Raw genomic sequence first — 115,343 nt, 5'->3', positions numbered from 1 at the left:
TGATCCGTTCGATTCCAGTATCTCTGCAAAGCTGTAGCGCGGGATTGTGGCCGGATTGATTGACTGATCAATGGAAAAACTCTCTCCAATATTTCCCGATGTTTCAGCCAGCATGCTGGCAAGTGATGGGCGCGCGACACCGTCAGTGGTTGTTCCGAAACTATAGCTATTGAGCTGCCCGTTCTGATCCGGGTGCACGTTGACAGAAGCCAGAAATGCGTTCTCGCGAAATGGTGTCGCCGGCAGGCTCTCGGTGTAGTTTTGGTTTGCAGAAGAGCTTTTCTGTTTGAACGTTGGTAATATGATCGCCGCGCGCGAGGCATTCAGAGATTCTGCAAACAGGCGGTCCTGTTCGGCAGTCGAGTGCGACGAAAAATCGATATCAAAAGCAATCTGGGCAACGCCCGCATCGGACAGTCTGTCAACAAGCGCGCCATAATGTTCTCGCGGCCAGGGCCAGCTATCCAGTGCCTGAATAGATCCGGCATCAATTTCGACAATGGCGATATCACCGGTTGCCGGCTTTTCGAGCAGGTCAGCCCGCAAATTGGCCATTTGTTGCTCGATGCCAGCTCCAAATCCAGCAAAATGCAAACCGAGCGCGACGGCCACGGCAATGCTCCATGCCAGCAATGCCCGCGACCATGTTTTGAAACTGAAAGAGGATATAATTGTCCTCACCGAAACCTCCGCGCAAATGCTGCGTTCGGTTGTAGATCAGAGGTATCTACATTGCGTTAACCCTATTTGGCGGGGTCGGTCGAGCGATTTTCCGGCAGTTTTACTAGTCTTTCCCGCCTCCGGCATTGTTGCCATTTTTGTATTCCTGGTAGCCATTGTACAGGGCCGTCAAAATTTCCTTCAACCTGCTTCCGCCACCATTGGAATTTCCATTGTCGCCGCCGGCATTGGCGTTGGTGCCATTGGCTCCGCCATTGCCGTTTCCGACGCCGTTATTGCCATTGCCGTTCCCGCCACCAGTGGCCGGATTGGATGCTGTTGTTCCGCCACCGCTCCCGGTATTGGGGTTGGGGCCGCTATGGCAATTTGGAACACCGCTGCAGGTGCCGCCCGGCTGATCGCCGCCATAATTTGGACCGGATCCTCCATTGGCATTGCCGTTCCCGGTTCCTGCACCGGCGTTTTCGTTGCCGCCGCCATTTCCGGCATTAAGTCCTGCGGTTGCGCCGCCGCCCGTGTTCGAACCGGCACCACTATTTCCGCTGGATCCGGTGTTACCAGCCGTTTGACCAGCTCCGGGCTCGCTGGTGACAGGAGGAATGATTAACGATCCTTTCCCGTCATCGCCCTCGTCAGAACCTGTCCCCCCAACGATATTCGAGCTGCTTTCGCTGGAGCTTGATCCATTGCCAATGCCAAATGTCCCTGGATTGGTGTTGGAGCCGCTGTTAGTGGCTTCGGATCCGAACGGCAGACTAACGTCGTTCATCGCGAGTTGCACTGGTGCGCCAGCTGTTGTTCCGCCTGTCACAAGCCCACCTGTCAAATCACTCAAGGATACCGGGGTATCCGCAATTGGTGCGGTGATAACGCCGTCAGAGCTTTCTGTGGCAATTTCCGTTGGAGTAGCACTGTCTTCGCCGGTTAATGGGGCTTTTCCGTTTGCTGGTGCATTGGACGAGATTATTGTTCTGCTTTCGGCACCGGTAATTACCAGCTTGAATCGCTGATCGTTGGAAACCATGCCGATCATCCCGGGAGACAAAAGCTGCGTAGCCCCGCCATCCGGAGTAGACACCTGAACTGCGCCTTCCGTTACTTGAACAGCGGAACCTGTATCGGTCACCGTAACGCTGAATGTCGTGCCTTTGACCACAGCTGCGAGATATGGTGTTTCCACGCCGAAATGGGGCGTGGCCTTCTTGTCGATCCGGAACACGGCATTACCGATTTCCTGGAAAAACTGCATGATGCCGCCGCTTTGTTTCGGAGCACTGATCCGCACGCGGCTATTCGGTGATACGACAACATATTCCTGACCGCGGACGAGTACCGCACGGCTTTTTCCGGCCGTGGAGACTATGTCACCTGCTTGCAGGCTGCCTCCGCTGATGGCAATTTTCGACACACCCGAACGCAGAACATTAACGGTTCCGTTGCTCTCGGAAATTTTCCATTTCGGCGTTTCAGCCAAAACAGGACTGGCAGTCAAAATGACTGCTGCAGCGACAATTTGCGTAATTTTCTTCATGTTCCAAACCTTGCTCATTCCTGGCCACCACGCCCTTATTTTTCCTCAAATAATGGCCGTTCCCGAAAATTCGCTTAAAAATGACACTGAATTTTCCGTTAAAATGCTGTGACGATAAGCTTTTCCTAAGGTTTTGTACCTAAATAGGGTTTGAGTTTTGTTTGAGTCGGAGTTTGCGTTGTACAGCTGGTTACGCCTTTCAGTTTTCACTGTGTCCTGCTGTGCGACCTCGTCTTTGGCTGCACAGGATATCCCGAACAGTTTTGAAAGCGTCAGGGAACAACCGGTTCGGGGGCAAGCTGACCGTCAGTTAGATCCTGCCATTGCGCCCGTTGTTCAATCAGATATCGGCGATACAGCGGGAGACGCGAGCGGTGTCACCATCGGGGCAGTAAGCGTCAATTCGCGTTCGCAAATTCCACCGGAGCTGCTGGCCGCAGGATATGAGCAATTTATCGGACAGAATGCAGACCAGAAAACATTGCAAGAGCTGGCCAGTGCAGTGTCCGAAGCTGCGCGCAGTGGCGGTTACGTATTTGCGAGTGCGCAAATATTGCCGCAAGCCATAAAATTGGGGGTCGTATCCGTGTCGCTTGATCCCGGTGCGATTGATGAAGTGCGGATTATCGGCTCGCAGAACAAGCGGCTGCGAAAAGTCCTGGACAAGCTCAGATGCGAAGCCGCCAGATCGGATATTGTAGAACGGCAATTGCTGCTGGCCGGTGATCTCCCCGGGATTACGTTGAATGGCTCCAGCTATTTGCAGGAAAACGGGAAGGGGATATTGGTAGTTACCGTCAGCGAGGATCGCTCGAGTGGCTATGCATCGCTGGACAATCACGGTCCGAACACCCTCGGTCCGATCCGGGCGAGGTTGCGACTTGATATCGCTGGATTGCTGAGTGACAGCGATGCTGTGACGACAAGTGTCATAAGCTCGATTGCCGAACCCAAAGAGCTGACCTATGTGAGCTTGCGCTATACAAACGTGCTGGGCGACGGCGATACGTCGGTTGGCTTCTCGGCTTCGGCAGGGCGCACGCGTTCGGGCTCCAGTCTCCGGGCACTGGGTCTCGAAGGCAGAAACAGATATGCTTCGGTATTTGCAAGTCATGCGCTCAAACGCAGCAATGATTTGAACCTCTGGCTGAACGCAGAACTGGCCTATCTTCAATCCGAACAAACATTGAGCAATTCACTGTTTCAGCAAGATGAAATTGTAACGGCATCCTTGAATTTTGCCGGCAATTACAATGTTGGAACAGGCCGGATATATGGCGGAATTGGTGTGACACAGGGTCTCGGAATATTGGGGGCAAATTCAGCGGCTGACCCGCTCAGTTCGCGTCCCAATAGCAGCGGCCAATTCACCAAAGCTCATTTCTGGATCAACTCCATATTGAATTTGGGGCAAGGCTTTAGCACGCGTCTGGCGGCTACCGGCCAGATTGCCTCAAAACCATTGCTGGCTCCGCACGAGATAGCAGTAGGTGGTCCCAATTTCGGTAGAGGGTTCGACTATAGCGAACGATTTGGAGATGAAGGCATTTTAGGCCTCGCCGAAATCCGCAAGGATTTTAACAAGGTCGCGAACTGGCTCAACTGGTTGCAAGTCTATGGCTTCGTCGATGGCGGATATGTTTCGAACATCGGCACCGGGTTCGGTGATGGTTCTCTTTTGTCAACAGGCGGAGGATTCCGTGCCCAGATCGGAAAATTTGATCTCGGTGTGGAGGCAGCCGCTCCCGTCAATGAAGACCGATTCGAGAGCGACGATCGCTCTTCGCAGATTAACGTTCAAATGGGAATTCAGTTCTAAACGGACTCCGGAACCGATCATTCGGCAAAATTAGCGACAAAGCATCGCGCGTTGATCAGGCAGCTTTGGGGCGGTGGCCTTTTACACTCCATGTTGCAATAAGATCCGCAAGATCTTCCTGGGAAAAAGGTTTGGCCAGATGAGCCTGCATCCCGGCGTTCAAACATGTTTTAATGTCCTGCTCATAGGCGTTGGCCGTCAATGCCACAATTGGCAAACTGCTCGCGGAAATACCGCCATTACGGATCATTTTCGTTGCCTTTATGCCATCTACGACGGGCATCTGAATATCCATGAGCACCAAATCATAGGGACGGCCAGCCAGATTGGCTTGCTCAACTTTTTGAACTGCTTCGGCCCCGTTTTGGGCCAGATCAAATTGCAATCTCATCTTGCCGAACATCTCTTCAAGCAGCATCTGATTTATATCATGATCCTCTGCCACAAGAACACGAGGTCGGTTATCGGTGATTTCTGTTTCCCTCGCCGGCGTTTCGGCGTCCACAATATTGGCTTCAGGGTCCTGATCGGCCGGACTTGCCAGTCGTTTTGCAGGCAGGGTGATCGTAAACACAGAGCCTTCGCCAACCCGACTTGTCATTGATATTCGCCCGCCCATGAGTTCGATCAACTGATTGCTGATGGTGAGGCCAAGTCCGCTGCCGCCATATTTCCGAACGGTGGAATCATCTTCTTGCGCGAAAGGTTCAAATATCGCCTTTCTCCGATCGGGCGCGATGCCCATTCCGGTGTCGGTGACAATGAGCGTCATGATTGAGCCACCCAATGCTCCCGGGGACTGGGAACGTTCCTCCTGATATCTGGCCTCAACCGTGACGGACCCGCTTTCCGTGAACTTGACGCCATTGGCCAGCAAATTCAGCATCACTTGCCGTAGTCGCAATCCATCAATTTTGACGAGCGCAGGGAGTTGCTCATCAATCCGGAGAACAACGCCCAGCTTTTTCGTTTCTGCCGTCGGTGAAACCAGCTTGATACAGCTGTTCAACACATTTCGAACGTCCACGGGAGCTTCGTTAATCGCCATCAATCCTGCATCGACTTTGGAAATATCCAGAATATCATTGAGCAGCCTCATCATTGCTGTGCCGGATTCAGATATCATCTGAACATGTCGGCTTTGCTCCTCGTTGAGCGTTCCGTCATCGAGCAACTGGGTGAACCCGATTACACCGTTCATCGGAGTGCGGATTTCATGACTCATGTTGGCGAGGAATTTTGACTTTGCCTGGGTTGCCGCTTCAGCGCGGTTAAGGGCTTTGCTGACCTCGCGTTCCTTGGCCACGAGCTCCTGTGTTTTGACTTTTACTTCCGCCTGCACATAGGCTTCGCGGCGGGCGTAGAAAAACATCATGATGGCAAAGGCGCCGGTGACAATCACCCCGCCTACCAAAATCAGGATCGGTTCCTGCGTGCTGACACTGGCTTCAAATTCGGGGGTACTGTTCCAGACCACCGTCCAGTCCTGCTCCATCATGCGGAACGTCTGGCTGGTGGAATAGAGCGAGCCGTGTTTTGACTGATTTTCCTGTTGGCTGTTAAAAATCAGATCGGTTGCCACACTGGAATCGCCATCAAACACTTGAAAGTCGAAGTTTCGACCCTGACTGGTGGTCAGGCCGGCCATGAAACGTGAAGCAATAAAAGGCGCATAGATCCAGCCGCGAAAAGCCTTCTTTCGTTGTGCCATTGTTTGCAATGACTGATCCTGTTTGTACATCGGTCGGAGAAGCAGAAAGCCTGCGCTTCGGGTTTCATCCTGAACGAGGAAAATACGTTTGGTTATGGTTGCTTCGCCGGTATCTCGCGCATGATAGGCCGCTTCCCGGCGATTGGACTCAAAGCCGATGTCCAGTCCCACAGCTTCTTTGTTGGGTTCGATCGGCTCGATATACGTAATGGAAAGCTTTTCAGGGATATCCGTTTGTGGATGGATGTCCATATTTTTGACACCCCGGTTCCGAACCGATGTCAGATAGTCAGCGATTTTGTTCTTTGGTACCGGCTCAATATAGCCGATCCCGTTTATTCCCGGCAATGTTTTTTCAATGTCCAGAACGTCGACATAAGCTTTCCACTGATCGAGTGACACAACATCCGAGGTTTCAAATAACGCCGCTCCGCCATCAAGGCTTTGTCGATAGGAGTCCAGCCGGCTGCGCATCGCATGGGCATTGTCGGCCGTGAGCGCATTGAATGTCGCAAGATTCCGTTCCTGGCTGGCCATGCTGGCAATTGTCCAGGCCCAGACGGTGATCGCCGGTAGCGCCACGAGACCAATCAACGCGATAGCCCCGATAATCAAGTTTGCGCGGTTGCGAGTTCGGCCTGCCCAAAGTTCGTTCAGCATGATGACAGACCTCAGTTCAAGTTGAAGCTGAGGGCGGGCGGGGTCACGCAACTCCCGATCAGGTCATCAATGCGCGCCACAAGGCTTTCCGGTTCGAAAGGCTTTGTCATATAGTCCGAAACACCTGCTCGATACGCCTCGATCACATGATTTCTCCCGGTCTGTGATGTCAGCATGATCACCGGGATATCTGTGGTCGTGGCGGAAATTTTCATCTGTTCCAAAACTTCGATGCCGCGCATACCGGGCATCAGATTATCGAGAATCACGATGTCGGGGCGGGAATTCAAAATCGTGTCGAGCACGTCTGCACCATTGTCGACGACCGCGACCGAATGGCCGTTTTTTTCCAGTGCGTAAAACACGACTTCGCCGATTAGTGCATCGTCATCCGCAATCAAGATATGCGCCATTGACAGAATTCCTCTTTCCCTGAACTTCCCAGTGTCATTCCCTGATAAGCAAATTTCATGCCGGTTGATGAATGCATCATCTGAATCGAGATGCGACCGGCAAAAGGAGATATTCTTGATTGACGGCTGGAAGCTGAAAAACTTAACCCCGAATTTACTATCTTGATCGCAAAATCGTCTGACAAGTTAGCCGGCGTGACGAGATCGGGATCTGACGCGCTCCTGGTTTGGCAAGATCAGCACCGGTCCGGGATTCAAAGAAATATTGCAGTGGCCGTTAACGATGAGAACCGGTGGAGCAGCATGATGATGCGCGTCCTGGTGGAAACTATCAAAAGGAAATTGAAGAGTGCAAAGCCTGCCAAACGACAATCCAGAACAACAGGATCTGATTGGCCTGCCTGTTGAACCATATCGGGGATATTTGCTTCTCGTAGAAGATCATGATGTGAACCAGATTCTGATCAGGTCGATGGCTGAGCGGTTGGGGTATCGTACAGAACTGGCCGTTGATGGCGCGGATGCGGTGGCCAAAATTGATGATGCAGGTTTGCGCGGAGCTCAATATGATCTGGTATTGATGGATGTTCAAATGCCGGTGATGGACGGCTGCGAGGCCGCGCGGATGATCCGCGCGATTGGCGTTGACGAAAAAACTCTGCCCATCGTTGCAATTACCGCCAATGCCGAACCAGAGGATATCGATCGCTGTCTTGCTGCAGGCATGCAGGATCATATTTCCAAACCAATACTCATGGATGAGTTGGAACGCGTTCTGTCCGACCGGCTCGAGATGGCTGATCCAACCGAATCTGGTTCCATGGACGTTGAAAAAGCACCCCATTTTTCCGATCATCTGACCGACCGATATGCATTGCGTCGTGCACAAGCCTTGTCCAGTATTTCGAGCCTCGTTCGGGTGGGGACTTTTCTGGATCAGGATTTACAAGAAATTTCGGATCATATGCACAAGCTGGCAGGCACTGCAGGAATGTTCGGGGAACCTGAACTGGGTCTCCAGGCCAAAGACCTGGAAGACGGTATCGCGCGCTGGCAAATTGCTGAAAGACCCTCCAAAATCAAGACGTGTGTCGAGTCAATTCTGGACTGCGCGCACGGGTGAAACGCAATTGATGCTGGCGGTGCCAATTTGACTGAACTTTCAGCACGTCTGACTGAACTCAGCCCAGGAATGTTTCCGCCATGGCGTCGATTATGGCGTCGCTGTCGATACGATAGCTCTTGTATAGATCCTGCAGGTCGCCGGTCTGTCCAAATTTGTCTGTGCCCAGTGGACTGACTTTCATGCCCCGAACCGCTCCCAGCCAGGACAGCGCAGACGGCGATCCGTCAAGGACCGTGACCAATCTGGCATCCGGTGACAGCTTGGCAAGTAACTGTTCGACGTGACTTGCGGGCCTCGACCGGGATTGCCAGCGATCCGCCTGACATTTTGACCACTCCCGGTGCAGCAAATCTGGTGATGTGACGTTGAGCAAACCGAGCCCGGGAACATCATCCGCCAGTTTTTGATAGGCTTCGAGAACCTCTGGTGCGATTGCACCGGTAAATGCGATAGCTGCTTCGGCTGCCGGCCCCGGCTCCTGAAGCCAGTAGCCACCTTGCAGCGCATCATGCTCCCAGCCATCATTTTTCCGCGCCATCTGGGTTATGGATCTGGTACTCAAGCGCAGATAGACCGAACTGCCGTCTGGTTGCTGCATATGTTCAAAGGCCCAGCGCATCATCAACGCAACTTCGTCCGCCCAGGCAGGTTCGAAATAAACCAGACCCGGTTGCCCCATCCCGATCAGCGGTGTGTTGATCGATTGATGCGCACCCCCTTCTGGTCCGAGGGTCAGTCCAGAAGGTGTGCCAACCAGCAAAAAGCGGGCATCCTGATAGCAACCGTAGTTCAGAGCATCGAGCCCGCGCGCGATAAATGGATCATAGACGGTTCCGACTGGCAACAGGCGAGTTCCGAAATGCGGTGCCGTGAGCCCCATGGATGCCAGCATCAGGAAGAAGTTATTCTCCGCAATGCCCAGTTCGACATGCTGACCTGCGCCATGTGCAGACCATTTTTGTGCAGACGGAATCCTGGCTTGTTGAAAGGCATCCGCGACTTCCTGCCGTCTGAACAGACCGCGCTGGTTCACAAAGGCACCGAGATTCGTTGTCTGTGTGACATCCGGTGCTGTCGTGACGATCCGATCGGCAATATCTTCCCCGGATTTGGCAATATCCAGCAGGACTTTTCCGAACGCAGCCTGGGTCGAAATCTCTTCGCCGGCCGGCACCGCAAAGCGGGCGGGAACGGGGATGACAGCAGCTTCGGGCTCTGCCGATTGCTTCGCCAGCGCACAGTCTTCCACAAACGCCTTGAGCCGGGCGGCCGCATTGTCGCCAAGCCCGCCATAAGGTTCCCATTCCTGGCCTTCGTCAATTCCCAGACTTTGGCGATATCCCTCAATCTGGGTCGGGTTCATCATGCCGGAGTGGTTGTCCTTGTGCCCGGCGAGTGGCAGGCCAAATCCCTTGACCGTGTAAGCAATGAACAGCGTCGGGCGATCGTCATCACAAGCATCAAATGCTTCTGAAAGGGTTTCGACACAGTGCCCGCCGAGATTGGTCATCAGATCTGCCAATGCATCATCATCAAAGCCGGCCAGAAGTTTTTTGACATTTGGCTTGCTGCCAATGTCTGCCAGCAACCGCTCACGCCATGCCGCACCGCCCTGATATGTGAGAACCGCGAAATCGGCATTGGGACAATTCTCGATCCATTGTTCGAGCGTTTTTCCTCCGGGTTTGCGAAAGGCCGCCATCTGGCGTTTCCCGTATTTCATGGTCACCACACGCCAGCCGCATGTCTCGAAAATATCGTCAAATCGACGAAACATGCGATCCGCAGTGGTACTATCCAGCGATTGGCGGTTGTAGTCCACTACCCACCAGCAATTGCGAATGTCGTGTTTGTAGGCTTCGATCAGGCATTCATAAATATTGCCTTCATCCAGTTCGGCATCGCCCATCAATGCGATCATTCGGCCTGCTTCAGATTCCTCCAGCTGACCGTGTGCAATCAAATAATCCTGCATCAAGCTGGAGAACGCCGTTATCGCCACACCAAGGCCAACCGAGCCAGTGGAAAAATCGACCGGAATGGTATCTTTGGTGCGCGATGGATAGCTTTGAACGCCGCCCAAAGCACGGAACCGTTCCAGTTTTTCGCGGCTCTGGTTGCCGAGCAAATAGTGTATTGCGTGCAGGACCGGTCCGGCATGCGGCTTGACGGCCACTTTGTCGCCCGGACGCAAGGCATGAAAATACAGAGCGGCCATGATCGCTGTCATCGAAGAACAGCTCGCCTGATGACCGCCAACCTTCAGTCCATCTCGTTTCGGACGAATATGGTTGGCATTGTGCACGGTCCAGGAGGACAACCAGCGCAAACGCGATTCCAGAAGCTCGAGCATTTGCATTTCGCCCTGATCGTCAGTGACTGCTTTTGTGTTCATCGCTTATACTATCCTGATTGACATCGATATGATCGTTGATCCTGCAACGTGCTTCAGAACATGTCTCGGGTCAAACAGATGACGCTGATTTGACCAATGCATGAACAAAAGCAATTGCGGATATCGTTTCAGCAAGGCAAGCAGTTATGCCGCTGTCCGAAAACAGTAGCATGGCTATGCCGGTTCACTGCGGAACGAAGAAAAAAAGGGTGGAACGAATGTCGAATTTGCATGACGATTACAGCTCTGCCGGATTTGGTGGGGACATCGGGTTTGGAAAACGTCCGGCGCTTATCCTTATCGATGTTGCGAAAGCCTATATTGAACCCGGTGCGCCCCTTTATGTGGGGTCTGAAGATGCGTTCCAAGCCATGGTCCGCCTCGCTGAATTGGCGCGAGGCAGCGGCGTACCGGTTATTTTTACGCGGGTTGAATATATGGCAGGCGGAGCAGACGGCGGCTTGTTCTATCAAAAGATCAAGGCGCTTTCGCTTTTCGATATCGGGAGCAGACTTGGCGATTTTGATGACCGATTGCGTCCGCTGGAAGGCGAAATTGTCGTCACCAAACAATATCCGAGTGCTTTTTTTGGTACACATCTGGCTTCAACCCTCAACATGATCGGCGTCGATACCTGTCTGCTTTCCGGCTTTTCAACATCGGGTTGTGTCCGGGCGTCGACGCTCGATGCGTTGCAGTACGGATTTCGGCCCATCGTGGTTTCAGAGGCTTGCGGCGACCGGGATCCAAAAGTGCAGTCGGCCAATCTGTTTGATCTGGAGCAGAAATATGCGGACCTGAAGAGCCTGTCGGAAATTCAGGACTATTTTTCCCAATTGCCCTCGGACTGAAACAAACTACCGGCCCTTTATTGCATTGTTGCAATCGGGGTTCAGCCGGGATCTTTCAGGTAGGCGATTAAGTCAGCTCGTTTCTGAGCATCCGGCAAGCCCGCAAATATCATTTTTGTCTTTGGTACAACTTTCTGTGGGTCTTCCAGATATTGATAAAGCTGCTCTTCAGTCCAGGTCACGCTGCTGCTGGCATTTGCAGCAGAATATTTAAAGCCCTTGATTGATCCGGCATCCCGACCAACAATCCCAGCCAATGACGGACCAATCCGGTTCACGCCCGGGTCTGTGACGTGGCAAGTGCGGCACTGTGCGAACACTTTCGCTCCGGCTTCGGCGGAGCCGGTCAGGCTGGCATAGGCAACACCGTCCTTTGTGGAAAGATCGCCGTCGGCTGGAGGGCTCTGTTCGGCAGTGGTTTCTTCTGGTTCTGCCGCTGTTTCGCCAGCTGTTTCGACAGCCGGCTCGGCAGAAGTTTCAGGCGGCTCATTCGGTTCGGAGCCCCCACCAGAACAAGCTGTCGCCAACGCTGATAGTGCCACAGCGCTCGCCATTGCCTTAATCTTGACCATATTTTTTCCTGCCTTGTTTCATCATTTGATGGACAAGTCATTCGCTAACGGCTTAATCGAGATAAGTCAAAACGCGGATCAACGCACTTTCTGATATGGGGCCACACCCAAAGTTGGCGACTGGACGCTTCCATTTTTTCCTCACGAAGCATTTCTACAATAATGAAAACAAAAGCCTGATTACAAATCTCCATTCGTTGTGATAGTCGATCAGCCTGCTCGATTTTCGGGCTCTGTTTTTACACGGTGCCGCCTCTCTTCATCATTTTGGCGTGGCCTTGCAGGAGAAAAAAATGTCTGTCGTAACCACTGAGAAACACCAAAATATTCTGGTCATCATCTCCAACAATCCACCCGTCAATGCGCTGGGCGCGGCCGTTCGGCAGGGACTGGTTGATGGCATCGACGAGGCGCTTTCAGATGATTCGATTGAGGCGGTGGTCATTCGCTGTGACGGACGAACGTTTTTTGCCGGCGCAGATATTACGGAATTCGGAAAACCGATGCAGGGCCCGAATCTGGGTGAGGCGATTGATCGCATGGAAGCGAGCAACAAGCCGGTTGTCGCCGCAATCCACGGAACTGCTCTGGGCGGCGGTTGTGAAGTGGCTTTGGCCTGTCATTACCGAGTTGCAGTGCCATCCGCCAAAATGGGCTTGCCGGAAGTCAAGCTGGGTTTGATACCGGGAGCCGCCGGAACACAGCGCCTGCCGCGGGTTGTTGGTGCAGAAGCTGCCTTGCCCATGGTTGTGATCGGTAATCCGATATCTGCGAAGAAGGCACATGCGATCGGACTTGTTGACAAGGTGGTCGGTGAAGATAGTCTGGCAGATGATGCGATCACCTTTGCGCGCGAACAAATTGGCAAGGAACCGCCGCGATCTTCTGAAGGCACAGCCAATGAAGATGGCATAAAAAACCCGGCAATATTTGATGAGTTCCGGCAGAAAAACGGTCGCAAGATCCGCGGCTTTGAAGCTCCGGAAGCGGGTATTCAGGCGGTGAAGGCCGCCGGTGAACTGTCCTATGCTGATGGTGTTGCGAAAGAACGTGAGCTCTTTGCGAAACTGATGACCGGAACGCAATCTGCAGCGATGCGCCACTATTTCTTTGCCGAGCGCGCGGCCAACAAAATCGATGGCATTGATCCCAAGATTGATCTGATCCCGATCAAGAAAGTCGGGATTTTGGGCGCCGGGACGATGGGCGGCGGAATCGGAATGAACTTTCTGTCGGCCGGTATTCCCGTGACAATTGTCGAATTGAAAGAAGAAGCGCTGGACCGCGGTGTCGGTGTCATCCGCAAAAATTACGAGAATACCGCCAAACGGGGACGCATGACTGACGAGCAGGTTGAGGGTGCCATGAGTCTTTTGACACCCAGCCTGTCTTATGACGATCTGGCCGATTGCGATCTGGTGATCGAGGCTGTGTTTGAAAATATGGACGTCAAAAAGGAAGTCTTCACCAAGCTCGACGGCATTGTGAAGCAAGGCGCAATCCTGGCCAGTAACACCAGTTACCTGAATATTGACGAGATCGCTGCGGTCACCAAGCGACCGGAATATGTGCTTGGCCTGCACTTCTTCTCCCCAGCGAACATTATGAAATTGCTGGAAATTGTTCGCGGTGAAAAGACGGCTGATGATGTGCTGATGACCGCGATGAAGCTCTCAAGGAAAATCGGGAAAGTTGCGGCCGTCTCAGGCGTTTGCCCAGGCTTTATCGGCAACCGGATGCTCAGCCCGCGCCAGGAACAGGCCAATTTGATGATCATGGAAGGCGCCAATTACTGGGAAGTGGATGACGTCCTGCTCGAATTTGGGTTCCCCATGGGGCCATTCCAGATGTCCGATCTCGCCGGAGTGGATATCGGTTGGCACCGCGATCCAGAGCGCATTGAAACATTGCGTGATGCGCTCTGTGCGGTTGGTCGCTGGGGACAGAAAGTCGGCAAGGGTTTTTATGACTATGACGAGGCACGGCAACGGACACCGTCAGATGAAGTAAAGCAGATCATTTCGGAATTTGCGACCAAGGCTGGCAAGGAACAACGTACAATTTCGAAAGACGAGATTCGTGAACGGATGCTCTATCCGATGGTCAATGAAGGTGCGAAGATTCTGGAAGAAGGTATGGCACAGCGTGCCAGCGACATCGATGTTGTCTGGATCAATGGCTATGGCTGGCCGCTCTACACCGGCGGACCAATGTTCTGGGCTGACACCGTGGGCCTCGACAATATCGTTGCCGGTTTGCAGAGTCACAATCTCCCGGTTGCGAATTTGCTTCAGGAAAAAGCTGCGGCCGGAGAGAAGTTCAACAGATAGATCTACAATATAGATTGGGAGAGAATAATTTGTCAGCTGAAGCAATAGATTCACTGGAAAAGTGGACGCCGCCTGCTGGATGGCCAGTAAGATCACGCAAGGAAGTAGATGCGCTGTTATGTGCAGACGGTCAGCCGTTTGAAATGGAAACGGTTGATATTGACGGAGTTGAAACGCGGGTCTGGAAAAATGCGCATCCGACTCTGGCGGCGATGGCTGAACATGCGCGTGGTCATGGGGATAGCGAATTCCTGATTTATGCCGACGAACGTGTCACCTATGCCAACTGGTACCGGGCTGTTGCCGCGCTGGCTGTGGAGCTTCAGAGCATCGGCGTGTCCAGGGGAGACCGCGTATCACTCGCTATGCGCAATTTACCCGAGTGGCCGGTGATTTTCTTCGCTGCTGCTTCAATCGGTGCAATTGTTGTCCCGCTCAACGCCTGGTGGACGGACCAGGAGCTCGTATTTGGTCTGGCAAATTCCGGAACTAGCGTTCTGCTCTGTGATGCCGAGCGATGGGATCGCATTTCTCCACATTTGGCTGAATTGCCTGATATGAAACATGTGATTGTAGCTCGCAGCACTGGCGAACTCGCAGGTCCGACCCGTCCGCTTGAACAGATAATCGGCAAGCCCAATGACTATGGCGCGCTGCCGGATCAGGATTTGCCATCCGTGGATATGGCGCCAGATGACCCGGCAACGATATTCTATACCAGTGGTACAACCGGACAACCCAAAGGCGCGCTCGGAACCCATCGCAATCTTACCACCAATGCAATTTCCGTTGCCTATTCCGGAGCTGCGACCGCATTGCGCCGGGGCGATGAGCTGCCTGAGCCCGCCGTTCGTGTGGGTCTTACAGTCGTGCCCATGTTTCACTGTACGGCTTGCTCTGCGATCATGATGCCTACCGTCCATGGCGGGCACAAGATGGTTTTCCTGCACAAATGGGATACCGTGCAGGCAATGGAGATTATCGAGCGGGAAAAGGTCAATGCAACCGGCGGTGTCCCTTTCATTGCCTGGCAATTGATCGAACATCCGGATCGCGAAAAATATGATCTGAGTTCCATCGACGCAATCAGCTATGGTGGCGCACCATCCGCGCCGGAACTCGCCCGGAAAATCTTCGAAGTTTTTGGCGCACTGCCGGGTAATGGCTGGGGCATGACCGAAACCATGGCAACCGTGACATCGCACAGCGCTGAAGATTATCTCAACCGTCCAACAAGTTGCGGACCACCTGTGGCTGCGGCCGACCTGAAAGTGATGAGCGAAGATAGCGATGAGGAATTGCCGATCGGCGATGTGGGTGAATTATGGGCCCGCGGGCCGATGGTTGTAAAGGGTTACTGGAACCGCCCCGACGCCACCGCCGAAACCTTTGTCGACGGATGGGTCCGGACCGGCGATCTGGCGCGTCTGGATGACGAAGGATTCTGCCACATTGTCGACCGCGCGAAAGACATGATCATTCGTGGTGGAGAAAACATCTATTCATCCGAAGTCGAGAATGTCCTCTATGATCATCCTGCCGTCATGGATGCGGCCTTGGTTGGTATCGATCACAAAACCCTGGGTGAAGAACCGGCTGCGATTGTCCATCTTGTCCAGGATCAATCAGCGACGGAAGCAGAATTGCAGGAGTGGGTGCGGGCCAGGCTGGCAAATTTCAAGGTGCCGGTGAAAGTACTGTTCAGTGCCGAAACCTTGCCACGGAATGCCAATGGCAAAATTTTGAAACGCGATCTCAAGTCGCTTTTTTGAACGCTAACTAGCTTGTGGCGCCAACCGGATTAGGCCTTCCTGTACGGCGGATGCGACCAGTTTGCCATCGCGTGTGTAAAGTGCGCCGCGATTAAGCCCGCGCGTTCCGCCGGTCCAGTCGCTGTCCATCACATAGCAGATCCACTCATCCATTCTGAAGTCATCGTGGAACCACATGGCATGATCGAGGCTGGTCGAAAACAAACCAGGCGTCGTCCAGTGCAGGCCGTGGGGTATCATTGACGTGGAAAGCAAACCCATGTCCGATGCGAAGGCCAGGGTCGCGCGATGCGTCAACGGATCGTCGGGCAGGGGCGCGACTGTTTTGAACCATTGATACTGGCGCGCTTCCTTGTTCTTGCCTTCCGGGCGAAAACTGCGCACTTCAAACGGGCGGGGCATGCTCATACGCTTGATGTGCTTGTCCGATACCTGCGGGTTACGGGCAATCTGCTCCATGGCGCTCATGCACTGTTCCGGCGGCAACACATCCGGTAAAGGCACCTGATGATGCAGTCCATCGGCGGCGATCTGAAAAGATGCCGTCAGGTTGAATATGACTTTGTCATCCTGCCGAACCACGACCCTGCGATTGGAAATGCTGCGCCCGTCAAAATCGCGATGCACGCGGAAATGGAGGGGCTTGGTTTCATCTCCTGCTCGCAGGAAATAGGAATGCAGTGAATGGATGCTCTTTGCATCGTCAACGGTCCGATCCGCCGCGACAATGGCTTGAGCAATAACCTGCCCACCAAAAATGCGCTCCCGCGCTGTCGAACTGAGCGCAGGATACTCAAATTCATCGTCGGCATGCGCGTCGAGATTAAATGTGCGTAGCAATCCTGCTATCAGTTTCTCCGCTGGCACGGAGGACCGATTGGCCAAAGCCTGCGACAATCGCCGCGCGACTTGTTCGTCCGTTAGCTTATCCACTATTGTAATCCTTGCAGTGCGTTAGCGGCTGAATGTTCGACCGGTTCAGGAATAGATCTCGAACAGTCCGGCGCCGCCTTGACCACCGCCGATACACATGGTGACAACGCCCCATTTTGCACCGCGACGACGACCTTCCTGCAGCAAATGCCCGGCGCAGCGCGCACCGGTCATGCCGAACGGATGTCCGATAGAAATGGAGCCACCATTGACATTATACTTTTCCGGATCGATGCCTAGACGATCACGGCTGTAGAGACACTGACTGGCAAAAGCTTCGTTCAGTTCCCAAATGTCGATATCGTCCACGGTCAGACCCTGCCGCTCGAGCAGCTTTGGCACGGCAAAGACAGGGCCAATGCCCATTTCATCCGGTTCACATCCGGCCACAGCCCAGGACACGAAACGGCCCAATGGCTCCAGCCCGCGCTTTTCAGCTTCCTTGGCTTCCATCAACAGGACAGCTGCGGCGCCATCCGACAACTGGCTGGCGTTGCCTGCCGTGATATATTTGCCTTCGCCCATGACGGGTTGCAATTTGGAGAGACCTTCCATCGTGGTTGTGGGACGATTGCACTCATCGCGATCCACTGTGTAATCGACGATGGTTTCTTCTTTGGTTTCCTTGTCTACCACCTTCATTTTGGTCTGCATGGGTGCGATCTCGTCGGCAAATAGTCCCGCTTCCTGAGCCGCTGCCATACGCTGCTGTGATTGTAGGGAATATTCATCCTGATATTCGCGGCTGATATTATAGCGCTCCGCAACAATGTCAGCGGTGTCGATCATCGGCATGAAGATTGCCGGCGCGATTTTCAGGATATCTTCGTCGATACTGCCTTCCGGCGCGCGGGTGCCTTGCATCGAAATACTTTCGACACCGCCCGCTACAACACAGTCCGCACCATCGCCGCGAATGTGATTTGCGGCCATGGCAATGGCCTGCATGCCAGACGAGCAGAACCGATTGATCGTCGCGCCCGCTGTTGTTTTGGGAAGGCCCGCGAGCAGCGCTGCATTGCGCCCAATGTTTGGAGCTGCGTGTGCTACGTTGCCCATCAGGCTGTCATCGACAAAATCGCTTTCGACACCGGCTTTTCCAACGGCATGTTTGATCGCATGTGCGGCCATTGTCATGGGAGGCGTGATATTAAATCCACCACGGCCTGCCTTGGCGAGACCGGTACGGGCATAGGATACGACGACTGCTTCACGCATTTCAAATCTCCATTCTGAGCCGAGCGCGGAAAATGGACCGGCTCGCAACTGACACTGCCGACCTAAGTCTATTTGGAGCGGTGTCAAGATATCCAGAGCCTTTCGACATTTAATACGGCCGTCCATATCCAGCGATGACCCGTTTGTATTCCGTCACGATCCTGCATTGAAACCACAGCTACCGCTTTTAATCGGTTGCCAGTTCCTGCGGCATCTGCAAGCTTGCAAAAATGGTCAACACATCGGCAATATCATTCACGCAGTCTCCTGTCGTTAAGGACGACGGAACGGTCATGTTTGATTGCTCGTCTGATCAGAACCAGAGGCCGTGGCTGGCATTGCATCCATTTGACCCGATCGTAGTCCAGACGATCAACTACTGGGTTTCTGTTGAGACCAGCACCGCGCGGGGTACATGGGATCCCACAAAATGGTCTGCTTTAACCCAAACCAAATGGACGTGCGGGGAACTCGGTGTTGGACATGCGACGCACGGCATATCCGAAGTTGCAGGGCAGGGGGACAGTCCGCGCTTCGAATTGACCTTCTTCGATGACAATGGCGCGCTGGTATACAAAATGAGCGGTGTCGGGGTTGTCTTTCAGACCCGCGATTTTGAATCCTGGCGAGAAAAGGCAAAGCAAAAACTCCAGAAATCCGCTCCGGTCACGGATTTTCAGTTTGCCCCCGCCGATGCCGTTGGAGTGAAGAAGCAAGCTGAGAGCTTTATCTCGCCGATCATCGACCGGGATGTTCCTTCTGCCGACGTATTAATCACCAAGGAAAGCGGGTTCCCTCCGGCTCATCCCTATCTCAGCGGATCCGGTGACCATGTGAATTCCACGCATCTTGCAGATGTTGCCAGACAATTTGCGAATCTGTTGCTCGGCGGCGGGCCACATCTGATTACAGGCGGTGAAATGACGTTTGATCGCTACGTCGAATTGGGACGTCCTTTTGAAATCGCACTGGTGAACGAAAACGCATCCGAAAAAAGTTTCTCCATGGCCGTCCGGCAAGCTGGGCGGTTATGTTCAACAATTGAAATTGCATATCTCAGGGAGTGCTGCGCATAAGGCGCGATTATCTGGTCGCCGAGCCACCCCTGAATGAGCGGTCTCAATCCGCCGCCGATCAGAAACAGCGGGAATAACGCACCGTTCAAAGCCTGGTCTATGGCTCTTCAGGCTCCTCATAATTGGCGACATATGATTCGATTAGCCGATCAAGTGCTTCGCGGGACACGCGGTGGTGGCTTTCTGAAAAGCCGATGTTGGCCACCATTTTCCAGTGACCATACATTGTGACGATGACGAGATAGGCCAGTTCCTTGCAGGCGGCTTGCGGAAGGTCAGGATAAGTGACCTGAAACTCGTGCGCAAAAGTCATCTGGACGAGAGAATAGCCATCATATAGTCTTTTTCGAACGCTTTCATGGGTGTTTGAATAGGCCAGCAAGGCATCATAAACGGCATCATCAGCCGGTTTTGGCAGGCCTGTATCGGCAAGATAATTGAAATAAAAGTCGAGAAAAATTGTCAGCCTGCTGCCGCCTCTTGCGGCAATAGCCGTCTTGACCAGGCAGTCCCGGTAAACTTCTTCCATCGCTTCGCACAGGGCGAGCATCATGTCTTCGCCATCTTTGAAATAGTGGCGAATCAGCTGCCGGGACATGTCGCCATGTTTCGCGATCTGATCATTGCCCGGGAGACTCATGCCGTCTTCTTCCAAAGCAGTTCTCAGAGCAGAAATAATTTCAGGCCGTCTGATTTCTGATATTTTCTTCGCCAATGAACTCTCGTTTCCCTGATATACGTGCTTGGAACTGCCGCAGCCGAAACCGGCGGTTCGGCAGGAGATTTAGTGCGTAACTTGATTGGCAAGCTGCCATCTTGCCGCCAACTTACATATCGCGACCTTCAGTGGAAACACAACCGCCTAAGACCGGAATTTCGAGAACATACTTTCAGAGAGTCCAAACATTTTCAAATCGAAAATATAATTATTGATCTGACAAGATTAACTGTTAGGCTGCCGAAGGCAACCAAGGGATTATTGGGGATATTCTTTTGATTGGGTCGCGCCATCGAGCTGTTCGATTTTTTAATCGGACCGCTTGATTCACAACTGCCAAAAAGTTGGGGGCCTCATGGTCATTGCGCGAACGCTGTCGAGCGACATTAGCACGAAAAAGGGTCCATCAGGCCCATTGAGGAGTCGCATCAGTCGTTGCCGTTGGCGACGAGGTTTTTTCGCGACTGCTTTCATGCTCGCCGTTCCGGCTCAATTTGCCAGCGCCCAGGTCGCACCCGGTCCCACCATCTCTCCCAATCAGGCATTTCAGGCCAATGCCAGCTTTGTTCAAGGCAATGGCAATCATGTCATCAGTACCAATTCCGATACCGTCAATATTTCGACATCAGAGACGATTATTAACTGGACCACGCTTGACGTTGATACGCCGCAAACGGCGAACACTTCGGTCAATGTACTGGCGGCCGGTTCGAACCTGCAATTTGTCGGCCCCAGCGGCGGTTACACTGTACTCAATCGCGTGTTGCCAGTTCCATCCGGGACCGATGGCTCGTTTCGACCGATTTCGATAAACGGGGCGGTCGACAGTCGGCTGGGCACCGCCGGAGGCGCGCAAGGCGGTAACATCTGGTTCTACAGTCCCGGCGGTATCATCACTGGCGGTGCGTCGAGCTTTGACGTTGGCGGACTTGTATTGTCTGCCAGTGCCCTGAACAGCATTGATGGCGGCGGAAGCAGCCTCAATTTTTCGGGTGTCAGTCAGGCAGACAGCACCATAACCATCAGCGCGGGTTCGGTGATCAACGCCAACAGTTATGTCGCCATGGTCGCGCCGCGCATCGAGCAGGCGGGCACGATCAGTGCAAACGGATCCATCGCGCAAGTTGCTGCTGATGAAGCTGTTTTGACCATCAACCAGGGCCTGTTTGATATCGAGGTCGGAGTTGGCACCAGCGATAGCAATGGGCTGGTGCACACAGGAACGACGACCGGTCCTGCCCGATCTAACGATACGGACAATCAGACAATCTATATGGTTGCTGTGCCCAAAAATCAGGCGCTGACGATGCTGATTGCGGGGTCGGCTGGCTATGCGCCTGCGACGACCGCGATGGAGAGAGATGGCAACATCATCCTGAGTGCGGGCGGCGATGTGGTCCAAAACCAGATTGACGAAACAATCGTTGGCGGTCGCAACGCTAACATAAACATCAATGGCGGCAATCTCACGAATGAAACTGATGCTTTTGCAGATGATGATCTGACCATAACCGCCGGCGCCTTCACTGGAGGCCGATTGTTCTCGGGCGATGTGATTACCTTGACCACAGCCGGCGCGGCGATTGTCGATGAGGCCGTTTCCAATCTGGAAACCAGTATCACGGGGAGTGCGGTGACGCTGAACAGCGGCATGATCGGTCGCAATCTTGCGTTGAACGCCACTGCCGGAGATGTTTCCGGATCCGGGACGATCACAGCAGATGGTCTCGTCAATATTGATGCCACAGGCGATATCAGCTTTGGCTCGCTGACCGCAGGCAGCACCTTTACCGCCGATGCGGGAGGCTCGATCAATTTCGCAGCAGCCAATACGACCCGGTCGCAGATCATTCTCAACGCCGGGAATAACATCAACGGCGGATCAATGTTCAGTATCGATGTTGCCGGGGTTACCGATAATATTTCGGTCAATGCAATAGCCGGAAATATATCGTTGGGAGATGTTTCATCGGCGCAGAATCTTACTATCAATGCAATCGATATTGATACCGGCAGCCTGACATCGCAGGCTATCGCCAATGTCAATGCCTCCGGGGATGCCAATGTTGGAGCAATCAACACCATTGCCGGGAACGCTGCAGTCCGTGGTGAAACAGTTGTTCTTGGGTCTGCCGATGTAAGCAACCTGCTTGTGGAAGCCCGGAGCGGGGTTCTCACAGCAACGGGGGATATCGTTTCACGAGGCGAGATAAATCTTGATGGGGCAACTGACATAAATCTGGCCAATGCACAGGCCAATAGCAACTTCACAGCCGATACCAGTGGGGACATTAGTTTTGCGACAGCCAATACCAGTCGGGGACAGCTAATATTCAATGCCGGTGCAGATGTTATCGGTACTTCTCTGATGACCGTCGATGTCGCCGGCGTCACCGATAATCTCAGCGTCACTGCAGGCAATGATATTGTGATCGATAGCGCAATATCCGGTCAGAACTTGTCCCTGTCCGGGGAGAATATTACCGCAACACTCCTGGATTCCACCGTTTTTCTGAACGTCACCGCGGCGCAGCGGGCCGATTTCGGGACTGTGAACAGTGGGCTGGACGCCACAATTTCGAGCAGCTTCGTCGATCTGGTCGGCGGTACAATTGATCGGGGCCTCTCGATCAGTGCCTCGAATGCCAATTTGAACGTGACCGGGTCTGTTTCCGTGGGAGGCATCATAAACCTTGATGCTTCGGGTGATATCACCTTTGGGGCACTGACTGCAGGCAGTACTTTTACCGCCGATGCCGGGGGCTCGATTAACTTTACCGAAGCCAATACGACGCGCGCACAGATCATTTTCAATGCCGGGACCGATATCAATGGTGGCTCGATGTTCAGCACCGATGTAGCCGGCGTTACGGATAACATTGTGCTCAACGCTGTGACCGGCAATGTCACAGTGGGTGATATCACTTCGGCGCAGGATGTCATTGTCAATACGATCAATCTTGATGCCGGAATTCTGAGCGCACAGGCGAGAGCCACTATCATCGCGACCGGAACTGCAGATGTTGCCGCGGTCAACACCAATACCGGAATTGCGACGCTGCGCGGAACAATGATAAATCTGGGTTCTGCCGATGTCAGCAGTCTGGTGCTGGATGCAACGGATACGGCACTCACGGTTACGGGCGATATTGTTTCAAGTGGCATTATCGATCTCGATGCTGCAACCGATATCAGTCTGGTCAATGCGCAGGCCGGCAGTACGTTTACCGCCAATGCCGGTGGCGATATCCTGTTCACACAGGCGAATACAAGCCGGGGTCAGATCATCTTTGCCGCTGGTGGCGATATTCGCGGTACATCGCTGATGACGGTCGATGTTGCCGGAGTTACCGACAATCTCAGCCTGACAGCAGCCAATGACATTGTCATCAACAGCGCCGTCTCCGGTCAGGATATCGCACTGTCAGGAAACAACATCGCGGCGATATTGCTGGATGCCACGAGTTTTCTGAACGTCACGGCAGCGCAGCGAGCCGACCTTGGAACCATAAATAGCGGTTTTGATACGAGAATAACCAGCAGCTTTGTTGATCTGGTGGGGGGAACAATTGATCGGGGCCTGACGGTAAGTGCTTCCAATGCCGATTTGAACGTGACCGGTACTGTTTCCGTAGGCGGGATTATCGACCTTGATGCTTCTGGCGATATCACCTTCGGTGCGCTGACCGCAGGAAGCACCTTTACTGCCGATGCCGGAGGCTCGATCGATTTTACCGAAGCGAACACCACGCGCGCACAGATTATTTTCAACGCCGGTGGCGATATCAACGGCGGCACGATGTTCAGCACTGATGTCGCGGGCGTGACCGACAATATCAGGCTGAACGCCCTGTCAGGCGATATCACATTGGGTGATGTTGCTTCCGGCCAGGATATTACGCTCAACGCGATCAATATTGATGGCGGGAACCTGAACGCGCAAGCGCTAGCAAATATTATCGCCACGGGAACTGTGGATGTTGCTGCTGTCAATACGGTTACCAACGTTGCAACCGTGCGCGGCATTTCGATCAACCTCGGCTCCGCTGATGCCAGCAGTCTGGTGCTGGATGCAACGGATGCGGCACTGACGGTTTCGGGCGACATTATGTCAAATGGTGTGATCAATCTCGATGCTGCAACCGATATCAGCCTGGTCAATGCGCAGGCGAGCAGCACGTTTACAGCCGATGCCGGCGGAGACATTCGTTTTACGACCGCTAACACAAGTCGGGCCCAGCTGATTTTCAACGCCGGTTCGGATATTCTCGGTACTTCGTTGATGACAGTAAATGTTGCGGGCGTAACCGATAATCTCAGCCTGGTTGCTGGGAACGATATCGTGATCGGCAGTGCAGTTTCAGGGCAGGATGTCACGCTTTCGGCAAACAATGTGACAGCCAATTTGCTGGACGCTACAAATTTCCTCAACGTTACCGCTGCCCAGGCCGCAGATGTCGGAACGGCCAATAGTGGCTTTGATACGCGAATAACCGGCAGCTTTGTTGACCTGGACAATGGAGCGGTCTTTCGCGGATTGTTCCTGTCGGCCACCAACGGCGATGTGGATGGCAACGGTTTGATCACGGTGGACGGGATTATCGATCTGGACGCCACGGGTGATATCACTTTTGGTGCGCTGACCGCAGGAAACACTTTTTCCGCTAATGCAGGCGGTTCGATCAACTTTGCGGAAGCCAATACTACGCGATCGACAATCACATTGATTGCGGGAACTGATATCAATGGCGGAACGATGTTCAGTACCAATGTTGCGGGCGTGACCGACAACATCAATCTGACCGCAGGCAATGATATTGCAATTGACGATGCGGTGTCAGGCCAGGACATCACGCTCTCCGCAATTAATGTGAGGGCGGCTTTGCTGGATGCGACCAACTTCCTGAACGTCACCGCAGCACAATCAGCGGATGTCGGAACTGCAAACAGTGGCTTTGACACGCGGATATCAGGCACGTTTGTTGATCTGGATAGTGGAACAATCAATCGGGGCCTGTTTCTCGATGCAACCAATGGCAACGTAAATGGCAACGGTTTGATCGCGGTTGGCGATGTCATAGATCTCGATGCCACCGGCGATATCACCTTTGGAGCGTTGACCGCAGGAAACACTTTTACCGCTGATGCAGGCGGTTCAATCAATTTTGTCGAAGCCAACACCACGCGATCGACGATCACATTGACTGCCGGGGCCGATATCAATGGCGGCACGATGTTCAGTACCAATGTCGCGGGTGTAACCGACAATATAAGTCTGATCGCAGGCAATGATATTGCGATCGACAACGCGGTCTCGGGTCAGGACATTACGCTAACCGGGAACAATGTTGCCGCAACATTGCTGGACGCCACCAACTTCGTCAACGCAACGGCAATATCGCGAGCGGATATCGGAACCGCGAATAGTGGTTTTGATACCAGGATTACGGGCGACTTTGTCGATCTGGACAATGGGGCAATCAATCGGGATCTGATCCTTTCGGGCACTGGCGGTGATGTGGACGGTACCGGGGTGATTGATGTCAATGGAATCATCGATATCGACGCCGCCGGTGATATCGCTTTTGGAGCGTTGACTGCAGGAAATACATTTACCGCTGATGCAGGCGGTTCAATCAGTTTTGCCGAGGCCAACACTACCCGTTCGACGATCACATTCAATGCCGCGGCTGATATTGATGGTGGTTCGCTGATGACTGTCGATGTTGCCGGGGTAACCGACAACATCATCCTGAATGCAACCAATGGTACCATCTCTGTCGGAGACGTTGTGACGGCTCAGGATCTTGTCCTGAATGCAAATAATATCTTCTTTGCTTCGATCACGGGTCCCAATCGAATAGACCTTTCCGCGCCCACCGGAACAATTGGCAAAAATAACAATGCCGGCGATATCACGACCAGCAATACCGTCGTTCTAGATGCTGCTACGGTTGATGTCGGGCGGCTCGAAACACCGTTGACGATCACGGTAACGGCGACGGGTGCGGTCGCCGTGGACGAGCTTGTCAGCGGAACAACCAGTCAGGTCATCGGTAGTTCCGTGATCGTCAATAGCGGCAATATCGGAACGTCCCTTAGGTTGAATGCACTGGCCGGCGATATCGGCGGAAATGGTGCCATCGACGTGGGGACGATTGTCGACCTGGATGCAACCGGCGATATCGGATTTGGTACGATCAATGGCGGAACTACAACTCCTGGCGCCTTTACGGTTGACGCAGGAGGTGCGATCATTTTCGCCGGAGCGACCAGCCCAACGGATATTGATCTTAATGCCGTAGCCGGAATCAATGGTGGGGATCTGATCGCCGGAAACAACTTGAACCTGACGGGTGGTGATATCGCCATTGGCAACGCCGCTGCTTCCAATCTGAACTTCACCAGTGCGGCCAACATATTGTTCGACAGCCTGGCTTCACCCAATAATGTGGTGCTTACGGCAAACGACGGCAGGATCGGTCGCAACTCCGGCGATGGGGATATAACAAGCGACGGTGATATTATCTTGCTGGCGCAGTCGATTGATCTGACTGATCTTGTCGCGGTTGGCGACATCGATGCCCAAATTACCTTGGCCGATGCGATTTTTGGCCGAGTGGACGCAGGTGGAGCCGTTGTCATTGATGGCGCGGCTGCGGTTTCGGTTGATGACGCGCGATCTGGTACGACCACACAGATCACCGGCGCCTCGGTGAACCTCAATAACGGATTGATTGGTACCGATCTGACCGTCACCGCGACGACAGGAGACATATCCGGGTTCGGAACCATTGTCATCGCCGGTGCAATTGATCTTGATGCCGCGGGGGCAATCGGCTTTGGCACTCTTGATGCCCAAGGCGATGATCTGGTGATCAATGCGCCCGGCAACATTATTTTTACCAACGCCATCGCGAGCGGTGATGTCACGATAAACAGTTCGGCGGGGCTGATTGACGGTGTAACCGTCGATGCAGACCCTGCGGGATCGGGCATTGTCACACTAACATCGGCGCTGGGTATCGAGCTGGATAACATCGTGGGCAACACTGCAAATCTGACCGCCGCCGACGGATTGATCGCAGTGCGCAATGACATAGATCTGACCGGTGTGATCGATGCAACCGGCGGCGGCGTCACACTGCAATCGCTGCGCAGTTTTGATGTCCGGGCGCAGGCGACAAATGCCAGTATTGACCTCGACAGTGCGGGTGATCTGAACATCCTTGGCGCCAGTGCCAGTGATAGCATTGCTGCGATGGCGGCAGGAGACGTGAATGTGCTCGGCGATGTTACCGCCACCAACGCCCTGGGTATGATTGCCGGTAACTTGCTCGACATCCAGGCAGTTGCCACAGGCGCGACAATCGTTACTTCTTCGGCGGACATCAATATTGCTGCCAACGCCGGACTTGGCGACTTTGCCAATACCAATGTAATTGTGATCAGCAGCGATGGCACCAATCGTGCGGTGGTAGGCGGAAATGGTACGGCAGGTGTGTTCAGCCTGAGCGATGACGAATTTTCACGAATTCAGTCAAATCAAAATCTCAGCATTTTTGTCAGCGCCACGGGCGCCACGACGCCTGATCTGACGATCCAGGACCTGTCTGCCCAAACCGGCGATATTGGAATGGGCCGAATTGGAAATATTGGCGCGTCCGGCATATTGTCCTTCACATCGGAACAGTCGATCCGGGTGGATGGTGCGTTGCAACTGCTGGACGTTTCTCCGACAACAAGCCTGCAGCTTGTGGCACTGGATAATTTGCGTATCAATGCCAGTGGAGGATTTGTCGAACTGCTCGATAGCGGGGGAGGATTTGGTCAGGCCGGCAATCTCCTGCTGTCCGCTCAGGACATATTCGTCATGACCGATCAGGCGTTGCTTGATATCGCTTTGCTGGATCTTGCCGCCACGGATGTTCGTCTCGCCAACAGCGACGGAATGGATCAAGCCGATGGCGTAATTCGTGCTGGATCGGCACAATTCATCGTTGGGAACAGTGTGCTCATTCAAAATACTGTGCCGGGGTCAGATTTCGCGGATCGTCGGGGCGCTACATTTGGAAGCGCGATCATCGCCGCGTCCAGCCCGGCTGATATTGATGTGGTATTTAATGGCGTGGTGGCTGGCCAGACGGGCGTTGATACGATTCCTGTGCTTGTCTTGGCCACAGGCGTGACAGCGGCCTCCACCGCCAATGGTTGCATCATTGCGAATCCTGCCAGTTGTAGTTTCGCAACGCCAACCCCGACCCCAACTCCAACTCCAACTCCAACTCCAACACCGACCCCAACGCCAACCCCAACCCCAACCCCAACCCCAACCCCAACACCAATCCCGACACCTATGGCAGATCCCGACCAACCGACTACCGATCCGGTCCAGGATATCATCCAGCAAAACGTGACGCCTTCCAAAACCGCCAATACGACGGATCCGATGCAAGTCAGCATCGTCCAATTTGGTGATACAGAATCTCTTGTAGAGACCGGATTGATCGACGAACCGGTAACCGGCGCTGGCAATGATGACATGTGGGTCTGTAATGGGCCGGATTGTGAAGGAAGCAGCGGTTCAGAAGAGGAGGAGACCGAAGAAGGAGCTGCCGCATCCGAGGCTGTTGCGGTCCCGGCGCTTCCGGAATGAACTTGGAGAAGTAAATTCTCTATATTATACAATAGCTAGTTGTCGCTTTTTAAGTGCCTTCCAGCTGCCTGTCCTCGGCCTGCCGTTTCCACATGTCTGCGTAGAGACCTTGTTTACTCAACAAGTCCCTGTGGTTTCCGCGTTCTGCAATTCGACCTTCGTTGAGAACGATAATCTCGTCTGCATGGGTAATGGTTGATAGTCGGTGTGCAATAATCAGAGTGGTGCGACGTTCGGATATTTTGGAAAGGGTCGTCTGAATTTCATCTTCTGTCCGGCTATCTAGCGCAGAAGTGGCTTCGTCCAGAATCAAAATCGGCGGATTCTTGAGCAATGTCCGCGCAATGGCGACGCGTTGTTTTTCGCCGCCTGACAGTTTGAGCCCGCGCTCGCCAACTTGAGTATCATAGCCATCCGGCAACTTGGCGATAAAACCGTCCAGCGCCGCTCCGCGAGCCGCTTCTTCGATTTCTGCCTGGGTTGCGCCTTCGCGGCCATAGCCGATATTATATCCAATACTGTCGTTGAACAACACGCTGTCCTGCGGCACGATACCGATAGACCCGCGCAGACTTTCCTGAGTGACGTCGGCAATATTCTGGCCATCTATCAGGATCTGTCCGGATTGTGGATCGTAGAAACGGAACAGCAAGCGCGCGAGGGTCGACTTGCCCGCACCGGAAGGCCCAACAATTGCCAAAGTACCATCAGAGGGCACTTCAAATTCCAGATCATGCAAAATCTCTCGATCCGCATCGTAGCCGAAGACGATATTTTTAAACTGTACCACGCCCGAACCGACGGCAAGCCGAGAGGCGTCGCGCTTGTCTTCAATTTCAGGATCGGTGTCGATCAATTTGAACATCGCATCCATGTCGACGAGGCCCTGACGTATTGTGCGATAGACCATGCCGAGCAAATCCAGCGGCCGGAACAGCTGCATCAGCAAAGCGTTGACCAGTACCAGATCACCGACCGTCAGATTGCCTTGCCGCCAGCCGTAAACGGTAAAACCCATCGCCCCGATCATTGTCAGATTGGTGATCAGCGACTGGGTCATGTTCAGAATGCCGAGTGAATTTTCCGACTTGACTGCCGCATCGGCCCAATCCCGGATTGCGCTGTCATAGCGTTCGCCTTCTCGCCGTTCAGCGGTGAAATATTTAACAGTCTCATAGTTGAGCAGCGCATCGACCGAACGGCCAATGGCACGCGTATCCATATCATTCATCTCTGCGCGCAATGCGTTGCGCCAATCGGTGATCTTGCGGGTGACGGTTATATAAATTGCGACCATCAGGACGGTGGCCGCGACCAGTCCGAAACCGAATTTGACCTGAAAGATGATCAGCACCGCGATGAGTTCGATCATTGTCGGAGCGATATTGAACAGCAGGAAATAGAGCATGATGTCGATGCTTTTGGTCCCGCGCTCGATGATTTTTGTAACTTCGCCTGTCCTGCGGTTGAGGTGAAAACGCAGGGACAGACGGTGCAAATGAGCAAATACATTGGTGGCTAGTCGGCGGGCTGCTTCCTGACCTACTCTCTCGAACACGATGTTGCGGAGATTGTCGAACAGCACCTGACCAAATCGCGCCAACCCATAAGCGGCCACCAGGGCCAGCAGCACCGTAAGCGCTGCCTCGGTACCGGCAGTCATCCCATCAACAACTGCTTTGTAGAGAAACGGCATGGTGAGCACCGCCGCCTTGGCGCATAGTACCAGCAAGCCGGCGATGACGATGCGCAGCCGCAGGCCTGGAGCATCTTTCGGCCACAAATAGGGCAGAAAGCGCTTTAGCGTCGGAATCATGGGTGGATCGATTTGACCCTTGGTACTGTGATCAGGCGGCATGCACTGGATGTAGGCATGTGCTGTTCAATTGTCTACAAAGCGAGGCTGCTTTCAGATGCACCAGGCTGTCGGTTAGAAACTGCCACTTACGGTCAGGCGATAGACCAGCCCGAATTTGCGCGTCCGATCCTCCACAAACCCTACAGCACCATTGCGTCGGCCGCGAATGAACCCGTCCAAGGCGTTGCCATAAGTTCCGTCCGGCGTGTCAAACTGACCAAAAGCCGTTCGCGTAAAACGTTCACCCTGATTGAACACATTATTGAGCGTGGCGTTCACCGTCAGCCCGAATACATCCTTGTGCTCAACAAAAATCCACGCAAAGGGCGCGCGGGTTTGAAATGAATTGATCTGATCCAGTCGCAGAAAATCCGAGAACCGGAAATCTTCCGCGCCAAATCCCCAGGCCCAGTCACTACCTGGCACATCATGGCGCAGGCTGACTTCATAAGTAAATATCTTGTCATCGTTGATGCGACGGGACACCCCGGTTAGCGGGTCGGTGAGGTTGCTTTTGCGGATTTCACCTTCAATATCCAATTTTGCACCGCGCCATCCGATCGAGTCAAACAGAATAGAGGATGTGAGCTCCACACCATAACGAGTTGCACTAGAAAGATTTCCTCGCGCCTCGGTTGTTGGTGTGATGGGAATGGAATCGACAATGTCACTGATCTTCTCGCCGTAGATATTGATCGTCATTGATCCCCACGGACCCAGCTTTTGCGTGGTCTCAAGTTCGGCCCGCCAGGTTTGCGGTGGAACAAGACCGGGATTTCCGGCGTTATTGGCATTGCTGACTACGTCGATTGAAGCGACAAAATCTGAGAAATTCAACTGACCAACGGTGCGTTCCAGCTTCAAGCTGAGATCAAGACCGTCTTCCGGTCTCCAAGCGAAAGATACGGATCCTTTCGGACGAACGAAGGATCGTGTTTCTCCACGTGTTCCACTTTGACTGATTTGACTATATTCTCCGCCCAGTGTCGCCTGCAATGTCAGATTGTCGTTGAGTGCCCGACCGTACGAGCCGATGAGTTCCCCGCGATATTCGGTTACCTTGCTGTCGGAGTCGGGTAGTGACACAGAGTTGAGAGAAGCTTCACTGTCCAGAAAATTATAGGCTCCCTCCAGATTAATGCCCCAGTCGGTCCCACCAGATGTTTTCCAGTTATATTCAGCTCTCAGGACAGATTCGCCTTCGTCGACCGTGCGATCAAACTGGCTGCCATTGGCAGGCGTCATCCCGTCAGAAAATGTCTGACCGAAAAAATCTTGGAACGGGCTGTGTTCAAAACGCTGCAACCCGATGAGCTTGAGACGGCCACGACCCAGTTCGAATTCATAGTCCGCGCTCAGCTCGACATTCCATTCCCGTTCCTGACCAGTGAACAGTTCGGTAACATCAGCTTCACCGGCTTGCGTGCGGTGGGATTCGACGCGTTGACTGAAATGATTGAGGGCACCGGTAAGACTGGCATTAAATATTGCGCCTGCTTCACTCGTTCGGGCGAACGTGGCGCTGAGAATGGGGCGATCTGCCTGATTCCTGGCAATCTCGTCGCGTTCGAACAGCAATAGGCCAGACCCGTCCGTTATTTGTTCAGCACCTTCGGCGCCATTTCGAAAAGACCCGTTTTCAATGGCCAGTGTGACATCGGTTTTGCCAAGCTTTCCGCTGATCGAAGCTTCGCCTTCCAACCAGTTATTTCCCGATCTCCGCCAGCGCGGTTCCCATTTGAAATTGCCGCTAATGCCGCCTGCTGTGTCCGATTTCGCAACGAGATTGAGAACCTGTCCCGACAAGCCAGAGATGCTCAAGGTTGCTCCGTCCAGTATTTCGATACGTTGTACGCTGGATGCCGAAATTCGGCTTAACGCTGTAAATGCATCCGTGTTCTTGCCAGCAATGCGCGCGCCATTGATGAGAACATTTTCATCTGCCTGACCCAGTCCACGTTCGTCTTCATCACCTGTGTCGATGGTGAAGCCAGGGACCTGCCGAACCATGTCGAGAGCGGTTCGAGGATTGAATCGCGCAAATTGGGCCGCACCATAAACCTGTCGGCCGTTTTCGGCTGTGGGCTGGAGAGTGGTTGATAGCGCACCATTTGTTGCCGGAGGCGAATCATCTTCAACGGACGGAACGGATTGCGTGGATGTTTGTGCATTTGCGCGTGGGGGAAGGGCAATCATGAATATCAAAGCAGAAATGCCTGTACCCAGAATTAGCCGTTTTTTTGTGTTCAAATCATCCCCCTGAAAAAGCCCGCATTCCTGTATTGCGGTGCCGCTGCTAAGTCCAGATGGTTTCCCATGATACCGCCTTTCGACAAACTACATTTGTAGTCGGATGAATCACATCTGACAGGACAGGTACTAACATGTTCAATATCAATGTTTGTTTGAAAACAGCACGAGCGCGCCTGCTCCGTTGGCGAGGGTATAAATCCCGTAGAAGATAACCGCGCTCAGCATGCCCATATTTGCAAAAATCAGCGCTGCGGCCAGCATGAAAAATTCGAGGATGTAACTGCCATATGGCCCGAGAAATTTCGAAAAGCTTCCACGCGCTTCGGTGATCATGGGATGATTGCTCTCCATCATCGCCTTGTGCATGGCGAAATTTCCCACGCCGCAGACAAAAATGATTAGGACAAGCATATGGACTGTATATGCTGTTTTGATCGTGTTGTCAGTTCAGACAAAAGATAAGTCCGAAATCGTGTCTTTCATGTGACATCGCGAAACGGGCAACGGGGAGAGAACAAGATGGATTTTCTGGGCAAGACTGCTGTAATCACGGGCGGCGCAACCGGGATCGGATTTGCACTCGCAAAACAGATCGGTCGTGCCGGCGCGCGGATCATCATCTTCGAGCCGCGGGAAAACAGACTCCGGGAGGCAGTCGCAGCCTTGAAATCCGAAGGCATAGACGCAAAATTTTTTATCGGAGATGTGGCAAGACCGGAAGACCTTGAAGCACTGGCAGATTTTGCATGGGCGGAAAACGGGCGCGGCGACATCATTATCAATAATGCCGGTATCAGCGGTGGCCGGAAGTCTGTGATCGACATGGATATGGCAGAGGCGCGCAATCTGTACGATGTAAATTTCTGGGGTGCCTGGCACGGCATATCGACATTTGCGAAAAGATTTCGGGAAGATGGATTGTCGTCAGCCATATATGCCACCGGATCGGAGAACAGTTTGTTCAATGCATTACCGAGCACGGGCGGGGCTTACGTCTCTGGAAAACACGCTTTGCTCGGCCTGATGGATGTACTGCGCAAGGAAGCGCCGGACAATATCGAGCTGGGCATCATCATTCCCGGCTGGGTCAAATCCGAGATTTCAGAGCGTCAGGTGGAAGAGGCCTGGGACGCGGATGATTTTGCCAAAGTCATTTTCAAGCAGATGCAGGCTGGCGAATTTTATCTGGTGAGCCATCCTTATAATGTGGTGCGGATGGAAGAGCGCTGGGCAGAAGTTTATGCCGCCTTTGACAAATATGCACCTCGTCATGAAGGAGATGATGCGGCCGATGTTCAGCTCTGGGTAGAACGGATGCGGGCCGCCCGCGAAAAATGATCAGAGGCTGGAGGCCAACGCCATAATTACACCGGTTCCGACCAGAAGGATACCAGTCAATTCGCTCTGGCTCAGCGGTTCGTTCAAATAGAAACGCCCAAAACCCAGCGTATATAGTATCTGCGTCTGACCGAGTATTCCAACCAGGGCAACAGGGGCGTGGGCATAGGCGATAAACCATCCGGCAGAAGCGATCGCCGCAAGGATGCCGACCTGGGCTGTGATCCGCCAGCGTACCAGCATTGCCCGAAACTGATCCGGCTCGCGGATTATAACGTAAAGCCCCTGCATGAGCGCTTGAAAACCCAGCACCGCGGTGAGGACGATCAACCCGGCGTAAGTGCGTTCGACGTCAGCTATCTCATTGGCTGATTGCTTGATAAAAATCGCGGTCAGCGCAAACAGCAAACCGGCGCTCAGACCGGTCAGGGCAGCGGGCTGTTTCAAGCCTCGGAGCCACTGGATCAAACCTCTTGCACCGCCTTCGACCGAAACGAAAAGGATTCCGGCAAACGCGATGCCGATGCCCATCCAGGCGAGCGGTGCCAGGGCCTCGCCGAGAATGAACCAACCCAGAAACGCGACGATCAGCGTTTCGGTCTTCATGTAAGCCGTCCCGCTGACCAGATTGCGGAAACCGAAGGACATGATGATCAGATTGGTTGCCAACATTTGTGCAAATCCGGCGAGCCAGGCAAACCACCAAAAGCTGGCATCAAGCGTCGGCAGGGCGGTGCGGCCAGTCGCCAACATATAACCTGCGAGCATCATGCAGGCGATCGGCCAACCAAAGAAAAACCGTGACAGGGCAGCGGCGTTGACCGACATTTCTGCGCGGATGCGTTGCTGCATCGCCATGCGCCAGGCAAGGAACAATGCAGCCAGCAGCGCGGCAGGAATCCAGATCGGAAAGGTCAAAGCGGCCAAGTCTTCAAAGCGGCCTGGCGTCGACTATGTCAGCGAGGAAGTCGAGGATATGCTGGGGTGTGCCGGGGTCTTCCGGCTCACTTTGGCTGGTTTTATACCAGGCGGTTAGTCCGAATATCAGCATAAGGCCGGGTATGCCGGAAAAGGCCAGATTGAATGCGATCGGAGCGTCGTCGACGGTCCACAGGAACAGGGAGAACAGAAAAAACGATCCAACAATACCGTTCCACATCAGGAAAAACGGAATCGGATGTTCGTTCTGCCTGATCTCACCCTCGATTAAAGTTCCACCTTCATGGGCACTCATCTCTGCAGTCAAATAGGGCGCTGCGCCAATTTTGAGGCCATGTCGACGGTAGGTCAGTTTCATATCGCGCTCAGTGCCCCCGCCGAAAACGTGATAGTCCTTGCGCTTCTTGCGTTTCTTCATTTCCGCCTTGAGCTTGAGCGCCAGCGCAATCGGATCCAGCGGGGAATAGAGTTTGATATCTTCTTTCATGACGGAGCCGGGTTACGCTCCTTCCAGCAGCTTTTCCTTCCTGATCTTATCCTGCCAGACCAGTGGTGCAAGATGGTGGACGCTCTGGCCGTCGGCATCGACAGCAACCGTCACGGGCATATCCTGAACCTCGAATTCATATATGGCTTCCATGCCAAGGTCTTCAAACCCAACAACTTTCGATCCCTTGATAGCGCGCGACACAAGATAAGCGCTGCCACCTACCGCCATCAGATATGCGCTTTTGTGCTTCTTGATGGATGCCACTGTATCGAGGCCGCGTTCCGCTTTGCCCACCATGGCGAGCAGGCCTTTTTCGAGCATCATGTCGGTAAACTTGTCCATGCGCGTTGCCGTCGTCGGGCCAGCAGGCCCTACTATTTCTTCGCCGACCGGATCAACCGGACCGACATAGTAAATCACCCGCCCGCGGAATTCGACGGGCAGTTCTTCACCTTTGTCCAGCATGTCCTTGATCCGTTTGTGCGCGGCATCGCGGCCGGTCAGCATTTTGCCGTTGAGCAGCAGGCGGTCGCCATGTTTCCAGCTCTGTACTTCTGCTTCATCCAGCTGATCAAGATGCACCCGTTTTGCTTCGGAAGACGGTGTCCAGTTTACGTCCGGCCACTCATCCAGTTTCGGTGCTTCAAGATAGGCAGGGCCGTTGCCATCCAGCGTGAAATGGGCATGGCGGGTGGCAGCGCAATTGGGGATCATGGCAACGGGTTTGCCAGCCGCATGACACGGCCAGTCGTTGATCTTTACATCCAGGATGGTCGACAAACCGCCCAGTCCTTGTGCGCCAATGCCCAGCGCATTGACCTTGTCGAAAATCTCGATCCGCAATTCTTCAATGTCATTGCGCGGACCCCGCTCTTTCAACTGTCCCATGTCGATCGGATCCATCAGCGATTGTTTGGCGAGCAAAACCGCGCGTTCGGCTGTTCCGCCAATACCGATGCCGAGCATCCCGGGCGGGCACCAGCCAGCGCCCATTTGCGGGATCATGTCGAGCACCCAGTCGACAATATTGTCTGAGGGGTTCATCATCTTGAACTTGGATTTATTCTCCGATCCGCCGCCCTTTGCGGCCACATCGACGGTCACGGTATCACCCGGAACCATTTCAACATGCAGAACACTCGGCGTGTTATCCTTGGTATTGCGGCGGGTGAAGGCGGGGTCCGTCAATATCGATGCACGCAACTTGTTCTCCGGATGCAAATAAGCGCGGCGCACACCTTCATCGACAATTTCCTGCATGGATTGCGAGGTGTCGTCCAGTTGGCAATTCATGCCCCATTTGACGAACACGTTGACAATACCGGTGTCCTGACAGATCGGGCGGTGGCCTTCCGCGCACATCTTGCTGTTGGTCAATATCTGCGCAATCGCATCTTTGGCAGCGGGGGATTTCTCGGCTTCATATGCCTGTCCCAGTGCCCTGATATAATCCATCGGATGATAGTAGGAAATGAACTGCAGCGCATCGGCTACGCTTTCGGTCAGGTCTGCGGTCTTGATCGTGACGGTCATACAGGCTCCGGTAACATGGTTGCTTCGTGATAGGCGCATCAATGGCGGATATGACCCTGACGGGCAAGCATTTGTGATATTCCCGAGTTTCCAATCAGGACGCTTTGATACTTGGAAAAAGATGCTAACATGATGTTTCAGACTGGCCAGGGATATGCAGCAAGACGTGACAAAAGCGGAATCGAAACCCAAACGACGATTCAGTCCGAAAGTCCGGCGATCGATGATTCTCGACAAAACCGCTGAGCTGATCGCAAAAGACGGCATTTCCAAACTTTCAATGGAAAGTATCGGGCAATATGCCGATGTCAGCAAATCGCTGATGTACAAGTATTTCGACAGCATGCCGAGCCTGCTGAAGGAGCTTCTGGAACGGGAATTGCTGTTGCTTTTCCGCAATCAGGTCGAGGCCGCTGAACAGGCTGCGACTTTCGAAGATCTTGTGCGAAGAACCACTCATGTTTATTTGAACCACATCGCGGAACGCGGGATGATCATTCATCGTTTGCAGACCGACCCCTCGATAAGCAACTTGCACGATCCGACTTATTACAAGCGCACCGCAGCAGTTGACTATTTCTCCAATGTCGTCGTCAAGAATTTCGATATGCCGATTGAGCTGGCACGTGCCGTGACCGATATTTCCTTCGGCATACCGGTTTCGGCCGGAGATTATTTATTGCGCAGCGATATGGACCGTGAAGAGCTGGAAGAGCTGACGGTCTCGATGATAATCGGCAGTTACAATGCCGCCAGATTTGACTTTTTCAGTCGCAAGCAAAAGCTGAAACGGTGAGAATGACGGTCTTTCAGCATTTTTTTACCCTCCCAAGAAACCAAATTTAAGTAGACTCTTTGTCCATCTAAAATCGTTATATGTATAAATGATTTCTGTTACTCAGTCATAATTTGACATATAGTACAATAAGAAGTTAGGGGCTCGAGACGACGTCGGGCTTGCCCCGGCTGTCGGAAAGTGGCGTCTGTTGGAAAACCCTTGTGGCGCTCGATGCCGGCATCGAATAGAAAATATCTTTGGGAGGATTACATGCGCAGACTGGCAACCGGACTAAGTGTTATCGCGCTGCTCAGCGCTTGCGGCAGCAGCGGTCCTCAAACCGACGTGCCACCTGATTCCATCATTACCGGCGTCAGTTACATTGGTGCTTCTGTCAGCGATCTGGAAAAGACGGCGGAACTATATGGGGGTGCGGTCGACCTGACGCCGGTCGATGCGGCGGAGATTTCGGATAACCCACAGTTTGACACGCTGGCTGGAAGAGCAGGGGTGCAAGCCCGGACGCAGATGATGCGCAGTGTGAACGCGCAGATCCGTTTTATGAAATTTGGTAATCCCTCACCGGAAGCGCAGGCGACTTCTCACATGGATGTACAAGGTCCTGGCATCGCACATGTTTGTTATCAGGTTAATCAGGATACGCAGGCCTATCAAAAATTTCTGGCCGGGGGCGCGAAGCATATTGGCGACGAGAAAATGGTGCACCTCAATCCCAAAAATCCTGTCTTCTATGCTTATGCGCGCGATCGGAATGGCTTGATTTCCGAAATTGAACATGTGGATGTTTCCCAGCTTGATTTACCCGAGCCACCCAAAAACCGATACCGCATAAGACATGTTTCACTGGCGACACCGGACATGGACCGGATGGTAGAATTTTATTCGGCGTTCCTGGACCAGCACTCGCCCCGCAGGGTCGGAAAATGGATGGCAGTTTCCAGCGAGAAAATTGACCGAGTGTCAGGCCTGAAGGACAGCAAGGTCGAAATGGCCTGGTTCCAGGTGCGTAATCTGGAACTGGAGATCTTCCAGTATCACAGCCATCCCACAGAAGATCTTGAGACGCCGCGTCCGGTCGATGCACTGGGCTACAACATGATTGTCTTTGATGTGTCAGACATGGCTGCGGCGCGAAAACGGCTAGTGGATGCAGGCGGAACGGTGATGACAGAACCCGGGCCAATGGACGGCGGCGAGATCATGTTTGGGCGCGATCCGGATGGCAATCTCATCGGTCTTCAGACGTCAGAAACAGATTCCGTCGTCTCATCGCAAAATTTTGAAAATAACGGAATCTAGGAGTTTACATGTTTGATTTAACTGGCGACGTCGCCGTTGTCACCGGTGGCAATGGCGGGCTGGGCCTCGCATTTTGCCGTGGTTTGGCAAAGCAAGGTGCAAAAATCGCGATCTGGGGTCGCAACGAAGAAAAGAATTCGGCAGCGGTTCAGGAATTGCGTGACATGGGCGGTGACGTCGAGGCGTTTGTTTGTGATGTCACTGATGAAGGCCAGATTGACGATGCATTTGGCAAGACGCTGACGCGATTTGAAAAGATTGACAGTTGCTTCGCCAATGCCGGCGGCGGCGGTTATCGCGGCATGTCTCATTTGACGGATCGGCAGACCTGGCTGAACACAATTGATCTCAATTTGATGAGTGTCGTTCAAACATGGAAACCGGTTGCCGCACATCTGATGGAACGCAAGGCTCCCGGTCGACTGATCGTGACGTCATCCGTGGCAGCACTGGTCGGCATGGGCGGAGCCGCTGGATATTCGACCACCAAGGCGGCAGTGCAAGGCCTGGTGAGGGCACTTGCAGTGGAGCTTGGCCAGGCCGGAATTCGCGTCAATGCAATCTTGCCAGGCTATATTGAAACCGAAATGTCGCTCGACACACCTCAGGCGTTCAAGGATGGTGCCAATAGACGTGCGGCCATTGGCCGGATTGGCAAACTGGAAGACATGGAAGGCATCGCGGCATTTCTTGCTTCCAAAGAAAGTGATTTCATGACTGGTCAAAGCGTTGTTCTCGACGGTGGTCATTCGATCTTCCCGCTTTGACCCGGAACATCTTCGAACAATTCGGGCCTGTCAGGCGAATAGATACGAATGTTTCCACAATCACACATATCAGATTTTTTGACCTGCCCATTCTGATGGTTTGGTCCTCGCCCGCCGGGTAGGCCGGGCTGGCATCTCTTGTCGGTGCGCACAAATGCGGTCACCGGTCGGGAAGTTCGAGGGCGGCCATTGGGCTCGTCAATCGCAACTGAAGAAACCTTTGCTTGTCATCTGATTTTCAGCGAGACTGGAAGCCGTTTCGGTGTCAGGGCCGGGGCGAGATAACGATGGACAGGAGCAGGGAATGTTTAGACGGTTCAATGAAAGCACTGGCCGCCCGGTCCAGAACTGGTCGAATTTAAAAAATACTGTTCTGGTCCTGCTGATCATTTTCGCATGCATCGCTGGTTCTTTTTGGAACGATGCCAAAGCCCAATCCCAAAACACGATCCAAATCGATGCAGGTGCAGCCAATTCTGAACGTCCCAGGCTCACTGTTGCCGATGCGGCCGGCCTTGCCTTGGGGAGAACTGTTTACCGCAATGTTGTTCTTATTGACGGTACCGATATCGCACCCCGCAGCGCCATGGCGATTGTCATTCAAGATGACCGGATCGATGATATCCTGCCTGATGCGTCACTGACTGAAACGTTGCTGAAAGATGCGACCGTGTTCGACATGGCCGGTCAGTTTGCGATTCCCGGGCTAATCGATTCGCATGTCCACTTGGCCACCATTCCGCATCGCGAAATCGCCAGCGCGCTTTTGAAAAGAAGCATATATGGAGGCATAACCGGCGTGCGCGACATGGCCGGTGATGTGCGCTCGCTGGCAGATTTGTCGCGGGCATCCCTCGTCAACGAAATCCCGGCACCCGATCTTTTTTATGCATCGCTAATGGCCGGTGCCGATTTTTTCTCTGATCGACGAACAGTGACCTCTGGACTTGGCGGAATACCTGGAAAACTGCCCTGGATGCAGGCAATTGGAGAGGATTCCAAAATACCGTTAATGGTCGCGCAGGCAAAGGGAACCTGGGCGACCGGCATCAAAGTCTATGCCAATCTGCCCGGCAAGCTGGTGCAATCGATCATCGCTGAAGGCAGGGAACAGAATGTTCCGGTCTGGTCTCATCTCCAAGTCTACCCCGCAGATCCATATGACTCTCTGGGTGCAACGGTGGTATCCCATGTCTGCATGATTGCACGCTATGTTGGTGAACGAAACAAGCAGCGCTATGGCCATGATAATCCACCTTCCTACGAAGGGATCACGGCAAACCATCCCGAAATCCGGAACTATATCTCCGAACTTGTTGCGTCAGGGACGATCATGGATGCCACCCTCAATCTGTACGGTGAATGGGATGCAACCCAAGGTAAAGAGGCTTCGAAAGATGCTGATGCACCTCCAGCACGGCCCCGTTGTTCTCTTCCGCTGGCGGCCGATATCACACGGGCGATGAATGATGCAGGCGTCCCGATTATTGCCGGAACAGATGGGGCGGCTCCCGCTAGCGCACCTTTTCCAAAGCTTTATGAAGAGCTGGAAATTCTGGTGAAACATGCGGGTCTCACCCCGCATCAGGCGATTAAATCGGCCACTGTTACGGCGGCCCGGGGACTGGGAAAAGCGGAACAGTTCGGCACTTTGGAAACGGGGAAGTTTGCCAATATGGTTTTCCTCAAAGACAATCCCCTGGAGAATATCTCCGCGCTGCGTTCGATCAGCCTGACCGTGAAACGCGGGCATCGCTTCGAGCGCAAGGACTATAAGCATCAAACCATACCCGAGTTGATTTTCCCCGAATAGTTTTTGCGGAGGATACCGATCTGACACAGTGACTGGCCATGTCGTTTCTTTTTCAATCACCAAGGATGAACCAAAAAATGCACAACCGGCCCATTTATACAAAGCCATTTCAACGCCGCCGCATTTTGCAGTTGGGAGCTGGTGCACTGACTGCAGGGGCAATGCTCGGCCCGAAACAGGCAATGGCATTGGCGGAAACTGGCGGTTCGGGACTGGCAGGTGCCCGCAGACGCAAGCCGATCATCATTGATGCCCTGGGCGGGATTTCCAATGTGAATTTGCGGATGCAATCCGATGACCAGTCCCGGGTCATCATGCGAAACGAGAAGGGTATCGACTTGCGGGCACTGGCCGATGCGAAAGCTTCAGGCATGAGTGCGGCCAATGTGACGATCGGTTTTGTAGCGGGAGATATGGAGCCGTTTGAGCACAGCGTTCGGGAAGTGGCGCAGTGGGATGCGCTGATCCGGCACAACTCTGACCAATTGATCAAGGTTTTGGATGCGCAGGATATTCACGAAGCCCATGCTGCAGGAAAGACGGGAATCATTCTCGGTTTTCAAAATGCTGCGATGATGGGAGATGATGCATCCCGTGTTGAAATATTTGGCGATTTGGGCGTTCGGGTCATTCAACTCACGTATAACATCCGTAATCAACTGGGTGACGGATCGATGGTGGCGGAGAACCGGGGATTGACCGATTTTGGCCGGGATGTGCTGGAGCAACTCAACGCTCACAATATCCTGGTTGATCTCAGCCACAGCGGCGAACAGACTTGTCTCGATGCACTCGCCGCCTCCCGCGCACCGATCTCGATTACCCATACCGGTTGCCGCGCAGTCACAGATCTGCCGCGCAACAAGACCGATGAAGAATTGAGAATGCTGGCAGACAAGGGCGGGGTGGCAGGCATGTATTACATGCCGTTTCTGGCGATTGGACGGCAAGCCATGGCAACGGATCTGGTGCAGCATCTGGAACATGCAATCAATGTCTGCGGCGAAGATCATGTGGGTATTGGTAGTGATGGCGGTGTCACTGCTGTCGATGATATGCCAGCTTATCGCGCGGAAATTCGCAAGGAAGTTGCTGCACGCCGTGCGGCAGGTATCGGGGCCAAGGGAGAGACAGCCGACATTGTACCGATGTTACCCGACATACAGGGGCCAGACAAATTCTGGAAGCTGGCGGATATGCTGGAATCCCGCGGACATCCGGCAGCACGGATTGACAAGATACTGGGCGGTAACTTCCTGCGCCTGATGGATGACATCTGGTCGGGAGTTTAGAAGATTACACAAGATCAGATCACATATGTGAATACCGTCATCATCAGCTGGGGCCTGATTGCCGTGATGTTCAGTCTGGGCCTGTCGCTCATGGTCAACGATTTTGTCCATGTCTTGCGCAAATGGCGAAGCGTGGGTGCCGGCTTGTTGGGGCAGTTGATCTTGTTGCCGCTATTGGGCTGCGCGGTGGTGCTGCTTTTCGGATTGCCTCCTGCATTGGCAATAGGTCTGTTGATCCTGGCCTTTTGTCCCGGCGGAATTACGTCCAACGCGGTGGTTTTTGCCGCGAAGGGAAATGTCGCATTGTCTGTTGTGCTGACATCGATCGCCAGTCTGATTACGGTTGTTTCAACGCCATTTCTGATCGGCCTGTCACTGGATTATTTTCTCGCTGAGGGAACTGCGCCTGCATTTTCCATTGTCGATACGATTTCCCGGCTGTTCCAGATGACGGTTCTGCCGGTTGCTCTGGGGATGGTGCTCAACCATCTCGTTCCTGCCTTGGCGCAATCACTGGTCAAGTGGCTTCGGCCTGCGGCGTTGATTGTGTTGATCTCGGTTATCGGGTTTTCACTTTATGTCAGCGCTGATCTGGTGTGGCAGAACATTCTTCGGGCTGGACCCGCTGTTATTACTCTGAACATTCTGGCCATGATCCTTGGTCTTTGGCTGGCGAGAGTCTTCCGGCTCGACGATACGGATTCGGTGACGATCGGCATCGAAGTGGGCGTTCAAAATGCAACAGTAGCGACTTTTCTGACGATGGCGGTGATGAACGACATTATATTGGCAGTCATACCGACATTATATGGCGTCATCATGCTGGCCAATGCATTTGTCTTTGTGCGGCTATGGAAGTCGCGCAAACTCGCGCGGCTTTTCGGCCAGCCTGTTCCTGTGTCGGTGGGAGAGTAGAACATGGTCCGATTTCTGTCAGGCGACGATATCCGGGCGGTTCTGACGTATCCCAAATGTATCGACTTAATGCGCGGCGCCATGGAAACTGTCGCGAAAGACGATAGTGTATTGCCTTTGCGGCAGGCGATGTCGTTGCCCGGCGGGGATGACAAACTGGGATCAATGCCCGGCTATCTTGGTGGCGACGATCGAGGTTTTGGCGTCAAATTGCTGAGCCTTTTTCCGAATAATGCGAAGGCCGGATTCTCCTCGCACATGGGCCTCTATATTCTGTTTGATGCACAATATGGCGAACCGGTTGCGGTGATGGATGCCAGTGTCTTGACCGCCATTCGAACGGCCAGTGCCACCGCAGCGGCTACCGATATGCTGGCTCGACCGGAAGCGAACATCATGCTCGTGGCGGGCACGGGTGAACAGGCGGAAAGCCATATTCATGCTGTGAGCGAAATCAGGTCATTTGACGAAGTTCGGATCTGGGGACGGAGCGCCGAAAAAGCCGAAACTCTTGCGGCGAAATTACAGCCCGAAATTTCCGCAAAACTGGTCGTCGCAACCGATCTGCGAAATGCAGTGCAGGGCGCTGATATCCTCACGCTGGTTACGTCTTCACCCACGCCAATACTGGATACAAGCAGTTTGGAGCCTGGCATGCATCTCAATACTGCAGGTGCAAGTCATCGCGGTGTTATGGAAATCGCGCCGGACATGCTTGGCTCGGCACGTTTCATTGTCGACTACATGCCATCCGCACTGGATCAGGCAGGGGAAATGCTCGCTGCACTGGATCAGGGAATAATATCCAATTTCAACGAAATTTCAGAAATTGGCGACATATTCCTGGGCACAAAGCAAGGCAGGCTGAGCAAGGAAGATGTCACCATCTACAAATCTCTCGGGATCGCCGCGCAGGACGTCGCTGCGGGAAACTATATCTTGCGGCAAGCCAGAAAACTGGGACTGGGCTCCGAGTTTTCAATGTGAGGCAGTTGGTATGCGATGGCCGGACGCAATCTGATTTCTCAAGTGGCTCCCAAGAATAACCTCAGCGAATCCCATTGATCAGTCACGGCTTGGCGCCCCGCATCGATTGCTGCGCGAATTTTGGCTGGCTTGAAATCGAGCGTTTCCGGGGCTTCAAATCCGACCGGCGGTGCAATAATCCGCACCGGAGCAAAGCTGTATCGGGATAGCTGGATGTCGAGCGGGGCAAGGGCTTCCCCGATCTGGGTAGAGGTCAGACCCATTTGCATCAGCCTGCGTCTCTGTCCTTCGCGCGCTGCCAGAAGGTCATTGATGAGCATGGCATTGCCGACATCGTTCGTCGCCACTTCATTTCCTTGTATGCCGACCGAGCGCAGGCCGATTTCCACCAGATTGTCATATGTTTTTCCTGGCACGCGAACTGGTTCCGGGGGAGAAGCCAGAATGACCAGCAGCGCGCGCGGCTTCAAATGCATGGTTGAGCTAAGCGGCGTCACATTGCGAACACCGCCGTCTACCCACTGTTCCCTTGTGCCGTCCCCATCAACAGTCTTGAGCGGCTGGAAGAAAGGCGGCTGCGCGCTGGACGCATAAACCCACTGGCCGATGTCCGGATTTTTCTCATCTATCTCTACATATCTTCCGGTCGCGAGACTGACCGTTCCAACCCGCAATTTCCGCCGGGCACGTTTCAGCTTTTCGGGATCAGCATATTCAATGAGCTTTTGCTTGAGCTTGCTGGCATCATAAAGGGAGTCCGCACCGAATATCGCACTCGCGACGCCGAACGGACGTTTTCGATAAATGTCGCCATTGCCTTTTATCGACAGCCATTGATCGAGCATGCCCGGCATGTCGTTCATCGCGCCGCCAAGCGCCTGGATCGCTCCGGTCGAGACGCCTGAAAAAATGTCGAATCTGACATTGCGGTTGGTAATGAGTTCATCAAGAACGCCGACCTGAAAGGCACCCTTGGCACCTCCGCCGGAAAGAATGACTGCGAGATTATCGGGCATGAGCGAGGGTTCCTGCCTGCTGAAGGTTACATGCCCCGCCCGATCCTAGCACAATTGCCTTCTGGTTGCAGCGACAATCAGGCCATCACGGTATAACGGCTTTCGCCAGGACCGCGGCACATCTGTTTGGCAACGCGGGTTTCCTCTCCGTCGATTATCGCAACATCAGTAATGTTCATGCAGCGCCGTCCGCTGGGTTCGGTGTTGAGAGCAGTAACCGTTGATGATCCGGATACGCCCGAACGGCTTGGGCTCTTCCATTCCGCTGTAGCGCCTACTTCTTCTTTCTCGGTTACCTCTACAGTTGCTTCTGCAGCGACTTTCTGTTCCTTGTCCGTAAGCTTGCAGGCTATTTCACCCACCAGCACCGCGCCAACACCGCTGGAGATAATTGTACCAATTGTGCCAAGCCCCGCTGCATCACCAACTACCCCGCCAAGCACACCGCCAAGAAATCCGCCGCGTTTTCGGGATTTTTTGCATTTCTGAGAACCGGAGGATTTTTTTGCGGACTTTTTTTTGTCCGATCTGCTTGCAACTTCTGTTTGTTCTTCTGCGGCAACATATGTGGGAACAGGATATCCGCCGCAACCGGTGTTAAAGCAGAAACGGTCCTGCAGATAGGCGCGGTCTTCCTGATAGCGGGCTTCTGATTTACGATAATCCGCAAGATTGGATCCGTCGGGATCAGAATTGGCATGTTCACGCATCATGTCTTTGTAGAACTGATCGCGGCTGGCTTGTGAATATTTCATCTGTCCGCCGACCTCGTCATTATACAAAGCCGACAACGCATTTTGATGGTCAATCATTTCCTGCCTGAAAGGGTTCAGGACACCGGCATAATATTGGTCGAGCAACAGGGTGCAACGGTTGGTATCTTCCGCCTTGTCGAACGGCGCAGCAATTTTCTGAAAGTCTTCCCGGCATTCCGGATAGCTGGTTGTATCGAGAACAGGTGTCGGCGGCAAAGTGGGCAGGGCAGGCTCATCTGCTTTCGGAGGTACATAAGCCTGATCGGCTTTTGGCGTCTGGGTGGATACGGCATCCGGGGTTTCAGATGATGCAGCGTCTGATGGCTGGCCCTGGGAAAATGCAGGCGATTCGGGAGCCGTCAAAATCAGCAAGGCGGCCAACGCCCCATAAGTACCTTTGTGATATGTCGTCATGTCCTCACCCTCTGGGGTTGATTGCTAGCCACTATCCCGGCTGTCCGCAACATTGTGATAACAAATCAATGCCGGTGCGATTGTGTTTTGGATCACCAAGCGCTGTTTTTGAAATTGGGAGTGGACGAAAATGAATTTGAAGGTAGCCATCACCTGATCGCATCGCCACCATATCTGGTGTCATGATTTGCTCATATGTACCTGTGCATGGATTGTGGATAATTTTTTTGTAAAATTTGACCTAAGCCCTTGCGTTATTCTGCAAGCTTAGCAGGTCCATGCGTCGCTGCGCTGCAGCATGAATCGGTCGTCGATGAAGCGATTCATTTATGCGACGAATGGAGTCGTTAAATTGTCATTTACCCTCTTGCATAAAATTTCAACTCAGCCACTATAGGTTGTGGTTCGGCCTAGGGGGCATACCAACGTATAGTATTATTCGTCAATAACGCCGACTCGGTGGACGGGCTCCTTTGCGCCAAATCACAAGCGATTTATCGGATTTGAAGGGCGAAAAATAAATACCCGCCGGGACTGTTAAAATGCTAGTATCGCAGCTTCGGCCAAAGGGATTTCCCGAGTCGAACAAGACGAGAACAGGCAGCCCCGATTCAAGTCCTTGGAAAGGTCGGTTTCTGACCGATCAGGATGTTTGATTTTGTTGCGTTTTTAAGGGGGCCTTGATGGATTTCAGAGATAACCGGGACAGTGATACCGGACATAATGGCAGTGATATGAGTGAGAGTGATATGGGTGCGGAAGTTTTGGACAAGCCGGCAGCAACAGAGACATCTTCAGAAAATGACGCTCCGGTAAAGGAGCCTGAGGCAGCGAAAAAGGCAACGAGCAAAAAAGCCGATGCTGAAGCGGCGGCAGAGAAGAAGAATGACGAGAAAGAATTAAAGGCCGAGCGCGATAGCCACAGTGTCGAGAAGCGGCGCTTTAAAATCGCGACGGATGACAAGCGCGATGCCTTGCTTACCGACTTTGGCAAGGAAACGCTCGAAGATCGCTACCTGCTCCCCGGAGAAAGCTTCCAGGATCTGTTCGCGCGCGTCGCCGACGCCTATGCTGATGATCAGGAGCATGCGCAGCGTCTATATGACTATATTTCGAAGCTCTGGTTCATGCCGGCAACACCCGTATTGTCCAATGGCGGTACCGGTCGTGGTTTGCCGATTTCCTGTTATCTCAACAGTGTCGACGACAGCCTTGGCGGAATCGTCAATACATGGAACGAGAATGTCTGGCTGGCCTCCAAGGGCGGCGGAATTGGCACCTATTGGGGCAGTGTTCGCGGTATTGGCGAGCCGGTTGGACTGAATGGCAAGACCAGCGGTATCATCCCGTTCGTCCGCGTGATGGACAGCTTGACGCTCGCAATTTCGCAGGGATCATTGCGGCGCGGTTCAGCAGCTTGCTATCTCGATATTGATCATCCGGAAATTGAAGAATTTCTTGAAATAAGAAAGCCTTCCGGGGACTTTAACCGCAAAGCTCTCAATCTCCACCACGGTGTGCTGTTGACCGACGAGTTTATGGAAGCGGTGCGTGATGGCCGTGAGATGGATCTCAAATCTCCGAAAGACGGTTCGGTGCGCGGCACGGTTGATGCACGCTCGCTATTCCAGAAGCTGGTTGAAACCCGGCTGGCAACGGGAGAGCCATATATTATTTTCAACGACACGGTGAACCGGATGATGCCGAAGCATCACCGCGATCTGGGTCTGAAAGTATCTACATCCAATCTGTGTTCCGAGATCACTCTGCCGACGGGTCGTGATCACTTGGGCGAGGACAGGACGGCAGTGTGTTGCCTGTCCTCGCTGAACCTCGAGACATGGGATCAGTGGAGCGGAGACAAGGACTTTATCGAAGACGTCATGCGTTTTCTCGACAATGTCCTTCAGGATTATATCGACCGTGCACCAGACGAAATGGCACGCGCCAAATATAGCGCGGAGCGGGAACGTTCGGTTGGCCTGGGCGTGATGGGCTTTCACAGCTTCCTTCAGGCGCGCGGGCTTGGATTTGAATCTGCATTAGCAAAATCTTGGAATATGAAGATCTTCAAGCATATTTCTGCCAAGGCATCCGAGGCCAGCATGATGCTCGCCAAGGAGCGCGGACCTTGTCCTGATGCCGCCGATCAGGGTGTGATGGAACGTTTCAGCTGCAAGATGGCAATCGCACCAACCGCGTCGATCAGCATCATCTGCGGCGGGGCATCAGCCTGTATCGAACCAATCCCGGCGAACATCTATACTCACAAAACCTTGTCGGGCAGCTTCGTGGTGAAGAACCCGCATCTTGAAAAACTGCTCCAGGAAAAATCGAAAGACAGCAACAATGTCTGGAATTCGATCCTCGAACAGGGTGGCAGTGTCCAGCATCTCGATTTCCTCGATGCCGAAGAAAAGGATGCCTATAAAACGAGTTTCGAAATTGATCAGCGCTGGCTGTTGGAACTCGCTGCGGATCGTACGCCCTATATTGATCAGGCACAGTCACTGAACCTGTTCATTCCGGCGGATGTCGACAAGTGGGATCTGCTGATGCTGCATTTCCGGGCATGGGAATTGGGTATCAAGTCACTCTATTATCTGCGTTCGAAATCGATTCAGCGTGCGGGCTTTGCCAATAACGAAATCGCCGATGGCAACGGCGGCGTCGAGGCAGACAATACGCTCGACCCGAAAAAGGTCGAGTTGATGACCACGCAAGGCACGACCGATTATGATGAGTGTCTCGCCTGCCAATAGGCGGAACAGACACCGGGTTTGCCCACTGCCCCCTCCCTTTTGCTCCTTTTGGGAGGGGGCTGTTTTTTTGAACAGGTAAAGGTGCATTCCGCAGGGGTGAGTTAAAACAAACCGAAATGTTGTACAGTTCCGATACCATCATATTGATATTTCACGGCATCGGAACGCCCGGCTCTGATCTTGTGGTCGAGCGGCCCAGACCTTTGACATGACCCGGACTTCTGACACGACGGCGTCTGGTACGGATTCTGCCCCGGCACCAGCTGCGGCTCCGGTCGATCCGACCCTGTCCGCCGGCGAGAACCGGCTGGCGGTTCTGGATGGCTGGCGGGCGCTGTGCATATTGCTGGTCATTGGCGGACACCTGCTGCCGTTCGATGCGATTATCCCGGGATCGAATGAAGCTTTTGGCGCTGGCGGGATGGCGATATTCTTTGTGCTGTCGGGTTTCCTGATCACGCGCTTTTTGTTTGAACGGCCGGAACCATATCCGTTTCTGGTCCGCCGGATATTGCGCATCGTGCCGCTGGCGTGGCTGGCCATGATCATCCTCTATTTTGCCGAAGGCTCCGCACGGAGCGAGGCAGAGCTGGGTGCCAACTTGCTGTTTTTCTCCAACCTTCCGCCCGCGCAATTGCTCGATGCCGGCGGGCATTTGTGGAGCCTGTGCATCGAGGCGCAATTTTATCTCGCGGCGGCCCTGATCGTCGCGCTGCTTGGCCGCAAGGGCCTGTACCTGCTCCCGATCATGGGTCTGCTGGTCACGGCGCTGCGCATCCATGATGGCGAGACCATCAGCATCGTCACCTGGCACCGCGTCGACGAGATACTGGCCGGCGCCATGGTTGCGCTCATCTATCTCGGCGCATTTGGTCCGCGTGCGGTGAAGCTTTTCTCCGGCATAAATTTTTATGTGGCCGCGGCCATTGCCATTGCCTGCACCTATTTCATCTATACCCCGCTGGCCTATGCACGGCCTTATGCCATTGCGATGGTGGTCGGGGTGACTTTATGGCACGCGCCGGTCTGGGCAAAATATCTGCTCTGTTCGAAACCCGCGGCCTATATCGCAAAAATTTCCTATGCGCTTTACGTCTTTCATGTCATGCTTGATCACACATGGCTGGGGTCTGGCGAGTTGCTGGAAAAATATCTCAAGCGGCCGCTTTTGTTCGCGGCTACTTTTGCACTGGCGCATGTTTCGACATATTATTTTGAACAGCGCTTTATTAATCTGGCCAAGCGCCTGACGCCTCGGGCGCCGACGCCGGCCGTTGTCACTACGAAACCAACCACTTAGTCTGCACCACAGGAGTCAGTAAACATGTCACTTTTAGAAGCCCGGAAAACCTACAAGCCTTTCGAATATCCCTGGGCCTATGACTTCTGGAAACGCCAGCAGCAGATTCACTGGATGCCGGAAGAAGTGCCATTGGGCGAGGATTGCCGCGACTGGGCGCAAAAGCTGACGGATCACGAGCGCAATCTGCTCACCCAGATTTTCCGCTTCTTCACCCAGGCGGATGTCGAGGTGCAGGATTGTTATCACGACAAATATGGCCGCGTGTTCAAACCGACCGAAGTCAAGATGATGCTGACCGCATTCTCCAACATGGAAACCGTCCACATCGCTGCTTATTCCCATCTGCTCGACACGATCGGCATGCCCGAAAGCGAATATAGCATGTTCCTCGAATATGAGGAAATGAAGGACAAGCATGATTATATGGGCACGTTCGGCGTCGATACCGACGAAGATATTGCCAAGACGCTGGCGATGTTCGGCGGCTTTACAGAGGGCCTGCAGCTGTTCGCCAGCTTCGCCATGCTGATGAACTTCCCGCGCTTCAACAAGATGAAGGGCATGGGGCAGATCGTGAGCTGGTCCGTGCGCGACGAAAGCCTGCACTGCGAAGGCATTGTCAAAATGTTCCACACATTCGTCAAGGAACGCGACTGCCTGACCAAGAACGTCAAGGAAGAGATTATCGACTGCTGCCAGAAAACGGTGCGCCTCGAAGATGCGTTTATCGATCTGGCCTTCAGCGACGGCCCGGTCACCGGCATGACCGCGAAAGAGATCAAGCGCTATATCCGCTACATCGCCGACTGGCGTCTGGGCCAGCTTGGCTTTGCACCCATCTACATGATCGAAGACCACCCGCTGCCATGGCTCGCGCCATTGCTCAACGGCGTCGAGCACGCCAACTTCTTCGAAACCCGCGCGACGGAATATTCCAAGGGCGCAACCAAGGGCGACTGGAACGACGTGTGGAGTTCATTCGACCAGCGCAAGGGCAAGGTCGCCAATGACGGCGAAGAAGCGGCGGAAGAAGATGCCGGACCGGATATGTTTGAAGATGCGGGAGTTGCTGCGGAGTAGGGGGTTAATTGGCCAAAATATCAGAGCATTTTGGTCTGAATCAAAATCAAGGCCAGTTGAATTTTGTAGACGTTGATACGCAACGTGACAAAGCTCTATTTATTGACCCACATGCCATTGGAAAGTCATCCGATGACTGGTCGGTGTCTTGCCATCAAGCTATAACATCCTTTTTTCAAGCCATTGTGGACGCCATACGTGCCGACCGTGGTGCCGATGGCTTGACTCTCCTGAACGGACTTCACGAGCCAAACGAAACTTCTTTAGGTCTGTCCAAAGGGGAACCAGCAGGAAGAGGTATTGGGCGGATACAAGCTCAGCAACTCTACAATAGGATTCGTGACAGTCGCGCTGCCCAAACTGGCATACTGAATGAGCTGTCAGATTGTGAGCTGTTTGTCCCGCTAATCGGCGAGGACAAAATTTCCGACATTACAACGAATGTCATTCGTCGACAGCTCATTCAGTTTACTCAATCTCAATGCGAGTTAAAGGGCATCCCGGTTACTGAAGGTGTTCCATCAGGATTTCTATGGAATCAAGCTACATCAAGTTGGGACAACCAATACACGGATCTTCCGGTTGTAGATGGCCGTAAAATTCTCCTAGTTCCCAAGTCGGCAGTCAGGTGGAACATGTCGTTCTCGCACGCGCAATTTCGCGATCACTTCGTGCTCAATTTTCTTCAAGATGAACATTTGCGAAATGACACCAGACTTGTGGAAACTCTGAACAACGGGCGTAGGCGCGTACCAAAATCCGTTTTGAAACAACACTACAGGATTGATAAAGAGTTTTTGGCGCGTTTCGCGAGCGAACACCCCGAAGTGCTCGCGAGGTACAAGGCGGTGATAGATATTCCTCCGGAACCTACACTTGATGACTTAACTGAACATTTTGATGAACCACTGTTTGCCCGTGAGCTGGCGGAAGAGCTTACGCAGATTGACCGTGGGAATGCTCACGCTACTCGCTATCATAAGTTTATTTCTGGAGTTCTGGAATTTCTGTTTTATCCCTATCTCACGATGCCGGAAATGGAATATGAAGTGAATGAGGGGCGAAAGCGTATCGATATCGTTTATACCAATAACTCATCATTCGGGTTTTTTGGTGCGATGCTCGCACACCCTCGCGTAGGTTGCAGAAAATTGATCGTTGAGTGCAAGAATTATTCAAAAGATTGCGCAAATCCTGAATTAGATCAGATAGCAGGAAGGTTTGCTCCCTTGCGAGGTAAACTTGGGTTTCTATTAGGTAGAGGATTTGATGATCGGCAGCGATTCATCGAAAGATGCAAGGATACAGCGAGAGAGGAACGCGGCGTTATTATTCCGCTCGTAGATGATGATATCATCGAAATGTTGCGAATGGTTGAGAATCGAAATCGGAATCTCATTGAGGACAAACTTCAGCGTTTATTCGATATTGTCACTGAATAAAAATTCTGAGCCTTCAATGAAAACTCACCAAATACACCAATCCTAATAAGACTTCCTCGTTATCCTGAAAGAAGCCGCCATCAGGTCCAGCGAATTCGCCTCACTCCAAACCGTCTAACTCCGCTGCCATCCCGCCAATAAACTCACGTTGCTCGCCCGTATCAGGAACTTCCACACCTCGCGCTTCACTAGTCAGCGCCATCGCGTCCTCGGGTGAATAGCCAAAACCAATCAAGGCACAACAAACGGCCATGCCCGAACGACCAATCCCGGCGCGGCAATGGATCGCGATGTCCTCCCCATTTTTCAGTTTGCCGATGATGCTGAGCACCAATGACTTGAAAGATTTGAGCTCCGGCAATCCGCGATCAGCAATCGGGAACTGGGTGAAATCTATCTGGTGCGAGGAACAGATTTCTCTTTGCCGTTCGAGCGCCAATTCCCTCGCCTCATCATGCTCCAGCATCGACACGATGCCATCAATACCGATCAGGCGATAATGCGCGATGTCTTCGGTCAGCCACTCACCGGAAGGTTTCGGCATGATGTACAGCTTGCCCGGTAGGTCAGTCGCAACAAGGTAGATTGATGGTTTCATATCTGGATTGTTCGTTCACTCAATTCACGTTGACAGCACAGCCGCCCGCAGCGCTTCCTCAGGAAAGCTCCGCAATAATCTTGGCTGTGTCTTGAAACTGTCGACCACGGGTGATCAGACCGTCGTCGTTGAATTCCCACAGATCGAACATCAGATGTTCGAAGGGTTCGCCGCCTTTTGCGCACAAGGTGGCCTTCACCAGCACCGCCACCTTGCGTCCTTCGATGACGGACTCGATACGCTCGCGTGATTGCATGTCGAGCTGTTCGAACAAGGCGGAAGCAATTTCGCTTGGATTTCCGGAAGCGCCTCCGGGGAAAGCATCGACTATTGTCTTTTCGCCGACGAATTGAAATTCGGCGCCGGGGGCCAGAACCTCATGCATCCGAGATATATCGCCCGTTTGTCGACCTTCATACAGCGTATCAATTTTGTCCAGCATGTCCTGATGGTTCATGATTGAGGTCCTTTCCTGATTTGGCCCGCTGGCAGCATAGGGGAAGACATGCCTGACGCAAATCTCATCCGAGATCGATCCAGCACCACCTGCCATCATCGGTTTTCTTGAAGTCCACCGAAGCGGCCGACCAATCTCGATCGGGAATTTCGGGATCATCAAAGTCAAACCTGGTCTCGTAAGAACAGACAGCAGCATTCTTGCTTTCGCCGGACCATTGGCACTCAAAGCCTCTGTCCTCGCTCGTTCCTTCAGTCATTTCCGGGATCAGACAATTACCCTCGAGCATGCAATCACAGTTACTATCTGCATCCGTATCGGCAATTGTCGGCAAGTCACCAGATTCCGAACAGCTAACGCCTGCGGAAAAACTGACAGCCAGCACAACAAACCGGATAAGCCTTGATTGCATTGTTCCTGACTATCCTGTGTGCCGGGTGTCTACAATGCCGTTATCAATCCCGGCCACCCAACATCGCTGCTGTTATTTGCTTATGGAGGAAGGCACTCGTCCCGTCATTTCACCGGCTCCACCCCAAAGTCCCGATTGACGATCATCCATGATCCCGTGACATGGGCGCACAGCTTTTCGGTTTGCTGGTTGATAAATTGCGTCTCGACAACGCCCAGTCGGCGCGAGCGGTTTATGACCTGACTTTTGACTTCCACAATTTCACCGGCCTTCATCGGACGGAAAAAGCGCGTGGAGAAATCCACCGTCGAAAACGCCTCCTGTTTCGTGCTTGTTGTCGCATAGGCAAAGGACTGGCCGGTATCGGCGATGACGTTGACAATGCCGCCCTGAACCAGTCCGTCAAAATGCGTCAGATGCGCATCGATGGTCCATTCCATATCAAATTCTCCCACCGCAACACGGGTGAATTTCAGGCCGCTCAAATTCATGCCGCGCACGAACGGCGGCGCCATCGACATGTCCGGCTCCTTCCCGTCCGACGGGGGAGCGCTGTCCATCATCATCTGAATATTCGCAACCGGATCAAATGCTTGCTCAGCCATGGCCATGCCCTCTCTGTTTCAATCTGCGTGACGCTGTCCACCGGGAGCCAGAGAATCGATTCTGGCACATGGGGAATCACCCGCTTTGAACAGTATAACATATGGCAATCTGGCGAGAGTGAGGTCCGGTTCAGAGCGATCCCCAAACGAAAAGCCCCGCCGGATCGCTCCAGCGGGGCTTTTCGTTGCAATCTGTAGCTGCGCTTATGCGTAACTGACTTTGACGTTCGCCTTGCGATTTCTGCGCATCGCGCCGCCAATGGCACCAAAGCCAAAGATCATGAAGGCCCATGTCGCTGGTTCCGGAACGGCAGGAACTGTCTCTGTTCCAAAGAACACCAGATGAGAAATATTATGTGGATTATTTTTGAACGGAATGTCGAACGTATCCCACGAACCCATGCTTGCAGGGCTGCTCAATTGATACAGGACAAATGCGTTGGACGCCTTGACCGCAACAAAATCAACATCAAAACCGGTCAAATCCCAAGTGCCGGAAGAAGACCCGCCACCGGTGATGCTGCCAAAGGATGAGAAGTTTGTATCATCGCTTGCGGCCAGAACCGTCAACAAAATGTCCGGATCCGCCGTGGGATGCGTGTCATTGTAGAGGTTATAGGCATTCTGAGCATTCAGAAAGCTGTTACCGCCCGTAGTATTGGAATTGATATTGCCGCTGAAAAGACAACCGGCTGAATCTGTGACAGAGACACATGATCCGTCGATTACCGTTGCGGCATTGGCTTGACTGGCTGTGAGAGCAGCTGCTCCCGCAATCAGGATGGAAATTGATTTTTTCATAATTACCCCACGAGAATCGCCCTGAGACGATTTCGACCCGGAAAGATGTTAGACCCTGTGCAGATGGTTAAGCAACGTTTCGCCTTGTAAATTAAAATATGTCCCGTTTTGAGACAAATTTATCGGTAGAAATGGGCTGATATAAGCTTTGGCGAGATCGATTGACCCTGCGGTACGACCTGCCATAGTCCCACGCGGTCGCGCATATTATCGGGGGAAACGGCATGACGGAAACCACAGGACGGCGCGCGCATTCGATTGAAGAGCTGGGCGGTGTGATGGCGCGGATGTTTACGCCTCCGCCGGGTGCACCGGACACACCGCTCGAGACGCGCGCAGATGATGTGATGATCTCGCCTTATGGCAAGGCCGGCACCACCATGTTGCAGCAGATGTTTCATCAGCTACGCACCGGTGGTGACATGGATTTTGATGATATCAGCCGGGTCGTGCCGTGGATTGAAACCGCATCTGTACTCGGCCTTGATATCAACGCCGAACAGCGTGTTGCGCCGCGCGGGTTCAAGAGCCACCTGCATTATGACGCTGCGCCGCGCGGCATGCGTTATGTGATTTCCCTGCGCGATGCCGGGCCGTCATTTTTGTCCCTCTATCATTTCTTTGAAGGCTGGACGATTGAACCCGGCACCATTGATCTGGAAGACATGTACGGATTCTGGACCGATTTGCGCGGTCCGGTCGATGCTGATTTCTGGGGACATTTACTCAGTTGGTGGGCACGCCGCGATGAACCGGACACGCTGCTATTGTCTTACGACCATATCGTCGCGGAGAAACGCCTGGTGGTTGAAAAACTGGCCGCTTTTTGCGGGATTGCGTGTGATGCCGCGCTCGCGGACATGGCTGTTGAACGGACGAGCCGCGCCTATATGCTGGAGCACAAGAACCGTTTTGATGACGCGATGATGCGGCAGATGTCGGAAGAGCGCGCCGGGCTGACGGCGGGAGGAGACTCCGCCAAAATTCGGGCCACAAGCGCGCCGCGCAAGGTCCTGCCGCCGGAAATTGCCGAACGCATGGAGACTGAGTGGAAGACGCGTGTTGCGCCCGTGACCGGTCATGCGGATTTTGCGTCGCTTGAAGCTGAGTTGACCTCGCGCCTGAATGACAGGTGAGAGATCGGGGCTTCAGGTGCAAGCGCTGTTGAGTCAGGCCACGACATTGCCGCCCAGCGCTTTTGCGAAGCTATGCTCTGGCAGCAAGCCCAGCTGCTCAAACATCTCCATAAATTCAAAACGGTTCACGCCTTTGACGATTTTGTCATCGCTGAATTCGAAGAACATGGCGCCCGGGGTTTCCACTTTGTCGCCGCTGCGTTTGCAGGTGCCGTGAAAGGTGCACAGGCAGGCGAGCTTTCCGTCCTGTTCGAGCACGGTATCCAGCTCCATTCTGGTATCTGCCAGCAGATCGCAAATCGCGCTGTGAAAACCGCGCATCTGTTCCGGGCCGGTCCGCGTTTCGCGGCCAAGTCCTGTCGCGGTGCCGGTTGGCTCAAACAAATCATCCATCGCGCTGGCATCGCGCTGACGCCAGACACGTTCGCACCATTGTTCAACCAGCTGATGGTTTCGGGATTTCGGACTATCGGTCATGCAGTATTCTCCTTGCGTTCAGGGAAAAGAGCGACCGGGTATTTGCTGGCGAATCTGTTGTTCGGCCTGTGGCGAGCATAGAGACAGAACGCGAATGTTCAATCGCTTTTCCATGGGCCGGCGCTACCGGATGGCCGAAAATGTCAAATTCGAGAAAGCCATTGGAAAAGCGTTATAAATGAGATTTTGAAACCCCATTCTACTGTCCAGTCTGTCCAGTTTTCCGCCTGCGAATTGCAATGATCCCGCACCGAAAGAACGCCTGGAATAGCGGCGTCGTCCGGTACGGATCTAATTTCGTTTCAGGGGTCTAGCGGATCCAGTGAGAAGTCCCCTGTACCGTTCCGCTACCCTCGGTAGTGAAGCGGTAATAAACGGTTTCAAGTGCGGCATGGTTTTTCACAGTGCCGGTCTTGCCCTGGAAAAAACCCATACAGCTCATTTCATTGCCCGTCGCAGTGCCGCCGACAGTTTCGATATTGCAGCCCAGAATCAGGCTCCCGCTATTGTCGCCGCTTTTGCCATCACAGGCCACATGGCGATCAAACAGTGATCCCTCGGGTTGACCCATGCCAACGCAATGCTGAGTGACGGCGATGGTTTCGCCGCTGCTTAGTTTGATCGACAAGGTTTCTGTCCATGACGCGCTGCGATAGTCCATGGCTTTTTCGCCAATGCCGCCAACGACCTTAACGTCTGACAATGTCCCGGTCATGGTATCGACCTGTGGCCCGTCCTGTGCGCTTGCACTGCCAGCCATCATCAAAGCGGCAGCAGTTGCCACTGTTGTAGAAACTTTCATGATATTTTCCTCCTCCTGATGTGAAACGCAGGCTGTGTCAGGCAGAATATGTCCGACAGCTGCGGCATGCCCAAAGCGGCCATGCTAAAGCAGAAAAAGATTTGCGGTTGTTTGTCCGAGAATAACTGTAACGGAAGATTGCTCTGAATACGCGTGCCAGAATCCAGCACTAAAGCCGCGACCCCCACGGCGTCTTTCATTCCCTGATCCGGACCCTAAGCCTTTGTTCGCAAAATGTAAAATAGGCCGGAAACGTAACGCGTTCACTACCGTTGTTTGACCCAGATCAATGCAAGGACCGCCGATTCGCCTGACCATGGGTGAAAATATGAAGGAGGGCGATGATGTCAGAGCATCTCACGCACGTGCCGGTCTTGCTGTTTATTGGAATGATGGCGGTTTTTTCTATTGGCCTGATTTACTGCTCGATCGCTGAGGTATTTAGCAAGCAAGAGGACTGACGACCTGGCCTGTTGCAGTGGCGGTGTATCGGTTGCCCATTGTGCACCGCTACTGCATTAAGATGTCTGATGCTGTCCTACACGCACCGGTTCTGTTAAGTCGTTCTGCAATCAGCAGGATGAATGAGCGAAATTATGAGATTCACAAAGGTGATATTTTGGGTTGCGGCGATCTATGGCATAGTCGCCCTGCTGCCTGGATATTTTGGAGAGAGCCAGTACGTCCCTGCGATTTCGCATCCGGAATTCTACTATGGATTTCATGGACTGGCGCTGGTTTTCCAGCTTGTCTTCATCATGATCGCTCGTGATCCGCTACGCTATCGAGCCCTTATTCCGATTGCTGTTCTGGAAAAGGCATCTTTCTTTTTGCCTTCCCTGGTTTTGTGGTCACAGGGCCGGCTGGAAGTTGGCGGCCCTTTCATAGGAGCGATGATCGATGGTATCTTCATGTTGCTGTTTGTCTGGTCCTGGAAGCTGAGCAGAGATTTCCGACCATCCTCCTAGCGCGAACCGCAACCGCCGCGCCGGACCGGTACTTCTGGATCAGGCCAGAAGACCGGAGTTGGTGGCAGCGGGGCCAACGCTGGCGCCGACAAAGATTGCGGCAGTAAACAGAGCGGCAAAAGCGGCTATGGCGTGGGATTGAAACTTGGGGGAAAACATTGTTTTATTCCTTTTTGAAATATCTGAGATCGTGATTACGCGATCAGTGATGCGGCGTTTTGAGCAGCAGGACCAACACTGGCGCTGATGAAAATCGCGGCGGAGAAGAGAGCGGCAAAAGCGGCAACAACCTGGTTCTGGATATTTACGTTCGACATTTTGAATTCCTTTTGGAGATGGGTTTGATTGGGATTAAGCGATTATTGATGCGGCGTTTTGAGCAGCAGGGCCAACACTGGCACTGATGAAAATCGCAGCGGAGAAGAGAGCGGCAAAAGCGGCAACAACCTGGTTCTGGATATTTACGTTCGACATTTTCAATTCCTTACTTGGTTAAATCTGGTGCTCCGCAAGTTCTGTTAGCGAAGATGCCTGATACATTGCACAGCCCATGCCAGTTTCAATAATATCAATAAAAACAATGAGTTAATGCAATTTGGGGCGTTACGAAATTTTACGTCAAACCTATATGTAGGAAAATGCACCAACCATTGGTTTGATAATATTCTGTTTTTCGGCGAGGGGCTGAAGTTGAGGCATCTGCCTTGTCGATACGACAAAAGCGGTCTCAAAATTTGTCTGGATATTGTCGCTGAACACTCAGCGCTCGCTGTGACGATCCAGCTCTTTTACAAAGCGCAACGCTTCTGCATCGCTTATGTTTCGGGTTTTTAGCACGCGTTGCATGGCGGCAGAATAATCACCCCTGAGGAGCGCTGCCCGAACATCCCGCGTCATCAGATCTTCTTCGCTATAGTCGCTTTCATCCCTGACTGCCGCCTTTTGGGAATAGGAAGTCTGGGATGATATGGCCGGGGCAGGGCGCGGTTTCGGGTCCTGCATTTTGGGTTGATTGTCGAATTCTTTGGGTGGAGCGCTGAGATCGCCACGATCATGCTTTGGCCAAAGCCACCAAATCAACATCAACAACAAGATCGATGCAGCAATTGTCAGTTCGAACAGACCAATGGACATCTGATGATCCCCCTCGGTGTCAAAACTAATATTGCGCGGTGCCTCCGTCAACGCTCAGCATGGCTCCGGTTATGCCTGCTCCGGCATCCGAGGCGAGCAGCAAAGCCATGGCCGCAACTTCCTCAACCGTATTGGGACGCTTCAGGGCGCTTTCCTGACTGAACATGTTGATCATCTCGTCAAAAGTCATGCCCATGCCAGCCGCCGTTGCCGGGCCGCTGTCCAAAATCAGATCCGTCAGAACCAGACCCGGGCAAATGGCGTTGACCGTGATCCCCTGGGTCCCCACTTCCTGAGCAACCGATTTGGTCATGCCGTTAATGCCATGCTTGGCGATGGTGTAGGGTGCGAATGTGGGCTTGCCCATTTTTCCTTCGGTAGAGCTGATATTGATAACTCGGCCCGACTGTTGGGCAATCATCGATTTCAATGCCCGGCGGGTGGCCCAGAACGTGGCATAGATATTCCATTTCATCGCCTGATCGAAGGATTCATCTGTCAGATCAGCCAGTGGAGCGAGGTCTCCTGCGCCGCCTGCATTGTTCACCAGAATGTCTACGGTCCCGAACTGCTGGACCGTCTGATCGATAAACCCTTCTACCTGATCCTGCTGCATGACATCCCCTGCAACAAATGTCGCGCGGTCTCCGACACCCAGTTCTTCAAGCACTTTGGCGCCCTTGTCCGGATTGCGGGCCATCAAGGCAATATTGGCACCTTCCTTCAGAAAAAGCTCCGCAATACCCCGCCCAATCCCGGCGGTACCTCCGGTGATCGCTGCTGTTTTACCTTTGAGCTGCATGACATTCTCTCCTGATTTCCTTTGGGTCAGAGCTATCGATAGCTTGGTGATGCGGCAATGATTGAAAAGATTAGGACCTCGGAAATCCTGCGATAAAAGCTTGTAGTGCAAAGATAACTTTCAAACCGTTCATATAAAGAGCTTCAAACATGAACCTCAGATAAAACCGACATTCAGCAAGCGGTCAATCGCCCGCACCTAAAAACATTCTCGTCGGGCATTAATCGAGTCGGGTCCCGTGAAATGCAAGCGAGACTCTTTTGGAGTAGAGATTATGATCAACAAGATTTTGGGAACATTGGCCATCACCACCGCCGCCGTTTCGGCAATGGCTTTCGCTACACCGGCAGAAGCACGGGGTGGATATAGCCAGGGATATAATGACGGATATTATCAGCAGGTCCGTAGTGATCGCCGCAGCTATCGTCGCGGGGACTATTATCGGGATGACCGCTATTATGATCGTCGTGATCGTCGCTATTATCGGGAAAAGCGTCGTTACCGGAATGATCGTCGCCGGTACAGAGGATGTGATCGTGGAACTGGCGGTACCATCATCGGTGCTATCGCAGGCGGACTGCTCGGCAATGAAGTTGCACGTCGCGGTGACAAAACCGAAGGCACCATTATCGGCGGCGCTGTCGGCGCCCTGGCAGGACGCGCCATCGACGGCAACTGCTAGACCTCAAATATAGTATCAAAGCTTTAAGCAATCCCTGAATCCGGTTCACCCCTCTGGCCGGTTCAGGGGCACAATTTCCCCGAGTTGCTTACCGGGGAACGGGGACCGGTGTCCGTTCAGGACCCGGTCCCTGCCTTTTTTCAGACAGAACCTATTGTGGGCGGCGGGCCAGTTTCGCTGGAACAGCGCTCACCCAGTCCGCCATGTCAGGCTTGTCTTTGACAAAATAGGGCTTGCCCTGGCTATTCAGATAGAAGCGCTCCATTTCACTGCGGGTGAAGGGCCGCGATCCGATCCGTCCGAACACCGCCATCTGTCCGCCTGTCTCATCAACCGCGCGATCCCGGTCCAGACCTTTGGACAATGCCAGAGCTGGTTTTGGAGTGCGGGCAAAAGCGATTAGCTCTGGCACGGGTGGCGGCGAGAAACCGTAATAATTGGGCTGGCTGTCCGGGGAAGTCAGCTGCACCACTTTGAGGCCGTTGCGTCCATCCGCGACATAAGCGAACAGGGTCGCATTGGTTGATCCGACGATAACATCCTCTGCATCATTCATCTGGCCACCAAAGGTTTCCTTGCGATAGATTTCAGGTGCTTCGGGCTTGGTAATATTGACAATGACCAGTCCTTCATTCTTGGCCGCAACATAAGCATAGGTCCGGGCCAGATAGAGCCGCCGGGCATTAGCGAGCGGGATCGTACCGGATTCAATTGCAATCGGGTTTTCGAGGTCAGTCACATTGAACAATTTGACGCCGTCTGCATCCGTGACCCACAGATAGCGGAACTGCAGAGCAGAGGCCCGGGCATCCGTGAGCGGCAGGGTTACGACATGACTAGGTTTCAGGGGATCGTTCAGATCGATGACGACAAGGCCGTTGGTTGCAGTGATATAGGCATAGTGGCCGGCTAGTGTTATATGCCGTGCACCTGCCAGAACATTGCCCTCATTCCACGTCGCTGCCCGCTTGAAGAAATTGTTGCGGAACTCACCGTCGGCCAATGTGTTGATATCAACAAGAATCAAGCCCTCTTCACTATCCGTGACGACAGCATAGTTATAGATTGGGTGGAACGCCTGCTCTTCGTTGATCTCGCGTAATTCCTCGGTGTTTCGTGTGGGGGCAATTGGCTGATTGGTTGCCAGCGCCATGCACGTCGCGTTTTTCGTATCGACATGGGTGTCCTGACCAAGGGAGGAGAATGGCGCCTTGATAATCCGCTCAGAAAAGCCCTTGTTGCCGATCGAAGCGACATCATAGGCGCGGAAACCGCCTTTGCCTTCGGCAACAAACATATATTCACCGCGAAGCTGCAGACAGCGGACGCTGTCTCGGGTGCCTTGAACAACATTGGCAAATTCCTCAAGCGCCTTGGTTTCGCCTGACAGATCATCGTCGAGCCGTTCGCCGCGTACCCAGTTAATCAGTTCACGCCCGTTATCCTCAACATGCATCCGCCAGTAATCGGGATACGCATATTTCTGGAGATAGGATCCGATCACAGCTTGAGGCTCATCCCACTCTGTGACGCGCACTGCTTCAAAGCCTTTGTCCATGCCTACCCAGGCATGCAGGCCGACAAAGTTCACAAAATTCGTACCCTGCAACAACAGCTGCGACATGATCGCATTATTGTCATTGGCCTCGCTCAGATGGCAGTCGGAGCATTGCTTGGTTTCGGTCTTGCGCACGGTATGCGGGAAATGCGGTGCAAAGGCCTGGCTGGAAAAGCCGATGGCCGATATCGGAGGCTGCTGCACATAAATGCGTTCGCGGTTGATATTGGTGGAAGAGAGAACCAGCGCCGAGGTTGAGCGGACCGGAGCGATGATGCTGCCCTTGGTGGTCTGGTGCCGACCGAGCTGGAACATTTGATCGCGCGCGACCTGGGGGTTGTAGGTCGCATAGTTACGCGTCGTCCCGCCTTCATATTTGTGGCTTTCTGCTTGCCAGTTGGCTTCGATCGGCAAGTGGCATCCGCCGCAACTGGTGGTCCAGCTAAGGTGGCAGGTGAAGCAGACCATATTCTCGTCTTTATGCGCACGGTCGGCAGAAGTCACACCCGAGCCAAAGCTATATTCGCCGGTTTCCGCTCCGGTTTTCGACATCAGTTTGGAGCGGGCCGCTTTCAGATTGAAATCAGGATGATCGCGATCAACGCTGTCTTTCACGAGACTGACACGCCAGCTCAGTTTGGGGTCAACGATCGAACGCTGGATCAAGACGCGATTGCTATTCTCATCCTGCATCCATTCAAACCGGCGCTGGCCGTCTGCATTGCGCAGCAGGCTCAGATTTTTGCCCTTGGGCGGTGCCGCCAGATTGGACGTCATCAATGTGGGATATGCATCAGCCGTTCCGTGACAGTCTTTGCAGTTAATCTCTACCGCATTGGCAACTTCGCCATATATCAAGCCATTGCCGTGACTGTCCTGGCTGAAGTGGCAATCCGCACATTGCATGCCGACTTCGGCGTGAATGCTCATCATGTGAACGGATTTACCGGGATTGATACCGGGTTCGACGAATTTCGCTTCATCTTCGCGGCGGAATTTTTCCGGATCATCATTGTCGACAATGTCACCATCCTCGTCGAGCAGATTGCCATCGCGATCGCGCTTCAGGATCGCGCGGAAATTCCAGCCGTGGCCATGATAGTCCGCAAATTGCGTGTCTTTCGCGTCGCTGTTGAGGTCATAGACATTGCGCAGAAAATCAATATCTGCCCACAAGCCTTTTGGAGCAGCCCCTTCGGGGTTGCGATCGAGGACCTCTCGAACTTCCCCGGCAGTGGGGAATTTTTGCTGTTTGAAGGTCGTTTCATATTCTTCGTCGCTCATCCCCTCGGGGCGCGGCGTTTTGTTGTCGGGCCCCGGCCACATCAGCGGCGCATCGGATTCATAATCCCACATCGTGTAGCCAAGGTAGCTGTTCAGGAAGATATTCGGCTGGTGCATGTGGCAGTTCATGCACTGGGCGGTTGGGATGGCGCGGGTAAAAGCGTGTTGGACAGGGTGACCTTTTTCGCGATCAGCCGGATCAATATCTTTGGTGTGTTCGTCGCCATGGCCGTCTGTGTGAGCGACTTCTTCTTCATGATCATCGCCATGGTCACCCTTGCCGCCATGAGCGGCATCATAGGTTCCGAATTTGCCAATCCGGTGTTCACCTTCTTTGAGGTTACGGATGGTCGGATCAACGGTCTGGGTCTGCCCGTCACGACCGAATTTTGCCCAGATCAAACTGTGCCGCGGTTCCCGGTCATTCGCATAGACGACATGGCAGCCCGCGCAGCCAGACTGGCGATAATCACCGGGCTGGTCGTTGGTGCCCATGAACCACATGAACGGATCATTGAGTCGGGTTTTGTGGATGTTAAGCGCCGGAATCGCCACGCGCAGGCCCGTGCCAGGTCCCCGATTGGATTGTTTCAGGTCCGGTCGGCCAGGCTCTTCGAGCCGCTGAATGATGCCCCCGATATTGGGCAGTCCAATCTCGGGGAACTGGGTATTGATATTGCGGCCGCCGCGTTCGAAAACCCGGAATATATCGCCTGGGGGAATCGTGTGCCATGTGGGAAGCGGATAGAGAATGGGCAGGGCACCGCGCTTTTTCTGCGCTTCTGTGACCGTACCATGAGGATTGCCGGGTGACTTGATCGTCGCCCCTTCACCCTTCCGGGTATAGGCCTCGCCAAACACGTAATTCTTGAATGGCACAATGCCATTATTATAGGCGGCTCCACCCCAGAGCATGGCGCCAGTCGCCATAAGCGAGCGTTCCGAGGCCTCGATAATTTCCATGTGGCAAGCGCCGCAAGATTCGCGCGCCACCCGGTAATCAGACGGATTGACGAAGCGGACAAACTCGGGCGATTCCTTGTTGAGCAGGCCATAGCTGCGTTTGGGGTTGGCGGATGAAGGCCAATGCCAGCTCTCAGGATATTTGGGCAGAACATGCGCTTTTTTCAGTGCATCCATATAGCGCAGGTTATTCTTGCCCCATTTGTTATCGCCAACCACGGCTGCATCACCGCCATGACAGTCGACACAGCCGAGCACGACTGCCGGTGTAGCATGCATGGTTTTCTGGTCGCTGTCGGTATGGCAGGAAACGCAACCTGAACTTTTCGCATTGGCGCTATCCCATGTCTGGTTTTGCGGAGCTGGCGGCGTAAAGCTGTAATCAATCTTTTGGGGTTTCTCTTTTCCGGCAGCGAGCAGCAACGAAGCCGGAGTCGCGGTCAGTACAAGCGCGCCCAATCCCGCAATAATCGTCTTTTTCTGGCGGAGAAGGGTTTGGATTAGCTGCATATCAGAAAGCCAATATCGCGTTGAAGAGAATGGAATAGTGGAACTTGCGGTTGTCGCTCTGATCAAACAGGTCCTTGAAACCATCGCCCGGCAACAGCGCGGCACCTGACAGGCGGAACACCAGATTTTGTGTAGCCTTCGGACGATAAATTCCGGCAAGTGAAAGGTCCCAGCCAATGTCTTTCGGTATCGAGCCTTCGACCCGCAAGGCCTCCAGGCTTTCCGTTTTGTGGAACCAGAGATGATTGGCATTGGCTGACAGACGGAAATCAGGCGTCAGATCTGCATCCACTCCCACCCCCGCCAGAATGGTACCCGGGTTGTTGAAGTTGCTTTGACCTTGTTCCTTGGAAGAACGAAGCGAATTCAGAATTCCGTTGCGGCCATTGATGCTTATGACGCGCCCACCTCCGGCGAAGGGTATGGTCTGGCGGATCCAATAGCTTGTATCCGCACCGGCAAAAATCGGGTTTTCGAAAATCGCATCAAATCCTGCTTCGGTGTTGTTATATGGATTACCGTCCCCGCTGGCGAGTAGACCAGAGGCCCGGAACCGCAGAAAATCGACATCATAACTGGCTTCCGCTGCCGCAAAATAGGCTTCAATCTTCGCTGGCTCACTGGTGAAAAAGCTGTTCCGGTCTTCGCCGAAGGCGCCATAGATCTGGCCGGTAACGTTTATCCGGCCAATGCGTCCGTCGACTGCATAACCGGGATAGACAACGTCATATGCTCGGCCCCGGATATCGCCAAGGAGGGCAGGGCGGACGGGAAAACCATTGTCGTCAATTTCGACATCGCTTTTTTCGCGGTTCATATTGTAGGTGACGCTGAATTGACTGGTCAGCCCGACAAACGGCAAATCCTGCCGATACAGATTGGCGAAGAAGATATAGCTTTCGCGCGGGGTTTGGAAAATATCGTTGAGGCCGCTGTTGGTGTCCTTCTCCAACTGCACAAATGCGCCGAGATTATATTGTACGCGATTATTGTCGCGTGTGCCGAACAGGCGAAATCCAAGCTGGTTATCCTGAAACAGGAATCCGCGAAAATCCGCCTGCATCGGCTGAATGCCTATGCGGAAACTGTCAAAGTCATAGCGCGCGGATGTGTTGCGAATGTGATAGTCGAAAAATGCCTCCTGGACGCCGACAAAATAGTCGGTGCGATTGGAGGACTTCGAAGGTTCGACAAACAGGACCCGGCGTTCAGGTACATCGACATGATTGATCTGCGTGGCAAGCGTGACCCGATATTCGACGTCTGGCGGTTTGTAAGCCGTCGAGCCCTTGATCAGCGCAAAACCGGTGATGAAGGTCTGCGCGAGAACGAGGGAGTTTGAGCGGCCAAATACATCAATGCTGCCGGCGCGTTCGGTGGTCTGCACTCCAACCGGAATCGGGAAGCTGCGCGGTTCCACAACAGTATCCGAGATCGCGTTCACGACGAAGAACCAGTCGTCGCCTTTAAGAAAGCCGGGCTTTTTGTCAGCCGGGATCGGCTTGTCGCCTTTCAGAACATTCTGACCATAAGGATCCAGTGTGCTCCGACAATTGCTCTTCAGCGCACCGAAGACCTTGTAGATCGATTGATCACCACCCTTTTGAGGACAGAGCGATTGTAATATGCGCCAACGATCCGGCACGGGAAACTCGTCGGTCGGGAAGGCTTCGGGCGGGGGAGCGCGGACTGCACCCGGATTGTCTTGCGTTACAAGTTCCGGAAGCTCCTTTTGAACGCCAGGACGTCGCCGACCGTCAATCAGCGCTTCATCGGCAGGCAATCCATCAAAATCCATTTCAAGCTGGACGGGTTCCGCTGTCGGTTCCGGAGTAGAAGCAGGGCCAACGGCTTGTTCAGGAGATGGTTGCGGCGCTGCTGCGGTGGTGGTCTCTTCGAGGTCGGGGTCGGGGCCCCCAACAGCAAGAACCGGTTCTTCAATGTCGTTACCCGGCGAGCGGGTCCAGTCGAAATCTTCGCCAGCCAGCAAGGCGATCAGCGACGCCTCCATCTCCTCCACCGAAGCGCGTTGATCTTCCATCTGCTCGGCCTGACCAGACATGACCGCCAATATCGGCACAAAAGAAGAAGAGAGCGCAGCCACTGGAGCTAGAGTCCCTCGCAGACATTTTGGTCATCGGTGTCCAGAAACGGAGCGAACGGGCAGTTCACATAGCGCAATCTCACCTGTGCATCGCCAAGATCCACCACGACATTGTCCGCTCTTACGGCTTTGGGCGCGTTTCCGATCCCGCTGACTCTCTGACCGGCATTATGCAGGCCCAGAAAACTGATCATGTCATCCTGATCGATCCCGTCTCCCGATACCCCGATGCCGCCAATCAGCTGATCACCGCGATATATCGGGACACTGCCCGGGAAAATCTGGATGCCATTTTGCAGTCTGTTTTGACCGGGAGCCACATCAGGCAAAGTTGTACAGCGTTGCGGCGTATCGGCAGCCATCGGGTCACCGACGAATGTCACATGGGCACCAATATTGCCGATGACAAAGTCAAGTTGCAGTCCATTGTTGAATGCGTTGAATTTTTCTATCGGTTTGGACAACGGTCCGGGAGGACGTCCAACTTCGCCGTCCGGGAAATAGGGTCGCGACAGATTTCCGCCTGACCGATCGGCGAAAGCAACGGTCCCGGTCAGAGCATTTGGATCACCCAAAAAGGTTCGTGCTGCCTGGACATATGGCGCAATATCAACCGTAGCGAGCATCTCTGCGCCCGCTACCGCGTTTGAAAAAAATGTCGCCGTTCTGGCTTTTTGCAATGAAACATCTGTCCCAAAGATAGGAGCATCTGGAGATCTTACGATGCCCAGAATCTGGCCATGTGTGTCGACGACCGAGATCGATACCTGTGCCCGACTGTCAAGCGGCTGCCGAATTTGCGCCCGCGCCCGGGTCATCACGATGAAGGCTTCTTCCAGAATTGCCCGAACTTCCGCAGCGCTAAGCGGTGTAGTTACGCTGGCCGCATCAGTGGCGGCGCGGATTGGAAACCGATTGGTTCCTGAACCATCGGTCAACACAAACGCATCGCGATTTTGGAATTCAGCCGCGGTCGAAGCGCGAATGCCCGAAGCTTCGGTTCCGTAGGCGCTGCCGGCGATAATGACGGCATCATTGTAGCCCCGCACAGCCACCAGCGCTCCCGAAGTGCCGTTGATTGCCGCAAAATTGCTCTGCAGCGGGGAAAGATCATTCACGACCATATCGCTGAAGCGGAGCGATGTGCCGTCCACGGCGATCCTGTTGGCAGTTATCGAGCCAGGGGGGGCAAATCCCTGAATGCCTGCCAGAGCAATTGCTTCTTCATCGTCTTTGTCGATATCCAGAATATTGTTGTCAAAACCATAGTCGCCATCGCCCATGACCCCGATCGCGCCAACGACAACTCCGTTTTTGTAAAGGGGTAGCCCTCCGGGATCAGCGGCCAGGCCCAAAGGAGATCGTTTGGGTCCTATCAATCCTGCCGCACCGCCGCCGGACATGAAACGGGCTGACAGGTCGGAACAAGGTAACTGACTGTATTGCACACCGAAAAGTGGTCCGCTCTCCAGACCGACTGTTGTCGGCGCTGGCGGAAAATGTTCCTGAATGATCTGGCTTGCCGTGCGTGTCGAAAAGGCGTTGCCTGAACTGGACAGATAAGCCCCGGTCACCGCTTTCGAGATCGCGGCAATTGTGGCCGGCACCATCGCACCTTGCAACCCTTCCGGGTTGGCCGCGGGGCCGTTAATTGTTTCGTCGCTGGCCGAAGCATTGGGGTTTGCGCCGTTCATCTGGAAAACGGCCAGCACGTTGCCAACCCGATCCGTCACGGCAATGATTGAAGGCAGGTTACGCGCCGTCGCTTCGCCAACGGCTTGCGCGATTACCGTTTGAATATCGACAACGCTAAGCGATTCCTGAGCCGGAGCGGTATATTCGCCGCCATCGCCATAAGTCGGAGGTGTCGGGGTGGGTGCGGGTGCCGGGCTTGGTGAAGGTGAAGGAGTACCGCCGAAATTGTTGCTTCCGCCGCCACCACCGCCGCAGGATGACAGAATAAGCGCCGCCGCTGATATTGCCGCGGTGAAGCGTAACTTCCGGATCATCTGAGCGACCTTATCGTACGAACTGCACTGCCAAGAGCGCGGCGGAATTTGAGCGGCTCATAATTGTTGGGATTATCCACGGCAGCATAGGCACGATTGATTTGACCGCGCAGGCTCGACGCAGCCCCAACGCTCACTTGTCCGCTGTTGACCAGCCCGTTGAGCAACGTATCAATCGCCATCACGGCTTGCACGCTGCCTTCATAATCTGTGAACCGCGGAGAAATGGCCTGCCCCGCAATCGTCTCCATAATCTGGAATGTCTGCGCTTTACCGAAACTCGCGCGTGAGAAACGATCAGCCAATGTAACTGCCGTTTGCCGCAACCTGGCTGCTGCTTCGAGTGCCGGTTTGCGGCCTTGTCCCATCGCAGCATGAAATGCCTTGGAACGCGCATTGAACTGACCCGAAAGTTCCGGTGCGGCGACCTTGATTGCTGCACTCAGCATAATCATGTTCTCGTCATTATAAGGCGGCATGCCTTCCGGAATCGGTCGACCGGGATTGTCTATGGATGTTGGACGCGCCGATGCTTCATCATAAATCCGCCGATGGCAGCTATGGCAATCATAGAAATAGAATTCCGGAAAAATGCCTTCGGTCGCGAGGGCCGGCTTGGCAAAAAGATTCAGCGACCGTTCCAGTGCCATGGACTGGCCAACAGCCCAGAACCGCACAGCGTTTGTTTTTCCTTTGCGGCGCACATAATCGACATCTTCGTCATGATGTTGTTGCAAAGTGGAAAACAGATCCAGTTCGAACGAGATTCGGGGATGTCCCGCGGCCATGATCCGGTGATCTACAAACTGTCCGTCATTGGTGCTGCCAAAATGACAGTCCAGACACACGCTGGCGCGCGCTTTTGGATTGTCGAGTGGGGTCAGGCCCTGAGAGACGTTGCGAGCGTGGCTTGCTCCGACGGCATAGTGGGCTGACAGCCACTCGGATGATGCACCGTGACAGGATTCACATCCGACGCCATCGGCGAGCTGGAAGCGAGGGCCCTTGCGGGGTGCTTGTGTGCTGTGGCAACCCAGACATTGCTGTGATGCGGCCGCATCCCCGATCCCCAATCGCTTTGCGATCGCGATACTGCGGGGTTCCCGCAAAACCCGAAATGCCCGGCTGTGCGCGCCGCCCGGTGTCGATTCTTCCTGCCAGCGCAGGATTTCATCCTGCCGAACGATCTCGCCATCTGCTTCCTGACGACCATGGCAGGTTGTACCGCCGCAGGTCGCAACGCCCAGATACGTTCCGTTCGCCAATTCGGGAGCCGCTTCGACGGGTTCCGGAGTTGCGAGGGAAGCGAGAAAAAATGCCACGCCAGCCAGCATCACGCAAAACGCGCCTGCGGCAAGAGCGGGGAGCTTGTGCGCTACCCTGCTGAGATCCCAGTATCTGTCTTTCCCCATCTGCATCGTTGCTCCTCCTGATCGGAAGATCAGGTCCCTCTGACAGCACGACGCGACCCAAGTCGTTCGATATTAACCATAATCTACCTATCCCCGTTCGATCACTCAATGCAAACGAAAAAGGGTTAATTTCTGTTGTTTATTAGGGGTTTGCGGGAAAGATTGTTGCCAAATGGTGACGTACTGTGATGTAAACGCAACTATTCGGTGTGTAACAGATCGCATCTGAATGCTGTGCGGAATTGCGAGTCGCACCTGTTGAGTGTGTTGCGCTGATTTGGTTGATTTTCCATTTGTTGCTAGAAGATGGTTCGCCAGCCGGATTTGAACCAGACACGATTTCTCCGGTGCGGAGCAGTGTTGCGGATAAATTTGAAGGGGATGGGCATTGGAACTGACTCTGGAATCGGCGTTGTCGGCAGATGGCATACTTGGCCACCTTTCTTTTCTCCTTTTGATCATATCGATGCTCAGCAACAAGATGTACTGGTTACGTGTGGGCGTGATTGGAGCTGCCCTGTCAGGAATTGCTTATGGACTGCTGGTGCTGGGCGATCCGGCAACCATCTTTTGGTACGGCCTTTTGCTGGCAGTAAGCATATTCCAATTCGTCCGGCTCATGCAGGCAGAAAGATCAGCAGCATTTACGGGCGAAGAAGAAAAGATGGTCCAGGCTGTATTTCGTGATCTGGATTCAAGAGAGGCCCGCAAGCTCCTGGATGAAGGATTCTGGATTGATCGGGAAACTGGTCGCGAGTTGATTCAGGAAGGAAGTGCTGTGGGCCACTTATACTATCTGGCAAGGGGCAAGGCCGAAGTTCGGAGCGCCGGAAAGACCGTAGGATATTGCCAGAGCGGTGACCTGATTGGTGAAGGGACGGTGCTGACTTCCGAAACCGCAACCGGAACCGTGTCCCTCTCTGAAGACTCTCGCTTGTGGTGCATTCCTGCGCCTGTCTTGCGGAACTATCTCGACAAAAATGATGCCGTGCGCAGTGTTATCGACCGCCGGATTGGCGAGGCCTTGAAATCGAAGCTGCGGGCAACCAATGTCGCGCTTTCCAGAGCGGGCGGTATCGAAAGTTAGTTTTACTTCCGGCGAATGACGAGATTGCGAATTTCGGTCATGTCTTCCATCGCAAACCGGATGCCTTCCCGACCGAGGCCGCTATCCTTGACGCCGCCATAGGGCATATTGTCAACACGATAGGATGGAACATCATTGATAACCACACCGCCGACATCCAGCGTGTCCCATGCATCAAGCGACTTGAACAGGTCGCGTGTGAAAATCCCGGCTTGCAAACCGAACTTGCTGTCATTGACTTCTTCCATTGCAGCATGGAAGTCGCTGAATTTTGACAGCAGAGCAAGTGGACCAAATGCCTCTTCGCGATTGGCAGCTGCATTGGTATCGACATTTTCGAGCAAGGTTGCCTCGAGCATGTTACCACTGCGATTACCGCCGCAAAGCAGGGTTGCACCGTCTGCAACAGCATCTTCAATCCAACCGTGAAGACGGGTTGCTTCGCCTTCGGAAATCATCGGGCCGATGAACGTTTTTGGATTTTTCGGATCGCCGGCTACCAATGTTGCTGTTTTCGCAACCAGCATATCCCTGAACTGATCGTAGATTTTCTCGTGAATGATGATCCGTTGAACGCCGATACAGCTTTGCCCGGATTGGTAGAATGCCCCGAAAATGATCCTTTCCAGCGCATCTTCTAGGTCGGCATCTTGATCAACAATAACCGCCGCATTTCCGCCCAATTCGAGAACGACCGGTTTCTTGCCGGCCTTGGCTTTCAGATCCCAGCCAACCCCTGGCGATCCGGTAAAGGACAGGAGTTTCAATCGATCGTCAACGGTGAACAGATCCGCACCGTCACGACTGGCGGGCAGAATGGAAAACGCACCCTTCGGCAAATCGGTTTCAGCCAGCACTTCGCCCATGATGATTGCGCCAAGCGGTGTTTTTGAAGCCGGTTTCATGACGAATGGGCAGCCAACGGCGATTGCAGGTGCTATCTTGTGAGCGGCCAGATTCAGCGGGAAGTTAAACGGAGAAATGAAGCTGCACGGGCCAATCGGGACACGCTTCCACATTCCCTGATAGCCTTTTGCACGCGCCGAAATATCAAGCGGCTGCACCTCGCCATAACTGCGTACGGATTCCTCAGCGGCAATCCGGAACGTATCGATCAACCGACCAACTTCGCCTTCGGCATCGTTAATCGGTTTGCCGGCTTCGACACAAAGCGAATAAGCCAGTTCATCAAAACGTTCCTTGAACCGGTCTACACAATGCTGGAGCACGTTCTGCCGCTCATAGCTGGCCATTTTGGCCATGGGCTCGGCGGCGGCAACTGCGCCTGCAATTGCCTCCTCGATGACATCCGGTGTGGCCAATGCCGTCCGGAAAGCTACTTCGTTGGTGAACTTGTCCGTAACTTTCAGGTCTTCATTGGGCTGCGCTGCCACATTGTTCAGATAGAGCGGATAAACATCCTTCAATTTTGTCATTCCGTATGCCTCAAACTTTCGCGCTGAGTTCCTTGATTTCGACATTCAATATCCGGTCATTGTCCGAATAATCGACCGGACAGTCAATCAGATGGACGCCATCGGTGCTCAGGCAGTGATCGATGGTTTCCTGGAGGTTTTGGGCACTGGTAATCCGATGCCCGTTCGCGCCATAGCTTTCTGCATATTTGACGAAATCCGGATTGTCATATGTCAGACCCCAGTCCTTGAAGCCCATGTTGGCCTGCTTCCAGCGGATCATGCCGTAGCTGCTGTCGTTCAGGATAAGCACCGTGATATTCAGTTTCAGCCGGACAGCAGTTTCCATTTCCTGGCTATTCATCATGAAGCCGCCATCGCCACAAATCGCCATGACCTTGCGATCGGGATAGACCATAGCCGATGCCATAGCCGAAGGCAGACCTGCGCCCATTGTCGCCAACGCATTGTCGAGTAATACGGTATTGGCTTCGCGCGCATTATAGTTCCGCGCAAACCAGATTTTGTAGACACCGTTGTCGAGGCAGATAATGCCATCGGCCGGCATGGCGTTGCGTACGACCTTCACCAGATGTGGCGGATAAATTGGACAGCGCATATCGTCATCCATTGATGCCGTATGCTCTTCTTCAGCTTTGCGCGCTTTGTACATCGCATCGAAATTCCAGCTTCCCGAAGGAACAATATCTTCCTTCATTTGCCAGACCGCATTGCCAATATCACCAATAACTTCGACATGCGGGAAATAGACAGGATCCACTTCAGCCGAATTCATGGATACGTGGATCACTTCGGGACCACCCTCTTTCATAAAAAACGGGGGTTTCTCGATCACATCATGGCCGACGTTGATGATCAGGTCCGCCGACTCAATCGCGCTGTGGACAAAATCATTGGCGGATAAGGCTGCACAGCCCATAAACTCCTTGTTGGTTTCATCGACAACACCCTTGCCCAATTGCGTTGTTACGAAGGGAATGCCGGTTTTTTCGATAAACTGTGTCAGCATCCTGCCGGTTGTGGTCCGGTTGGCACCGCCGCCAATCACCAGAATTGGTGACTTGGCATTTTCGATTTTCTTGGTTGCTGCACGGACCGCCTTGGCTTCTGCCACCGGACGGCGAGCCAGACTCGGCGTAATCGGTTTGGAGTCCGTTTGCTCGTCCGCAATATCTTCCGGAAACTCGATATGGGTAGCGCCGGGTTTCTCTTCCTCCGCGAGGCGGATCGCTTCGCGCACGCGGCTTGGAATATTGTCCGCCGAGGCCAGTTGATGGGTGAATTTGGTGATCGGCCCCATCATGTCAACCACATCCAGAATCTGAAAACGTCCCTGTTTGGATTTCTTGATCGGTTTCTGGCCGGTAACCATCAAGATCGGCATTCCCCCCAATTGGGCATAAGCCGCGGCCGTCACCAGATTGGTTGCGCCGGGACCGAGTGTGGCCATGCAGACGCCGGTCTTGCCGGTATGGCGCCCGTAAGTGGCGGCCATGAAGCCTGCGCCCTGCTCGTGGCGGGTCAGGATGAGCTGGATTTTTTTGGAACGGGACAGGCTGTCGAGCATGTCGAGATTTTCTTCACCGGGTACACCGAAAAGATATTCAACGCCTTCATTCTCAAGACATTCTACGAACAGATCTGAAGCTTTAGTCATGCGGGTCCTTCCCTGATCTTATTGATCAATCGTGGTTCGAGTGAACGGTAACGACCCCGAGAAAAGTTTTTCCCCCTCCAGAAAAAGACTCAACTCCACCCCTATGCTGTTGGTTGATAAGTCAAATCTGTTTACGAGTCACGTCTCAATCGAAAAAATTCAGGCTTTTCAATAGCCGCGATCAAAGTCAGCTACGGCAATCATTTCATCACCATTCTGATAGCGTTTCAGATTTTCAACAAACCGGGCTGCGGCGCGCTGAAACATTCGGGTCTGAGCCTGACCGGACAAGTGCATGGTAATCATGCAGTTTGGAGCGTCCCACAGAGGATGATCCTTTGGCAGCGGTTCCGGGTCCGTGACGTCGAGTACAGCCCCGCCGATGGTTTTGCTGTTCAACGCTTCGAGAAGCGCAGGCTGATCGATCAGCGATCCGCGCGCGACGTTGATCAGCCAGGCGGAAGATTTCATGGCTGCAAATTCGGCGGCACCAAGAAGATGCTGTGTTTCGTCGGTCGCAGGGGCAGAAACAAAAATCCAGTCAAATTCACCGAGCCGGTCGCGCCAGTCATCCAGTCCAATAATTTGAGGATCGTCTGTTGCCGTGCGCCGGACGGCAGTGACCTCGACATCAAATCCGGACAGCTTTTTGGCAATCTGTTGTCCGATCCCGCCATAGCCGATGATCAGTGCCTTGCTGTCGTCAATTTCTGCGGTTCCTGGGGGCATTTCCAGCCAGTTATGTTGCCGTTGATGGTCCAGAATTGTGTCCATCCGCTTGGCTGCTGCCAGCATCATCATGACCGCAAACTCGGCAATCGGAGCGCTGTTCAGGCCCGCGCCATTGGTCAGGATCGTTTTCTGTGACTTGAGCTGGTGGAGCGGAAAATGTTCCACACCGGCGTAAATGCTGTTCAGCCATTTGAGATTGGTGGCGGCTGCAATGATCGATGCCATCTTGTCTTTGTCATACATGTCGAACCAGCCGATTTCCGCGTGCGGAGCGATTTCGAGCGCTTCTTCCGTGCTGGTAAACCAGGTCACGTCAAGATCGCCGCAATGTGGTTCGACCAACGGACGCACAAGAGATGCCATGGCAGCTATTGGTTTGGTCATATTGATATTCTCCATTCCCAGCGCAGCGCATCCCCATCCATGAGATCGACTCCCTGTTCGGTTAGTTCGTCGCGTATTGCGTCTGCCTTTGCAAAATCCTTGTCGACTTTGGCTTGCTGGCGAAGGTTGATCATGGCTTCAATGTCAGACGCTTTGATAGTGGCATCCGCTGGCCTTAACCGCAGATCAGCACGGGTGACTTGTTCCAGATCAAGCCCAAAAATCCCATCCATCTCTTGGAGGAGCGCCATTCGCTGAGATGCGTTGACTTTTTTCAGACCCAGAAGCTCTTCGAGCAGCGGAACAGCCTTGGCGCTGTTCAGATCATCTGCCATTGCCGCATCCAGCTTCTCCCGTAGCTCCGAGATTTTGGGGTGCTCCCTAGCCTTCGCTTCAGTTGCATCCGCTGCGTCGAATTTGAGGCGCAAATTTTCGACGCCCATGACGATCCGCTTGAACCGGGTCAATGCAGCTAGCAAATTGTCCCAGGTAAATTCCAGCTCGCTGCGATAATGCGCCTGCAAGCACATCAACCGATAGGCAAGGGGATGAATTCCTTTGTCGACCAGCACCTGCAAGCGCAGAAAATCACCGCTTGATTTCGACATTTTGCCCGCCCGGTCGATCAGGAAGTTATTATGCATCCAGATATTGGCACCGCTGTGTTCCGAGCAGTTGTGCGCCTGATTCTGGGCGATCTCATTGGGATGATGGATTTCACGATGATCGATACCGCCGGTATGAATGTCAAATTCATTTCCGAGATATTTCATGCTCATCTGTGAACATTCCAGGTGCCAGCCCGGTGCCCCTTTGCCCCATGGGCTATCCCATTCCATCTGACGGTTTTCGCCGGGCGGAGTTTTCCGCCAGATGGCAAAATCCTGCGCGTGGCGCTTGCCCTCGACTTCTTCAATGCGCCCTTCGACATCATCGCTTTTATTACCGGCTAACCGGCCATAATCCGGAACCGTCGTGGTATCGAAATACAGACCGGATTCACATTCGTAGCAATGCTTGTCGGCAATGCCTTTGGCGAATTCGATCATCTCTTCGACATGATCGGTGGCAATGGACCATTTGGCCGGTTGGCGGATATTCAGGCGATTGATGTCATCCCAATAGGCATCCGTGTAATATCTGGCGATATCCCAAGCGGTCTTGCCCGACGCCGCGGCTGCCTTTTCCATTTTGTCATCGCCGACATCCGCATCGGAGGTGAGATGACCGACATCGGTAATATTGATGATATGTGTAAGTTTATAGCCGCTCCAGCTTAATGTTCTGCCAAGCAGATCAGCGAAAATATAAGCCCGCATATTTCCGATATGCTGATAATTGTAAACGGTTGGTCCGCATGTATAAACGCGCGCTTCGCCTGCATGAACCGGATGGAATGTTTCCAGCTTCCGGGTCAGACTGTTGAACAGTTTTAATGGTTGTCTTGCTCGTTGCGAAGAGTTTTCGTTCATGCCCTTCGCCTAGTGGCATCTATCGCAAAACGTCAACCGGTCAATTTAAACTTAAGCTGCAGGTTCAGTGTCTCCCGTCGGTCCGTCTGACGAGCATTCCTCGCCATTTTCACCGGTTTCGCATCCATTTTCCTCTGAACTGCCGTCGCCAACCCACAGATCGTCATTGCCTGCTCCAGTGACTGGTTCGTCAATCAACGGATCTTCAACCGGTTCTTCATTTTCCTTCAACTCAATAAGATTGGATTCAAAGGGATCTGACGTCAGGTTGGATTCCTCAGGTGTAACTTCTTCTTCGATGAGGTCCTGAATAGGGTCATCATCTCCTGAATCATCTGTCGGAGTAGGTGTTGGAGTGGGCGTAGGGGTTGGAGTCGGAGTAGGAGTCGGAGTCGGAGTAGGAGTCGGAGTTGGTGTGGGCGTCGGAACCGGTGCACAGCTGTTGGGATCAGCCAGAATACAGCCATTGACCGTACTTCCAGCTGCAAATCCGTTACCGAGGCTAACCGCAAGAAGTGCATCAACGCCGGTTGCCGTTCCGACCGTGCCATTGACGACAATCGCCGGAGCAGCGCCAGTGGATCCATTGATCTGGACGGATTGGGCTGTAAACCCGCGCCGGTCATCAAAATCCGTACCGCTTGCTGTGTTTTGAATAAATATGCTCGTACCGACATCAAAAACGAGGTCACGTCCCCGGATAAAGCCGTCATTGATACTAACGCCATCATTGTTGCCGAGCCGTTGATCGATCGCCGGAACTCCCAGACCGACAATGTCCAGCATGGCCTGATCGGTCATCGCAAATATATTGTCGGCGCTCATTGTGACCAGTCCCTGATACCCGCCATTCGGATCGACAATCTGAATGATACCGCCGCCAGCATTGATGAAGATGTCCTGGACCGCATCGATGTTTAGTCCCGTGTTGGCATTCGCGTTGGAAACGTTCAGCATACCTGAAACCGTGATCGACTGATCAGCAAGAATATTCAGACTGTTGCTCAGTCCGATATTTGCGGACTGTGGTCCGGATACATTGTCCGCAACAATTACATCCAGATCCAGTATCGTCAGATCGAACCCGCTAAATCCGGTTGGTGCGACTGTGATGGTAATGTCGCCACCGGAATTCACCCGGCCAAATTCGAAATTGTCGAGAGTGAACCCACCGAGGTCGGTCGCTCCGCCCAGCACCATCTGCGTGGTGCCATTGGTTCCAATTTCAATATTGTTAGTAATGTCTGTTTGACCCAGACTGCCTTCCAGATTCATGTTGGCGCTCTCAGTGACGATATCGGCGCCAACTGCTTCACCCCGTATATCGATCAAACCGCCAGCAATAATCGACAAATTATCCGGTCCGAAGGCTTCGCTTGCGAGAAATACGTCGACTGCGGCGTTGATCAAAAGGTCGCCGGTTCCGGTTGGGTCGCCAATGGCGCTGCCGCCCGCAAGGGTGGATCCCAGGCTGATCGAGCCGCCGGTAGATGTGACGATAATATCAGCCGAAGCATCGGTAGCATCCATCGTGAGATCACCGGCTGTCGTGATATCGACACTGCCAGCCGTTGCTGACGTGTCAGTGAATTGAAGGCTTCCCGAGGATCCGATGACTATATCGGTACCAATTGCAGATACCACGCCACCGGCATTCAAGTCGCCAATGTCAATCAGACCATCGGCAAAGAGATTGACGTCGGTGCCAGCCGAAGCCGTGCCGACATCAATACCCTGAGCACCGCTGGCTCCGATATCAATGGTAGATCCTGATGTCAGCGTGTTTGCGGTGACAATAAAACCATCGATGAGGATGTCATCACCGTCCGCATTGTCGATGAATATATCGTCGCCAAACACGCCGATTGAACCGCCCTGCGCATCATCGATCGTGACGCTGCCCCCCCGGATGTCGATAGAGCTACCTGACACGCCGCCAATATCAACAAATGAGGTGCCTGAGATGGAAACATTGGCTCCATTAACACCGCCCAGGGTTACAAAGTTGCCGTCAACGTCGACTGTGCTGCCAGATACGTCATTTATATCGACCGCTGTTTGAGCGGATATGAGTACATCACCACCATCGGCAGTATCGCCTGTAATATTCATCGCGCCCATCGACAATGTGCCACCGGCCGTGACAGACCCGAAATCAATGTCGTTCACAGCTAGTGCAGCAAAGTCCGCATTCGCTGCAATATTACCTAGTGAGATGTCGCCCCCATTCAGGTCGATATTTTCGGCTGTAGATGAGGAATCAATGGATATCGTTCCCGGTGCCACCAGAATGATATCAGTTCCCGGAACAGTGATGCTGCCAAACAGGAAGTCGCCTCCAGCATTATAATTGACGTCACCAACGCCAACGGAAAGCGCCCCCACGCTCATGCTTCCGGGTACCGTGTAAAACCCTTCCGGCGCACCGCCGCGATTGCCAACCGTGGTCAATTCGCTACCTGTGTCAATAGAAGCAGCCGAGATGCTGCCGCCCACGGTTATACCAATATCATTATCGCTCGAAAGGGCGCCGGTTCCCAGCAGACTCCCTGCAGCGTCAATGCCCAATAGCGTGCTCGAAAGCTGGGCATCCATGAGGTTGATGTCGCCTTCCGTGCTGTTCACGAAAACTTCGTCGGAGGCGATAAACCTGGATGGAATGCCATCGGTACCCATCACAATATCGCGCCGGGTGCTGATCAGAATCCGGTTGGCCACAATATCGCCGTTTTCCACAATGGCTTGAATTGGCAAGCCTTCTTGACCAATCGAAATGATATTGTCCGCAGTCAGAAGCCCGAGGCAGAGATTTCCTTCGAGACACAGAGTGCTTAGCAAACCGGCGTCATCTGACTGTCCAAACATCATGATGTCAGCATTGGAAGGCGCGTCATTGATATCGCCCCTTACTGAACTCGCAGTAACCGTGCCGCCAAGCCCGTCTATGGCATTTGCAGACATGACTACCGCGCTGTCATTTGCTCCGATATCACCTGCAGCAATGATAGAAGAGATCGGTGTCAGGCGCGGTCCGGTGAGAACGCCTTCAAGCGTTCCGGCCTGCAAAAACAGATTCGAATCGTCAATGAACGGATCCGCGGGATTGGGGGCGATCGTCGGATTGACGCCCGAAAACAGGCTTGATCCACTTTCTATGATGATATCGTCACCGGTCTGTACGAGCAGCTGATTGTTTGCCGCAACATCCGCACCGGTCCGAACGAAGACGTTTCCTCCAGCGCGCGCGCGGATATTGTCAAAAGACGTGATCTGACCGGTCAGGCTTGCGTGAAATGCGGGATCAAATTGCTCTATTCCGTTACCGTCAAAACTTTGCCCGGCATCAACGAAGATTCCGGTGGCGTTCAGCATTCCGCTGATCGGGCCAGTGGTTTCCGCATTTCTGAGAAGTGCATCCTGACCGGCCGAAAGATAGATGAGCTCAATTGCCCTCAAGTCACTGGCCGAAACATTGCCTTCTGCCCGGATGTCAATCACTGATCCGGCCCGGATGATCGATCCATTCATGGCATCGAAATCGCCTTGGGCCAAAGCTTGGACAGATCCGGTCACATCAAGGGAAATTGTCGGGCCGGTATTGTTGGTGTGGCTAAACAAAATATCCTGACCACTTGTCAGGCTTGCCCGGCCGCCAACCGTCATCTGTCCGGGTCCGTCAAACGCATATTCGATATTGTCCGCAACGTTGACGATCAAATCTCCGGAAACCGAAATCGCACCGCTGTTACCGGTGACGAAAAAGCCACCCGCTCCCCCAGTTGATGTGGTTAACGCTTCCGCGGTCAAAGAGCTGAAACTAATCAAACCGGCTGGATCTACAGACGTATCCGTAACTTCAATCCGGCCACCACCGCCGGTTCCGATGGTTGTTCCCGTACCACCCAGGCCGTTGGCCTGAATGAATGTGTCATTCAGGGTTATGATCCCGGGACTGCCTTCCTGAACTTCCACAATCGGATTGCCGCCGAAGCCATCTCCACCATTGCCATCAGTACCGATCTGCATCGCGAAATCGCCGCCGCCAATACCGCCATTGCCTCCGGTACCGTTCCCGAAGAGGTTGATATCGAGAGCATTGATCGTGCCGCCTTGAGCTAGCAAAGTGGGAGCGCCCCCGACCCCGATGCCTCCATCGCCGCCATCTCCTGCAAAACCGCCGTTGAACATATCGACATTGCCGCCATCACCGCCGCTGCCACCAAAACCGCTACTTGAGAAATCAAACGCGGTTGGCCCGGGAGAAGGTGTTGGGGTGGGGGTGATGTCAATAACGCCGCCGGTTCGCGCGACGATCTCGGAACTTCCGCCTGCACCTTCGCCGCCTTCACCGCCATCACCGGCCATGCCGCCCATGAAATTGAAACCGCCATCGGCACCGCTGCCGCCCGTTGCATCGCTGTTGATGATGAAGCTTTCGTCAATCGGTACGAAGCCATTATCGCCGGAGACCTCGATACGCGCTGTTCCTCCCAGCGCGTCACCACCACTACCACCGTTGCTATTCGACAATCCGTCCGCGAATCCGCCAACACCGCCAGTTGCATTCGCGCGAATCTCGGGCGAGCTCAGCGCGACATTGACATTATTGATATTCAACGCCGCTTCGCCACCTTCGGCATCTCCGCCTCTGCCGCCATTCAAGCCTGCACCGCCGTCTCCCCCAATTCCATTCGCAAATACGCGATAGACTGGATTGCTGAGATCTTCCTGATTGAGATTGATCGTTGCCGTGCCGCCAACGCCCAGTCCACCGTCACCGCCATCGGCTGTGGCCTCGCCGGTTGTCTGCCCGCGGTTTTCACCGCCATCACCACCCACGCCGTCAGACTGGACGGTCAGGTCATTGAAACTGATAAAGCCCGTGGCATTGTTGAAAACTGCACTGCCACCCATTGCATCGCCGCCCACTCCGCCGTTCTGGGAAGGAATATTGGGATCGAAGCTATCCCCTCGTCCGGCATCGCCGCCAAAGGCGGTCGTGGATACGACCACGGCTGCGGCGTTAATGACGGAGGTTCCATCCAGATTGAAAATCGCGTTACCACCGGTCGAAGCACCGCCATCACCGGCGTTGACTCCGTCCCCCAGGCCACCCCGTCCACCACCAAATTCACTGTTTCCTGTTGCTTCCACGGTGAGTAGTGTGTTGATCGTCAGTACGCCGGAATTCGCGTTGAATATGGCAGTGCCGCCAAAAGCTTCGCCTCCATTGCCTGAGTCGGATCCTTCTTCTTCATCACCGCGTCCGCCAAGACCGCCAAAGCCGTTCGCACTTACATCCAGCTCATTGATGTTTGCATTGCCGCCGTTGAGGTTGAAGGTCACCGTTCCGCCGAGTCCGGAACCACCGTCTCCGACGTCATTGAATTCACCACCGTCGCCGCCGGGCCCTCCTTCACCCTCAGCTCCGAAATTCAGGCGATCACCGGTGAGTAGACCACCGTTCAAATCGATGACAACGGAACCACCCACACCATCACCGCCCAGTCCGCTGGGTGCTATGCCGCCACCTTCGCTGTCGAACTCAATCGACCCGTCAGCATCTGCAAATACGTCGTTGAACATCATGGAGGCGCCCTGGCCATCAAGCGCAAACCGGATCGAGCCGCCAAACCCGCTACCGCGATTGTCGCGATCGGATTCGGGATTGGAATTGCCGCGTCCATTGGCATCGGCAAAAAGCGAGGATGTCAGCGCTATCGATCCATTGTTCGCACTCAGCAGGATATTGCCGCCTGAGGCCGTACCACCATCTGAACTGTCCCCGGAAAAGGCGTTCACGCTAACATCCAGCGATTGGCCAGTGAAGCTACCACCATTTTGAACCAGGATATTGATATCACCGGCCTGACGATTGGCACCCGTCCCGATGGCTCCGTTGCCAAACGACGCAAATGTCGACGATTCCAGCGACATTCTTCTGAAGCTGAAGTCCGAATCATCTACGGTAATGTTGATATTCGCGGGCAAGTTGGGAGCAGACGGATTGCCTGCAAAAGTGGAAGCCGAAATGAACGCCGAGCTTCCGACGTTGAACGAAGCGCCGTTTTGAAACACAAAATCAAGCGATCCTTGGGACCCGGCAGGCGAAAAACCTTCTGTTCCGGAATCTACGAAAAATCCGCCGGTGGCAGTAACTGCCGCGCCGTCAACGAGAAGATTAACTGAGCCGCCGTTCGCCAATCCATAGATTTCTTCGCCGTCGGCATCCAAATATTGTCTGGATTCCGCGTCATTGGACACATCCAGTCTTCCCAGTGAATGGGTGCCGCCCGTGAATGAGATATCGATGTTTCCGGCGGTAGCGTCGTTACTCACCATGTCGAAGCCGTTCGCTCTCTCCGCATCCGCTTCCGCATTCAGCCCGAGCAAGCTGGTGGTCGTAAATGTGCCCGCCTGCACGTCGAAACTGATATCACCTGCTACGCCGCTGTTTCCATTTGCGGGATTAATCTGGGCTGGTCGGTTTATTGACCGTCCCACCGTAGTGTCGATTTCAAGTTGGCGACCGCTGAAGCGGCTTGTGCCGCCGGTCATGGTGAAGCTGACATCTCCAGCTTGTGCAAAACCCGCAAAAGTAGGGTTTTCACTGGCCACCGCGCTGGCATCCAACAACGTATCGCCTGTCACATCGATGTTGCCGTTGTCAGAAATACTGACAGTAATCGAACCGGCCGTTACATCTGCCGGAATCGTATTGGGTGTCAGATCCTGAACACCAAGGGCGCTTACGTCTGCAGTGAAATTGCCCCCAATCTCGATTTCGCCAATACCATCCGGTTCATTGGGATCATCTTGTGCGACAATGTTAATGAACCCGCCCATTTCATTGGTTCCCGAGCGGGCGCTGAGGTCTCCCTCAACCCGCAAAGCACCTCCGGCAGCACCTCCAATTTCGATCTGGCCGCCTGCGGTCAAAGTCAGATTATAGTCTGCGAAGGCACCTCCGTTACCGACATTCAGGGCCGTTGGCCCGTCGATCAGAGCGTCGATGGAACCGGTGGTATTAACCGTCATGTCTGCACCAATATCGCCTTCAGTAAAGGTGATATTGCCCGCGATTCCATTTACAGGATCAGTGTCGACTACAATTTGTGCAGACTGTTCGCTGCCGCCAACAGAAACATTATATCCGGCGCTCAAAATTACTTCACCGTTGACAACGCCCGCGGTGGTTGCAGCTTCGTAACCAATCTGACCACCGACCAGCATCGTGATCGCCGTATTTTTCGGTACAGCAACCATATAGATGGCCTGTGCATCGCGGTTGGCTTCGTTAGTGCCCATGGTCATCGGATCATCCGCTATCGGCATAGATGAAGCGCCAGAGGTTATACCTGTATCTGTGTGTTCAACGCCCGTGCTGTGGCCGGTTCCAACCGTAATTGCGATATCGAACAGACCATTGTTGATGGTTAAATCAGCCTGCTCGGCTCCGACATAAGCAACGGAGCCATCGACATCTATATTGCCGCCCTGGACGACATGGGGTGCCACAAGTGCGAGATAACTACCATTTGTATTGGCATTGATATCGGCATTTTCCTGGATGGTTACCGCCGAAAGACTGCCATCCGTTCCGCGAAACCGGACCTCACCTGATGGTCCGAAAAGTCCGCCGGTTATGTCAATATCATTGCTGGTCAGGATCAGACTTCCGACATCGAAAGTCCCGGTTCCGCTGACAAGAATACCGCCGGGACTGGAAAACCAGAGGTCTCCCCCAATTGGCCCGCCAATATTTCCCAATCGGCTCTCAACATCTCCGCTAATTGCGACTTCTCGAAATGCACCGGATGCAGCCGCAGTTGGCAATATCCGATTCAGAACGGTAAAGCCATTGCTGGGACCGACAAAGGAAACGCTGGTGTTATCCGCCAGCAGATTGATCAAACTGCTGGTAGTATCCAGTGTTGCGGTGTCCAAAGTGGACCAGTTGATCACTGTTTGAGCCTGATCGATTGTTACGGTATCCGCGTTGCTTGATATGGCATGTAGACCGGTTCCAAGAGCAAAATCGGCGGAAGCCTGGAAAGATCGATTGGGCGAGGCGATGGGAGCGATTGTCTGTGCGAGAGCCGCTTGGGGATTGGCTGCGATCAGACATGCAGCCGCAGTCACGGAACTTCCGGCCATAAGCTTGAGCTTTCGCAAGGCGCGAAACGTTCTGGCTTTACCTGAACTATCCAGGTTTCGACGCGAAATCATTTCTTGCGCTGAACGGTTACTTTGGTTCTGTTTCATCTTGCTGCCTCTACTAAATACTGTCGCATGATCTCTCGTTTCTGGCTTTTTCTAGCGCGACCAGGGGGCGAGTTGTACGGTCAGCGAAATCAATGCACGAAAGTCGTCACGCCGGGTCTGAAACGGCCCGCGTTTAAGCGGCACAACTGCCGCGACTTCCAGGCTCGCCTGACGTCCGATAGTGGCTCTGATTCCGCCACCAGCAGAGTATATTTTCTGCGGATCGCCGGGTAAATTCCTGTTCCAGACTGCCATTGCATCAAAAAACACATATGGCTGCCAGGCTATGCCGTCCGGTGAAGGTGGTACGAGCGAACCATAGCTAAGCTCGGTCTGCAGGCCGTAACCGCTATCACCGATTATGGTGCCGGGGTCAAAACCGCGACCGGTTGTGTAGTTGCCTCCGGAGATTTCCTCATAGGAAAACAGCGCATCTGACGAAACCTGAAACCGCGGTTTCAGCGTAAAGGCGATGAGCGGTGTGGGGCGATAATCCAGCTTGGCCTGACCTCTGAGAACGAAGGCTTTCGGATTACCGTCGATACGATTTGGTAAAACCGTTTGACCTATGCAGCGAACGAAACCGGGTCCACACCCATCACTGGCTCCGAAAACTCCCAGTCCTTGACGGACTTCCAGCGAACCTACCATTCCCCATTTGGGTTCAAATGCAGAATATCCGCCGCGTCCTGAAATGCTGCCGGGTTCTACCGCATTAAAGTCCATTCGGGCATAAGCGATGCTGAGCCGGTCTTCATTGGTGCGTGTGCCCAGTTGATCCGTCTGCTGGTCGACATGTTCAAACCCGACAGTGCCGAAAACGTTGTAGGCCTGCTTGCGAATGAACGGATAGGTCGCATAGATGTTGGCAACCAGTGTTTCCGATCGAATATCGAAGTTGCCCGGCAATTCAGGCCGGGTCCAGGCATAGGTCAGGTCTCCTCCAATTTTCAGGCCTTCACCGCCCAGTCGAAACTCGTGACCGATTTGCACGACTTGCTGTTCTTTAAAATCGGCAGTTGAAAAGACACTGATCGCCGTTTCATCGCCAAGGCCGGTCAGGCCATTGAAACGTGCCCGAACAAGCCCGCCAAACCGGCCCACTTCTTTTGAACCGAAATTCTGAACATTGGCATCCACATATATCGGGGTTCGCACGACGTTGAATTCACCGACCACATCACCCGGGCTGCCTCCGACCTCCGCTGACACGGGGCGGAGCGAAAGCCGAACATCAAGGCCCGGAATATCCCGAGCAAGGAGCAGATAGCGTTCAGCGACTTCGATGTTGAACACAGGCTCCTGTGTGAGCTGTTCGATATATTGCTGGAGCAGTTTTTCAGAAGGCCCCGCATCTCCGCGAACCTGAACAGCGGTCATCCGGGCGAGCAGTACGTCAAATTTGACCGTACCAGAAGCGATGGTCTGGGGTGGAACTTGTACGGCTGCAAGATAGCCAGCACTCCGCAAAATAGTGGCGGCACGATCACGAATATCGCAAACCGCTGCTACGGGTACTTCCTGACCGACATAATTGCTGAAAGAGGATTGTAGCAACTCGGGATCAATCGTGCCCAAACCGCTGAAGTCGACGGCTTGCAATGAAAATTTCACGTCCGCAAATTCGGGATTGGCGAGGGGACAGGATGATCGTTCCACCTCCCCGTCAATGGTGATCGCCTGCGCCTGACTGGCCTCGGCCTGATCACGTAAACTGCGCTGAATCTCTTCTCGAGTAGGCGCAGCATTCGAAGCTTGTGCCCAGGCAGGACTGCTGGCTGTCATCATTGCGACCGTAGAAGCTGCAATGGCCCATTTGGTGGTTCCGCGCTTTTGCGACATTATTATCCCCGTATTATGCAATATTCCCAGCGCGACCCAGATCGAAATATTGTTGTTTTTAGCGTTGCCAGCGGGCCCTCATTCCCGTCAGCAACGCTGATAATTCATGATCCCTGCTCAGGTCCGCTTGCTGACCTGTCTTCCAGTGTCTCGACCAGCAGATCCAGTTGGCTCTGACAATCATTCTCGATCAAGGCGATCGCCGCCTCATCCAGATTGGCCGGCGCGGCACTGAGCATGACGAAATTGACTTCGACAGCTTGCGGTACGTTGGATCCAATCAGCTGATACCGTGCACCGTTGCTCAATGGTGCTTCGGTACTGGGCCATTTTTTCAATGGATTGCCTTCGCGCCAGGCAACTTCCGTCACATTCCCGGCAGTGGGTTCAACGATACTGGCCGTTGCCGAGCCCGTATAGTCAGGGCGCCACAACACCAATGTGGCCGGATTGGCTACACAAAATTTGCCGCCCTTTGTCACGTCGAGAAACCAGAGATTTGGATTCTTGGGTGTGACAGTGGCCGTTTCGACACCAGCGCTCCGTACGGCCCCGGTGCGAGCCCTGCTGCTGCCGCGGTTGGTTATGAAGCGCTCCAGACGGGCTGTTGTTGTTGAATTGGAGCTTGCGGTCCGATTGAGCGAAAAGGTTCCCGGGCCTCTGAGCACCCGAGTGCCGGACCTGGTCAATACGGTGACGCTATCCAGATTTTTCAAAGTGATTTTGGTTGTTCCCGACAACTTGGTTCCCGCTGGGTAACTGCCTGCAGATGGTCCGGTCGAGCGCACCACCATATTCTGTGCAATGGCAGTGCCGCACAATCCCGCAGCAAGGGCAACGCCCAATGCCGTTTTTCCAAGAAAGTTTGATATAGAGGTTGAATGTTCCGTTGATTTCTTAGCCAAGAGCATAGCTTTCTCCATGTTTTGTTTTTTCAAGTCTTTTGAGCAAATTGGCCAGCCCAAGGTCTTCGCCAGATTGCTTGATTATCGCACTCAGTGCTTGAACTGCACTGTTATCACCTTTTTGATGCGCCGCTATGACCGCCGTCACTGCCGCACGATCTTTTTCAGCCCAGTCTGGAACCGGTTCGAAAACATCCACCGGTGTGGATCTGCCGCGTAGTGTGATCTTGCCCATCGGTCGATACCAGTCGAGGCCGGTTCTTTCCATTGCTTCGCGGCTGATCAGGACTTTCGTTTCCAGAGTTTTGTTGGCAGCTTCCAGTCTCGCCGCAGTATTCATCGCATCGCCAAGAGCCGTATATTGAATTCTGCCTTCACCGCCGAAATTGCCGACAATGGCATCGCCATAGTGCATGCCCACCCGGGTTCGGCCAATTGGTGGGACGCCTTCTGGAACATTTTTGCGAAACTCTTCGCCTGCTTGATAAAGTGCATAAGCCGCCTTGGCAGCGCGCTCGCCGTCATCGGCATAGGCAATCGGAGCCCCCCAGAATGAAACCAGCGCATCACCAACAAATTTGTCGATCGTCCCGCCATATTCCAGCGCGACGTCGCTGAGCCGGTCGAGATAGTCGTTGAGCAAGGTTGCTACCATTTCCGGCTCGATGGCATGACTCAACTTCGTAAATCCTTCGAGATCTGTGAAGACTGCAAAAATCTGGCGCTTTTCTCCATGGAGAGCGAGTTTTTCAGGATCTCTCAGGATTTCTCCGGCGATCGACTTGGGAAGATATTTGCCCAACGCATTTTGCGCAAAACTGCGTTGCTTGGAGTTTAGGGTTCTGGCGGCTGAACCAACCGATGCATAGCCAAGCAACCACCCAAGGCCCCAGCCAAACGCCGGCAGGGTCAATGTATCTATACCGATATTCTGAAGCACGAACGGAAAGATAACGAAGAACAGGAATTGACCGATCAGGATGGCAGCGACTTTCCATGCCCGTCCGACAATGGCTGCGGACAGCCCGCCACAAGCTGCAACGATAAACGCAGCAACCCAAAGCGCCCAGGTTGGAATTTCCGCCGGCAGGTCATCATTGAGCAGCTGGGCAAGCATATGGGCGTGCACCTCGAGCCCGATCATCTTGCCATCTGCTGTCATCGTACTTTCTGCATTTTGACCGGCGGCGATCGAACTGATCGGTGTTTCAAATCGGTCGCGATCAATAAAGTCGCCACCAATCAGAACATATTTGTCCTTGATGAAGGATGCGAGCATGTCGGCCGTTGCCGGATCCGCAAAACTCTCGATAGGAAACTTGTCAAACACCGGAATTTCATCACTCACCGCCGCAAAATAGCGAATGGCGCCATTATAACTGGCAAAAGCGGGGTTAGGGCCGGTCATCGCGATGGAGAGAAACGGCGGAGATCCATCCGGCGGACTGTTCCAGCGTCGCTGCACCCCGTCACCGTCGGTATCCAGTCTAATCGTCGTAGGCTGGACCTTGCTGTCCTTGAATTCCGTCAGATAATCATCGAGAAACTGTTGCTGGGCAAAGGTGATTTCGGGATTGGTCTCGGCCGACGCATAAGCGAGATAGGTTGGTGTTTGCATCGATCTGAATGTGTCGATCAACAACGTATCATCGTCTTGCGGCATATCGAAGAGAATATCGATCCCGATTGATTTTGCGCCAGCAGCGTCAATTGTTTCGAGCGATTGGGCCAGTATCGTGCGATCAACCGGCGAGCGCTGACCGGTCAAGCGCAACGTCTCTTCATTGTAAACGATCATCACAATGCGATCGTCTTTCTCAACAACTGGCGCGAATACAGAGGCTCTCAAATCATAAAGTGCGCGCTCGGCATCCTGTATCAGCGGAGTTTTCCAGCTCAGGCCGGCGATCATGATGGCCAGAATGAGGAACAGCAACGTGAAAGCCATGCGGATAGGGCCAAGCTGCGCGAAGATTCGTCGCAAGGACTGCCAAAGGCTTCGCGCTTCGGTCTTCACATCTCGGCGATCATCAGCCGAGCCATTCGAGGCTTGTTGGTTTGCCATTATCTCAATAGCGCCGCCTGGTCAGCAGCATCATTGCCGGATTCATTTTCAGCGCTTTGAGCTCCTGGCAAAAATGGTCTGGCGCCATCACCGATTATTGCAAAGCCGGACCAATAATAAGGATGGGATGTCAGCGGATCGTTCATCAAAACCTGCTGTGACGTCCTTAGTGCCGTTGCGACAGAGCTGCCTTGACCGGTCTCAAACAAGCCGCCAATCAGTCGTTCGGTAGCCTTGAAATCGTCCGGTGCAGGCCAGTGACTGGCGAGCACCGATCGGCTTCCGGCTCCAATGAACGAGCGGACCAATCCGTCGAGAGCGGTGCCGCCGCCGCTGCTGACGCCTGCTTCGCGTGTCGCCGTGATGCTCGCTTTACCGGCGGTATCGCAGGCTGAGAGGATTACAATATCCGCATCCAGTTTCAGTTCGAATATCTCGTCAAATGCAAGCAAGCCGTCGGAGGTTGAGTTACCGAAAGACGTAAGCAACGCTGGTTTCGCGGGGCAAGAGGGATTGGGCGCGGTGACAAGACCGTGGGTTGCGAAATGCAATATCCGGAAATCCGAAATATCGCCTTTGGCGAGGATTTGGTCATCGGAAAATGAATTGCCGGTCAATATCTGCGATTCTGACTGACCGATAATCGACTGCGCCTGCCGTAATTCGGCGTCGGAAATGGGTTTGTTCCATTCACTTAGCGACCACTGACAATTCGCTGCCACACCTTCCGCGCTCAGTCGATCTTCAGCAACTCGCGCGTCTGCGAGGACAGATTCATTTTGACCAAGTCCGAGATACTCCTTTGATGCCCTCGATACGGGCGCCTGACGGGCATCGGTAAATGCACGCGCCGATACTGCGGTACTGACGTCAGTATTGCTTCCCAGCCAGTTTACTTCGGTAAAATTATAGGGATCACCATCAGGCTGTTCCACACGAGCGAGATAGCGGGAGACTGATTGATCATCGGCAACCAGTAAATTGATTGGCAACCGCAGCAACGCGCCATCGGGTTCGAAAATCAGATGCTTGGTCGACGCCAGTTCCGACGAGACTTCGTCAAACAGAAGTTCATAAAGTTCCCGCGCAGCTTCGATATCATATGGGTAGGTGACATACTGACCATTTTCGAGCGTCGATATCGAAGATCGCAGATTGTCGACCTTGAGATCCAGTTCATTCTCATTGAGTTTGACCTGATAGGTCCGTGTTTTTTCTTGATCAGCATAGAACATGAAAATGTCGCTGCCCACGATTGCCATGCGCATATAGGCTTCGTCAGCAGTCATGTTGGCACGTAAGTCGGACAAGCTGATAAAACGGCTGGCGACGGCGCGATATTGCGGAAATTCTGCCAGCGAGACTTGGGTAAGCTGTTGACTGCGTTCCAGTTGTTCGATTTCGGTTGCGAGATCGTTTCGCGCCCGCCGCACGGACGCCGTCTGTTCTACCTTGGCCAGTGAAGAAAAGCGGATACGCAATCTTTCGATGCTTCGGGCAAGATTTGTAGACTGGCGGAAAAGCCGGGCTGCTTCGTCAGTGCCGCCGCTAAGTTCTCTTGCCAGCACCGCATTTGTTTCTGCGACACCCGGGCGAATTAGAATCTGACTGGCCTTGAAAAACTCTTCCCCCGCATTTGCATCCTTGCTCAGCAAGTCGAAATAGGGAGACAGCTGATTGTTCAAGCCGGTCAGGGCATTGCGCTTGCCAAGCGAGCTATCGACAACTTCCAAATAGAGCTGGCGGGCTTCCTGCTCGCGCCCGTTGCGCAAGAGGTAGTAGGCAAGTCGGGCCTTGGCGGCGTTGACGGATTTTGTTTCGGGATATTGAACCGAGAGCAAATCAAGACCATCGCGCAGCAACTGTTCCGCCTGTGCGGAATTGCCATCTGCTTCGGCAATCAGCGCCAGCTCCGACAATACCTGAACCCGAAGACGGGTTATTGAAGTGACCCGGCCGTCGCGAATGGCGATTGCCCGGTTGTAAGCCGTAGTGAGCGAGTTGCGTGCCGCAGCTCGATTGCCGCGGATACGCTGTGCCGTTCCCACAAGCTGCAAAGCCTGAGCGTCAATTATCTCCGACCGTTCCTGGTCGGTCAGTTTGAGGTCATCGGTGAAACCGAGCAGATTGGCGGTCCGGTTGCTGCCATTTATTCTTGTTGAGATCGGAGCTGTAATCTCGAGATTTGCGAGCAGAGCCTTTTCCTGCTCGGCTACTGCATCGACGGGGCGCATGATCAGTTCCACTGCTTCGTTATACCGACCCTGATTCAAAAGGTGCATGCCCTCGAAATTGCGGCGAAGTCGCTGATTGACCGGATCATCCGAGCTGACTGCCAGCGATTGCTTGAACAGTCGTTCCGCTTCTGCAAATTCCCCCAGGTTGGATTTTTGCAATGCCCGGTTGATGAGATATTCTTCGGGATCGATATCATCGCCCTTTTGACCCGCGGTGCGCTGCTGGAGCGTTTCGAAAAAGGCTGCCGCCTCAGCGTAGTCGCCGCTGAGATTTCGGCGATACCCTTCAGCGAGAGCCTGACCAGGTTCGAGAGTCGAGGCCTGGACACGGGCGAATGCAAAAGGGTCTGCGATAGAAGTTAGGGCCACATCGATGCTGCCATCGACGATCTTTTCACTGATAATCGATTTGAGCGCGAGCAAAGTGGCGCTGTCATAAGCTGACAGTCCTTCCGCCACATAGTTTGTTTTGCCATTGCTACCCTGAAATATCGAGTAGGAAACAGGTTCAGTCAACAATTGGCATTGCGTTTGTCGAAAACCCGCATTGCTATTGCTGGATGCATTCTCGTCACAGGAAATGGTCTCCTGCCGATTGGGTTTAATGTTTTCCAGCAGTTGGTCAGGGGCAGAACGCGACGCATAGACATAGCCAACCGGTCTCGCTGAATCCCGGCAAACGACCGCCCAGCTCCGGTCAAACATGCTCTGTTTGGCCTTGTTGCTAAGGCTTCGATCCTGAACCTGGCACAATATACCGCCGCTTTGACCAATCGGAAAGCTGTCGCGCAGAGTTAAAGATGTTCCCTGAGCAAAGGAAATTGACGGGCTTGCAGTCATCGCAAGCGCGACAAAAGGCAAGCATAGGCGGTTAAGACGGATCATATTTCCCCCACAGATTCCAACCCCAGTTCGACAAGAATTGCCAGAACTTGGTTCGTTACGACCCGGAAATGTCCCTCAACTAGTCACATAAGCGACAAATTCGAGTCTGGTATAGTAATTTATCGACTCTCCGCACAACTTGTCGGTGACAATCGTCACTCTATGGGACGTTTTTTGGATTTTCCTGGCAGAAAAGACCGGAACTGCGTCAGTTTTGAAGGTTAAAAACCCCGAAACTCTATTGCATCTCCAATATCCACCCGGGGGACTTGAAAGGTGTTTATCGGCGCTTCCGGATCCCGATGGCCTATGGCCATGCCGCAAAAGAAGATGTGATCGTCATCAATGCCAAGCAATTCGCGCATGAGTTTGCCGTATAATGCCCAGATTTCCTGCGAACAGCTGTCCAGTCCTTCTTCGCGCAGCAAAAGCATCACGGTTTGCAACCACATGCCCATATCCGACCATTGCGGCGGCCCCATATATTTACGTGTAAATGTGAACAACTGAACAGGAGCACCGAAACTGTCCCAGTTCTTTGCCATTTGGGCGATGCGGCCCGCGCCATCTTCGCGTTCGAGTCCCAATGCGTTGAACATCTCCTTGCCAACACCGCGGCGCTGTTCTTCATATCGGCCATCGAGATCTTTGGGATAAATGTCATATTCCATATTCTCGCCCATCGGGGCGGTCGGTACCTTGGCTTTGATGGTATCGGCTATTCTGGTCAACTCGTCACCGGTCACGACAACGGCATTCCAGGGCTGAGTATTTCCGCCGGACGGGGAGCGCTGTGCTGTCTCCAGGATTCTTTTGAGAACGTCCGGGTCAACAGGCTTGTCGAGAAACTGACGTACGGATCGGCGGGAATTTACAGCGTCGGTGACATTCATTTTGCTTCCTCATCAAAAAGACCAGCGAGCTGCTCGACCATTGTACCACCCAGCTGCTCGGCATCCATGATCGTCACCGCGCGTTTATAGTATCGGGTCACGTCATGGCCGATGCCTATGGCCACCAGCTGCACAGGCGACCGGCCTTCAATCCACTCGATGACCTTGCGCAAGTGGTTTTCCAGATATGCGCCGTGATTAACGGACAAGGTGGAATCGTCTACCGGTGCACCGTCGGAAATCACCATCAAAATCCGGCGTTCTTCCGGGCGTGCGATCAGGCGACTATGCGCCCATAGCAGCGCCTCGCCATCAATATTCTCTTTCAGCAGGCCTTCGCGCATCATCAGGCCAAGATTTTTACGCGCCCGGCGCCAGGGTTCGTCTGCCTGTTTGTAAACGATGTGACGCAGATCGTTGAGACGTCCCGGATTGGCAGGGCGATCGGCAGCGAGCCAGCTTTCCCGACACTGTCCACCCTTCCAGGCGCGCGTTGTGAAGCCCAGAATTTCGGTTTTTACGCCGCAGCGCTCCAGCGTTCGCGCCATGATATCGGCGCTGATAGCTGCAATGCTGATCGGACGTCCGCGCATTGATCCGCTGTTGTCGATCAGCAGGGTGACGACAGTGTCGCGAAAATCTGTTTCCCGTTCAATCTTGTAGGACAGACTGTGCGCAGGATTGCTGACCACCCGGGCAAGCCGCGCCGCGTCCAGCATGCCTTCTTCCTGATCGAAATCCCAGCTGCGATTTTGCTGTGCCATCAGACGTCGCTGGAGGCGGTTGGCAAGCTTGGTCACGGCCCCTTGCAAGCTGGTCAGTTGCTGATCGAGAAAAGCGCGTAACCGGGCCAGTTCGTCTTCATCGCACAATTCTGTTGCACTGATGACCTCGTCATATTTTTCGGTCCAGGGCGCATAATCAAAGCCAGGTGGCAAGTCGGACATCGGGCGGTTGGGACGAACCGGCATCATGCCTTCGTCGCCGGCATCGCCCATTTCTTCTTCCGCGCCTTCTTCCAGATCGTCGGCGTTCAATTCGCTTTCGCTGTCCTGAGCGTCATCGTCTGACTGTTCCGAGCGCATGTCCTGCTGACCCTGATCGCCAGTCGCTTCGTCATCTGCGCCGTCATCTTCCTGATCGTCGCTTTCATCTTCATTTTCATCGTCACTATCATCGGCATCCGATGTGTCGTCGTCGCCGCGGATAAGATCGAGATGTTCCAGAAGTTGAGTTGACAGTTTCGCGAAGCTGTCCTGATCATCCAGCGTCAGATTCAGGCCATCGAGATCTGCACCAGCACCTTCTTCGATCCATTCGCGCAGCATATCCAGGCCCTTGACCGTGCCTGCAGGTGGCGCTTCGCCCGTAAGCTTTTCACGAGCGAGCAGGGCTATGGCGGTTGAAATCGGAACTTCATCACGATTTTGCGCGCGGGAGATGGGATCCGATCGCATTCGCATTTCCAGTGCGGCATCGAGATTGCCGTTCACGCCTTTCATGTTGCGTGAGCCAAGCGCATCGGTGCGGACTTGCTCCAGTGCATCAAAGCAAGCGCGAGCTACGGCTTCCTGCGGCGCGTTTTTCCGATGGCTGGCTTCGTCGTGGTAACGCAGCTTTAGTGCAAAGCTGTCCGCAAATCCCCGTGCTTGTGCCACTTGATCCTGCGGCAGATCGCGGGCGGGCATCGGGACCTTGAAATGCTGTCCCGCCTGAGAGGGGGCTTCGGCGGTATATGCCAGTTCAATTTCCGGTTCATGCGCCATCGCGCGCGCAGCACCACCCAGCACATCTTTTAAATCATCAAGTTTGGAACGGTCAGCCATAGAAGGGCCAATCCATAAGCGGAAACGGGGCTGGAATCAAAGCTCTAAATTGAGCGAATTTGTTAGGACTTCAGGACCATTTTTACCGGTCGCTGGCACTGCTGCCCTCTTCGCGCCGCTGCTCAATGGCTACCCGTTCGCCATCAAAGCTCAGATCCACAGGAATTCCGCCAAGCTCTGTCGAAATTGTGACACCTTCGCTTCCGTTGATTCGGATTTCAGAATCGCCAAGATCAATCGGTACATTCTTTAGGTCCTTGATGTCGGGCAAGTCGAGTGGTTGAACGGGGCCGTCGGGGTCGCGTTTGGTTTGAGGCTTCATGGGTTTGGAACGCGCCGCGCCCGCAATTGCCTGGCGCATGAAATCCTTCCAGATTCGGGCCGGAACCGTTCCGCCGTTAATCCCTTTCAGCGGGCTGTTGTCATCATTTCCTACCCAGACTCCCACCACAAGATCGCCGGCATAGCCCACGAAAACAGCATCGCGATTATTCTGACTGGTTCCGGTTTTGCCATAGTTGGGAATTGCCAGTTGCGCGCTTTTGCCTGTTCCGCTGTTTACAGCAGCTCTCAGCATTTCTTCCATCCGCGCATGGGTGCTGTCGCCATATCTGCCCGGCCAGTCAAAAAGCCAGGCTACCAGACCTTCATCTTCTTTTTTGAAGGCATAGGGTTCGACGGGCCAGCTATTGCTGGCCACACCGGCATAGGCCGCTGTGAGTTCCAGCAATGTCATCGTTGATGTCCCCAATGCAAGGCTGGGGTCATCCTCCGCCAGTTTTGACTTGATCCCGAGATTGCGGGCTTCGCGGATCACAGCCTGATCACCAACCTGGCCAAAGAGACGCACCGCCGCCACATTGCTGGATTTGGCAAAAGCCTGTTTTAGCGTGATATCACCTTGATATTTTTCGCCCGCATTTTTGGGCAGATAGCCGCCTTTTGTGATCGGACTGTCATCAACAATGTCGTCCGGTTTCAGTCCTGACCGCAAAGCTGCCAGCCACACAAAAAGCTTGAACGTCGACCCGGGCTGGCGTTTTGCCTGGGTCACCCGGTTGAAGGCCGACTCCTTGTAGTTGCGCCCGCCGATCATTGCGACCACTTCGCCGTCCGGGCGCATCGCGACAAGTGCAACTTGCGCATTGCCAAGACGTGCCCGGCTCACCGCCTTGCGAGCCATGTCCTGGAGCCGTGCATCGAGAGTTGTGGTGAGTGTCAGTTTCTCATAGCTCATATCCGTCAAATCCCGGGCTCGGGGCATCGCCCAGTCGGCGAAATATGTACCGGTTGGCACGGTGTTTCTGTTGCGCACATCGAGAATGGCATCCGGCAGATCGTCGGCTTCGGATTGTTCAAGATATCCTGCAGCTACCATGGCCGACTTCACCAGCTCTGCCCGCTTTTTCGCCAGAGCCGGATTGCGCGTTGGTGCCAGTCGCGAGGGAGCCTGCACCAGACCTGCCAGCATGATCGCCTGCTGGGGTTTCAGATTCTCGGGGGTTCGGTAATAATAGTGCAAAGACGCGGCGCGAAGGCCGTACACATTGTCGCCAAAATAAACGTTGGAAAGATAACGTTCGAGTATTTCGTTCTTGGTCAGCCAGGATTCCAGCCAGAAAGCAATAAGCATTTCCCTTGCCTTGCGTGTCAGGCTGCGTTCCGGTGTAAGAAAGGTGAGTTTTGCAAGTTGCTGGGTGATTGTGCTCCCGCCCTGTTTCATGCCATTTCCGGTGGCATTGCTCCACATCGCGCGCGCCAGTCCGCGCGGATCTACTCCCCAATGTGAATAGAAACGACGATCCTCGATTGCTAGAAATGCGTCGACAACATGATCCGGCAACGCGTCGATTTTGACCGGTTCGTCAACCACTGCCCCATTGCGGGCTATCGGCTGGCCATCGGACGTCAGCAAGGTGATCTGCGGTGGTGCAATGGGCTGCAGGGATTTGGACAGAGGGGCCGTGATCGCCAGCCACGCGATCAGCAGAATCAGGAGAAGCAGGAGTGATGCTGCCACACGGCTAATCCACCACCATCGACCGCGGCGTTTCCGTTCTGGTGCAATCGGTTCGCCGACACCTGGCGGTATTGCGTCGCCATAGGAAGGATAGATTTCCGTTTGGTGCGAGTTGCGCCGAGAGAGCGGCCAGAACCACTTGCGCCGAGAATGTTGTGGGGGGGTGGGGTCGAGCATCTCAACACTGTATTATACTAATAATACGGTGATTGCGAGGATAAAAATATGTCCTTTTGATCTGGCTCAATGTGCCATGCGAAAAACTCATGGAAATTGACGTCATCGATAGGGCCAGCTTGGCTGAGAACAACAAAAGGAACAGTAAATGTCGCACACGCCTCACGAACTCGCCGATGAGTTTCCGCATGCCAGAGAAATTCTGCACCAACTGAAACTGCAGAACGGCCACTTTCAAAATTTGTCAGAACAATATCATGAGACCAACCGCGAAATTCACCGGATCGAAGCTGGCGTGGATGCGGCATCGGACGCGCGATCAGAAGATCTGAAAAAACAGCGGCTGTCTCTGCTGGACCAGATCGGAGATATCATCACTGCTGCAGCTTGAATATTCGAACAGTTCAGAAATGAACCTGGAGGCAAGTATGACGAACATGCAAAAAGAACTATTGGATCCGGTACGCGTCAGTCTGGAACAAAGGCTAACCGAGTTACGCAGTCGGCTGGGGCGCGTCGAGGATGCACTGTCAAGCCCGCACAGCAAGGGATTTGCGGATCAGGCGACGGAACGTGAGCAGGATGAAGCTCTGGCAGGTCAGGAGCAGGTGTTTGAACGCGAGCTCTCCCAGATCACCGCCGCAATTGCGCGGATAGATGACGGAACCTATGGGGAATGCGCCAATTGCGGCGACGAAATCTCCCCGCAACGTCTGGCAGTTCAACCTGAAGCTCCGCTGTGCATGGCCTGTGCCAGTTAGTCAGGTGACAGCTCCAGGCCAGCATGCGGCGGGACAAATCCCCGCGCTGTCAGTTCAAAAAAAAGGCGACCCGCAGGCCGCCTTTTAAATCAATTTTCAAAAGCAATCAGGCGTAGCTGACTTTCACGTTTGCTTTGTTTCGGCGACGCATTGCACTGCCTACGGCACCAAATCCAAAGATCATGAATGCCCAGGTTGCCGGTTCCGGAACCGGAGCTCCAATATTGTCAATTCCGTCTCCGAAAATTACGACAAAATCATCGCCCTCTGAACCAGAGTTATTCGCATTGGCGCGCGCTTCTGCTTCGGTGAAGGAAAAGTTGCCGATCTGGAGCACATATGTGCCGGCAGCGCCTGGCTGGCTGATGAAGGCGTTCAAACCGAAGCCGCTGTCATCATCCGTGGCAAACAGTGTACCGGTCAGGTAATCATCGTTGAAAATGTAGATCTGAGGATCCGATAGCGGCGTGCCGCTGGTCAGGTCTGCATCGACCTGAATGCTCAGATTGCCCGTGCCATCATAGTCAAACTGAAAAGATGCCGTACGGTCGACACCCAGTGATCCGCCGAGAATGGTTGCTGCTTGGGCGGGAACTGCTGTCAGCATGGTCGCTGCAGTTGCTGCCAAAACGAGTTTTTTCATAATACTAAGCCTTTATAACTAAAACTAATTTTACTAAACAGATCTTCCAAAAACAGGCAATGGTCCAGAAGCTGTCCAAACGGAGGTGATTTACAGCTTCTTAACTAGCGACATTCACAGAATTCTCGAGTCTTTTTTGCAGATTTTTTGTACGCGGCTGTTTGCGCGCCAACCAATGGTTAACTGCCAACCACGCTTTCTGGAAGTTCTTCACCAAAGACCCGCTGATAGTACTCAGCGACCAGCATTCGTTCGGCCTCATCGCACTTGTTGAGGAAGGACAGGCGAAAGGCAAAACCGATATTATTGAAGATTGCCGCATTTTGTGCCCAGCTGATTACTGTCCGGGGACTCATCACGGTTGAGATGTCGCCATTGACGAATCCTTGACGTGACAGATCGGCGACTTTGATCATGTTCTCGACAGTCTGGTCATTCGTTTCGGGCACCTTGGACAAGATGACCTTTGCTTCAGTCGCAGCAGGCAGATAGTTCAGCGTGACAACGATGTTCCAGCGGTCCATCTGACCCTGGTTGATCTGCTGTGTACCATGATAAAGACCGCTGGTATCACCCAAGCCAACCGTATTGGCAGTGGCGAACAACCGAAAATTCGGGTTGGGGCGGATTACCCGATTCTGGTCGAGCAGAGTTAGTTTGCCTTCGGCTTCAAGAACACGTTGAATCACAAACATGACATCAGGTCGGCCAGCATCATATTCGTCAAACACGAGAGCGGTTGGGGTCTGCAAGGCCCATGGCAGCAAACCTTCACGAAACTCGGTGACTTGCTGGCCATCTTTCAACACAATGGCATCGCGGCCAACCAGATCAATTCGACTGATATGGGCGTCCAGGTTGATCCGGATACACGGCCAGTTTAGACGTGCAGCTACCTGCTCGATATGGGTTGATTTGCCGGTGCCATGGAAACCCTGCACCATAACACGGCGGTTGAATGCAAAGCCCGCGAGGATCGCAGCTGTCGTGTCCTGATCGAACACATAGGAGGGATCCAGATCGGGAACGCGCTCATCCTTTTCGCTGAAGGCAGGAATTTGCATGTCGAGATCAATGCCGAACATTTCACGCGCATCAATGGTCTGATCCGGTGCGTCTAGTACGGTCTCGCCGCTGCCATCAGGATGGGTGTTGGGAATGTCAGTCATGTCTGTCCTTCGAAAACTCAAGCTGCCCTAAGAAAAGCAAACAGCCAGAGCCACTATCTAAAATCCGGTGATTCCTTAAGCTGCGTATAGGCCGCAATCACGTTTGCCAACTGTTTCTCGTGACTTCTATCGCCGCCATTGCGATCAGGATGATATTTGCGCACCAGTTCCGAATAGCGTCGACGGATATCACTGCGCACGGCTTCCTCGCCAAGCCCTAGCGTCTTGAGCGCTTTTTGGTCGGCTTTGCTGATCGCGGGTCCAGGTCTTTGCGGCCTGGCAACACTTGCTGTAAATCTTGCACCGATGGCGTCCAGAGGGTCCTTGAAATCCGCCCAGGCAGGTCCCGCTGTCGGGCCTGCATCATAGATTCGCCTGTTGCTGTCCCAACCATGGATCGGATGCTGCGCTTCAAAAACCTGTTCTGCGTCCATACCCTCGAAATAATCGTAATCCTGATTAAACTCTCGGACGTGGTCGAGGCAAAGCCAGCGATATTCGCCCGGGCCATCATAGCCATGACGCGCGCCATAAATGGGCGGAGCGCGAAATTCTCCTTCTTCGGCACATCCCTCAACCGCACAAGCCTGACCATCGGTTTCGACGCGGCCATGGAAACGATTGGGCTTTTTCTTCTGAGAATCGGAGGAAGGCAATTTTTTTGTCCGGGCAGAGGATGGAATTGGCGTTCGCAAAACAACGCGAAGCTTCTATATAGGCAGGATGGAAACAGAATCAAAAGGGCCCGTGGCCACCGAGATAGAAAAACGGCTTTTGGCGGAGCTTTCCCCGAGCGCACTCAACGTTATCAACGACAGCGCCAGCCATCACGGCCACGCCGGCGATGATGGGAGTGGAGAATCGCATTTTACGGTCGAAATCGAGTGCGCGGCGTTTGAAGGGCAATCCCGGCTGAACCGCCAGCGGATGGTCAACAAGGCGCTGGGCGACCTGATGCAGGAAAAAGTCCACGCAATGGCGATCAAGGCGCGGGCTCCGGGCGAGTGATCCAAAAAGTCAATCTCGCCGAAGCGTTCGCAACTTTCTCTGATCACTGGTCACCGAAAATTGCTGGCGATATCAATGATGCTCAGATAAAGCTCGCCAAATTTGCGGGCAAGTTTGACTGGCATCATCATGAGGATGAAGACGAGCTGTTTCTTGTTGTGTTGGGCACGATGCGCATGGGATTGCGGACAGGTGACATCGATGTAGAGGCCGGTGAGTTTATCATTATCCCACGCGGCGTGGAACATCGCCCGGAGGGAATAGGGGGCGAATGTCACGTCTTGTTGCTGGAACCCAAGACGATTTTGAACACCGGTAATGTAGTGACGGAAAAGACCGTCGAACAACCTGATCGGCTTTAGACTGGTTGTCTGCGTAGATTGTCTATTCCGTATTCCCGCCGAATATCCGACACGGGAACATCCAGATAGCGCTGATAATCATTCCACACCCATTTGCGTTTCATATTGCGGGAACGAACGGCGATCCGGATGGCATTGGGTATGGAAAGGATCGTGGACATGATTAGTTTCGGCCAGCCAAACTCGGCAACCAGTTCCTTCTGTTCCGGCAAGTCAAAATATTTGCGCAATTCGACAAATCGGGCATCGGTTCCGAACAGGGTCCAGTAATCGGTCATGGCTTCCTGCTTGAAGGATGTGTCGAGCCCGAACAGGACATGGATTACATCATGTTGGTCCAGCAACGTCCGGGAGTCCAAGCCCGCAGCGGCAAATTTCCCGTCCAGTCCGGCGTGTTTGCGAAATTGATTGAGTGCCTCCCTCAACGGCAGGTTGGCATCGGTTTGATCGGGATTGAGAAGCACTACTGACATGAATGTAGGTTAGCACGGAAAGCGTAAAATATCAAGCTAACCAAGCCATTTAATCCACGCGCCATGCGCATGCGCTTCGCCAAGCTTGACCGGCTGGCCGCCATCTGGCCAGCGCCGCGCAATCAATTCATGGCGATAGGTTTCGCGGTTGGCTTCCAGCGATAGCCAGGCAAGGGGGCGTTCGGCGGTTGCCCGTTTACCGGCTTCTTCCATGGCCTGGCTGATCCGTTCGCGGCCTGCTTTCGGAATATATTGCCAGACGATGGAATGGACGAGGATCCGCGTGACTCCAGATTGTTGCGGCCTGGAGAGTTGTTCTAGCATCCAGTCATCTGCATTTGCAGCCTCAAGTTGTGGGGGTTTTTGTTCAACCAGTGCTATCCCTTTTTTCATGCGGTCAAACCGGATCGTGTGTTCCGGCCAGATATAGGCCGTCAGGCGGCGAGCTTGTGTGGGGTCGGCCAGATCAACCGGCGCAATGTCGCAGCCGCGGATTGAGTCAAATGCAAAGCGCGCATCGGGCGGCGGCGGTCCTTCCCATTCGGGTTCGAATGACAAAGCTGCGTTTTCGGCTCCAACAGAAACACCAGACAATTCATAATGATAGCGATCAATCATCAGATTTAGTCCTGCGCTCGATCCGATTTCCAATATCTCGTAGCGTGACGGCATTCCAGCTGCCGTAAGCCACAACAAGCCTGCAATATAGGAGGATGACCGGCCCGCTTCGTTGGTTTGAGGTGGAGACTCAAGCCAAGGCAGGAGCTGCGCCTCATCCCTGGCGATGGTTTGTGCGACAATCTGTTCGGCGCGCCTGGCAGCTGAGGGGTCGCCATTGTAGATGGCTGACAATTCCGAATGTTGACCTGCGAGATGCAATGCATGGAAACCGCCGGCCACGCGCAAGGGCAGCGCATCCGCCAACGGATTGCCTTCCCATCCCAAAATGCGGCCTCCCAACGTCGTTGTTTCATCGATTGCGCCTATAATCGCTTCGACCACACGGCCCGTGACGGGGGCACCATTGGATCGACAATATTCAATCTGATTGGAGAAGGCGGCCCGAACTCGCTCTTGATTCGACATATTGGTCCTTTCTCCATTGCCCTTTTCGCGGCACAGCATTAGAGCGCGCATCTATGGCTGAACCGCTGATCTTTGCAATCCCCAAGGGACGAATTCTCGACGAGGCACTGCCTTTGCTCGCCAAAGTCGGTATCGAGCCGACACCGGAATTTTTCGACAAGAGCAACCGGTCGCTGATGTTCGCCACCAATCAGGCACATGTTTCGATCATCCGCGTGCGCGCTTTTGATGTCGCGACCTTTGTTGCGCATGGTGCCGCGCAGATCGGCATTGTCGGGTCCGATGTGGTCGAAGAATTTGACTATAGCGAGCTTTATGCACCGGTGGACCTCGGCATAGGCCGCTGCCGTCTGTCAGTGGCCCAACCCAAAGATGACGCCGAGCAAATCGGCAATATCTCGCATATCCGGGTCGCCACCAAATATCCCAATCTGACCAGTCGCCATTTTGAATCGCTGGGTATCCAGGCAGAATGTGTGAAGCTCAATGGGGCAATGGAGCTGGCACCATCTCTGGGTCTCTCCCGGCACATTGTGGATCTGGTAGAATCCGGCAGCACACTGAAAGCCAATAATCTGGTCGAAACCGATCGTATTCTGGATATATCCGGCCGTCTGGTGGTCAATCGCGCGGCGTTCAAGATGCGCAGTGCAGAACTCACCCCGATGGTACAGAAATTCCGCGAACTGGCAGGACAAGTGTAATGCCATTGCGGCTCGCCACTTCCGACGCTGGATTCGATGCAGCTTTTGACGCGCTGGTCAATGCACGACGAGAATCTGATGACGATGTTTCCGCCGATGTCGCTGCAATCATCAGGGATGTCCGCCGGAATGGCGATGAAGCTGTTTCGCAGCTGACACGGAAATTTGACGGCCATGATCTCGATTTTACGGGCTGGCAGATCTCGTCGCTGGAATGCGAAGCAGCGCTGGACGGTCTTGATCCCAATCTGCGTATTGCACTGGAGCTCGCGGCTTTGCGCATTCGGGATTATCATGAGGGGCAAAGACCGGATAATCGGGACTTTCAGGATGATGCCGGCGTTCGAATAGGCGCGCGTTGGAATGCAGTGGAGCGTGCAGGGATTTATATTCCCGGTGGCCGTGCTGCCTATCCATCTTCTGTACTGATGAACGCAATCCCGGCCAAAGTTGCGGGCGTGGACCGCCTTGTCATGGTCACGCCCACGCCAGGCGGAGAAGTGAATTCGCTGGTTCTGGCAGCAGCACAAATTGCTGGTGTAGACGAAATCTGGCGCATAGGCGGCGCGCAGGCCGTGGCAGCTCTGGCGTTCGGTACCGACAACCTCACCGCGGTTGATGTCATCACCGGACCCGGCAATGCATGGGTCGCCGAAGCCAAACGACAGGTCTACGGTGTGGTCGGCATTGATATGGTAGCCGGACCGTCTGAAATCGTGGTTGTCGCGGATGGTCAGAATAATCCAGACTGGATCGCCGCCGACTTGTTGTCGCAGGCTGAACATGATCCGACCAGTCAATCCATCCTGTTTACGGACGACGCAGCTTTTGCGGATATGGTTTTCGATAGTGTGGACGCACAGCTTAAAACCTTGAAGACAGAACAGACTGCATCGACCAGCTGGACTGATAATGGAGCGATCATAACAGTCGACCGCCTCGAAAAGGCGATCCCGCTGATTGACCGGCTGGCTGCGGAACATCTTGAGCTGGCGGTGGATGATCCGCAGGTTATGTTCAACAAGGTCCGGCACGCTGGTTCGGTGTTTCTGGGTCGCCACACTCCAGAGGCGATAGGCGACTATGTTGCGGGACCCAACCATGTCTTGCCAACTGGCCGCCGTGCCCGTTTTTCCTCTGGGCTGTCCGTCACCGATTTCATGAAGCGCACCAGCTTCCTGCAGTGCGATGATGTCGCGTTGGCCAAAATCGGCCCTGCGGCTGTCGCTCTCGCCGAAGCCGAAGGCCTTCCTGCCCATGCCGCCAGTGTCCAGAAAAGATTGAACCCATGACCGCAAAATCTTCCTCCCGATCCGCCGCCAGGCTTGCAGCTGTTCAGGCACTTTTCCAGCACGATATGGAACAGACACCGCTTCCGCGTTTGCTGAAGGAATTTCATGATCACCGGCTCGGCGCAGAGATTGAAGATGATCAATATCAGGCTGCCGAAGTCGACTTCTTTGACGAAATAGTCGTCGGGACGACTGAAAAGCGTGACGAGATTGATGCGTTAATCACCGAAAAACTGGCGTCTGGCTGGTCTGTGGGGCGTCTCGACAAAACCATGTTGCAAATTCTGCGCGCAGGCAGTTTTGAACTACTTGTGCGGGAGGATGTTTCTACCGCGGTCGTAATCGATGAATATGTTGATGTAGCGCACGCCTTTTTTGATCAGAAGGAAAGCGGCTTCGTCAACGGATTGCTTGATGCAATTGCCAAAAAGGTGAGGAGCTGACACATTGCTCTTTGCCTTCCGGCACGGGGAATGGTTTTGTTAGTATCTGATGTGGGGCACATCCTTTTGTTTCTAAGGGGCCCAATTGACTGAACTGGATTTTATCGACCAGCTGAAAAAGCTGGCCACGCACCCCGCTGCTCGCGGACTTTCTGACGACGCGGCTGTCCTTCCTTTCGGCAGACACAAACTTGTGATGACCCACGACATGCTCGTCGAGGGCATTCACTTTCTGTCCAATGCCGATCCAGCCGATGTCGCGTGGAAGCTTGTCGCGGTAAACCTGTCGGATCTCGCTGCCAAGGGTGCCAAACCGCTGGGCATCTTAATGGGTTATAGCCGCACCGACGACGATGCCTGGGATGCCGCCTTCGTGAGAGGGCTGAGGGAAGCCATAACCCATTTTGGCGTTCCGCTGCTCGGTGGAGATACGGTCTCGTCGGGCAACAACAAGAAACGGACATTGGGATTAACAGCCTTTGGCGAATCCAAGGGGCATATCGTCCCGGCTCGCAGCGGTGCAGTGCCGGGACATGCAGTCTATGTGACGGGTCGAATAGGTGACGCGTGGGGCGGGTTGCAACTGGCGTCGGGGAAAGCCCATGGGGCTGATTTCGAGATTACGGCGGCTTTGCTCAAAGCCCATAACCGTCCTCGTCCCCGGCTTGACGATGGACGGGCTTTGTCATCGCTGGTGAGTAGCATGATGGATGTATCAGACGGCTTGTTGCTGGATGCCTCGCGCATTGCAGATGCCAGCGGGATCAACATTGAAATTGATCTTGACGCAGTTCCGCTCTCGGATCCCTTTGTTTCCGTGTTCGGGGATGATGAAGAAGCGCGGATGAGCGCAGCAACCGGAGGCGATGACTATCAACTGTTGCTGACTGCCAGTCCCGAAACGGTACTGCCGATAAAACTGACGAAAATTGGAAAGTGCAAGTCCGGAACCGGTGTGTCTTTGGTGCAGCATGGGGAACAAGTTGGTTTGCCGGAAACACTTGGCTTTGTTCACGCTTGACCAATTCAGATTTCTATCAAATTCAATAGTCTGGTGTGCAGCGGGCTGAACCGCTGAAATCAGGGGTTGCGCGTTCTGCGCTTCCCGCACTATAGCCTAGCGCGTTAACGTCCCGGTCATCGGGGCGTTTTGCTATAAAAAGTAGGGGAGAGTACAGCAAATGACTGTTGTCACCATTTCAATTCTATGCGGTTTTATTGCCGTATTATACGGGTTTATCACAAGCCGTCAGGTGCTGGGGGCACCTGCAGGCAACGAAAAAATGCAGGATATTGCTGCTGCAATTCAAGAAGGTGCACAAGCCTATCTGAACCGGCAATATCGCGCGATCGCAATCGTTGGCGTTGTCGTCGCGGTTCTGGTCTATGTCTTTCTGGACATGTCTCGCGGCGGTGTTCCGATTTCGACCATTGGTTTCTTGCTGGGTTCGATCCTGTCAGGTGTTGCGGGCTATGTCGGCATGAACATTTCTGTTCGTGCGAATGTCCGCACGGCACAAGGCGCAAGTGACAGCTTGCAAACCGGTTTGACCGTTGCCTTCCGCGCAGGTGCTGTAACCGGTATGCTGGTGGCTGGACTGGCTCTTCTTGCGATCTCGATCTTCTTCTGGATTTTAACCACGCAAATGGGCCTTGAAGCCAAAAGCCGCGAAGTCATCGATTCTCTGGTTGCTCTGGCATTCGGTGCTTCACTGATTTCGATCTTTGCACGTCTGGGCGGCGGTATTTTTACCAAAGCAGCTGACGTTGGAGCGGATCTGGTGGGCAAGGTGGAAGCTGGCATCCCTGAGGATGATCCGCGCAACCCTGCGACTATCGCCGATAATGTGGGCGACAATGTCGGTGACTGTGCCGGTATGGCTGCCGACTTGTTCGAGACCTACGTTGTGACTGTTGGCGCCACCATGGTGCTGCTGGCTCTTTTGTTCGGAGACCTGGTTGGAGACTCGATGCTCAATGGCCTGATGGCTCTACCTCTCATTGTTGGCGGTGTTTGTATTATCACCTCCATCATCGGTACCTATATGGTCCGTCTGGGAAGCAGCAACAACATCATGGGCGCTTTGTACAAGGGCTTCATCACAACCGCGATTTTGTCGATCCCGGCAATCTACTATGTCACCATGCGTTCGCTCGGTGACATGAATGCGGTTATCGGCGCTGGCCTTGACGGTACGGGCGGTTTCACCGGCATGGCCTTGTTCTGGTCGATGATGGTTGGTCTGGCCGTTACTGGCCTGATCATCTGGATCACTGAATATTACACGGGTACGGAATATCGCCCGGTACGTTCAATCGCCAAATCTTCGGAAACGGGTCACGGTACTAACGTGATCCAGGGTCTGGCGATTTCAATGGAAGCTACCGCTTTGCCTACTCTGGTTATCGTGGTTGGCATCGTTGTGGCGTTCCAGTTGGCAGGCCTGATCGGTATCGCTTTTGCAGCAACTGCAATGCTGGCACTTGCGGGCATGGTTGTCGCGCTCGACGCTTACGGGCCGGTTACAGACAATGCTGGCGGTATCGCCGAAATGTCTGGGCTGGACGAAAGCGTTCGCAACAAGACAGATGCGCTTGACGCTGTGGGTAATACCACAAAAGCAGTGACCAAAGGTTATGCCATTGGTTCTGCGGGCTTGGCGGCACTGGTGCTTTTCTCGGCTTACACTGCCGACCTCAAAGAGTTCTTCCCGAACCTTGAAGTCAGCTTCAGTCTTGAAAACCCATATGTGATCGTGGGCTTGCTGCTGGGTGCATTGCTGCCATATCTCTTCGGTTCGATGGGTATGACCGCTGTGGGCCGCGCTGCTGGTGACGTTGTTGTCGATGTTCGCGACCAGTTTGCGAAAGACTCCGGTATCATGGATGGCACTTCCCGTCCCAACTATGCACGGACAGTGGACCTTGTGACCAAAGCCGCGATCAAGGAAATGATCCTGCCATCGCTGCTTCCTGTATTGGCTCCGATTGTGGTCTATTTTGCGATCACAGCGGTTGCGGGTCAGGCAAATGGCTTTGCTGCACTTGGTGCCTTGTTGCTCGGTGTGATCGTCTCTGGTCTGTTTGTTGCTCTGTCGATGACAGCTGGCGGCGGCGCTTGGGACAATGCCAAGAAATATATCGAAGACGGCAATCACGGTGGCAAGGGCTCAGACGCTCACCATGCTGCGGTGACCGGTGATACTGTTGGTGATCCTTACAAGGATACTGCAGGTCCAGCCGTTAACCCGATGATCAAGATCACCAATATTGTGGCGTTGTTGCTTCTTGCAGCTTTGGCACACGGCGTAGCGTAACCCGCTAAATCAATTGGTTGAAAAAGCCCCGCCGGAAGAGATTTCGGCGGGGTTTTTCTATGCTCCAAATGATCGTGAAACACACAAATGGCGTTAATCGGATATTACCCAAATTCTGCTAGCAAAGCCGTCTTGAATTTTGTGGCAGATGGGGATCGAACAACCAATGGATGCAGGCGGGTTTCAGGCCAAAAACATAAGTGCGGACAGCTATGAACATAGCGACTGTATTTGTCTGGTTGCGTCCGCATCAGATGAATTGCTGCCTGTCACAGCGCTGGAACGCGATCATCTGCCGGCCTGGCAAAAGCTCGCCAGCAATGCCAGCGAACCCAATATATTTTATGAAAACTGGATGCTGGAACCTGCGCTCAGACATTTCAAGGGCAATGCCGGTCTACATATTTTTCTGTTCTGGGCCGGTGTTCCGCTGAAATCCGATCTGCTGGGTTTGTTACCGCTCGGCCCTTCCCGAAACTTTGGTCGCTGGCCGGTGCCTCATGTTCAGAACTGGATGCACCATAACAGTTTTCTGGGAACGCCCCTCGTTCGCAAAGGATTTGAGAACCAGTTCTGGACCCGCTTGTTTGCAAGACTGGATGATGTCAGCTGGCCAGGCTTTTTTCACCTCAACGGGCTGACTGTTGGCGGTTCGATGGACCAGGCTTTGCGGGAAGTATGTTGCCGTCAGGGTCGTCGCTGTGATCTTGTTTATAGTGAGGCGCGCGCATTCCTTGAAAGCAATCTCGATGCAGGGGCATATTTTGAGCAGAATATGCGCAGCAAAAAACGTAAGGAATTACGGCGACAGAAAAAGCGGCTCGGTGAACTGGGAGTTCTGCAATTTGCAACCAGCCGTGATGACGCCGCTCTTGAACAATGGACCTCAGAGTTTCTGGCTCTCGAACGACGGGGTTGGAAAGGGCGCAATGGATCGGCCCTCGATTGCTCAGATGAGACCCGTGGGTTTTTTGCCGGGATATTGAAACACGCAGCATCCGCTGGCCAGCTCGAGCGCCACGACTTGCGACTCGATGGAAAACCTCTGGCGATGTTGGTCAATTTTATATCCGGTGCCGGAAGCTTCTCTTTCAAAACCGCTTTTGACGAAGACTATGCCCGCTTTTCGCCTGGTGTGCTTTTGCAACGCGAAAATCTGAATATTCTTAACGATCCCTGCGTGCAGTGGATGGATAGCTGTGCCGCGGAAAACCACCCGATGATTGATAGCCTGTGGTCGGGACGTCGCCATGTCGGGCGCTTCTCGGTTGAAATGAAAGGGTTGTCGCGCACGGCGATTTTCAGAGGTGTACGTTTTGGCGAGGAAATCATGGCTCAACTCAAGGGCCGTGAGATTATTGACGTAATGGAGGACGGGAAATGAACCAGATTTCCGGAAGCAAAGCTTTTCAGAAGCAGGTCTTTGGCAAGGAGATGCGTTCCGAGTTCACGACTTGCTATCCGGAGCAAACGCGCGTCTTCGACCATGGATTGATATCGCACGAGTTGCTGACACTTGATGCTCTGGCCAGGTTGGGGACCGCTCTGCCGGCATCATGCGTTGAATATAATCCCGGCGATCTGCCGGTTGGTATTGCTCCTGAAGATGTACCCAGCAACGGTATGACGATTGCGGACACGATATTGATGATCGAAAACTCGGCAAGCTGGGCAGTGCTGAAGAATATAGAGCAGATGCCAGAATATAAGGCTCTGCTGATGTCCTTGCTGGAAGAAATTCGACCGATTCTGGAAAGCAAAACCGGTAAACTTCTCAAGCCTCAAGGCTTTCTGTTTGTGTCATCACCCAATGCAATGACACCATATCATTTTGATCCCGAGCACAATATTTTGCTGCAACTGCGCGGCGAGAAATGCATGACGGTTTTTCCGGCTGGTGACGAGCAATTTGCACCGGCAACCCTGCATGAGACCTACCATACGGGCGGCCCGCGGAATCTCGTCTGGAAAGACGAATTTCTGCAAAATGGCAAGGCACATCGTCTGGTTCCCGGCAAGGCGATTTTTGTTCCCGTCATGGCACCGCATTTCGTCAGAAATGGACCGGAGCCAAGCATCTCTCTATCGATTACCTGGCGTTCCGACTGGAGCTTTGCCGAAGCGGATGCTCACGCGTTGAATGGCTGGCTGCGTCAACGCGGATACAGTCCGAATCCGCCTGGGCGGTTTCCCGCGCAGAACAAAGCCAAAGCTCTGGCCTGGAGGGCCATGCGAAAATTGCATTTGACCGGAGATATGGGTTAGGATCTTCGGATCATGATCATCATCACCGGCTCTGTTCAGACGAATTTCGATAACCGTGACGAGATCCGTGCAACCTGTGCCGAGCATAGCGCGCGTTCCAGGAGTGAACCGGGTTGTATCTCGCACAATGTTCATATTGATTGTGAACAACCAGACAGGCTGTTCTTCTATGAGCAGTGGGAGGATGAAGCTGCTGTCGCAACCCATTTCCGCGTATCGGCATCCCGGAAATTTGTGACCCGGCTGACCGCTTTGGCCGGTTATCGCCCTGAAATGCACATCTTCAAAGCTGACGAGGTTTCACCAGATCAGCTCTGACGAATGAATTCCGAAAATGCCGTTGGTCGACGGTGCAAAAGCTTTGGCAGAACAACCGTTGCCGGATGACCGTTGCCGAGTTCTAAAACATGCTGGGAGGGGGCATCCAATGCTTCTGATCAGGTACACAGGCCTGACGAGCGGGTCCGGAATCCTTGGGGGATATATGAAAATGAATATTTTGACTGCACTGGTTGCAGGATCATTGAGTCTAAGCGCTGCAATAGCCGCAGACACAAGCACGGGCGGATCTGCGGATCCTTTGGCTGATGTCGGGATGGACAAGTCGGAAGGCTGTATGACCGGCCCGATGGCGCAATTTGGTCGATATCTCGGAGACTGGGATATCGCAGACGAACAATTGTCTCAGGATGGAACCACCTGGACGGCGGGAGCTGGTGCCCGCTGGAATTTCACATGTCTCGGAAATGGCACTGCGATCCAGGATTTCTGGATGCCTAATGGCGGAGGCTTTGGAACCAATTTGCGCATGTATGACAAGGCTACGGATAGTTGGGATATTGCGTGGTCCAACAACAGCACTCCAGCAATGGCTCATATTTCCGCGAAGGAAAATGAATCCGGAAATATCGTCATGCATTATGTCGCGCCAAAACCCACACCGGCACGACGGATTACCTTTTTTCCACCCACTGAAAATTCATGGAACTGGCAGCTGGAAATTTCAACAGATGGCGAGAAAAGCTGGCGGACCGTTTATCGGATAAAGGCCACCCGTCGCTAGAACCGTTTGCGGAAACTCACTTCGACATAACGCCCGATTGGATCGACAAATCCGCGCTGATAGCTGAGCGGCACCAATCCGTTTGAATCGCGTACATCCTGAATATCGTCAAAGATATTGTTCACGCGCAGGGCGATGCGGCTGTTCTTCAGGAACTTGACGTTCTCGGTCAGTTTCCCGCGATCGTTGAGGTTGATGAACATCCGCATATTCAATGTGGTGAGATCAGAAAAGCTCAAGTCCGACCCTGTCAATCCGCCGCTGATCCGGGTTGCGCTTTGGTGTTCGCCGCGCACGCGAAAGCCTATTCCGTTGTTGAACCAACCGCCTTCCAGTTCGAACTTGTGGCGCGGACTGCCGCCATTTGATCCGGTCGCCGAGCCGTTCAGCAAGTCCAGCTCTTCGACGCCAGGTCGGATAAGGATTCGATCCTGCATGCGGATGGTGTGATAGGCTGAAACCCGCCAGCGACCGCCGCGTCGTCGGTTGGCTCCGCGACCACCAGGCCTTCTGGATCGTGCGCTTTGAGGCCGTTGCGGGCTGGCTTGCGTGTTTGTCTCTAGTGGTGTGCCCGCAGCAGGTTCTGGACTTCGGTTCGGGCGTGCGCTGCCGCCCGGACGGCCTGAAGGCCGGGCATTGGGAT

87 protein-coding genes (2 of these 87 only partly in view) are annotated in these 115,343 nt (G+C 53.6%); 37 read left to right on the top strand and 50 right to left on the bottom strand.

Annotated elements, in window-relative coordinates; translation table 11 throughout:
* On the bottom strand, nt 1–681 hold the 5' end (the start) of the coding sequence (locus tag ABJI30_RS10260; protein ID WP_348018097.1) for an EAL domain-containing protein. The gene continues 1,647 nt to the left of window position 1, outside the view; only the first 681 of its 2,328 coding nucleotides appear in the window; the start codon lies at nt 679–681; the stop codon falls past the left edge of the window.
* Nucleotides 682–784: 103 nt separating this feature from the next.
* The gene (locus ABJI30_RS10255) at nt 785–2,212 is read right to left on the bottom strand and encodes a FecR family protein (RefSeq protein ID WP_348018096.1); all 1,428 of its coding nucleotides are present in this window, start codon (nt 2,210–2,212) and stop codon (nt 785–787) included.
* Between the two features lie 178 nt (nt 2,213–2,390).
* On the opposite strand from ABJI30_RS10255, the gene ABJI30_RS10250 reads away from it, so the two are divergent.
* Nucleotides 2,391–4,031, top strand: a complete 1,641-nt coding sequence (locus ABJI30_RS10250; protein ID WP_348025479.1) for a ShlB/FhaC/HecB family hemolysin secretion/activation protein — start codon at nt 2,391–2,393, stop codon at nt 4,029–4,031.
* Nucleotides 4,032–4,086: 55 nt separating this feature from the next.
* Here the strand turns inward: ABJI30_RS10250 and ABJI30_RS10245 are convergent, their stop codons facing one another.
* Both ABJI30_RS10245 and ABJI30_RS10240 read right to left on the bottom strand, forming a co-directional pair.
* Nucleotides 4,087–6,402 carry a CHASE domain-containing protein gene (locus ABJI30_RS10245; RefSeq protein WP_348018094.1) on the bottom strand — a complete coding sequence of 772 codons (2,316 nt, stop codon included), beginning with the start codon at nt 6,400–6,402 and terminating at the stop codon, nt 4,087–4,089.
* An 11-nt stretch (nt 6,403–6,413) separates the two neighbouring features.
* Nucleotides 6,414–6,815 carry a response regulator transcription factor gene (locus ABJI30_RS10240; RefSeq protein ID WP_348018093.1) on the bottom strand — a complete coding sequence of 134 codons (402 nt, stop codon included), beginning with the start codon at nt 6,813–6,815 and terminating at the stop codon, nt 6,414–6,416.
* A gap of 349 nt (nt 6,816–7,164) precedes the next feature.
* On the opposite strand from ABJI30_RS10240, the gene ABJI30_RS10235 reads away from it, so the two are divergent.
* Complete coding sequence (locus ABJI30_RS10235) at nt 7,165–7,938, top strand: response regulator (protein WP_348018092.1); 774 nt, start codon at nt 7,165–7,167, stop codon at nt 7,936–7,938.
* Between the two features lie 58 nt (nt 7,939–7,996).
* Here the strand turns inward: ABJI30_RS10235 and ABJI30_RS10230 are convergent, their stop codons facing one another.
* Complete coding sequence (locus tag ABJI30_RS10230; RefSeq protein ID WP_348018091.1) at nt 7,997–10,336, bottom strand: transketolase; 2,340 nt, start codon at nt 10,334–10,336, stop codon at nt 7,997–7,999.
* A 218-nt stretch (nt 10,337–10,554) separates the two neighbouring features.
* On the opposite strand from ABJI30_RS10230, the gene ABJI30_RS10225 reads away from it, so the two are divergent.
* Nucleotides 10,555–11,187 carry an isochorismatase family protein gene (locus ABJI30_RS10225; protein WP_348018090.1) on the top strand — a complete coding sequence of 211 codons (633 nt, stop codon included), beginning with the start codon at nt 10,555–10,557 and terminating at the stop codon, nt 11,185–11,187.
* A gap of 41 nt (nt 11,188–11,228) precedes the next feature.
* On the opposite strand, the gene ABJI30_RS10220 is transcribed toward ABJI30_RS10225, so the two are convergent.
* On the bottom strand, nt 11,229–11,759 hold the full coding sequence (locus tag ABJI30_RS10220) for a cytochrome c family protein (RefSeq protein WP_348018089.1): 531 nt from the start codon (nt 11,757–11,759) through the stop codon (nt 11,229–11,231).
* A 293-nt stretch (nt 11,760–12,052) separates the two neighbouring features.
* On the opposite strand from ABJI30_RS10220, the gene ABJI30_RS10215 reads away from it, so the two are divergent.
* Both ABJI30_RS10215 and ABJI30_RS10210 read left to right on the top strand, forming a co-directional pair.
* Complete coding sequence (locus tag ABJI30_RS10215) at nt 12,053–14,089, top strand: 3-hydroxyacyl-CoA dehydrogenase NAD-binding domain-containing protein (RefSeq protein ID WP_348018088.1); 2,037 nt, start codon at nt 12,053–12,055, stop codon at nt 14,087–14,089.
* 44 nt (nt 14,090–14,133) lie between these two features.
* A complete protein-coding gene (locus tag ABJI30_RS10210) occupies nt 14,134–15,861 on the top strand; it encodes a class I adenylate-forming enzyme family protein (RefSeq protein WP_348018175.1) in 1,728 nt (575 codons plus the stop codon).
* 3 nt (nt 15,862–15,864) lie between these two features.
* Here the strand turns inward: ABJI30_RS10210 and ABJI30_RS10205 are convergent, their stop codons facing one another.
* Nucleotides 15,865–16,794 carry an acyl-CoA thioesterase II gene (locus ABJI30_RS10205; RefSeq protein ID WP_348018087.1) on the bottom strand — a complete coding sequence of 310 codons (930 nt, stop codon included), beginning with the start codon at nt 16,792–16,794 and terminating at the stop codon, nt 15,865–15,867.
* A 45-nt stretch (nt 16,795–16,839) separates the two neighbouring features.
* Nucleotides 16,840–18,012 carry an acetyl-CoA C-acyltransferase gene (locus ABJI30_RS10200; protein ID WP_348018086.1) on the bottom strand — a complete coding sequence of 391 codons (1,173 nt, stop codon included), beginning with the start codon at nt 18,010–18,012 and terminating at the stop codon, nt 16,840–16,842.
* 230 nt (nt 18,013–18,242) lie between these two features.
* Here ABJI30_RS10200 and ABJI30_RS10195 point away from each other — a divergent pair, with 230 nt between their 5' ends.
* Nucleotides 18,243–19,088 carry a hypothetical protein gene (locus tag ABJI30_RS10195; RefSeq protein ID WP_348018085.1) on the top strand — a complete coding sequence of 282 codons (846 nt, stop codon included), beginning with the start codon at nt 18,243–18,245 and terminating at the stop codon, nt 19,086–19,088.
* Between the two features lie 97 nt (nt 19,089–19,185).
* Here ABJI30_RS10195 and ABJI30_RS10190 read toward each other — a convergent pair whose 3' ends face one another.
* Nucleotides 19,186–19,803, bottom strand: coding sequence for a hypothetical protein (locus ABJI30_RS10190; protein ID WP_348018084.1), 618 nt, complete (start codon nt 19,801–19,803; stop codon nt 19,186–19,188).
* Nucleotides 19,804–20,278: 475 nt separating this feature from the next.
* On the opposite strand from ABJI30_RS10190, the gene ABJI30_RS10185 reads away from it, so the two are divergent.
* Nucleotides 20,279–28,462 carry a hypothetical protein gene (locus ABJI30_RS10185; RefSeq protein ID WP_348018083.1) on the top strand — a complete coding sequence of 2,728 codons (8,184 nt, stop codon included), beginning with the start codon at nt 20,279–20,281 and terminating at the stop codon, nt 28,460–28,462.
* Nucleotides 28,463–28,511: 49 nt separating this feature from the next.
* On the opposite strand, the gene ABJI30_RS10180 is transcribed toward ABJI30_RS10185, so the two are convergent.
* From ABJI30_RS10180 to ABJI30_RS10170, 3 genes are all read right to left on the bottom strand, one after another.
* A complete protein-coding gene (locus tag ABJI30_RS10180; RefSeq protein WP_348018082.1) occupies nt 28,512–30,320 on the bottom strand; it encodes an ABC transporter ATP-binding protein/permease in 1,809 nt (602 codons plus the stop codon).
* Nucleotides 30,321–30,392: 72 nt separating this feature from the next.
* Nucleotides 30,393–32,570: a TonB-dependent receptor plug domain-containing protein gene (locus tag ABJI30_RS10175; RefSeq protein WP_348018081.1), complete on the bottom strand. Its 2,178-nt coding sequence runs from the start codon at nt 32,568–32,570 to the stop codon at nt 30,393–30,395.
* Between the two features lie 144 nt (nt 32,571–32,714).
* Complete coding sequence (locus ABJI30_RS10170; RefSeq protein ID WP_348025478.1) at nt 32,715–32,939, bottom strand: hypothetical protein; 225 nt, start codon at nt 32,937–32,939, stop codon at nt 32,715–32,717.
* 153 nt (nt 32,940–33,092) lie between these two features.
* Between ABJI30_RS10170 and ABJI30_RS10165 the strand changes: the two genes are divergently transcribed.
* The gene (locus ABJI30_RS10165; RefSeq protein ID WP_348025477.1) at nt 33,093–33,911 is read left to right on the top strand and encodes an SDR family NAD(P)-dependent oxidoreductase; all 819 of its coding nucleotides are present in this window, start codon (nt 33,093–33,095) and stop codon (nt 33,909–33,911) included.
* Here the strand turns inward: ABJI30_RS10165 and ABJI30_RS10160 are convergent, their stop codons facing one another.
* Genes ABJI30_RS10160 through ABJI30_RS10150 form a run of 3 tightly spaced genes read right to left on the bottom strand, consistent with a single transcriptional unit; the run spans nt 33,912 to nt 36,873 of the window.
* Nucleotides 33,912–34,829 (bottom strand): DMT family transporter, encoded by a 918-nt coding sequence (locus ABJI30_RS10160; protein ID WP_348025476.1) that lies wholly within the window; start codon nt 34,827–34,829, stop codon nt 33,912–33,914. It lies immediately after the preceding gene.
* A 13-nt stretch (nt 34,830–34,842) separates the two neighbouring features.
* Complete coding sequence (locus tag ABJI30_RS10155; RefSeq protein WP_348018077.1) at nt 34,843–35,337, bottom strand: hypothetical protein; 495 nt, start codon at nt 35,335–35,337, stop codon at nt 34,843–34,845.
* A 12-nt stretch (nt 35,338–35,349) separates the two neighbouring features.
* Nucleotides 35,350–36,873 carry a fumarate hydratase gene (locus ABJI30_RS10150; RefSeq protein WP_348018076.1) on the bottom strand — a complete coding sequence of 508 codons (1,524 nt, stop codon included), beginning with the start codon at nt 36,871–36,873 and terminating at the stop codon, nt 35,350–35,352.
* Between the two features lie 166 nt (nt 36,874–37,039).
* Between ABJI30_RS10150 and ABJI30_RS10145 the strand changes: the two genes are divergently transcribed.
* The 7 genes from ABJI30_RS10145 to ABJI30_RS10115 all read left to right on the top strand — a co-directional run bounded on the left by ABJI30_RS10145 (nt 37,040) and on the right by ABJI30_RS10115 (nt 44,745).
* A complete protein-coding gene (locus ABJI30_RS10145; RefSeq protein WP_348025475.1) occupies nt 37,040–37,669 on the top strand; it encodes a helix-turn-helix domain-containing protein in 630 nt (209 codons plus the stop codon).
* A 252-nt stretch (nt 37,670–37,921) separates the two neighbouring features.
* The gene (locus ABJI30_RS10140; RefSeq protein WP_348018074.1) at nt 37,922–38,971 is read left to right on the top strand and encodes a VOC family protein; all 1,050 of its coding nucleotides are present in this window, start codon (nt 37,922–37,924) and stop codon (nt 38,969–38,971) included.
* Between the two features lie 8 nt (nt 38,972–38,979).
* Nucleotides 38,980–39,738: an SDR family NAD(P)-dependent oxidoreductase gene (locus ABJI30_RS10135; RefSeq protein WP_348018073.1), complete on the top strand. Its 759-nt coding sequence runs from the start codon at nt 38,980–38,982 to the stop codon at nt 39,736–39,738.
* Nucleotides 39,739–40,042: 304 nt separating this feature from the next.
* Nucleotides 40,043–41,551 (top strand): amidohydrolase family protein, encoded by a 1,509-nt coding sequence (locus tag ABJI30_RS10130; RefSeq protein WP_348018072.1) that lies wholly within the window; start codon nt 40,043–40,045, stop codon nt 41,549–41,551.
* Between the two features lie 77 nt (nt 41,552–41,628).
* The gene (locus tag ABJI30_RS10125; RefSeq protein WP_348018071.1) at nt 41,629–42,843 is read left to right on the top strand and encodes a membrane dipeptidase; all 1,215 of its coding nucleotides are present in this window, start codon (nt 41,629–41,631) and stop codon (nt 42,841–42,843) included.
* 27 nt (nt 42,844–42,870) lie between these two features.
* Nucleotides 42,871–43,758 carry a bile acid:sodium symporter family protein gene (locus ABJI30_RS10120; RefSeq protein WP_348018070.1) on the top strand — a complete coding sequence of 296 codons (888 nt, stop codon included), beginning with the start codon at nt 42,871–42,873 and terminating at the stop codon, nt 43,756–43,758.
* Between the two features lie 3 nt (nt 43,759–43,761).
* Entirely contained in the window at nt 43,762–44,745 is a 984-nt protein-coding gene (locus ABJI30_RS10115) for an ornithine cyclodeaminase family protein (RefSeq protein WP_348018069.1), read from the top strand.
* 38 nt (nt 44,746–44,783) lie between these two features.
* Here the strand turns inward: ABJI30_RS10115 and ABJI30_RS10110 are convergent, their stop codons facing one another.
* Both ABJI30_RS10110 and ABJI30_RS10105 read right to left on the bottom strand, forming a co-directional pair.
* Complete coding sequence (locus ABJI30_RS10110; protein ID WP_348018068.1) at nt 44,784–45,761, bottom strand: patatin-like phospholipase family protein; 978 nt, start codon at nt 45,759–45,761, stop codon at nt 44,784–44,786.
* Nucleotides 45,762–45,838: 77 nt separating this feature from the next.
* The gene (locus ABJI30_RS10105) at nt 45,839–46,930 is read right to left on the bottom strand and encodes a hypothetical protein (RefSeq protein ID WP_348018067.1); all 1,092 of its coding nucleotides are present in this window, start codon (nt 46,928–46,930) and stop codon (nt 45,839–45,841) included.
* Between the two features lie 734 nt (nt 46,931–47,664).
* Here ABJI30_RS10105 and ABJI30_RS10100 point away from each other — a divergent pair.
* From ABJI30_RS10100 to ABJI30_RS10085, 4 genes are all read left to right on the top strand, one after another.
* On the top strand, nt 47,665–49,692 hold the full coding sequence (locus ABJI30_RS10100; protein ID WP_348018174.1) for a ribonucleoside-diphosphate reductase subunit alpha: 2,028 nt from the start codon (nt 47,665–47,667) through the stop codon (nt 49,690–49,692).
* A gap of 208 nt (nt 49,693–49,900) precedes the next feature.
* Entirely contained in the window at nt 49,901–50,992 is a 1,092-nt protein-coding gene (locus ABJI30_RS10095; protein WP_348018066.1) for an acyltransferase, read from the top strand.
* Nucleotides 50,993–51,016: 24 nt separating this feature from the next.
* Nucleotides 51,017–52,075, top strand: a complete 1,059-nt coding sequence (locus ABJI30_RS10090; protein WP_348018065.1) for a ribonucleotide-diphosphate reductase subunit beta — start codon at nt 51,017–51,019, stop codon at nt 52,073–52,075.
* Between the two features lie 8 nt (nt 52,076–52,083).
* Nucleotides 52,084–53,517 carry a hypothetical protein gene (locus ABJI30_RS10085; protein WP_348018064.1) on the top strand — a complete coding sequence of 478 codons (1,434 nt, stop codon included), beginning with the start codon at nt 52,084–52,086 and terminating at the stop codon, nt 53,515–53,517.
* 100 nt (nt 53,518–53,617) lie between these two features.
* Here ABJI30_RS10085 and ABJI30_RS10080 read toward each other — a convergent pair whose 3' ends face one another.
* The 5 genes from ABJI30_RS10080 to ABJI30_RS10060 all read right to left on the bottom strand — a co-directional run bounded on the left by ABJI30_RS10080 (nt 53,618) and on the right by ABJI30_RS10060 (nt 56,390).
* On the bottom strand, nt 53,618–54,115 hold the full coding sequence (locus ABJI30_RS10080; RefSeq protein ID WP_348018063.1) for a hypothetical protein: 498 nt from the start codon (nt 54,113–54,115) through the stop codon (nt 53,618–53,620).
* 58 nt (nt 54,116–54,173) lie between these two features.
* Nucleotides 54,174–54,572, bottom strand: coding sequence for a hypothetical protein (locus ABJI30_RS10075; protein ID WP_348018062.1), 399 nt, complete (start codon nt 54,570–54,572; stop codon nt 54,174–54,176).
* A gap of 64 nt (nt 54,573–54,636) precedes the next feature.
* A complete protein-coding gene (locus ABJI30_RS10070) occupies nt 54,637–54,984 on the bottom strand; it encodes a hypothetical protein (RefSeq protein ID WP_348018061.1) in 348 nt (115 codons plus the stop codon).
* A 104-nt stretch (nt 54,985–55,088) separates the two neighbouring features.
* A complete protein-coding gene (locus ABJI30_RS10065; RefSeq protein ID WP_348018060.1) occupies nt 55,089–55,589 on the bottom strand; it encodes a PaaI family thioesterase in 501 nt (166 codons plus the stop codon).
* Between the two features lie 204 nt (nt 55,590–55,793).
* A complete protein-coding gene (locus tag ABJI30_RS10060) occupies nt 55,794–56,390 on the bottom strand; it encodes a PEPxxWA-CTERM sorting domain-containing protein (RefSeq protein WP_348018059.1) in 597 nt (198 codons plus the stop codon).
* A gap of 224 nt (nt 56,391–56,614) precedes the next feature.
* On the opposite strand from ABJI30_RS10060, the gene ABJI30_RS10055 reads away from it, so the two are divergent.
* On the top strand, nt 56,615–57,526 hold the full coding sequence (locus ABJI30_RS10055; RefSeq protein ID WP_348018058.1) for a sulfotransferase domain-containing protein: 912 nt from the start codon (nt 56,615–56,617) through the stop codon (nt 57,524–57,526).
* A gap of 33 nt (nt 57,527–57,559) precedes the next feature.
* Here ABJI30_RS10055 and ABJI30_RS10050 read toward each other — a convergent pair whose 3' ends face one another.
* Entirely contained in the window at nt 57,560–58,003 is a 444-nt protein-coding gene (locus ABJI30_RS10050) for a nuclear transport factor 2 family protein (protein WP_348018057.1), read from the bottom strand.
* A 310-nt stretch (nt 58,004–58,313) separates the two neighbouring features.
* Nucleotides 58,314–58,805, bottom strand: a complete 492-nt coding sequence (locus ABJI30_RS10045) for a hypothetical protein (protein ID WP_348018056.1) — start codon at nt 58,803–58,805, stop codon at nt 58,314–58,316.
* 289 nt (nt 58,806–59,094) lie between these two features.
* Here ABJI30_RS10045 and ABJI30_RS10040 point away from each other — a divergent pair, with 289 nt between their 5' ends.
* Nucleotides 59,095–59,241, top strand: a complete 147-nt coding sequence (locus ABJI30_RS10040; RefSeq protein ID WP_348018055.1) for a hypothetical protein — start codon at nt 59,095–59,097, stop codon at nt 59,239–59,241.
* A gap of 160 nt (nt 59,242–59,401) precedes the next feature.
* Nucleotides 59,402–59,773 (top strand): hypothetical protein, encoded by a 372-nt coding sequence (locus tag ABJI30_RS10035; RefSeq protein WP_348025474.1) that lies wholly within the window; start codon nt 59,402–59,404, stop codon nt 59,771–59,773.
* A 194-nt stretch (nt 59,774–59,967) separates the two neighbouring features.
* Here ABJI30_RS10035 and ABJI30_RS10030 read toward each other — a convergent pair whose 3' ends face one another.
* The 4 genes from ABJI30_RS10030 to ABJI30_RS10015 form a co-directional block, all read right to left on the bottom strand.
* On the bottom strand, nt 59,968–60,090 hold the full coding sequence (locus ABJI30_RS10030; protein ID WP_348018053.1) for a hypothetical protein: 123 nt from the start codon (nt 60,088–60,090) through the stop codon (nt 59,968–59,970).
* A gap of 34 nt (nt 60,091–60,124) precedes the next feature.
* Nucleotides 60,125–60,247, bottom strand: a complete 123-nt coding sequence (locus ABJI30_RS10025; RefSeq protein WP_348018052.1) for a hypothetical protein — start codon at nt 60,245–60,247, stop codon at nt 60,125–60,127.
* A 285-nt stretch (nt 60,248–60,532) separates the two neighbouring features.
* Nucleotides 60,533–60,907, bottom strand: coding sequence for a hypothetical protein (locus tag ABJI30_RS10020; RefSeq protein WP_348018051.1), 375 nt, complete (start codon nt 60,905–60,907; stop codon nt 60,533–60,535).
* 25 nt (nt 60,908–60,932) lie between these two features.
* Entirely contained in the window at nt 60,933–61,709 is a 777-nt protein-coding gene (locus tag ABJI30_RS10015; protein WP_348018050.1) for an SDR family oxidoreductase, read from the bottom strand.
* 274 nt (nt 61,710–61,983) lie between these two features.
* Here ABJI30_RS10015 and ABJI30_RS10010 point away from each other — a divergent pair, with 274 nt between their 5' ends.
* Entirely contained in the window at nt 61,984–62,391 is a 408-nt protein-coding gene (locus ABJI30_RS10010) for a glycine zipper 2TM domain-containing protein (protein ID WP_348018049.1), read from the top strand.
* Between the two features lie 151 nt (nt 62,392–62,542).
* Here the strand turns inward: ABJI30_RS10010 and ABJI30_RS10005 are convergent, their stop codons facing one another.
* The 4 genes from ABJI30_RS10005 to ABJI30_RS09990 are packed head-to-tail and all read right to left on the bottom strand — an operon-like array spanning nt 62,543 to nt 72,153.
* On the bottom strand, nt 62,543–66,706 hold the full coding sequence (locus ABJI30_RS10005; RefSeq protein ID WP_348018048.1) for a hypothetical protein: 4,164 nt from the start codon (nt 66,704–66,706) through the stop codon (nt 62,543–62,545).
* A 1-nt stretch (nt 66,707) separates the two neighbouring features.
* Nucleotides 66,708–68,810: a hypothetical protein gene (locus ABJI30_RS10000; protein WP_348018047.1), complete on the bottom strand. Its 2,103-nt coding sequence runs from the start codon at nt 68,808–68,810 to the stop codon at nt 66,708–66,710.
* Between the two features lie 5 nt (nt 68,811–68,815).
* Nucleotides 68,816–70,819, bottom strand: coding sequence for a heme-binding protein (locus ABJI30_RS09995; protein WP_348018046.1), 2,004 nt, complete (start codon nt 70,817–70,819; stop codon nt 68,816–68,818).
* Entirely contained in the window at nt 70,816–72,153 is a 1,338-nt protein-coding gene (locus ABJI30_RS09990) for a multiheme c-type cytochrome (RefSeq protein WP_348018173.1), read from the bottom strand. The genes ABJI30_RS09995 and ABJI30_RS09990 overlap by 4 nt, the downstream gene beginning before the upstream one ends.
* Nucleotides 72,154–72,619: 466 nt before the next feature.
* Between ABJI30_RS09990 and ABJI30_RS09985 the strand changes: the two genes are divergently transcribed.
* Nucleotides 72,620–73,318: a cyclic nucleotide-binding domain-containing protein gene (locus tag ABJI30_RS09985; protein WP_348025473.1), complete on the top strand. Its 699-nt coding sequence runs from the start codon at nt 72,620–72,622 to the stop codon at nt 73,316–73,318.
* A gap of 2 nt (nt 73,319–73,320) precedes the next feature.
* Here ABJI30_RS09985 and ABJI30_RS09980 read toward each other — a convergent pair whose 3' ends face one another.
* The 12 genes from ABJI30_RS09980 to ABJI30_RS09925 form a co-directional block, all read right to left on the bottom strand.
* Nucleotides 73,321–74,754 carry an aldehyde dehydrogenase family protein gene (locus tag ABJI30_RS09980; protein ID WP_348018044.1) on the bottom strand — a complete coding sequence of 478 codons (1,434 nt, stop codon included), beginning with the start codon at nt 74,752–74,754 and terminating at the stop codon, nt 73,321–73,323.
* A gap of 10 nt (nt 74,755–74,764) precedes the next feature.
* The gene (locus ABJI30_RS09975; protein WP_348018043.1) at nt 74,765–76,411 is read right to left on the bottom strand and encodes an acetolactate synthase large subunit; all 1,647 of its coding nucleotides are present in this window, start codon (nt 76,409–76,411) and stop codon (nt 74,765–74,767) included.
* 168 nt (nt 76,412–76,579) lie between these two features.
* On the bottom strand, nt 76,580–77,527 hold the full coding sequence (locus tag ABJI30_RS09970; protein ID WP_348018042.1) for a D-2-hydroxyacid dehydrogenase: 948 nt from the start codon (nt 77,525–77,527) through the stop codon (nt 76,580–76,582).
* Entirely contained in the window at nt 77,524–78,999 is a 1,476-nt protein-coding gene (cysS, locus tag ABJI30_RS09965) for a cysteine--tRNA ligase (RefSeq protein ID WP_348018041.1), read from the bottom strand. Before cysS ends, ABJI30_RS09970 begins: the two co-directional genes overlap by 4 nt.
* A 51-nt stretch (nt 79,000–79,050) precedes the next feature.
* Nucleotides 79,051–87,264, bottom strand: coding sequence for a hypothetical protein (locus ABJI30_RS09960; RefSeq protein ID WP_348033106.1), 8,214 nt, complete (start codon nt 87,262–87,264; stop codon nt 79,051–79,053).
* A gap of 51 nt (nt 87,265–87,315) precedes the next feature.
* Nucleotides 87,316–89,106: a ShlB/FhaC/HecB family hemolysin secretion/activation protein gene (locus ABJI30_RS09955; protein ID WP_348018039.1), complete on the bottom strand. Its 1,791-nt coding sequence runs from the start codon at nt 89,104–89,106 to the stop codon at nt 87,316–87,318.
* A gap of 104 nt (nt 89,107–89,210) precedes the next feature.
* On the bottom strand, nt 89,211–89,951 hold the full coding sequence (locus ABJI30_RS09950; protein ID WP_348018038.1) for a hypothetical protein: 741 nt from the start codon (nt 89,949–89,951) through the stop codon (nt 89,211–89,213).
* Nucleotides 89,952–90,003: 52 nt separating this feature from the next.
* On the bottom strand, nt 90,004–92,076 hold the full coding sequence (locus ABJI30_RS09945; RefSeq protein WP_348018037.1) for an adenylate/guanylate cyclase domain-containing protein: 2,073 nt from the start codon (nt 92,074–92,076) through the stop codon (nt 90,004–90,006).
* Entirely contained in the window at nt 92,076–95,198 is a 3,123-nt protein-coding gene (locus tag ABJI30_RS09940; RefSeq protein ID WP_348018036.1) for a CHAT domain-containing protein, read from the bottom strand. The genes ABJI30_RS09945 and ABJI30_RS09940 overlap by 1 nt, the downstream gene beginning before the upstream one ends.
* A gap of 221 nt (nt 95,199–95,419) precedes the next feature.
* A complete protein-coding gene (locus tag ABJI30_RS09935; protein WP_348018035.1) occupies nt 95,420–96,091 on the bottom strand; it encodes a nitroreductase in 672 nt (223 codons plus the stop codon).
* Entirely contained in the window at nt 96,088–97,917 is a 1,830-nt protein-coding gene (cobT, locus tag ABJI30_RS09930) for a cobaltochelatase subunit CobT (RefSeq protein ID WP_348018034.1), read from the bottom strand. The genes ABJI30_RS09935 and cobT overlap by 4 nt, the downstream gene beginning before the upstream one ends.
* A gap of 82 nt (nt 97,918–97,999) precedes the next feature.
* The gene (locus ABJI30_RS09925) at nt 98,000–99,937 is read right to left on the bottom strand and encodes a transglycosylase domain-containing protein (RefSeq protein ID WP_348018033.1); all 1,938 of its coding nucleotides are present in this window, start codon (nt 99,935–99,937) and stop codon (nt 98,000–98,002) included.
* A gap of 325 nt (nt 99,938–100,262) precedes the next feature.
* Between ABJI30_RS09925 and ABJI30_RS09920 the strand changes: the two genes are divergently transcribed.
* Both ABJI30_RS09920 and ABJI30_RS09915 read left to right on the top strand, forming a co-directional pair.
* Entirely contained in the window at nt 100,263–100,505 is a 243-nt protein-coding gene (locus ABJI30_RS09920) for a DUF465 domain-containing protein (protein ID WP_348018032.1), read from the top strand.
* A 37-nt stretch (nt 100,506–100,542) separates the two neighbouring features.
* Nucleotides 100,543–100,875, top strand: a complete 333-nt coding sequence (locus tag ABJI30_RS09915; protein WP_348018031.1) for a TraR/DksA family transcriptional regulator — start codon at nt 100,543–100,545, stop codon at nt 100,873–100,875.
* Between the two features lie 106 nt (nt 100,876–100,981).
* Here ABJI30_RS09915 and ABJI30_RS09910 read toward each other — a convergent pair whose 3' ends face one another.
* The 3 genes from ABJI30_RS09910 to ABJI30_RS09900 form a co-directional block, all read right to left on the bottom strand.
* Nucleotides 100,982–101,518: a PEPxxWA-CTERM sorting domain-containing protein gene (locus ABJI30_RS09910; protein WP_348018030.1), complete on the bottom strand. Its 537-nt coding sequence runs from the start codon at nt 101,516–101,518 to the stop codon at nt 100,982–100,984.
* A gap of 179 nt (nt 101,519–101,697) precedes the next feature.
* Nucleotides 101,698–102,687: a cobaltochelatase subunit CobS gene (gene cobS, locus ABJI30_RS09905; protein ID WP_348018029.1), complete on the bottom strand. Its 990-nt coding sequence runs from the start codon at nt 102,685–102,687 to the stop codon at nt 101,698–101,700.
* Nucleotides 102,688–102,740: 53 nt separating this feature from the next.
* Nucleotides 102,741–103,343: a J domain-containing protein gene (locus ABJI30_RS09900; RefSeq protein WP_348018028.1), complete on the bottom strand. Its 603-nt coding sequence runs from the start codon at nt 103,341–103,343 to the stop codon at nt 102,741–102,743.
* A gap of 67 nt (nt 103,344–103,410) precedes the next feature.
* Here ABJI30_RS09900 and ABJI30_RS09895 point away from each other — a divergent pair, with 67 nt between their 5' ends.
* Both ABJI30_RS09895 and ABJI30_RS09890 read left to right on the top strand, forming a co-directional pair.
* On the top strand, nt 103,411–103,695 hold the full coding sequence (locus ABJI30_RS09895) for a BolA family protein (RefSeq protein ID WP_348018027.1): 285 nt from the start codon (nt 103,411–103,413) through the stop codon (nt 103,693–103,695).
* Entirely contained in the window at nt 103,692–104,057 is a 366-nt protein-coding gene (locus ABJI30_RS09890; protein ID WP_348018026.1) for a cupin domain-containing protein, read from the top strand. The genes ABJI30_RS09895 and ABJI30_RS09890 overlap by 4 nt, the downstream gene beginning before the upstream one ends.
* On the opposite strand, the gene ABJI30_RS09885 is transcribed toward ABJI30_RS09890, so the two are convergent.
* Entirely contained in the window at nt 104,054–104,530 is a 477-nt protein-coding gene (locus ABJI30_RS09885; RefSeq protein ID WP_348018025.1) for a hypothetical protein, read from the bottom strand. The two genes, ABJI30_RS09890 and ABJI30_RS09885, sit on opposite strands and share 4 nt — an antisense overlap.
* Before the next feature lie 36 nt (nt 104,531–104,566).
* Nucleotides 104,567–105,616: a DUF2332 domain-containing protein gene (locus ABJI30_RS09880; RefSeq protein ID WP_348018024.1), complete on the bottom strand. Its 1,050-nt coding sequence runs from the start codon at nt 105,614–105,616 to the stop codon at nt 104,567–104,569.
* Between the two features lie 53 nt (nt 105,617–105,669).
* On the opposite strand from ABJI30_RS09880, the gene hisG reads away from it, so the two are divergent.
* From hisG to ABJI30_RS09835, 9 genes are all read left to right on the top strand, one after another.
* The gene (hisG, locus tag ABJI30_RS09875) at nt 105,670–106,320 is read left to right on the top strand and encodes an ATP phosphoribosyltransferase (protein WP_348018023.1); all 651 of its coding nucleotides are present in this window, start codon (nt 105,670–105,672) and stop codon (nt 106,318–106,320) included.
* On the top strand, nt 106,320–107,612 hold the full coding sequence (gene hisD, locus ABJI30_RS09870) for a histidinol dehydrogenase (protein WP_348018022.1): 1,293 nt from the start codon (nt 106,320–106,322) through the stop codon (nt 107,610–107,612). Before hisG ends, hisD begins: the two co-directional genes overlap by 1 nt.
* Nucleotides 107,609–108,055 (top strand): transcription antitermination factor NusB, encoded by a 447-nt coding sequence (gene nusB, locus ABJI30_RS09865; protein WP_348018021.1) that lies wholly within the window; start codon nt 107,609–107,611, stop codon nt 108,053–108,055. Before hisD ends, nusB begins: the two co-directional genes overlap by 4 nt.
* An 85-nt stretch (nt 108,056–108,140) precedes the next feature.
* Nucleotides 108,141–109,076, top strand: a complete 936-nt coding sequence (thiL, locus tag ABJI30_RS09860) for a thiamine-phosphate kinase (RefSeq protein ID WP_348018020.1) — start codon at nt 108,141–108,143, stop codon at nt 109,074–109,076.
* 160 nt (nt 109,077–109,236) lie between these two features.
* Nucleotides 109,237–111,372: a sodium-translocating pyrophosphatase gene (locus tag ABJI30_RS09855; RefSeq protein WP_348018019.1), complete on the top strand. Its 2,136-nt coding sequence runs from the start codon at nt 109,237–109,239 to the stop codon at nt 111,370–111,372.
* Between the two features lie 148 nt (nt 111,373–111,520).
* Entirely contained in the window at nt 111,521–112,756 is a 1,236-nt protein-coding gene (locus ABJI30_RS09850; RefSeq protein ID WP_348018018.1) for a GNAT family N-acetyltransferase, read from the top strand.
* A complete protein-coding gene (locus ABJI30_RS09845; protein ID WP_348018017.1) occupies nt 112,753–113,637 on the top strand; it encodes a transcriptional regulator in 885 nt (294 codons plus the stop codon). The genes ABJI30_RS09850 and ABJI30_RS09845 overlap by 4 nt, the downstream gene beginning before the upstream one ends.
* Nucleotides 113,638–113,649: 12 nt before the next feature.
* A complete protein-coding gene (locus tag ABJI30_RS09840) occupies nt 113,650–113,955 on the top strand; it encodes a putative quinol monooxygenase (RefSeq protein WP_348018016.1) in 306 nt (101 codons plus the stop codon).
* A gap of 172 nt (nt 113,956–114,127) precedes the next feature.
* On the top strand, nt 114,128–114,700 hold the full coding sequence (locus tag ABJI30_RS09835) for a hypothetical protein (protein WP_348018015.1): 573 nt from the start codon (nt 114,128–114,130) through the stop codon (nt 114,698–114,700).
* Here the strand turns inward: ABJI30_RS09835 and ABJI30_RS09830 are convergent.
* On the bottom strand, nt 114,697–115,343 hold the end of the coding sequence (locus tag ABJI30_RS09830; RefSeq protein WP_348018014.1) for an ABC transporter ATP-binding protein. 1,948 nt of this gene lie beyond the right edge of the window; 647 of the gene's 2,595 nt are visible here — the last part of the coding sequence; its start codon lies off the right edge, out of view; its stop codon occupies nt 114,697–114,699. The genes ABJI30_RS09835 and ABJI30_RS09830 overlap by 4 nt on opposite strands.

This window comes from Parasphingorhabdus sp., from assembly GCF_039968395.1.
Classification (GTDB): Bacteria; Pseudomonadota; Alphaproteobacteria; order Sphingomonadales; family Sphingomonadaceae; genus Parasphingorhabdus.
The sequence above is the reverse complement of the archived record's forward strand: the minus strand, read 5'-3'. Positions and strand labels throughout refer to the sequence as shown.

Coding starts and splice junctions, on each gene's coding strand:
- ABJI30_RS10255 (WP_348018096.1), bottom strand. CDS start 2,212: ATGAAGAAAATTACGCAAATTGTCGCTGCAGCAGTCATTTTGACTGCC.
- ABJI30_RS10245 (WP_348018094.1), bottom strand. CDS start 6,402: ATGCTGAACGAACTTTGGGCAGGCCGAACTCGCAACCGCGCAAACTTG.
- ABJI30_RS10240 (WP_348018093.1), bottom strand. CDS start 6,815: ATGGCGCATATCTTGATTGCGGATGACGATGCACTAATCGGCGAAGTC.
- ABJI30_RS10230 (WP_348018091.1), bottom strand. CDS start 10,336: ATGAACACAAAAGCAGTCACTGACGATCAGGGCGAAATGCAAATGCTC.
- ABJI30_RS10225 (WP_348018090.1), top strand. CDS start 10,555: ATGTCGAATTTGCATGACGATTACAGCTCTGCCGGATTTGGTGGGGAC.
- ABJI30_RS10220 (WP_348018089.1), bottom strand. CDS start 11,759: ATGGTCAAGATTAAGGCAATGGCGAGCGCTGTGGCACTATCAGCGTTG.
- ABJI30_RS10215 (WP_348018088.1), top strand. CDS start 12,053: ATGTCTGTCGTAACCACTGAGAAACACCAAAATATTCTGGTCATCATC.
- ABJI30_RS10200 (WP_348018086.1), bottom strand. CDS start 18,012: ATGCGTGAAGCAGTCGTCGTATCCTATGCCCGTACCGGTCTCGCCAAG.
- ABJI30_RS10195 (WP_348018085.1), top strand. CDS start 18,243: ATGGTCAACACATCGGCAATATCATTCACGCAGTCTCCTGTCGTTAAG.
- ABJI30_RS10185 (WP_348018083.1), top strand. CDS start 20,279: ATGCTCGCCGTTCCGGCTCAATTTGCCAGCGCCCAGGTCGCACCCGGT.
- ABJI30_RS10180 (WP_348018082.1), bottom strand. CDS start 30,320: ATGCCGCCTGATCACAGTACCAAGGGTCAAATCGATCCACCCATGATT.
- ABJI30_RS10170 (WP_348025478.1), bottom strand. CDS start 32,939: ATGCACAAGGCGATGATGGAGAGCAATCATCCCATGATCACCGAAGCG.
- ABJI30_RS10165 (WP_348025477.1), top strand. CDS start 33,093: ATGGATTTTCTGGGCAAGACTGCTGTAATCACGGGCGGCGCAACCGGG.
- ABJI30_RS10155 (WP_348018077.1), bottom strand. CDS start 35,337: ATGAAAGAAGATATCAAACTCTATTCCCCGCTGGATCCGATTGCGCTG.
- ABJI30_RS10150 (WP_348018076.1), bottom strand. CDS start 36,873: ATGACCGTCACGATCAAGACCGCAGACCTGACCGAAAGCGTAGCCGAT.
- ABJI30_RS10140 (WP_348018074.1), top strand. CDS start 37,922: ATGCGCAGACTGGCAACCGGACTAAGTGTTATCGCGCTGCTCAGCGCT.
- ABJI30_RS10135 (WP_348018073.1), top strand. CDS start 38,980: ATGTTTGATTTAACTGGCGACGTCGCCGTTGTCACCGGTGGCAATGGC.
- ABJI30_RS10130 (WP_348018072.1), top strand. CDS start 40,043: ATGTTTAGACGGTTCAATGAAAGCACTGGCCGCCCGGTCCAGAACTGG.
- ABJI30_RS10125 (WP_348018071.1), top strand. CDS start 41,629: ATGCACAACCGGCCCATTTATACAAAGCCATTTCAACGCCGCCGCATT.
- ABJI30_RS10115 (WP_348018069.1), top strand. CDS start 43,762: ATGGTCCGATTTCTGTCAGGCGACGATATCCGGGCGGTTCTGACGTAT.
- ABJI30_RS10110 (WP_348018068.1), bottom strand. CDS start 45,761: ATGCCCGATAATCTCGCAGTCATTCTTTCCGGCGGAGGTGCCAAGGGT.
- ABJI30_RS10105 (WP_348018067.1), bottom strand. CDS start 46,930: ATGACGACATATCACAAAGGTACTTATGGGGCGTTGGCCGCCTTGCTG.
- ABJI30_RS10100 (WP_348018174.1), top strand. CDS start 47,665: ATGAGTGAGAGTGATATGGGTGCGGAAGTTTTGGACAAGCCGGCAGCA.
- ABJI30_RS10095 (WP_348018066.1), top strand. CDS start 49,901: ATGACCCGGACTTCTGACACGACGGCGTCTGGTACGGATTCTGCCCCG.
- ABJI30_RS10090 (WP_348018065.1), top strand. CDS start 51,017: ATGTCACTTTTAGAAGCCCGGAAAACCTACAAGCCTTTCGAATATCCC.
- ABJI30_RS10080 (WP_348018063.1), bottom strand. CDS start 54,115: ATGAAACCATCAATCTACCTTGTTGCGACTGACCTACCGGGCAAGCTG.
- ABJI30_RS10075 (WP_348018062.1), bottom strand. CDS start 54,572: ATGAACCATCAGGACATGCTGGACAAAATTGATACGCTGTATGAAGGT.
- ABJI30_RS10070 (WP_348018061.1), bottom strand. CDS start 54,984: ATGCAATCAAGGCTTATCCGGTTTGTTGTGCTGGCTGTCAGTTTTTCC.
- ABJI30_RS10065 (WP_348018060.1), bottom strand. CDS start 55,589: ATGGCTGAGCAAGCATTTGATCCGGTTGCGAATATTCAGATGATGATG.
- ABJI30_RS10060 (WP_348018059.1), bottom strand. CDS start 56,390: ATGAAAAAATCAATTTCCATCCTGATTGCGGGAGCAGCTGCTCTCACA.
- ABJI30_RS10055 (WP_348018058.1), top strand. CDS start 56,615: ATGACGGAAACCACAGGACGGCGCGCGCATTCGATTGAAGAGCTGGGC.
- ABJI30_RS10050 (WP_348018057.1), bottom strand. CDS start 58,003: ATGACCGATAGTCCGAAATCCCGAAACCATCAGCTGGTTGAACAATGG.
- ABJI30_RS10045 (WP_348018056.1), bottom strand. CDS start 58,805: ATGAAAGTTTCTACAACAGTGGCAACTGCTGCCGCTTTGATGATGGCT.
- ABJI30_RS10040 (WP_348018055.1), top strand. CDS start 59,095: ATGCAAGGACCGCCGATTCGCCTGACCATGGGTGAAAATATGAAGGAG.
- ABJI30_RS10035 (WP_348025474.1), top strand. CDS start 59,402: ATGAGATTCACAAAGGTGATATTTTGGGTTGCGGCGATCTATGGCATA.
- ABJI30_RS10030 (WP_348018053.1), bottom strand. CDS start 60,090: ATGTCGAACGTAAATATCCAGAACCAGGTTGTTGCCGCTTTTGCCGCT.
- ABJI30_RS10025 (WP_348018052.1), bottom strand. CDS start 60,247: ATGTCGAACGTAAATATCCAGAACCAGGTTGTTGCCGCTTTTGCCGCT.
- ABJI30_RS10020 (WP_348018051.1), bottom strand. CDS start 60,907: ATGTCCATTGGTCTGTTCGAACTGACAATTGCTGCATCGATCTTGTTG.
- ABJI30_RS10015 (WP_348018050.1), bottom strand. CDS start 61,709: ATGCAGCTCAAAGGTAAAACAGCAGCGATCACCGGAGGTACCGCCGGG.
- ABJI30_RS10010 (WP_348018049.1), top strand. CDS start 61,984: ATGATCAACAAGATTTTGGGAACATTGGCCATCACCACCGCCGCCGTT.
- ABJI30_RS10005 (WP_348018048.1), bottom strand. CDS start 66,706: ATGCAGCTAATCCAAACCCTTCTCCGCCAGAAAAAGACGATTATTGCG.
- ABJI30_RS09995 (WP_348018046.1), bottom strand. CDS start 70,819: ATGATCCGGAAGTTACGCTTCACCGCGGCAATATCAGCGGCGGCGCTT.
- ABJI30_RS09990 (WP_348018173.1), bottom strand. CDS start 72,153: ATGCTGGCTGGCGTGGCATTTTTTCTCGCTTCCCTCGCAACTCCGGAA.
- ABJI30_RS09980 (WP_348018044.1), bottom strand. CDS start 74,754: ATGACAAAATTGAAGGATGTTTATCCGCTCTATCTGAACAATGTGGCA.
- ABJI30_RS09975 (WP_348018043.1), bottom strand. CDS start 76,411: ATGACTAAAGCTTCAGATCTGTTCGTAGAATGTCTTGAGAATGAAGGC.
- ABJI30_RS09970 (WP_348018042.1), bottom strand. CDS start 77,527: ATGACCAAACCAATAGCTGCCATGGCATCTCTTGTGCGTCCGTTGGTC.
- cysS (WP_348018041.1), bottom strand. CDS start 78,999: ATGAACGAAAACTCTTCGCAACGAGCAAGACAACCATTAAAACTGTTC.
- ABJI30_RS09960 (WP_348033106.1), bottom strand. CDS start 87,264: ATGAAACAGAACCAAAGTAACCGTTCAGCGCAAGAAATGATTTCGCGT.
- ABJI30_RS09955 (WP_348018039.1), bottom strand. CDS start 89,106: ATGTCGCAAAAGCGCGGAACCACCAAATGGGCCATTGCAGCTTCTACG.
- ABJI30_RS09945 (WP_348018037.1), bottom strand. CDS start 92,076: ATGGCAAACCAACAAGCCTCGAATGGCTCGGCTGATGATCGCCGAGAT.
- ABJI30_RS09940 (WP_348018036.1), bottom strand. CDS start 95,198: ATGATCCGTCTTAACCGCCTATGCTTGCCTTTTGTCGCGCTTGCGATG.
- ABJI30_RS09935 (WP_348018035.1), bottom strand. CDS start 96,091: ATGAATGTCACCGACGCTGTAAATTCCCGCCGATCCGTACGTCAGTTT.
- cobT (WP_348018034.1), bottom strand. CDS start 97,917: ATGGCTGACCGTTCCAAACTTGATGATTTAAAAGATGTGCTGGGTGGT.
- ABJI30_RS09920 (WP_348018032.1), top strand. CDS start 100,263: ATGTCGCACACGCCTCACGAACTCGCCGATGAGTTTCCGCATGCCAGA.
- ABJI30_RS09915 (WP_348018031.1), top strand. CDS start 100,543: ATGACGAACATGCAAAAAGAACTATTGGATCCGGTACGCGTCAGTCTG.
- ABJI30_RS09910 (WP_348018030.1), bottom strand. CDS start 101,518: ATGAAAAAACTCGTTTTGGCAGCAACTGCAGCGACCATGCTGACAGCA.
- cobS (WP_348018029.1), bottom strand. CDS start 102,687: ATGACTGACATTCCCAACACCCATCCTGATGGCAGCGGCGAGACCGTA.
- ABJI30_RS09895 (WP_348018027.1), top strand. CDS start 103,411: ATGGAAACAGAATCAAAAGGGCCCGTGGCCACCGAGATAGAAAAACGG.
- ABJI30_RS09885 (WP_348018025.1), bottom strand. CDS start 104,530: ATGTCAGTAGTGCTTCTCAATCCCGATCAAACCGATGCCAACCTGCCG.
- ABJI30_RS09880 (WP_348018024.1), bottom strand. CDS start 105,616: ATGTCGAATCAAGAGCGAGTTCGGGCCGCCTTCTCCAATCAGATTGAA.
- hisG (WP_348018023.1), top strand. CDS start 105,670: ATGGCTGAACCGCTGATCTTTGCAATCCCCAAGGGACGAATTCTCGAC.
- hisD (WP_348018022.1), top strand. CDS start 106,320: ATGCCATTGCGGCTCGCCACTTCCGACGCTGGATTCGATGCAGCTTTT.
- nusB (WP_348018021.1), top strand. CDS start 107,609: ATGACCGCAAAATCTTCCTCCCGATCCGCCGCCAGGCTTGCAGCTGTT.
- ABJI30_RS09855 (WP_348018019.1), top strand. CDS start 109,237: ATGACTGTTGTCACCATTTCAATTCTATGCGGTTTTATTGCCGTATTA.
- ABJI30_RS09850 (WP_348018018.1), top strand. CDS start 111,521: ATGGGGATCGAACAACCAATGGATGCAGGCGGGTTTCAGGCCAAAAAC.
- ABJI30_RS09845 (WP_348018017.1), top strand. CDS start 112,753: ATGAACCAGATTTCCGGAAGCAAAGCTTTTCAGAAGCAGGTCTTTGGC.
- ABJI30_RS09840 (WP_348018016.1), top strand. CDS start 113,650: ATGATCATCATCACCGGCTCTGTTCAGACGAATTTCGATAACCGTGAC.
- ABJI30_RS09835 (WP_348018015.1), top strand. CDS start 114,128: ATGAATATTTTGACTGCACTGGTTGCAGGATCATTGAGTCTAAGCGCT.